At 68.1% G+C, this 112322-nt stretch carries 105 protein-coding genes (1 of these 105 running past the window's edge); 37 read left to right on the top strand and 68 right to left on the bottom strand.

Annotated elements, in window-relative coordinates:
• The 3 genes from ACTRWB_RS24460 to ACTRWB_RS24450 form a co-directional block, all read left to right on the top strand.
• A protein-coding gene (locus ACTRWB_RS24460) for a CsgG/HfaB family protein (protein WP_446903490.1) crosses the window boundary here: on the top strand, positions 1 to 324 show its end. It extends 348 nt beyond the left edge of the window; the window shows 324 of its 672 coding nt (coding positions 349-672); its start codon lies beyond the left edge, outside the window; its stop codon occupies positions 322 to 324.
• A 94-nt stretch (positions 325 to 418) separates the two neighbouring features.
• On the top strand, positions 419 to 862 hold the full coding sequence (locus ACTRWB_RS24455) for a DUF4810 domain-containing protein (RefSeq protein ID WP_193099329.1): 444 nt from the start codon (positions 419 to 421) through the stop codon (positions 860 to 862).
• A 10-nt stretch (positions 863 to 872) separates the two neighbouring features.
• A complete protein-coding gene (locus tag ACTRWB_RS24450; protein WP_048248357.1) occupies positions 873 to 1538 on the top strand; it encodes a DUF799 domain-containing protein in 666 nt (221 codons plus the stop codon).
• Positions 1539 to 1659: 121 nt separating this feature from the next.
• On the opposite strand, the gene ACTRWB_RS24445 is transcribed toward ACTRWB_RS24450, so the two are convergent.
• From ACTRWB_RS24445 to ACTRWB_RS24395, 11 genes are all read right to left on the bottom strand, one after another.
• Positions 1660 to 2961, bottom strand: a complete 1302-nt coding sequence (locus ACTRWB_RS24445; RefSeq protein WP_446903414.1) for an NAD(P)/FAD-dependent oxidoreductase — start codon at positions 2959 to 2961, stop codon at positions 1660 to 1662.
• A 25-nt stretch (positions 2962 to 2986) separates the two neighbouring features.
• Positions 2987 to 4291, bottom strand: coding sequence for an NAD(P)/FAD-dependent oxidoreductase (locus ACTRWB_RS24440; RefSeq protein ID WP_446903413.1), 1305 nt, complete (start codon positions 4289 to 4291; stop codon positions 2987 to 2989).
• Positions 4292 to 4399: 108 nt separating this feature from the next.
• The gene (locus tag ACTRWB_RS24435) at positions 4400 to 5974 is read right to left on the bottom strand and encodes a DUF3138 family protein (RefSeq protein WP_446903412.1); all 1575 of its coding nucleotides are present in this window, start codon (positions 5972 to 5974) and stop codon (positions 4400 to 4402) included.
• Between the two features lie 101 nt (positions 5975 to 6075).
• Entirely contained in the window at positions 6076 to 6915 is an 840-nt protein-coding gene (locus ACTRWB_RS24430; RefSeq protein ID WP_048252093.1) for an ABC transporter permease subunit, read from the bottom strand.
• A complete protein-coding gene (locus tag ACTRWB_RS24425; protein WP_446903411.1) occupies positions 6912 to 7898 on the bottom strand; it encodes an ABC transporter permease subunit in 987 nt (328 codons plus the stop codon). The genes ACTRWB_RS24430 and ACTRWB_RS24425 overlap by 4 nt, the downstream gene beginning before the upstream one ends.
• Before the next feature lie 10 nt (positions 7899 to 7908).
• Entirely contained in the window at positions 7909 to 9063 is a 1155-nt protein-coding gene (locus tag ACTRWB_RS24420; protein ID WP_129513150.1) for an ABC transporter ATP-binding protein, read from the bottom strand.
• Between the two features lie 188 nt (positions 9064 to 9251).
• Positions 9252 to 10367 (bottom strand): polyamine ABC transporter substrate-binding protein, encoded by a 1116-nt coding sequence (locus ACTRWB_RS24415; protein WP_129514708.1) that lies wholly within the window; start codon positions 10365 to 10367, stop codon positions 9252 to 9254.
• A 61-nt stretch (positions 10368 to 10428) separates the two neighbouring features.
• Entirely contained in the window at positions 10429 to 11862 is a 1434-nt protein-coding gene (locus tag ACTRWB_RS24410; protein WP_446903410.1) for an aspartate aminotransferase family protein, read from the bottom strand.
• A 35-nt stretch (positions 11863 to 11897) separates the two neighbouring features.
• Positions 11898 to 13235 carry a glutamine synthetase family protein gene (locus ACTRWB_RS24405; RefSeq protein WP_129513148.1) on the bottom strand — a complete coding sequence of 446 codons (1338 nt, stop codon included), beginning with the start codon at positions 13233 to 13235 and terminating at the stop codon, positions 11898 to 11900.
• 28 nt (positions 13236 to 13263) lie between these two features.
• Positions 13264 to 14049: a gamma-glutamyl-gamma-aminobutyrate hydrolase family protein gene (locus ACTRWB_RS24400; RefSeq protein WP_343492584.1), complete on the bottom strand. Its 786-nt coding sequence runs from the start codon at positions 14047 to 14049 to the stop codon at positions 13264 to 13266.
• A 283-nt stretch (positions 14050 to 14332) separates the two neighbouring features.
• Positions 14333 to 14557, bottom strand: a complete 225-nt coding sequence (locus ACTRWB_RS24395) for a hypothetical protein (protein WP_072437498.1) — start codon at positions 14555 to 14557, stop codon at positions 14333 to 14335.
• 413 nt (positions 14558 to 14970) lie between these two features.
• On the opposite strand from ACTRWB_RS24395, the gene ACTRWB_RS24390 reads away from it, so the two are divergent.
• Positions 14971 to 15522 (top strand): cupin domain-containing protein, encoded by a 552-nt coding sequence (locus ACTRWB_RS24390; RefSeq protein ID WP_129513146.1) that lies wholly within the window; start codon positions 14971 to 14973, stop codon positions 15520 to 15522.
• An 88-nt stretch (positions 15523 to 15610) separates the two neighbouring features.
• The gene (locus ACTRWB_RS24385) at positions 15611 to 17101 is read left to right on the top strand and encodes an aldehyde dehydrogenase (protein ID WP_446903409.1); all 1491 of its coding nucleotides are present in this window, start codon (positions 15611 to 15613) and stop codon (positions 17099 to 17101) included.
• Between the two features lie 49 nt (positions 17102 to 17150).
• Here ACTRWB_RS24385 and ACTRWB_RS24380 read toward each other — a convergent pair whose 3' ends face one another.
• On the bottom strand, positions 17151 to 17351 hold the full coding sequence (locus tag ACTRWB_RS24380; protein WP_048247810.1) for a heavy-metal-associated domain-containing protein: 201 nt from the start codon (positions 17349 to 17351) through the stop codon (positions 17151 to 17153).
• Positions 17352 to 17698: 347 nt separating this feature from the next.
• On the opposite strand from ACTRWB_RS24380, the gene ACTRWB_RS24375 reads away from it, so the two are divergent.
• The gene (locus ACTRWB_RS24375; RefSeq protein WP_446903408.1) at positions 17699 to 18031 is read left to right on the top strand and encodes a cupredoxin domain-containing protein; all 333 of its coding nucleotides are present in this window, start codon (positions 17699 to 17701) and stop codon (positions 18029 to 18031) included.
• A gap of 12 nt (positions 18032 to 18043) precedes the next feature.
• Positions 18044 to 18880, top strand: a complete 837-nt coding sequence (locus ACTRWB_RS24370) for an FTR1 family iron permease (protein WP_412022889.1) — start codon at positions 18044 to 18046, stop codon at positions 18878 to 18880.
• 109 nt (positions 18881 to 18989) lie between these two features.
• Here the strand turns inward: ACTRWB_RS24370 and ACTRWB_RS24365 are convergent, their stop codons facing one another.
• The 7 genes from ACTRWB_RS24365 to ACTRWB_RS24335 form a co-directional block, all read right to left on the bottom strand.
• Entirely contained in the window at positions 18990 to 19208 is a 219-nt protein-coding gene (locus ACTRWB_RS24365; protein WP_048247805.1) for a hypothetical protein, read from the bottom strand.
• Entirely contained in the window at positions 19208 to 19660 is a 453-nt protein-coding gene (locus ACTRWB_RS24360) for a hypothetical protein (protein WP_419685438.1), read from the bottom strand. Before ACTRWB_RS24360 ends, ACTRWB_RS24365 begins: the two co-directional genes overlap by 1 nt.
• A 58-nt stretch (positions 19661 to 19718) precedes the next feature.
• The gene (gene glmS, locus ACTRWB_RS24355; RefSeq protein ID WP_129513140.1) at positions 19719 to 21536 is read right to left on the bottom strand and encodes a glutamine--fructose-6-phosphate transaminase (isomerizing); all 1818 of its coding nucleotides are present in this window, start codon (positions 21534 to 21536) and stop codon (positions 19719 to 19721) included.
• Positions 21537 to 21589: 53 nt separating this feature from the next.
• Positions 21590 to 22951, bottom strand: coding sequence for a bifunctional UDP-N-acetylglucosamine diphosphorylase/glucosamine-1-phosphate N-acetyltransferase GlmU (gene glmU / locus ACTRWB_RS24350; RefSeq protein ID WP_419685436.1), 1362 nt, complete (start codon positions 22949 to 22951; stop codon positions 21590 to 21592).
• A 135-nt stretch (positions 22952 to 23086) separates the two neighbouring features.
• On the bottom strand, positions 23087 to 24082 hold the full coding sequence (ttcA, locus tag ACTRWB_RS24345) for a tRNA 2-thiocytidine(32) synthetase TtcA (RefSeq protein ID WP_446903407.1): 996 nt from the start codon (positions 24080 to 24082) through the stop codon (positions 23087 to 23089).
• Positions 24079 to 24483, bottom strand: a complete 405-nt coding sequence (locus tag ACTRWB_RS24340; RefSeq protein ID WP_048247794.1) for a dihydroneopterin aldolase — start codon at positions 24481 to 24483, stop codon at positions 24079 to 24081. Before ACTRWB_RS24340 ends, ttcA begins: the two co-directional genes overlap by 4 nt.
• Before the next feature lie 79 nt (positions 24484 to 24562).
• The gene (locus tag ACTRWB_RS24335; protein WP_446903406.1) at positions 24563 to 25306 is read right to left on the bottom strand and encodes an SDR family oxidoreductase; all 744 of its coding nucleotides are present in this window, start codon (positions 25304 to 25306) and stop codon (positions 24563 to 24565) included.
• A gap of 13 nt (positions 25307 to 25319) precedes the next feature.
• Here ACTRWB_RS24335 and ACTRWB_RS24330 point away from each other — a divergent pair, with 13 nt between their 5' ends.
• Both ACTRWB_RS24330 and ACTRWB_RS24325 read left to right on the top strand, forming a co-directional pair.
• Complete coding sequence (locus tag ACTRWB_RS24330) at positions 25320 to 26516, top strand: class I SAM-dependent methyltransferase (protein WP_446903405.1); 1197 nt, start codon at positions 25320 to 25322, stop codon at positions 26514 to 26516.
• A 13-nt stretch (positions 26517 to 26529) separates the two neighbouring features.
• Entirely contained in the window at positions 26530 to 26724 is a 195-nt protein-coding gene (locus ACTRWB_RS24325; RefSeq protein WP_419685433.1) for a DUF2905 domain-containing protein, read from the top strand.
• Positions 26725 to 26748: 24 nt separating this feature from the next.
• Here ACTRWB_RS24325 and ACTRWB_RS24320 read toward each other — a convergent pair whose 3' ends face one another.
• From ACTRWB_RS24320 to ACTRWB_RS24295, 6 genes are all read right to left on the bottom strand, one after another.
• Entirely contained in the window at positions 26749 to 26970 is a 222-nt protein-coding gene (locus ACTRWB_RS24320) for a hypothetical protein (protein WP_129513135.1), read from the bottom strand.
• Between the two features lie 96 nt (positions 26971 to 27066).
• Complete coding sequence (locus ACTRWB_RS24315; RefSeq protein ID WP_446903404.1) at positions 27067 to 27975, bottom strand: carbohydrate kinase family protein; 909 nt, start codon at positions 27973 to 27975, stop codon at positions 27067 to 27069.
• Entirely contained in the window at positions 27972 to 29252 is a 1281-nt protein-coding gene (locus tag ACTRWB_RS24310) for an AGE family epimerase/isomerase (RefSeq protein WP_412022897.1), read from the bottom strand. Before ACTRWB_RS24310 ends, ACTRWB_RS24315 begins: the two co-directional genes overlap by 4 nt.
• Positions 29249 to 30268 (bottom strand): LacI family DNA-binding transcriptional regulator, encoded by a 1020-nt coding sequence (locus ACTRWB_RS24305; RefSeq protein ID WP_048247783.1) that lies wholly within the window; start codon positions 30266 to 30268, stop codon positions 29249 to 29251. Before ACTRWB_RS24305 ends, ACTRWB_RS24310 begins: the two co-directional genes overlap by 4 nt.
• Positions 30269 to 30635: 367 nt before the next feature.
• Positions 30636 to 32474, bottom strand: coding sequence for an EAL domain-containing protein (locus ACTRWB_RS24300; RefSeq protein ID WP_446903403.1), 1839 nt, complete (start codon positions 32472 to 32474; stop codon positions 30636 to 30638).
• A gap of 178 nt (positions 32475 to 32652) precedes the next feature.
• On the bottom strand, positions 32653 to 33687 hold the full coding sequence (locus ACTRWB_RS24295; protein ID WP_446903402.1) for a bile acid:sodium symporter family protein: 1035 nt from the start codon (positions 33685 to 33687) through the stop codon (positions 32653 to 32655).
• Between the two features lie 346 nt (positions 33688 to 34033).
• Between ACTRWB_RS24295 and ACTRWB_RS24290 the strand changes: the two genes are divergently transcribed.
• The 3 genes from ACTRWB_RS24290 to ACTRWB_RS24280 all read left to right on the top strand — a co-directional run bounded on the left by ACTRWB_RS24290 (position 34034) and on the right by ACTRWB_RS24280 (position 37093).
• Complete coding sequence (locus ACTRWB_RS24290) at positions 34034 to 34525, top strand: peptide-binding protein (protein WP_419685429.1); 492 nt, start codon at positions 34034 to 34036, stop codon at positions 34523 to 34525.
• Positions 34526 to 34870: 345 nt separating this feature from the next.
• Positions 34871 to 35947: a porin gene (locus ACTRWB_RS24285; protein WP_446903401.1), complete on the top strand. Its 1077-nt coding sequence runs from the start codon at positions 34871 to 34873 to the stop codon at positions 35945 to 35947.
• 183 nt (positions 35948 to 36130) lie between these two features.
• Positions 36131 to 37093, top strand: a complete 963-nt coding sequence (locus ACTRWB_RS24280) for a LysR family transcriptional regulator (protein WP_129513129.1) — start codon at positions 36131 to 36133, stop codon at positions 37091 to 37093.
• A gap of 116 nt (positions 37094 to 37209) precedes the next feature.
• Here ACTRWB_RS24280 and ACTRWB_RS24275 read toward each other — a convergent pair whose 3' ends face one another.
• Entirely contained in the window at positions 37210 to 38169 is a 960-nt protein-coding gene (locus tag ACTRWB_RS24275) for an NAD(P)H-dependent flavin oxidoreductase (protein ID WP_129513128.1), read from the bottom strand.
• A gap of 284 nt (positions 38170 to 38453) precedes the next feature.
• Between ACTRWB_RS24275 and ACTRWB_RS24270 the strand changes: the two genes are divergently transcribed.
• Positions 38454 to 39350, top strand: coding sequence for an alpha/beta fold hydrolase (locus ACTRWB_RS24270; RefSeq protein ID WP_446903400.1), 897 nt, complete (start codon positions 38454 to 38456; stop codon positions 39348 to 39350).
• A gap of 31 nt (positions 39351 to 39381) precedes the next feature.
• Here the strand turns inward: ACTRWB_RS24270 and ACTRWB_RS24265 are convergent, their stop codons facing one another.
• The gene (locus ACTRWB_RS24265) at positions 39382 to 39873 is read right to left on the bottom strand and encodes an Lrp/AsnC family transcriptional regulator (RefSeq protein WP_048247769.1); all 492 of its coding nucleotides are present in this window, start codon (positions 39871 to 39873) and stop codon (positions 39382 to 39384) included.
• Between the two features lie 112 nt (positions 39874 to 39985).
• Between ACTRWB_RS24265 and ACTRWB_RS24260 the strand changes: the two genes are divergently transcribed.
• Entirely contained in the window at positions 39986 to 40888 is a 903-nt protein-coding gene (locus ACTRWB_RS24260; protein WP_193099281.1) for a DMT family transporter, read from the top strand.
• A gap of 255 nt (positions 40889 to 41143) precedes the next feature.
• On the opposite strand, the gene ACTRWB_RS24255 is transcribed toward ACTRWB_RS24260, so the two are convergent.
• From ACTRWB_RS24255 to ACTRWB_RS24240, 4 genes are read right to left on the bottom strand one after another with little or no spacing between them, the layout of a single operon-like run.
• Positions 41144 to 41356: a DUF1289 domain-containing protein gene (locus tag ACTRWB_RS24255; protein WP_129513125.1), complete on the bottom strand. Its 213-nt coding sequence runs from the start codon at positions 41354 to 41356 to the stop codon at positions 41144 to 41146.
• A complete protein-coding gene (locus ACTRWB_RS24250; protein ID WP_048247763.1) occupies positions 41353 to 41859 on the bottom strand; it encodes a YbaK/EbsC family protein in 507 nt (168 codons plus the stop codon). The genes ACTRWB_RS24255 and ACTRWB_RS24250 overlap by 4 nt, the downstream gene beginning before the upstream one ends.
• A 27-nt stretch (positions 41860 to 41886) precedes the next feature.
• A complete protein-coding gene (locus tag ACTRWB_RS24245) occupies positions 41887 to 42819 on the bottom strand; it encodes a hydroxymethylglutaryl-CoA lyase (RefSeq protein ID WP_129513124.1) in 933 nt (310 codons plus the stop codon).
• Between the two features lie 39 nt (positions 42820 to 42858).
• Positions 42859 to 43800 carry a 2-hydroxyacid dehydrogenase gene (locus ACTRWB_RS24240; protein WP_412022905.1) on the bottom strand — a complete coding sequence of 314 codons (942 nt, stop codon included), beginning with the start codon at positions 43798 to 43800 and terminating at the stop codon, positions 42859 to 42861.
• A 320-nt stretch (positions 43801 to 44120) separates the two neighbouring features.
• On the opposite strand from ACTRWB_RS24240, the gene ACTRWB_RS24235 reads away from it, so the two are divergent.
• A complete protein-coding gene (locus tag ACTRWB_RS24235) occupies positions 44121 to 44744 on the top strand; it encodes an RBBP9/YdeN family alpha/beta hydrolase (RefSeq protein ID WP_048247756.1) in 624 nt (207 codons plus the stop codon).
• 61 nt (positions 44745 to 44805) lie between these two features.
• Here ACTRWB_RS24235 and ACTRWB_RS24230 read toward each other — a convergent pair whose 3' ends face one another.
• The 3 genes from ACTRWB_RS24230 to ACTRWB_RS24220 form a co-directional block, all read right to left on the bottom strand.
• Positions 44806 to 46926 (bottom strand): phosphocholine-specific phospholipase C, encoded by a 2121-nt coding sequence (locus ACTRWB_RS24230; RefSeq protein WP_446903399.1) that lies wholly within the window; start codon positions 46924 to 46926, stop codon positions 44806 to 44808.
• Between the two features lie 45 nt (positions 46927 to 46971).
• Positions 46972 to 47256, bottom strand: coding sequence for a hypothetical protein (locus ACTRWB_RS24225; protein WP_412022911.1), 285 nt, complete (start codon positions 47254 to 47256; stop codon positions 46972 to 46974).
• A 175-nt stretch (positions 47257 to 47431) separates the two neighbouring features.
• Positions 47432 to 48352, bottom strand: coding sequence for a LysR substrate-binding domain-containing protein (locus ACTRWB_RS24220; protein ID WP_446903398.1), 921 nt, complete (start codon positions 48350 to 48352; stop codon positions 47432 to 47434).
• A 112-nt stretch (positions 48353 to 48464) separates the two neighbouring features.
• Here ACTRWB_RS24220 and ACTRWB_RS24215 point away from each other — a divergent pair, with 112 nt between their 5' ends.
• Complete coding sequence (locus ACTRWB_RS24215) at positions 48465 to 49103, top strand: glutathione S-transferase family protein (protein ID WP_193099270.1); 639 nt, start codon at positions 48465 to 48467, stop codon at positions 49101 to 49103.
• A 55-nt stretch (positions 49104 to 49158) separates the two neighbouring features.
• On the opposite strand, the gene ACTRWB_RS24210 is transcribed toward ACTRWB_RS24215, so the two are convergent.
• A complete protein-coding gene (locus ACTRWB_RS24210) occupies positions 49159 to 50433 on the bottom strand; it encodes an MFS transporter (RefSeq protein ID WP_446903397.1) in 1275 nt (424 codons plus the stop codon).
• Positions 50434 to 50539: 106 nt separating this feature from the next.
• On the opposite strand from ACTRWB_RS24210, the gene ACTRWB_RS24205 reads away from it, so the two are divergent.
• The 3 genes from ACTRWB_RS24205 (at position 50540) to ACTRWB_RS24195 (ending at position 52292) form a co-directional block, all read left to right on the top strand.
• On the top strand, positions 50540 to 51592 hold the full coding sequence (locus tag ACTRWB_RS24205) for a LysR substrate-binding domain-containing protein (RefSeq protein ID WP_446903396.1): 1053 nt from the start codon (positions 50540 to 50542) through the stop codon (positions 51590 to 51592).
• Positions 51593 to 51708: 116 nt separating this feature from the next.
• Entirely contained in the window at positions 51709 to 51912 is a 204-nt protein-coding gene (locus ACTRWB_RS24200) for a hypothetical protein (protein WP_446903395.1), read from the top strand.
• The gene (locus ACTRWB_RS24195; protein ID WP_446903394.1) at positions 51912 to 52292 is read left to right on the top strand and encodes a type II toxin-antitoxin system VapC family toxin; all 381 of its coding nucleotides are present in this window, start codon (positions 51912 to 51914) and stop codon (positions 52290 to 52292) included. Before ACTRWB_RS24200 ends, ACTRWB_RS24195 begins: the two co-directional genes overlap by 1 nt.
• Before the next feature lie 56 nt (positions 52293 to 52348).
• Here ACTRWB_RS24195 and dapA read toward each other — a convergent pair whose 3' ends face one another.
• Complete coding sequence (dapA, locus tag ACTRWB_RS24190; protein WP_446903393.1) at positions 52349 to 53242, bottom strand: 4-hydroxy-tetrahydrodipicolinate synthase; 894 nt, start codon at positions 53240 to 53242, stop codon at positions 52349 to 52351.
• Positions 53243 to 53693: 451 nt separating this feature from the next.
• On the opposite strand from dapA, the gene ACTRWB_RS24185 reads away from it, so the two are divergent.
• Both ACTRWB_RS24185 and ACTRWB_RS24180 read left to right on the top strand, forming a co-directional pair.
• Positions 53694 to 54713 carry a sulfate ABC transporter substrate-binding protein gene (locus ACTRWB_RS24185; protein WP_446903392.1) on the top strand — a complete coding sequence of 340 codons (1020 nt, stop codon included), beginning with the start codon at positions 53694 to 53696 and terminating at the stop codon, positions 54711 to 54713.
• A gap of 175 nt (positions 54714 to 54888) precedes the next feature.
• The gene (locus tag ACTRWB_RS24180; RefSeq protein ID WP_446903391.1) at positions 54889 to 55851 is read left to right on the top strand and encodes an ion channel; all 963 of its coding nucleotides are present in this window, start codon (positions 54889 to 54891) and stop codon (positions 55849 to 55851) included.
• Between the two features lie 35 nt (positions 55852 to 55886).
• Here ACTRWB_RS24180 and ACTRWB_RS24175 read toward each other — a convergent pair whose 3' ends face one another.
• The gene (locus ACTRWB_RS24175) at positions 55887 to 56501 is read right to left on the bottom strand and encodes a glutathione S-transferase family protein (protein ID WP_446903390.1); all 615 of its coding nucleotides are present in this window, start codon (positions 56499 to 56501) and stop codon (positions 55887 to 55889) included.
• Positions 56502 to 56847: 346 nt separating this feature from the next.
• On the opposite strand from ACTRWB_RS24175, the gene ACTRWB_RS24170 reads away from it, so the two are divergent.
• Together ACTRWB_RS24170 and ACTRWB_RS24165 are read left to right on the top strand one after the other, a co-directional pair.
• A complete protein-coding gene (locus tag ACTRWB_RS24170; protein ID WP_446903389.1) occupies positions 56848 to 57405 on the top strand; it encodes a sugar O-acetyltransferase in 558 nt (185 codons plus the stop codon).
• 1735 nt (positions 57406 to 59140) lie between these two features.
• The gene (locus tag ACTRWB_RS24165) at positions 59141 to 62713 is read left to right on the top strand and encodes an indolepyruvate ferredoxin oxidoreductase family protein (protein ID WP_446903388.1); all 3573 of its coding nucleotides are present in this window, start codon (positions 59141 to 59143) and stop codon (positions 62711 to 62713) included.
• An 87-nt stretch (positions 62714 to 62800) separates the two neighbouring features.
• Here ACTRWB_RS24165 and ACTRWB_RS24160 read toward each other — a convergent pair whose 3' ends face one another.
• Positions 62801 to 64468: a Na+/H+ antiporter gene (locus ACTRWB_RS24160; RefSeq protein WP_446903387.1), complete on the bottom strand. Its 1668-nt coding sequence runs from the start codon at positions 64466 to 64468 to the stop codon at positions 62801 to 62803.
• A 296-nt stretch (positions 64469 to 64764) separates the two neighbouring features.
• On the opposite strand from ACTRWB_RS24160, the gene ACTRWB_RS24155 reads away from it, so the two are divergent.
• The 5 genes from ACTRWB_RS24155 (at position 64765) to ACTRWB_RS24135 (ending at position 68976) form a co-directional block, all read left to right on the top strand.
• Entirely contained in the window at positions 64765 to 66051 is a 1287-nt protein-coding gene (locus ACTRWB_RS24155) for a sensor domain-containing phosphodiesterase (protein ID WP_129513106.1), read from the top strand.
• Positions 66052 to 66216: 165 nt separating this feature from the next.
• Complete coding sequence (locus ACTRWB_RS24150; RefSeq protein ID WP_419685409.1) at positions 66217 to 66603, top strand: hypothetical protein; 387 nt, start codon at positions 66217 to 66219, stop codon at positions 66601 to 66603.
• A complete protein-coding gene (locus ACTRWB_RS24145) occupies positions 66600 to 67004 on the top strand; it encodes a hypothetical protein (RefSeq protein WP_129513104.1) in 405 nt (134 codons plus the stop codon). The genes ACTRWB_RS24150 and ACTRWB_RS24145 overlap by 4 nt, the downstream gene beginning before the upstream one ends.
• Positions 67005 to 67087: 83 nt before the next feature.
• Positions 67088 to 67813: a copper homeostasis protein CutC gene (locus ACTRWB_RS24140; RefSeq protein WP_446903386.1), complete on the top strand. Its 726-nt coding sequence runs from the start codon at positions 67088 to 67090 to the stop codon at positions 67811 to 67813.
• Between the two features lie 74 nt (positions 67814 to 67887).
• Positions 67888 to 68976 carry a suppressor of fused domain protein gene (locus ACTRWB_RS24135; protein ID WP_446903385.1) on the top strand — a complete coding sequence of 363 codons (1089 nt, stop codon included), beginning with the start codon at positions 67888 to 67890 and terminating at the stop codon, positions 68974 to 68976.
• Positions 68977 to 69012: 36 nt separating this feature from the next.
• Here ACTRWB_RS24135 and ACTRWB_RS24130 read toward each other — a convergent pair whose 3' ends face one another.
• From ACTRWB_RS24130 to ACTRWB_RS24105, 6 genes are all read right to left on the bottom strand, one after another.
• The gene (locus ACTRWB_RS24130) at positions 69013 to 70368 is read right to left on the bottom strand and encodes a purine-cytosine permease family protein (RefSeq protein WP_446903384.1); all 1356 of its coding nucleotides are present in this window, start codon (positions 70366 to 70368) and stop codon (positions 69013 to 69015) included.
• Between the two features lie 238 nt (positions 70369 to 70606).
• On the bottom strand, positions 70607 to 71602 hold the full coding sequence (locus ACTRWB_RS24125; RefSeq protein ID WP_193099244.1) for a 5-oxoprolinase subunit C family protein: 996 nt from the start codon (positions 71600 to 71602) through the stop codon (positions 70607 to 70609).
• Positions 71592 to 72467, bottom strand: a complete 876-nt coding sequence (locus tag ACTRWB_RS24120; RefSeq protein ID WP_446903383.1) for a 5-oxoprolinase subunit B family protein — start codon at positions 72465 to 72467, stop codon at positions 71592 to 71594. Before ACTRWB_RS24120 ends, ACTRWB_RS24125 begins: the two co-directional genes overlap by 11 nt.
• Positions 72464 to 73921, bottom strand: coding sequence for an acetyl-CoA carboxylase biotin carboxylase subunit (locus ACTRWB_RS24115; RefSeq protein ID WP_446903382.1), 1458 nt, complete (start codon positions 73919 to 73921; stop codon positions 72464 to 72466). The genes ACTRWB_RS24120 and ACTRWB_RS24115 overlap by 4 nt, the downstream gene beginning before the upstream one ends.
• A gap of 4 nt (positions 73922 to 73925) precedes the next feature.
• Positions 73926 to 74168 (bottom strand): acetyl-CoA carboxylase, encoded by a 243-nt coding sequence (locus ACTRWB_RS24110; RefSeq protein WP_129513097.1) that lies wholly within the window; start codon positions 74166 to 74168, stop codon positions 73926 to 73928.
• A 22-nt stretch (positions 74169 to 74190) separates the two neighbouring features.
• Positions 74191 to 74973: a 5-oxoprolinase subunit PxpA gene (locus ACTRWB_RS24105; protein WP_446903381.1), complete on the bottom strand. Its 783-nt coding sequence runs from the start codon at positions 74971 to 74973 to the stop codon at positions 74191 to 74193.
• Positions 74974 to 75232: 259 nt separating this feature from the next.
• Between ACTRWB_RS24105 and ACTRWB_RS24100 the strand changes: the two genes are divergently transcribed.
• Positions 75233 to 76150, top strand: coding sequence for a LysR family transcriptional regulator (locus tag ACTRWB_RS24100; protein WP_176049534.1), 918 nt, complete (start codon positions 75233 to 75235; stop codon positions 76148 to 76150).
• 81 nt (positions 76151 to 76231) lie between these two features.
• Here ACTRWB_RS24100 and bioB read toward each other — a convergent pair whose 3' ends face one another.
• The 9 genes from bioB to aceK all read right to left on the bottom strand — a co-directional run bounded on the left by bioB (position 76232) and on the right by aceK (position 86398).
• Complete coding sequence (gene bioB / locus ACTRWB_RS24095; RefSeq protein ID WP_193099238.1) at positions 76232 to 77251, bottom strand: biotin synthase BioB; 1020 nt, start codon at positions 77249 to 77251, stop codon at positions 76232 to 76234.
• 41 nt (positions 77252 to 77292) lie between these two features.
• On the bottom strand, positions 77293 to 78012 hold the full coding sequence (gene bioD, locus ACTRWB_RS24090; RefSeq protein WP_446903380.1) for a dethiobiotin synthase: 720 nt from the start codon (positions 78010 to 78012) through the stop codon (positions 77293 to 77295).
• A complete protein-coding gene (gene bioF, locus ACTRWB_RS24085; protein WP_446903379.1) occupies positions 78009 to 79274 on the bottom strand; it encodes an 8-amino-7-oxononanoate synthase in 1266 nt (421 codons plus the stop codon). Before bioF ends, bioD begins: the two co-directional genes overlap by 4 nt.
• Complete coding sequence (bioA, locus tag ACTRWB_RS24080) at positions 79271 to 80617, bottom strand: adenosylmethionine--8-amino-7-oxononanoate transaminase (RefSeq protein WP_446903378.1); 1347 nt, start codon at positions 80615 to 80617, stop codon at positions 79271 to 79273. The genes bioF and bioA overlap by 4 nt, the downstream gene beginning before the upstream one ends.
• A gap of 513 nt (positions 80618 to 81130) precedes the next feature.
• Positions 81131 to 82399 (bottom strand): dienelactone hydrolase family protein, encoded by a 1269-nt coding sequence (locus ACTRWB_RS24075; protein WP_446903377.1) that lies wholly within the window; start codon positions 82397 to 82399, stop codon positions 81131 to 81133.
• Between the two features lie 106 nt (positions 82400 to 82505).
• Complete coding sequence (locus ACTRWB_RS24070; RefSeq protein WP_419685395.1) at positions 82506 to 82943, bottom strand: YchJ family protein; 438 nt, start codon at positions 82941 to 82943, stop codon at positions 82506 to 82508.
• 39 nt (positions 82944 to 82982) lie between these two features.
• Entirely contained in the window at positions 82983 to 83660 is a 678-nt protein-coding gene (locus ACTRWB_RS24065; protein ID WP_129513088.1) for an SDR family oxidoreductase, read from the bottom strand.
• A 96-nt stretch (positions 83661 to 83756) separates the two neighbouring features.
• On the bottom strand, positions 83757 to 84524 hold the full coding sequence (gene can / locus ACTRWB_RS24060; protein ID WP_412022938.1) for a carbonate dehydratase: 768 nt from the start codon (positions 84522 to 84524) through the stop codon (positions 83757 to 83759).
• A gap of 56 nt (positions 84525 to 84580) precedes the next feature.
• Positions 84581 to 86398: a bifunctional isocitrate dehydrogenase kinase/phosphatase gene (gene aceK, locus ACTRWB_RS24055; protein WP_129513086.1), complete on the bottom strand. Its 1818-nt coding sequence runs from the start codon at positions 86396 to 86398 to the stop codon at positions 84581 to 84583.
• 305 nt (positions 86399 to 86703) lie between these two features.
• Here aceK and ACTRWB_RS24050 point away from each other — a divergent pair, with 305 nt between their 5' ends.
• On the top strand, positions 86704 to 87783 hold the full coding sequence (locus ACTRWB_RS24050) for an MBL fold metallo-hydrolase (RefSeq protein ID WP_446903376.1): 1080 nt from the start codon (positions 86704 to 86706) through the stop codon (positions 87781 to 87783).
• Between the two features lie 16 nt (positions 87784 to 87799).
• Here ACTRWB_RS24050 and ACTRWB_RS24045 read toward each other — a convergent pair whose 3' ends face one another.
• The 6 genes from ACTRWB_RS24045 to argS form a co-directional block, all read right to left on the bottom strand.
• Entirely contained in the window at positions 87800 to 89440 is a 1641-nt protein-coding gene (locus tag ACTRWB_RS24045) for an ABC-F family ATP-binding cassette domain-containing protein (RefSeq protein WP_446903375.1), read from the bottom strand.
• A gap of 189 nt (positions 89441 to 89629) precedes the next feature.
• Positions 89630 to 91225, bottom strand: a complete 1596-nt coding sequence (locus tag ACTRWB_RS24040; protein ID WP_446903374.1) for an ABC transporter substrate-binding protein — start codon at positions 91223 to 91225, stop codon at positions 89630 to 89632.
• A 357-nt stretch (positions 91226 to 91582) separates the two neighbouring features.
• Positions 91583 to 92356 carry an SDR family oxidoreductase gene (locus tag ACTRWB_RS24035; protein WP_129513081.1) on the bottom strand — a complete coding sequence of 258 codons (774 nt, stop codon included), beginning with the start codon at positions 92354 to 92356 and terminating at the stop codon, positions 91583 to 91585.
• 19 nt (positions 92357 to 92375) lie between these two features.
• Positions 92376 to 93014 carry a thiol:disulfide interchange protein DsbA/DsbL gene (locus tag ACTRWB_RS24030; protein ID WP_193099223.1) on the bottom strand — a complete coding sequence of 213 codons (639 nt, stop codon included), beginning with the start codon at positions 93012 to 93014 and terminating at the stop codon, positions 92376 to 92378.
• Between the two features lie 69 nt (positions 93015 to 93083).
• Positions 93084 to 93986 carry an SPOR domain-containing protein gene (locus tag ACTRWB_RS24025; RefSeq protein WP_446903373.1) on the bottom strand — a complete coding sequence of 301 codons (903 nt, stop codon included), beginning with the start codon at positions 93984 to 93986 and terminating at the stop codon, positions 93084 to 93086.
• A gap of 89 nt (positions 93987 to 94075) precedes the next feature.
• Positions 94076 to 95857: an arginine--tRNA ligase gene (argS, locus tag ACTRWB_RS24020; protein WP_446903372.1), complete on the bottom strand. Its 1782-nt coding sequence runs from the start codon at positions 95855 to 95857 to the stop codon at positions 94076 to 94078.
• 199 nt (positions 95858 to 96056) lie between these two features.
• Here argS and ACTRWB_RS24015 point away from each other — a divergent pair, with 199 nt between their 5' ends.
• Positions 96057 to 96380 (top strand): DUF1840 domain-containing protein, encoded by a 324-nt coding sequence (locus tag ACTRWB_RS24015; RefSeq protein ID WP_048251702.1) that lies wholly within the window; start codon positions 96057 to 96059, stop codon positions 96378 to 96380.
• Between the two features lie 109 nt (positions 96381 to 96489).
• On the opposite strand, the gene metH is transcribed toward ACTRWB_RS24015, so the two are convergent.
• The 5 genes from metH to ACTRWB_RS23990 all read right to left on the bottom strand — a co-directional run bounded on the left by metH (position 96490) and on the right by ACTRWB_RS23990 (position 103280).
• Positions 96490 to 99207, bottom strand: a complete 2718-nt coding sequence (gene metH / locus ACTRWB_RS24010; RefSeq protein ID WP_446903371.1) for a methionine synthase — start codon at positions 99205 to 99207, stop codon at positions 96490 to 96492.
• Positions 99208 to 99247: 40 nt separating this feature from the next.
• A complete protein-coding gene (locus ACTRWB_RS24005; RefSeq protein ID WP_129513077.1) occupies positions 99248 to 100315 on the bottom strand; it encodes a homocysteine S-methyltransferase family protein in 1068 nt (355 codons plus the stop codon).
• 204 nt (positions 100316 to 100519) lie between these two features.
• Positions 100520 to 100777, bottom strand: coding sequence for a BTH_I0359 family protein (locus ACTRWB_RS24000; RefSeq protein ID WP_006477667.1), 258 nt, complete (start codon positions 100775 to 100777; stop codon positions 100520 to 100522).
• Positions 100778 to 101022: 245 nt separating this feature from the next.
• Positions 101023 to 102294, bottom strand: coding sequence for a DUF3108 domain-containing protein (locus tag ACTRWB_RS23995; RefSeq protein WP_446903370.1), 1272 nt, complete (start codon positions 102292 to 102294; stop codon positions 101023 to 101025).
• A 119-nt stretch (positions 102295 to 102413) separates the two neighbouring features.
• Positions 102414 to 103280 carry an IclR family transcriptional regulator gene (locus ACTRWB_RS23990; protein ID WP_129513075.1) on the bottom strand — a complete coding sequence of 289 codons (867 nt, stop codon included), beginning with the start codon at positions 103278 to 103280 and terminating at the stop codon, positions 102414 to 102416.
• Positions 103281 to 103408: 128 nt separating this feature from the next.
• Between ACTRWB_RS23990 and ACTRWB_RS23985 the strand changes: the two genes are divergently transcribed.
• The 6 genes from ACTRWB_RS23985 (at position 103409) to rfaE2 (ending at position 109394) form a co-directional block, all read left to right on the top strand.
• Complete coding sequence (locus tag ACTRWB_RS23985; protein ID WP_129513074.1) at positions 103409 to 104401, top strand: fumarylacetoacetate hydrolase family protein; 993 nt, start codon at positions 103409 to 103411, stop codon at positions 104399 to 104401.
• 106 nt (positions 104402 to 104507) lie between these two features.
• Positions 104508 to 105335: an enoyl-CoA hydratase/isomerase family protein gene (locus tag ACTRWB_RS23980; protein WP_129513073.1), complete on the top strand. Its 828-nt coding sequence runs from the start codon at positions 104508 to 104510 to the stop codon at positions 105333 to 105335.
• Positions 105336 to 105414: 79 nt separating this feature from the next.
• On the top strand, positions 105415 to 106164 hold the full coding sequence (locus ACTRWB_RS23975) for a PhaM family polyhydroxyalkanoate granule multifunctional regulatory protein (protein WP_446903369.1): 750 nt from the start codon (positions 105415 to 105417) through the stop codon (positions 106162 to 106164).
• Between the two features lie 24 nt (positions 106165 to 106188).
• Entirely contained in the window at positions 106189 to 107415 is a 1227-nt protein-coding gene (locus tag ACTRWB_RS23970) for a patatin-like phospholipase family protein (RefSeq protein WP_446903368.1), read from the top strand.
• 467 nt (positions 107416 to 107882) lie between these two features.
• The gene (locus ACTRWB_RS23965; RefSeq protein WP_011353352.1) at positions 107883 to 108761 is read left to right on the top strand and encodes a diiron oxygenase; all 879 of its coding nucleotides are present in this window, start codon (positions 107883 to 107885) and stop codon (positions 108759 to 108761) included.
• 147 nt (positions 108762 to 108908) lie between these two features.
• On the top strand, positions 108909 to 109394 hold the full coding sequence (gene rfaE2, locus ACTRWB_RS23960) for a D-glycero-beta-D-manno-heptose 1-phosphate adenylyltransferase (protein WP_446903367.1): 486 nt from the start codon (positions 108909 to 108911) through the stop codon (positions 109392 to 109394).
• A 16-nt stretch (positions 109395 to 109410) separates the two neighbouring features.
• Here the strand turns inward: rfaE2 and ACTRWB_RS23955 are convergent, their stop codons facing one another.
• The 4 genes from ACTRWB_RS23955 to ACTRWB_RS23940 form a co-directional block, all read right to left on the bottom strand.
• Positions 109411 to 109653, bottom strand: coding sequence for a hypothetical protein (locus ACTRWB_RS23955; protein WP_446903366.1), 243 nt, complete (start codon positions 109651 to 109653; stop codon positions 109411 to 109413).
• 251 nt (positions 109654 to 109904) lie between these two features.
• Positions 109905 to 110693 carry a type III pantothenate kinase gene (locus ACTRWB_RS23950; protein WP_446903365.1) on the bottom strand — a complete coding sequence of 263 codons (789 nt, stop codon included), beginning with the start codon at positions 110691 to 110693 and terminating at the stop codon, positions 109905 to 109907.
• Positions 110690 to 111610 carry a biotin--[acetyl-CoA-carboxylase] ligase gene (locus ACTRWB_RS23945; protein ID WP_419685384.1) on the bottom strand — a complete coding sequence of 307 codons (921 nt, stop codon included), beginning with the start codon at positions 111608 to 111610 and terminating at the stop codon, positions 110690 to 110692. Before ACTRWB_RS23945 ends, ACTRWB_RS23950 begins: the two co-directional genes overlap by 4 nt.
• A gap of 83 nt (positions 111611 to 111693) precedes the next feature.
• Positions 111694 to 112322: hypothetical protein (locus tag ACTRWB_RS23940; RefSeq protein ID WP_446903364.1), on the bottom strand; the 629-nt coding region annotated here is incomplete at its 5' end.

Here is a 112322-nt window from a genome sequence, read left to right as displayed (position 1 = left end):
TACGTGGTGACGGGCGACGTGACCGAGTTCGGCCGCAAGGACGTCGGCGATCACCAGCTGTTCGGCATCCTCGGCCGCGGCAAGACGCAGGTCGCGTACGCGAAGGTCAACCTGAACATCGTCGACACGACGACGTCGGAAGTCGTGGCATCGAGCCAGGGCGCCGGCGAGTTCAGCCTGTCGAATCGCGAGGTGATCGGCTTCGGCGGCACGGCGGGATACGACTCGACGCTGAACGGCAAGGTGCTGGACCTCGCGATCCAGGAAGCCGTGAACCATCTGGCCGAGCAGGTTGACGCCGGGGCGCTGAAGGTACCGCAGTAAGTACCGCAGCGAGTATCGAAGGACGTGCCGCAGCGGGCGCCGGGGCCGGCGTCGCGCTCGAGCGATTCACCACGACATCAAAAGAGAAAAGACCATGAAACGGGGTATCTGGCTGCCGGCGACGGCCGCCGCATTGCTGCTCGCCGGCTGCGCGAGCTCGCCGCCGCCGCTCTATCAGTGGACGGGCTATCAGCCACAGGTGTACGAATACTTCAAGGGGCAGAAGTCGCCGCAGGAGCAGATCGACGCGCTCGAAAAAGCGTTGCAGGACATCCGCGGGAAGGGCCATACGCCGCCGCCGGGCTTCCATGCGCATCTCGGGATGCTGTACGCGAGCGTCGGCAACGAGCAGCAGGCCGAGCAGGAACTGCAGGCCGAGAAGCAGTTGTTCCCGGAATCGTCGACCTACATGGATTTCCTGCTGAAGAAGAAGACCGGCGCGGCGAAACCCGCGGATCAGAAGGCTGCCGGCCAGAAGGGGGCCGACCAGACGATCGCCGGGCAGAAGAACGCCGATTCGAACCCCGCCAAACAGTGACGCGCCCGCCATGTTCAAGACACTTTCATTCAAGCTGATGTCCGTGCTGTCGATCGTCGCGCTGCTGAGCGCGTGCGCGCAGCCGGTGAAACGGCCCGATTACACGGCGTTCAAGAAGAGCCAGCCGCGCTCGATTCTCGTGCTGCCGCCCGTCAACGAGACCTCCGACGTCGGCGCGACCTACGGGATGCTGTCGCAGATGACGCTGCCGCTCGCCGAGTCCGGCTATTACGTCGTGCCGGTCGCGGTGATGGACGAGACCTTCAAGCAGAACGGCCTGACCAACGCGGCCGAGATCCAGGAGACGCCGCCCGCGAAGCTGCGCGAGATCTTCGGCGCGGACGCCGCGCTGTATTCGAAGGTTTCGAAATACGGCACCGTGTACCGGATCCTCGCGAGCGCGACGGTCGTGTCCGCGTCGGCGAAGCTCGTCGACCTGCGCACGGGCGACGTGCTGTGGCAGGGCAGCGCCAGCGCGGCCAGTGACGAAGGCGGTAACAGCGGCGGTGGCGGCCTGATCGGGATGCTCGTGACGGCAGCGGTCAAGCAGATCGCGAACACGCTGATGGACCAGAGCCACGATGTCGCCGCGTTTACGAGCGGACGGCTGCTGATGGCAGGGCCGCCAAGCGGCCTGCTGTACGGTCCGCACTCGCCGAAGTACGGCACCGACTGAACGGCGCGGGCGCCGCATCGAAGCCCCGCCATCCGATCGAACGGCCGCGCGAACGCGCGGCCGTTTTGCATGGTCGCGCCGCTGCGTTCGCCGCCCGCATCGCGCCGCTGCCTCGTAACGCTCAATGCACGCCGAACGCGTCGAGCAGCCGGTACCAGCTCATCGCGAGCACCAGCGCCGGCGTGCGCAGCGCCGCGCCGCCCGGGAAGTCGCGATGCCGGATCTTGTCGAACAGGTCGAAGCGGCTCGCCTGCCCGTCGATCGCCTCGGCGATCAGCTTGCCCGCGAGCGCGGTCGTGTTCACGCCGTGCCCGGAAAAGCCCTGCGCGAAGTACATCGTCGGCGCGACGCGGCCGAAGTGCGGCGCGCGGTTCATCGTGATGTCGACGAAGCCGCCCCATGCGTAGTCGACCTTCACATCCGCGAGCTGCGGGAACGTCTTCAGCATGTCCTGGCGCATCGCTTCCGCGAGATCGCGCGGCTCGCGCGTCGAATAGCTGACCTTGCCGCCCCACACGAGCCGCGTGTCGGGGGCCGGCCGGAAATAGTCGAGTACGAAGCGGCTGTCGCAGATCGCCGCACGCGCGGGCATCAGCGCGGCGGCGCGCGCTTCGCCGAGCGGCTCGGTCGCGATCACGTAGGTGCCGACCGGCATGATCTTCTTCGACAACGCGGGCGCGAGCGTACCGACGTAGGTATTGCACGCGAGCACGACGAAGCGCGCGCGGACGTTGCCGCCGCTCGTCTCGACGACGTGGCCGCCCGCGACGTCGCGCACGCGCGTCACGCAGCTGTCCTCGTGGATGCGCACGCCCGCGCCGGTCGCCGCGCGTGCGAGGCCGAGCGTGTAGTTGAGCGGATGGAGGTGGCCGCTGTCGGGGTCGTACAGGCCGCCGCAATAGCGCGCGGACTGCACGTAGTCGCCGAGCTCGTCGGCTTCGACGAAATGGAAACGGTCATAGCCGAAGCGCTTCGCGGCTTCGTCGCGCCAGCGCTTCAGCGCATCGGCGTCGCGCTCGGTGTTCGCGGCGGTCAGGTAGCCGGGCACCAGCGCGCAATCGATGTCGTGTTGCGCGATCCGCGACTTCACGAGCGACAGCGTTTCGAGCCCCATGTCCCAGATGCGCTTCACGTCGCCTTCCGGCATGAATTGCCCGAACGTGTCGATGTCGCACGCGAAGCCGCCGATCAACTGGCCGCCGTTGCGGCCGCTCGCTGCCCATCCGACCCGCGACGCTTCGAGCACGGTCACCGAATGGCCGCGCTCGGCGAGGTTGAGCGCGGCGGACAGGCCCGTGAGGCCCGCGCCGATCACGCACACGTCGGCGTCGATCGTGCCGGCGAGCGGCGCGTGGCGGGTCGTATCGTTGGCGGTCGCCGCGTAGTAGGACGCGACGTGCGGCTGGTTGGCTAATGTCTGCATATTTAGGATGACAGATAAAGTGGGCTCAGAACAGCTCGCGCACGCGGTGGTACAGCATCCCGAGTTCGAGCGCGGGTTGCCGCCATGCGTCGCCGCCGGGGAAGCGCCGGTGGCGCACGCGCGCGAACAGGTCGAACGCGCGCGTGTCGCCTGCGATCGCGCCGGCGACCGCACGTCCGGCGATGCCGGTGAGCGCGACGCCGTGCCCGCTGAAGCCCTGGACGTAGAAGAAGTTCGGATCGAGCGTGCCGAAGTCGGGTGCGCGGTTGCGCGTGACGTCGACGAAGCCGCCCCATGCGTGGTCAACGCGTACGTCGCCGAGCTGCGGGAACACGCCGACCATGCGCTGCCGGATCGTTTCGGCGAGCGTGGCGGGCGACGCGCCGGCCGAGTTCGCGCGGCCGCCGAACAGCATCCGGTGGTCGGCCGACAGCCGGAAGTAGTCGAGGAAGAAGTTGTTGTCGCACACAGCTTCGCGCTGGGCGATCAGCACATCGGCGCGCGCCTGGCCGAGCGGCTCGGTCGCGATGATGTACGACGCGATCGGCGCGATGCGGGCGGCGGTCGCGGCGGGCAGCACGCCGCCCGGGCCCGCGTTGCAGCACGACACGACGAAGCGGCAGCGCACCTCGCCCGACGGCGTGCGCACGACGGGCCGCGCGCCGCGCACGACATCGAGCGCGGGCGTGTGCGCATACAGCGCGACACCTTCGCGGCGCGCCGCATCGGCGAGGCCGAGGCAGTACTTGAGCGGATGCAGGTGGCCCGACAGCGGATCGTGCACACCGGCCAGGTAGCGCGTCGATGCGATGCGCGCGCGGATCTCGCCGGTGTCGAGCCACGCGAGCGACGGATGGCCCCAGCGCGACGTCGCGGCGTCCATCCACGCGCGCAGGTCGTCGATGCGGCGCGGCTTCGTCGCGACCGTCAGGTAGCCGCGCGTGAAGTCGCAGTCGATCCCGTAGTGCGCGATCCGCTCGGCGATCAGCGCGACGCCGTCGAGCGATAGCGACCACGCGGCGCGCGCGCCGTCGGCGCCGAGCTGCCGCTCGATCTCCTCGTCCTTCGCGAAGCCAGTGATCGCCTGTCCGCCGTTGCGGCCCGACGCACCCCAGCCGGGCCGGTGCGCATCGATGACCGCGACGGACAGCCCGCGCGCGCGACAGTCGAGCGCGGTCGACAGGCCCGCGAAGCCGGCGCCGATCACGCAGACGTCGACGTCGATCGTGTCGTCGAGCACCGGGTCGTCAACCACGGGCCGCGTGGCCGTCGCTTCGTAGTACGAGTCGCGCGCGAGCGCATCGGCGCGGAGGGTGAAAGACTGCGTCATCAAACCGACTCCCTCGAAAAGGCTGCCACGGCCGCGACTTGCCGGCAGCCGCCCTTGAAAATGGCGCGGGACGCCGTGCGCGCGGCACGGCGTCCCGCGTGTGCTGCGTCAGAACGAATAGATGAACTGCGTCGCGAGCAGGTCGTTGGACTTGCTGTACGAACCGTCGTTGCGCAGGAACACCTTGTTGTTCGCCCAGTCGTGCCGGTATTCGACCTTCACGGTGATCTGCTGGGTCGGATAGAACAGCAGGTCGAGCGCAACGTCCTGACGGATCGCGCCCTTGCACTCGAAGCCGAGGCCACCGCCGGCCTTCGACGTCGCGAGGCAATCCGAATCGACGCCGAAGCCGTTGTTCGGATCCATCCCGTTGCCGTTCAGCGAGATGCCGCCACCGCCGCCGCCGTTCTTGCTGTTCACGAGTGCATCGTAGCGCAGCGTGACGCCCATGCGGCCGACCACCGGCGCGTTGAACTTGCGGTGCGCGAGCAGCGACAGCCCGTACCACTGAGCAAGCCCGCCGTTGAACGCCGCATGATCCTGCCGGCCGTAGTCGACTTCGGCGTTGTACTGGATGTCGGCGAGCGTGTAGGTCGCGTCAAGCTCGCCGAAGAAGAACGAGCCATACGCGCTCGGCGCGTTGCCGCCCGGGCCGTAGTGCACGACGCCGTTCGAATCGATCGCGCTCGACAGCGTCTGGCGGCCGATGTTGAACGATCCGCCGATGTCGAGCGCGCTCGACCACGTGTAGTCCGCACGCGCGGTGAAGGTCGGCACCTTGTTGCTGGTGCTGATCGGGTCGCCGAGCGCATTGGTGCCGGTCTGCGTGACCGAGCCGTAGGTGCGGTACTGCTCGTTGCCGACGAAGAACTTCCACGCCCAGTTGCCCTTCGTGTAGTTCGCACCGGCACCGATGTAGCTGCCCGGATCGGAGAAGTCGTACAGCAGGTTGTGCGTGAGCGTGAGCATCTGGTTCGACTGCTGCACCTCGTAGCCGCCGAAGCTCGGGATCAGGCCGGCCACGAGTGTCGTCTCGGCCGTGATCGGCACGTTGACGACCGCCGTGTTCAGGATGTTGTTGCCGATGTTGCCGCGCGAGTTCTGCAGCAGCGTGATGCCGTTGCCGCGGTTCGGCATCAGCGTGATTTCCGCCGACGGCGCCATCGGGCCGACGCCGAACGTCTTCTTGATGTCGAGGTAGAGATCGCCGAACGTGCTGTTGAAGTAGTTGTACGCGCTCTCGTGGTTCGCGAACAGGAACGACGACGTGCCGGCCGCGCGGTTGTAGATGTAGGTCGGATCGATGTAGCCCGTCACCGACAGGCCGGCGAGCGGGCCCGTGTTGGCCGCGTCCGTCAGCGAGTCGACCTTCAGCTGCTGGTTCGCGATCTGCTGCTTCATTTCGCCGACCTCGTCGTTGGTCAGCGTGGCCTGCGCCTTGCCGTAATCCGGCGAGCCCGGATCGACGGCCACCGCGACCGGCGCCGCGCCGGCCTTCGCACCGGCCTGCGCGACGGCGCCGCCGCCCGGCTTCGCGGTGAGCTGCGCCTGCATGGCCTTCATCTGTTTCTGCAGCGCCGCGACCTGCGCCTGCAGCGCCTTGATCTCGGCTGATGTCGAGTCGGCCAGCGCGATGCCCGGCAACGCGCCGGCCACCAGCAGGCAGATCAGTTTCTTCTTCATTGCGGATTCTCCTTGTCGTGCGCCTGTCAAAGTGCGATCGGTTTGCGCGCCGCATCACGCGGCGCGCGGGTCTTGTTATCGATGAAAGGGAAAGGGGAGGGTCACGCCACCGCGAACGCCGCCTTCATGTCGGCCACCCGGCGCCGTTCGCGCGCGATCATCATCCGGTTCACGACGATCACGCCGATCGTCACGGCCGTGATGAACAGCGTCGCCAGTGCATTCATCTCCGGGTTCAGCCCGAGCCGCACGCGCGAGAACACCACCAGCGGCAGCGTCGTCGACCCCGGCCCCGACAGGAACGCCGACAGCACCAGGTCGTCGATCGACAGCGTGAACGACAGCAGCCAACCCGACAGCAGCGCCTGCGAGATCAGCGGCAGCGTCACCACGAAGAACACCTTCAGCGGCGTCGCGCCCAGATCGAGCGCCGCCTCCTCCAGCGACTTGTTCATCTCCTTCACGCGCGACTGCACGATGATCGCCACGTACGACACGCACAGCATCACGTGACCGATCCAGATCGTCAGCATCCCGCGCCCCTTCGGCCAGCCGAACATCTGCTCCAGCGCCACGAACAGCAGCAGCAGCGAGATGCCCTGGATCACTTCCGGAATCACCAGCGGCGCGTTGATCATCCCCGTGTACAGCGTGAAGCCCTTGAAGCGGCCGAAGCGCGCGAGCACGAAGCCCGCCCACGTGCCGATCACGACCGACGCGGTGGCCGTCAGCAGGCCGATCTTCAGCGACAGCCACGCGGCCGTCAGCAGCTCGTCGTCCTCCAGCAGCGCCGCGTACCACTTCAGCGAGAAGCCCGACCACACCGTCACCAGCTTCGACTCGTTGAACGAGTACACGACCAGGCTGATGATCGGGATGTACAGGAACAGGAAGCCGAAGGCGAGGACGCCCGTCGACAGCGGTTTGCTCGGCTTGATCATTTCGCTTCCTCCAGTTCCTTGACCTGGTAGTACTGGAACAGCGCCATCGGCACCAGCAGCAGCATCACCATCGCGACCGTCACCGCGGACGCCATCGGCCAGTCCATGTTGTTGAAGAATTCATCCCACATCACGCGGCCGATCATCAGCGTGTCGGCACCGCCGAGCAGTTCCGGAATCACGTACTCGCCCACCGCCGGGATGAACACCAGCAGGCTGCCGGCGATGATCCCGTTCTTCGACAGCGGCAGCGTGATCCGCGTGAACGCGACCCACGGCTTCGCGCCCAGGTCGTACGCGGCTTCGAGCAGCGTCAGGTCCATCTTCACCAGGTGCGCGTACAGCGGCATCACCATGAACGGCAGGTACGAATAGACCATCCCGATGTAGACGCCCGCATCGCTGTGATACAGCCGCAGCGGCGTGTGGATGATGCCGAGCGCGATCAGCGTGTGGTTCAGCAGGCCGTCGTCCTTCAGGATGCCGATCCAGGCGTACACGCGGATCAGGAACGAGGTCCAGAACGGCAGCATCACGGCCATCATCAGCACGTTGCGGCGGTTCGGCTCCGAGCGGGCGATGTAGTACGCCATCGGGTAGCCGATCAGCAGGCACAGCACGGTCGACACGGCGGCCATCTTCAGCGAGCTGAGGTAGGTCGCGATGTACAGGTCGTCCTGCAGCAGGAACGCGTAGTGCGACAGCTGCAGCGCGAAGTGCACGACGCCGTCCTTGAACTCGACGAGCGACGTGTACGGCGGGATGCCCATCACCTGGTCGGCGAAGCTGATCTTCAGCACCAGCACGAACGGCAGCGCGAAGAAGACCGCGAGCCACAGGAACGGCACGCCGATCGCGACGCTGCGGCCCGACGGCAGCAACCGCGACAGCGCGGCGAAGCGGCCCGGGCGGGCCCGGCCGGCGCCGGTGCTCGTGGCGCCGGGCGACACCGGCGTGGACGGAGTGGAAGCAGAGGTTCTCATCGTGTCGTCCTCATTGCGTCAGCACGACGCCGCTGGCCGGCGACCACGACACGAACACGTCGTCGTTCCACGCCGGGGCCGTGTCGCTCATCAGGTGCGAGCTCGACAGGTTCGACACGACCGTCTTCCCGCTCGGCAGGCGCACGTGATACAGCGAATAGCTGCCCATGTACGCGATGTCGGTCACGACGCCGCGCGCCCAGTTGTGCTTCGAACCCGGCTTCTCGCGCGACACGTGCACGCGTTCCGGGCGCACCGAGATGCCGACCGGCATCCCGAGCGGGCCGGTGATGCCGTGGCTCACGTACATGCGTGCTTCGAGGTCGTCGCTTTCGACGAAGATGTGATCGGGCTCGTCCTCGACGACACGGCCTTCGAACAGGTTGGTCGAGCCGATGAATTCGGCGGAGAAGCGGCTGTTCGGAAACTCGTACACCTCGCCCGGCGCACCGATCTGCACGATCTTGCCTTCGCTCATCACCGCGAGGCGGCTGGCCATCGTCATCGCCTCTTCCTGATCGTGCGTGACCATCACGCAGGTCACGTCGACTTTGTCGATGATGTTCACGAGTTCGAGCTGGGTTTTCTGGCGGATCTTCTTGTCGAGCGCGGACATCGGCTCGTCGAGCAGCAGCAGCTTCGGGCGCTTGACCAGCGAGCGAGCCAGCGCGACGCGCTGCTGCTGGCCGCCGGAGAGCTGATGCGGCTTGCGCTGCGCGTACTTGCTCATCTGCACGAGCGCGAGCGCGTCGGCCACGCGTTCCTTGATTTCGTTCTTCGGTGTGCCTTCCTGCTTCAGGCCGAACGCGACGTTCGATTCGACCGACATGTGCGGGAACAGCGCGTACGACTGGAACATCATGTTCACGGGGCGGCGGTACGGCGGCAGCGCCGCGAGGTCCTCGCCGTCGACGAAGATCTTGCCGGAGGTGGCCGTTTCCAGCCCGGCAAGCATGCGCAGCAGCGTGGACTTGCCGCAGCCCGAGCTGCCGAGCAGCGCGAACAGCTCGTTCTTCGCGATCGTCAGGTTCACGTTGTCGACGGCCGTGCTGTCGCCGAATTTCTTCACGACGTTTTCGATTCGCACGAAGGCGTCGTTTTGCGTACGGGGCGCGGCGGCCGGTTGGGTCTGTCGTGCAGCAGCGGAAGAGGGTATCGATTGCATGGGAGTCACCATTCGTTCTTCACGGATTGCAGGCGTGAGCGTCCCCGCGCGAGGCGCGCAACGCGACTCGCGGACAACGGCTCGTGCCGGATGGAACAGTGCGCGCGGCGCGCGCGGGCGGACGGAGGTCCGCGAATCTCAGGCGGGCAGGCGTGGAGCGATGCCTGCGCCGCCGTGATGCCTGGCGATCAGTGGCCGGTCTTCAGCTGCGCCCACAGGCGGTTCTGGAGACGCAGGATGTCGGCCGGCATCGGCTTCATCAGCACCATCTTCTTCAGCACGTCTTCAGGCGGGTAGACGGTCGGGTCCTGCGCGACGCCCGGCGTGACGAACTGGTGCGCGGCCTTGTTCGCGGTCGGGTAGAACACCGTGTTGGTGATCGCCGCGTTGACCTTCGGATCGGAAATGTAGTTGATCCACTTCAGTGCAGCCTCGGGGTGCGGCGCATCCTTCGGGATCACCATCACGTCGAACCACAGCAGGCCGCCTTCCTTCGGGTTCGAGAACTTGATGTCGTACGAGCGCTTCGCTTCGGACGAGCGGCGATGCGCGATGCCGACGTCGCCCGACCAGCCGAGCGCGACGCACACGTCGTTGTTCGCGAGGTCGTTGATGTAGCCGGACGAGTTGAATTGGGTGATGTACGGGCGGACTTTCTTCAGGACTTCGAATGCAGCCTGGTAATCGCCGGGGTTCTTGCTGTTCGGATCCTTGCCCATGTATTGCAGCGTGGCGGCGAACACGTCGACGGCCTGGTCGAGGAACGACACGCCGCAGCCCTTCAGCTTCTCCATGTTGGCCGGGTCGAACACCAGTGCCCAGCTGTCGACGGGCGCCTTGTCGCCGAGTGCCTTCTTCACTGCCTGCGCGTTGTAGCCGATGCCGTCCGTGCCGTAGGCCCAGGGGACACCGTACTGGTTGCCCGGATCGGCATCCGAGATCATCTTCATCAGCAGCGGATCGAGGTTCGCGAGGTTCGGCAGCTTCGACTTGTCGAGCTTCTGGTACACGCCGGCCTGGATCTGCTTGGCCATGTAGTTCGACGTCGGCACGACGATGTCGTAACCCGAACTGCCGGCAAGCAGCTTCGCCTGAAGCGTGTCGTCGCTGTCGTAGTTGTCGTACTTGACGTGGATGCCCGTCTGCTTCTGGAAGTTCGGGATCGTGTCCGGCGCGATGTAGTCGGACCAGTTGTAGACATTCAGGTCCTCGGCATGCGCCGATGGGCTGGCGACTGACGTGAACGCTGCCGCGGCGGCGAGGGCGGCAACAGAACAGGCTTGGCGAAGAAAGCAGGCACGCATGGTGGAATTCCCCTGGTTATGGCGGCGTGCGGCGCCCGCCGCACGCCTATAGGCAAAGCCGTTACGAAATACCCAGTTGCTGGGCGGTTGCATCGACGGCCTTCTTCGCCTTCGACACGAGTTCATCGATTTCCGGACGCGAAATCACGAGCGGCGGCGACAGCAGCATCCGGTCGCCGGTCGCACGCATGATCAGGTTGCCGTTGAAGCAGAAGTCGCGGCAGATCGTGCCGACGTCGCCGCCGTTCGCGAAGCGGCGGCGTTCAGCCGGCGCTTCGGACAACTGCAGGCTCGCGACGAGGCCATGGCCATGCACTTCGCCGATGATCGGGTGACGCGCGAAGGTTTCGCGCATCAGCGCCTGGAAGTACGGGCCGGTGTCGTTCTTCACGCGCTCGACGATCCCTTCGTCGCGCAGCAGCTTCAGGTTAGCGACCGCGACGGCCGCCGCGACCGGGTGCCCCGAGTACGTGAGGCCGTGGTTGAATTCGCCGTTGTCGATGATCGGGCGTGCAACACGCTCGTGGATACCGACCGCCCCCATCGGCACATAACCCGACGTGAGGCCCTTCGCCATCGTGATCAGATCCGGCTCGAAACCGAAGTGCTGGTGTGCGAACCATTCGCCAGTGCGGCCGAACCCGCCGATCACTTCGTCGGCGACGAGCAGGATGTCGTACTTGCGGCAGATCCGCTGGATTTCCGGCCAGTACGTCGACGGCGGGAAGATCACGCCGCCCGCGCCCTGGAACGGCTCGCCGATGAACGCCGCGACGTTCTCCGCGCCGAGCTCGAGAATCTTCGCTTCGAGCTGCTGCGCCCGTGCGAGACCAAACGCTTCCGGCGTTTCGCCCGGCTGCGCTTCGCCGAAGAAATACGGCTGATCGATATGCACGATGTGCTCGACCTTCGACGGCATCTGCTCGTGCATGTAGCCCATCCCGCCGAGCGTGCCGCCGGCGATCGTCGAGCCGTGGTAACCGTTCTTGCGCGAGATCACAACCTTCTTCTGCGGCTTGCCCTGCACGCGCCAGTACTGGTGCACGAGGCGCAGCACGGTGTCGTTGCCTTCCGAGCCGCTGTTGCAATAGAAGAAGTGGTTGAAGCCGGCAGGCGTCACTTCCGCGAGCATCGCGGAAAGCTCGATCACCGGCGGGTGCGTCGTCTTGAAGAACGTGTTGTAGAACGGCAGTTCCTGCAGCTGGCGATACGCGGCATCGGCGAGTTCCTTGCGGCCGTAGCCGACGTTCACGCACCAGAGGCCGGCCATCCCGTCGATGACCTTGTTGCCGTCCGAGTCCCACAGGTAGACGCCGTCGGCCTTCACGATCACGCGGCTGCCCGCGCGGTTCAGCGCGCCCATGTCCGAGAACGGGTGGATGTGGTGCGCGGCGTCGAGCGCGCGGTATTCGGCGGTCGAGCGTGCCTGCGTCGCGCGCGGCGCGGCAGCCGGCGCGGCCGGCTGGATCCAGGCAGATTCGTTGCGGTAAGTCATGTTTCCTCCGTGATTCCGTATGCGGTTGTGCGCGCTTAGACGTGCAGCAGCAGATGGCGGCGTTCCCACGAGCTGATCACGCGGAAGAACGCTTCATATTCGGTTTCCTTCAGCGCGAAATACGCCTTCAGGAACTTGTGGCCGAGGATCTCGCCGAGCGGCTCGCACGCGGCCATCAGCGTCAGCCCTTCCTCGAGGTTGCGCGGCAATTGGTACGGCAAGTCGTAGCCGTCGCTCACGAGCGGCTCGGTCGGCTCCAGGCGCTGCGTCATGCCGAGGTAGCCGGCTGCGAGCGTCGCGGCGAGCGCGAGGTACGGGTTGCAGTCGACGCCCGGGATGCGGTTCTCGATACGGCGTGCCGACGGGCCCGAGTGCGGGATGCGGAAGCCGACCGTGCGGTTGTCGTAACCCCACTGCACGTTGATCGGTGCAGCCATGAAGCGCGACAGCCGGCGATACGAGTTGATGTACGGCGCGAAGATCGGCATCAGTGCCGGCGTGTACTTCTGCAGCCCCGCGAGGTAGTTGTAGAACATCGACGTCGCGCCGCCCGTCTCCTGCGACGTGAACAGGTTCTGGCCCGTTTCCTCGTCGACGATGCTCTGGTGCACGTGCATCGCGGAACCCGGCTCGTCTTCCATCGGCTTGGCCATGAACGTCGCGTACATGTTGTGACGCAGCGCGGCCTCGCGCACCGTGCGCTTGAACAGGAACACCTGGTCGGCCAGCGACAGCGCGTCGCCGTGCATGAAGTTGATCTCCATCTGCGCGGCGCCGACTTCGTGGATCAGCGTGTCGATGTCGAGGTTCTGCGCTTCGCAGTATTCGTAGATGTCCTCGAACAGCGGATCGAACTCGTTGACGGCCTCGATCGAATACGACTGACGGCCCGTTTCGGGGCGGCCCGTGCGGCCGACCGGCGGGCGCAGCGGCAGGTCGGGGTCCTTGTTCATGTCGACCAGGTAGAACTCGAGCTCCGGTGCGACCACCGGTTTCCAGCCCTTCGCCTTGTACAGGTCGAGCACGCGGCGCAGCACGTAGCGCGGCGAGATCTCGACCGGCGAGCCGTCGAAGTGCACGCAGTCGTGGATCACCTGCGCGGTCGGGTCGGTGGCCCACGGGATCAGGCGGATCGTCGATTCATCGGGCACGCACACCATGTCGGGGTCGGTCACGCCGGTCAGCGAGCCGTCTTCCGGATATTCGCCGGTGACGGTCTGCACCATCACGGCCTGCGGCAGGCGCATCGATTCGCCGGACGTGAACTTGTTGCGCGGCGTGATCTTGCCGCGCGCGATACCGGCCATGTCGGGAATGATCGCCTCGACTTCGGTGATCCGGTGTTGTTTCAGAAAACTTTCGATATCTTGCATGTCTGTTCTCGTTGTTTGGTCGGCGCGCTCAGGCGAGCGCGGCAGCGGCCAGGGTTCGCGTGCGGGCATTCCGGCGGGCGCGGCATGCGTCGCCGAAGGCGCGGAAGATCGCGCTCGACAGCGGGTCATGCGCATGCCGCCATTCCGGATGCCACTGCACGGCGAGTGCGAAAGCGGGGGCATCGACGACGCTCACGGCCTCGACCAGGCCGTCCGGCGCGACAGCCTCGACGGCGAGGCCGGAGCCGAGCTGCGCGATGCCTTGCTTGTGCAGCGAGTTCACGTTCACTTCGTCGCGGCCGCCGGCGAGCGCATGCAGCTTGCCGCCGGGCGTCAGGTGCACGACGTGCGCGGGGCCGTATTGCGTGTCCATCGGCGCGGCGTCGTCCTCGCGGTGATCGGCGAGGCCCGGCACTTCATGCACGCGCTGGTGCAGCGTGCCGCCGCAGACGACGTTCAGCTCCTGGAAGCCGCGGCAGACGGCGAGCACCGGCACGCCCGCGGCGATCGCCGCGCGCAGCAGCGGCAGCGTCGTCGCATCGCGGGCCGGGTCGTGTTTCGTGCCGGGCGCGCTCGGCTCGCCGCCGTACAGGTGCGGCTCGACGTTCGAGTAGCTGCCGGTAAACAGCAGGCCGTCGACCGTGTCGAGGATGTCGTCGACCGACTGGCGCTCGCCGAGTGCAGGCAGCACCATCGCGAGCGCCTGCGCACCGTCGACGATCGCGGCGACGTATTTGTCGCCGACCGTATGCGACGCGTGCGCGCCGATTTGCGTGAGGTCGGCGGTGATGCCGACGAGGGGTTTCCTTTCCATGACGTCAATCAGTTATCCAGAGGACTGCTGCATGCGCGTTGCCCGATTCGACAAAACGCAGGCGCGCAGCCGCCCCGCAGCCTGGCGAACAGCGCAAGGCCGCTGGTGAATGGGCGCAGCGGGATGACGTGGCGATCCGCGCTGCGCGCGACGATCAGGCCGTCGTTCGTTGGGTTGCGATACGCGACGCGGCAACGAATGCGCGAACGCGTTCCGTCACCGCATGGACCTTGCGGTTGGCGAATCAGCAGACAAAACGAACGACGTAAAGAAAGGAGAGGCGCTACGGCAGCAGCGACGCCACTTCGTCGGTATCGACGGCGACGAATGCGCGTGCGGATACGGCGTTGTGACGCCGAACGGAACGACGGGACAGGATGGTGTAGATCGACAGATGCTGCAGGCGAGGACTATGCCAGCCGCAACTGCCATCGGAAGGGGACGCCGCGCTGCGCGAACTTCGCGCCACGCTTCGATCCCACCTCACCAGAGGGCCACGGACTCTCACGATTACACTCGACTGGGTTGTTGAAAGTATTGAACACCCGACCTTCTCGACGCGCTGGGCGTTTAAAATAATCAAGGCGCCGGTTACGCGTCATTTACATTGATGGGCATCAATTTTTGCGTTGCAGTAACGCGTTTTGCTGCCTATGAAAACTAAATGACGCTGACCTGAGAGCCAGCATATACGAGCCAAAAACGGCGTCAAATGTTTTTTAACGGTCCTGCATCAGGGGTTTCCCGAGCAGTGCGAACAAAAGATTCGCAACTGGAATGATCCGCGGCGTGTTCATTATTTCGAACGCCTTTCAGGGTTTTCCCCGTTAATACGCGGCATAAAGTGATTAGAATATTCAACGGCTGTCCACTGCGTCGTTTCACTTTGTCATCGCACTTATCGTGTCCGAAACCGAATCGATGTCCACCGAAGTCGCCGAGCGCCTGCGTTACGTGCGCAACAAGCATGGCCTGTCGCAACGTGAACTCGCGAAGCGGGCCGGCGTGACCAACGGCACGATCTCGCTGATCGAACAGGGCCGCGTGAGCCCGTCGGTCGGCTCGCTGAAGAAGTTGCTCGAATGCATACCGATGAGTCTCGCGGAGTTCTTCACGTTCGAGCTCGTCGAATCGCGCTCGGTCGTGTCGCGTCGCGACGACATGCCGAACCTCGGCAACGACACGCTCGCGTTTCATCTGGTCGGCGCGAGCGTGAAGGACCGCAACATGTGCATCCTGCGCGAGATCTACCAGCCGCACGCCGATACGGGGCCCGAGATGCTCGTGCACGCGGGGCACGAGGGCGGCGTTGTCGTGTCGGGTCGGCTCGAGCTGACCGTCGACGGCGCGACGTGGCTGCTCGACCCTGGAGACGGCTACTACTTCGAGAGCCGTTTACCGCACCGTTTTCGCAATCCCAGCGCGGAACTGATCTGCGAGGTCGTCTCGGCCAATTCGCCGGCGACCTTCTGACCGCGCACCACCGCATTCGCTGACGGCCGGCCGCGCATCGGGCGCGCGGCGTGTCGCATCGCGAATGTCACAACATTGAGGCATCCTGATGAACAAGTTGACTTTGGCTGACTGGCAGGACAAGGCGGCGTCGCTCAAGATCGAAGGGCGCGCATTCATCGACGGCGCGTCGCGCGACGCGCACGGCGGCAAGACGTTCGACTGCGTGAGCCCGATCGACGGCCGCGTGTTGACGAAGGTCGCCGATTGCGGCGAAGCCGATGTGAACGCGGCCGTCGCGGCCGCGCGCCGCGCGTTCGATGCGGGCGTGTGGGCCGGCCTGAATCCGCGTGCGCGCAAAGCGGTGCTGCTGCGCTGGGCCGCGCTGATGCGCGAGCATCTCGACGAGCTGTCGCTGCTCGAGACGCTCGACGCGGGCAAGCCGATCGGCGACACGACGACGGTCGACGTGCCGGGCGCCGCGTACTGCGTCGAATGGTTCGCGGAAGCCATCGACAAGGTCGGCGGCGAGGTCGCGCCGGCCGATCATCATCTCGTCGGTCTCGTCACGCGCGAGCCGGTCGGCGTGGTGGCGGCCGTCGTGCCGTGGAACTTCCCGATCCTGATGGCCGCGTGGAAGTTCGGTCCCGCGCTGGCGGCCGGCAACAGCGTCGTGCTGAAGCCGTCGGAGAAATCGCCGCTGACCGCGATCCGCGTCGCGCAACTCGCATATGAAGCCGGCATCCCGGCCGGCGTGTTCAACGTCGTGCCGGGCGCGGGCGAACCCGGCAAGCTGCTCGCGCTGCATCGCGACGTCGACTGCATCGCGTTCACGGGATCGACGGCGGTCGGCAAGCTGATCATGCAGTACGCCGCGCAATCGAACCTGAAGCGCGCGTGGCTCGAACTCGGCGGCAAGTCGCCGAACATCGTGCTGCCCGATTGCCCCGATCTCGACCGCGCCGCGCAGACAGCGGCCGGCGCGATCTTCTACAACATGGGCGAGATGTGCACGGCCGGCTCGCGGCTGCTCGTGCATCGCGACATCAAGGACGCGTTCATCGAGAAGCTCGTGGCGGCCGCGCGCGCTTACGTGCCCGGCAATCCGCTCGATCCGTCGGTGTCGATGGGCGCGATCGTCGACGGTATCCAGCTCGAGCGCGTGCTTGGCTACATCGAGGCAGGGCGCAGCGAAGGCAAGCTCGTCACGGGCGGTGCGCGCGTGAAGGAGGAAACCGGCGGCTTCTACGTCGAGCCGACGGTGTTCGAGGTGAAGCACGATGCGAAGATCGCGCGCGAGGAGATCTTCGGGCCCGTGTTGTCGGTGATCGTGTTCGACGACGTCGACGAGGCCGTGCGGATCGCGAACGACACCGAATACGGGCTCGCCGCGGCGGTGTGGACGTCGAACCTGACGACCGCGCACGACGTGTCGCGCCGCTTGCGCGCGGGTACGGTGTGGGTGAATTGCTACGACGAGGGCGGCGACATGAACTTCCCGTTCGGCGGCTACAAGCAGTCGGGCAACGGCCGCGACAAGTCGCTGCACGCGCTCGAGAAGTACACCGAGCTGAAGTCGACGCTCATCCGGCTGCGCTGACGCGCTACCGGGGGCGCATCGCCGTTCGGCGGTGCGCCCGCAGCCCGCGTTACGCGCTGCGCAGCGCGGGGTGGAAGCCCGCAGCTTCGATGATCGACTGCACGCGCTCGGCGCCTTGCGCCGATTCGACCGTGACGCGCTTCGCCGCGACGTCGATGTCGAGCTTCGCGGCGGGATCGGCGGCCGTCACCGCGCGCGTGATCGCATTGGCGCAGCCGCCGCAGGTCATGTCCTGGACTTCGAATTCCATCGTGTTCTCCTGAGTTGACGATTGACGAGTAGGGTCAGCATGAAGCTTGCCATGGTGGGAAGGTCAAGCGCATTCATGCAGCATGGCACAGGCGTGGTCACCCCGCGCGGCGAGACCCGTCGCCTGCGTGAAGTCAGACGAATCGGAAGGCAGCCGCATGAGTCAGTCGGAATCTTTCCCGATTGACGCCGATGCGCCACCGGCGCCATGCGACGGGAGCCTTGCCAGGCAACGCACAGTGCGATCTTGTGAAACGCTATCTCCATATTGCCAGTAAGGGCGCGCGATATGAAAATGCGAATCGATCTTAGTATCAATGCCCTTCGATATTTCATTTCGTTACGCACATGAACCGTTTCGCACTGGGTTTCGCCGCTGTCCTGCTGGGCGCGTCCGCCGCCACCGCATTCGCCGCCGACGACGTCGTCAACCTGACGCTGAAGGACCACAAGTTTTCGCCCGATGGCGTGACGATTCCGGCCGGCAAGAAAGTGAAGTTCGTCGTGAAGAACCTCGATGCGACGCCCGCGGAATTCGAGAGCGACGACTTCAAGGCCGAGAAGGTCATTCCTGCCGGCAAGTTGGCCGAGATCCTGGTCGGACCGCTGAAGGCCGGCACCTACGAGTTTCACGACGAGTATCACGAAGCGCAGTCGAAGACCCACCTGACCGTCAAATAAGCGAATCCCGCCATGCTGTCTACCGCGCTGATTGTCTTTCGTGAAGTGCTCGAGGCCGCGCTGGTGGTCTCGATCGTGATGGCCGCCACGAAGGGCGTGCCGCGGCGCGGCTGGTGGGTCGGCGGCGGGCTCGTCGGCGGCGTGATCGGCGCGGGCCTGATCGCGGCGTTCGCCGACGTGATCTCGCAGTGGGCGTCCGGCATGGGGCAGGAAGTCTTCAACGCGGGCGTGATGTTCGTCGCGACGCTGATGCTGGCCTGGCACTGCATCTGGATGAGCCGGCACGGCCGTGAGATGGCGCTGCACATGGGCGCAGTCGGCCGGGCCGTCGCGGCCGGCAGCCGGCCGTTGACGGGGCTGGCGATCGTGGTCGGCGTCGCGGTGCTGCGCGAAGGCTCCGAGGCCGTGCTGTTCCTGTACGGCATCGCCGCGGGCGATCCGGGCCAGACGCCGCAGATGATTGCCGGCGGGCTGCTCGGCGTGCTCGGCGGGGCCGGGCTGGGTTATGCGATGTATGCGGGCCTGCTGCAGATTCCGCTGAAGCGCCTGTTCTCCGTCACCAACGCGCTGATCGTGCTGCTGGCGGCCGGGATGGCGAGCCAGTGTGTCGGTTTCCTGCTGGCGGCCGGCCTCGTGCCGTCGTGGGGCGACATGATCTGGGATACGTCGTGGCTGCTGAAGGAGACGAGCATCGTCGGCAAGGCGCTGCATACGCTGATCGGCTATACCGCGCGTCCGGCGGGCATCCAGATCGCCGCGTACGTCGCGACCCTGGTGGCGATCGTCGTGCTGACGCGGCTCGCCGGCCGTCCGCACGCGGCGGTGAGGCCGCCGCGGCCTGCCGCGTGAGGGTTCCGGTCAGCACGAAAGAAGGGGCGTCATGGACGCCCCTTTTTTCGTTTGCGGTTCGCGGCCGGCCCGTGTTCGGCGACGTGCCGGATAGACGCGGCCGTGCCGGTCAGCGGTGGCTGTCGATCCACGCGCGGGCCCATTCGAGTCCGGCCTCGCGTGCGTCGTCCTCGGTGTCGAATACGCCGAGCACGCCGGACGCTTCGACGAGCCGGTTGTTCTGCGTGATCGTGCCGCTCGCCGCGAAGCGTTCGGGTTGCAGGATTTCGTCCTGCTGCAGGATCGCGTGGCCCCAGATCTGGTAGCCGAGGTAGGTTTGCGCTTCCATTATCGAGTCACCTCCGCGGAGCGGTTGTGCGTGCCGACCCGCAGCACGTTGCCGTCCGGCGTGTATTGCCGCGGGATGTTGGAGAACGTGAGCGTGTGCGTTGCGTCGGGATCGGCAGGCTGCATCACCGTGAGGCGGCCCGGCGCGGGCTGTGCGACGGGGCGCGGTGCGGCGGGCGCCACGGCCGTGGCGGCGGGACGGTGCGAACCGGCTTTCACGGTTTGCGCGACGCGGCGCTTGTGTGCCTTCACGGCGGTTTTCGGCGTTGCGCTCGCGTGTTTCTCCGCGCTCTTGCCGGCGTGCGCATCGGCGCCCGCATGCGCGGCCGGCGCATGTGCTGCCGGCTGCCGCGCCTCGGGCGGGTTCCAGACTTCGACGTAGTGCTCGGCGGCCCAGCCGGTCGACGCGAACGTCAGCGCCAGCAATCCGCATCCAAACAGTCTTACTGCCATTGTGTCTCCGTCTGTCTCGTCGGCGCGCCGGGCCGGCCGCGCCGATCAGCGTCCTGCCTTACTCCACCGTCACCGATTTCGCGAGGTTCCGCGGCTTGTCGACGTCGGTGCCGCGTGCACACGCGGTGTGATACGCGAGCAGCTGCAGCGGCACCACGTGCAGGATCGGCGACAACTGCCCGTAGTGTTCCGGCATCCGGATCACGTGCAGGCCGTCGTCGTTGACGATCTGCGTATCGGCATCCGCGAACACGTACAGCTCGCCGCCGCGCGCGCGCACTTCCTGCATGTTCGACTTCAGCTTCTCGAGCAGCGTGTCGTTCGGCGCGACCGTGACGACCGGCATCGCTTCCGTGACGAGCGCGAGCGGCCCGTGCTTCAGTTCGCCGGCCGGATAGGCCTCGGCATGGATGTACGAGATTTCCTTCAGCTTCAGCGCGCCTTCGAGCGCGATCGGGTAGTGCAGCCCGCGGCCGAGGAACAGCGCGTTTTCCTTGCGCGCGAACTCCTCCGACCACGCGATGATCTGCGGCTCGAGCACGAGCACGCTGTTCAGCGCGGCCGGCAGGTGGCGCAGCTGCTTCAGGAATTCGGCTTCCTGCGCGGCGTCGACGTGGCCGCGCAGCTTGCCGAGCGTCGCGGCCAGCACGAACAGCGCGACGAGCTGCGTCGTGAACGCCTTCGTCGACGCGACGCCGATCTCGGTGCCCGCGTGCGTCAGGAACTGCATTTCGGTCAGGCGCACCATCGCGCTCGTCGCGACGTTGCAGACCGCGAGCGTATGCGTGTGGCCGAGCGACTGCGCATGCTTGAGCGCCGCGAGCGTATCGGCCGTCTCGCCCGACTGCGAGATCACGAGCACGAGCTGGCGCGGGTTCGGCACCGATTCGCGGTATCGGTATTCGCTCGCGATCTCGACCTGCGTCGGGATCTTCGCGATCGATTCGAGCCAGTACTTCGCGGTGAGGCCCGAGTAGTAGCTCGTGCCGCACGCGAGGATCAGCAGACTGTCGATGTCCGCGAACGCGGCAGGCGCGGCGTCGCCGAACAGCGTCGCGTCGAACGCGTCGGTCTGCGGCACGGTGTCGCTGATCGCGCGCGGCTGCTCGAAGATTTCCTTCTGCATGAAGTGGCGATACGGGCCCAGCTCGACCGCGCCGCCGTATGCGCTGACGACGCGCACTTCGCGCTGCGCGAGCGCGCCGTTGCGGTCGAGGATCTTCACGCCGTCGAGCGACAGCTCGCACACGTCGCCTTCCTCGAGGAACGTGAAGCGGTCGGTGCTGCCCGCGAGCGCGAGCGCATCGGACGCGAGGAAGTTCTCGCCGTCGCCGTGGCCGACGACGAGCGGCGAACCCTGGCGCGCGCCGACGACGGTGTGCGGCTGGTCCTTGTGGATCACGGCGATCGCATACGCGCCGTGCAGCTGCAGCACGGCTTCGCGCACGGCGTCGAACAGGTTGCCGCGATACAGGCTGTGCACGAGGTGCGCGATCACTTCGGTGTCGGTCTGCGACACGAATTCGTAGCCTTTCGCGCGCAGCGCTTCGCGCAGCGGCTCGAAGTTCTCGATGATGCCGTTGTGGACGAGCGCGAGCGCGTCCGACGAGAAGATCGGGTGCGCGTTGTGCGTGACGGGCGCGCCGTGCGTGGCCCAGCGCGTATGCGCGACGCCCGTCGTGCCTTCGAGGTGCGACTCGCGCACCTGTGCGTCGAGATCGGCGACACGTGCGACGCTGCGCGCGCGCTTCGGTGCGCCCGGCTCGAGCACGGCGACGCCGCACGAGTCGTAGCCACGGTATTCGAGGCGCCGCAAACCTTCGATCAGCACCGGAACGATATTACGTTGCGCAACTGCGCCGACAATGCCACACATGAGGATCAGTCCTGTAAGTCGATGCGGGCGCCGCCCGGGCGCCCGCAAAAGGTTCAGCTTTTCTTCTTGACCGGGCGGACGTAGCCGCTCTTCGTGGTCTGGGTCTTGTCGTTCAACGCGAGAAGACCGTCGGCAACGTCCTTCCAGATCGTCGTGCCGGCGGCGATCGTCACGCCGCGGCCGACGCGCACGGGCGCGACGAGCTGCGTGTCGGAGCCGACGAACACGTCGTCCTCGATCACGGTGCGGAACTTGTTCGCGCCGTCGTAGTTGCAGGTGATCGTGCCCGCGCCGATGTTCACGCGCGCGCCGATGTCGGCGTCGCCGATGTACGTCAGGTGGTTCGCCTTCGAGCCGTGGCCGATCACCGCGTTCTTCACCTCGACGAAGTTGCCGACGTGCGCTTCGTCCGCGAGCTGCGCGCCGGGGCGCAGCCGCGCGTACGGGCCGATCACGGTGTTCGCGCCGAGCTCGGCGCCGTCGATGTGCGTGAATGCGTCGATGCGCGTGCCGGCGCCGACCGACGCATTGCGGATCACGCAGTTCGCGCCGATCGTCACGTTGTCGGCGAGCGTCACGTTGCCTTCGAACACGCAGTTCACGTCGATCGACACGTCGCGGCCGCAGCGCAGCGTGCCGCGCACGTCGAGGCGCGCCGGATCGGCGAGCGTGACGCCGTCGACGAGCAGTGTTTCCGCGACATTGCGCTGATGAATGCGCTCGAGTTCGGCGAGCTGCGCCTTGCTGTTCACGCCGAGCGTTTCCCATTCCTCGTCGGGCTGCGACGTGACGACCTCGAAGCCGGCCTCGATCGCGAGTTCGACGACGTCGGTCAGGTAGTACTCGCCTTGCGCGTTTTCGTTCTTCAACGCACCGAGCCACATCGACAGCTGGGCCGTGGGCGTGACGATGATGCCCGTGTTGATCTCGGCGATCTTCAGCTGTTCCGGCGATGCGTCCTTCTGCTCGACGATGCGCGTGACGAAGCCGGACACGTCGCGCACGATGCGGCCGTAACCGGTCGGATCGTCGAGCGTGACGGTCAGAATCCCGTAGCGGCCTTCGCGCGCGGCTTCGACGAGACGTTGCAGCGTCGACGCGCGGGTGAGCGGCACGTCGCCGTACAGCACGAGCGTCGGTTGCGCGGGATCGAGGAGCGGCAGCGCCTGGCGCACCGCGTGGCCGGTGCCGAGCTGTTCGGCCTGCACCGCGAACTGGACGTCGGGTGCGGCGACGGCGGCCTGGACCTGCTCGGCGCCGTGACCGACGACGACGACCAGCCGGGACGGCTGCAGCGTGCGCGCGGTGTCGATGACGTGGGAGAGGAGCGGCCTGCCGGCCAGGGGGTGAAGCACTTTCGGCAGCGCGGAACGCATGCGCTTGCCGGTGCCTGCCGCCAAAATCACGATATTCATGGCGCCAGCTTGTCAGAGGAGTTCGAAGCCGTCCATTTTAGCATGCGGCCCCTGCCGTTCCGGGGCCGCCGCGCCGGTGCGGCAGCGCCGGAATCGGCGGCCGGCGCCCCGTTCCGGCGGGTGTTCCGGCCCCGCTTACAGATCGTCGAACTGGACGATCGAGATCGGTTTGGCGGCGCCCGGCGCCGCGGTGTCGTCGCCCGACGCGCACGGTTCCTCGTCGAACGCGATGTCGCCGTGCGGATCGGCTTCGCCGGTCGCGCGCAGCGACGCGAACGGGAACAGCGTCGCGTCCATCAGGTGCGACGGCACGACCTTCGCGAGCGCGTTGAACATGTTCTCGACGCGGCCCGGGAAGCGCTTGTCCCATTCGCGGATCAGCGCCTTCATTTCCGCGCGCTTCAGGTTCGGCTGGCTGCCGCACAGGTTGCACGGGATGATCGGGAATTCGCGCAGCTCCGCGTATTTCTCGAGATCGGTTTCCTTCACGTACGCGAGCGGGCGGATCACGATGTTCTTGCCGTCGTCCGACTGCAGCTTCGGCGGCATCCCCTTCAGCTTGCCGCCGTAGAACATGTTGAGCAGCAGCGTCTGCACGATGTCGTCGCGGTGGTGGCCGAGTGCGATCTTGGTCGCGCCGAGCTCGCCGGCCACGCGGTACAGGATCCCGCGGCGCAGCCGCGAGCACAGCGAGCAGGTGGTCTTGCCCTCGGGCACGAGCCGCTTGACGATGCTGTAGGTGTCCTGGTTCTCGATGTGGAACGGCACGCCGACCTGCTTCAGGTATTCGGGCAGCACGTGCTCCGGGAAGCCCGGCTGCTTCTGGTCGAGGTTCACCGCGACGATGTCGAAGTCGATCGGCGCGCGCTCGCGCAGGCGCAGCAGCACGTCGAGCATCGCGTAGCTGTCCTTGCCGCCCGACAGGCAGACCATCACCTTGTCGCCGTGCTCGATCATGTTGTAGTCGCCGATGGCCTGGCCGACCTGGCGCACGATCCGCTTGAACAGCTTGTTGTTCTCGTACGCTTCCTTCTGCTCGCGGCGCGTCAGCACCTGGCGGCCGGCCGGGGCGGTGGCCGCGTCGAGGGTGGCGGCATCGGCCGCCGTGTCATTCATGTGGGGGGCGTTCATGCGCGCTCCTCGTCCTTGATGCGAAAGACTTCGACGCCGACGGCGTCGCAGTCCGGATAAGCGTCCGGTTTCTCGGTACAGACGCGTACCGCGCGCACGGCATCGTGCGCCAGCAGGTGCGCGGCGATCGAGTCGCACAGCGTTTCCTGCAGGTGGATGTGGCCGCGCGCCACGCATTGCGCGACGCTCTGCTTCATCAGGTCGTAGTCGACGACTTCATGCAGCCGGTCGTCGACGGGGGTGGACAGCGCGAGCGGCACGAACAGGTCGACGTTGATGACGACGCGCTGCTCGCCGCGCTTCTCGTGTTCGAAGGCACCGATGTTGATGTGCACCTCGTAATCGCGCAGGTAGAGCCTGCGGCAATCCGCGAGGCGGGGGTGCAGGAGAGCGGAAAACATGGTCGTCCCAGTCAAATTGGCGTGCGCGCACGCAAAGCGGCGCGGGCGGCGGCGGTCAAGGCCGCGCGATCCGCGCAGTTCATTCATTCGGGCCGGCGGCGGGCGGCACGAGGTGCTCGCCGCCGTCGACGGTCAGCGTCGCGCCCGTGACGCCGGGCGCGCTCGCGAGATAGCAGGCGGCCGCCGCGATGTCGTCCGCATGCGGCGCGTGGCCGCGCACCAGCGCCGCGACCCGCACCTTCGGCGCGAGCGCGACCGCCAGCGCCGCCGTCGCGCGGTTCAGCGCGGCCTGCATCAGCGCGTGCGACAGCTGTTCCGGCGCCGGGTGAAACAGCGCCTGGTCCAGCACGTGGATCGCGCACGCGCGCAGCGCTTCGTGCGCGCGCGCGGCGTCGGGCGTCGCGTCGGCGAGCGCGCGGGCCAGCGCGAGCGGCGCCGTCACGTTGCGGGCGAGCGCACCGGCGAGCGACGCGCCGTCCACCGTGAGCGCGTCGTCGGCGCCCGCGCTGGCGCTCACGAACACCGCGCACGCGGGCCGGCCGAGCGCCGCGCCGCATGCGGCGACGAGCGCGGCGGCGTCGGCTTCCAGGGCCAGATCGGCGTCGAGCACGGCCGCGCGGCGGCCGAGCGCCGCGACTTCGGCGACGATCGCGTCGGCGGCCGCGCGCGGCGCGCCCTGGCTGCGCTGCAGCGCGACGTCCCAGCCGTGCCGCGCGAATCCCGTCGCGAGCGCACGGCCAATCGACGCGGCGTCGGCCGCGCTGCCCAGGGCACCCGCGACGAGCACCACGCGCAGGGTCGACGTATCGGCTGAAACGGTCATTTACAATGCCGGGATGAACCCGAAAGCTCACGAACCCGCTAGTTTACCTGCTCCCGGCCCTGACGCGCTCGCGCAGTCCGAAACCCTCGCCGCGCAACTGCGCGACGAGATCGCGGCGGCCGGCGGCTGGCTGCCGTTCGACCGCTTCATGGAACGCGCGCTGTATGCGCCGGGCCTCGGTTATTACAGCGGCGGCGCGCGCAAGTTCGGGCGCCGCGCCGACGACGGCAGCGACTTCGTCACCGCGCCCGAGCTGTCGCCGCTGTTCGCGCAGACCCTCGCGCAACCGGTCGCGGAAGCGCTCGCGGCGAGCGGCACGCGCCGCGTGATGGAATTCGGCGCCGGCACGGGCAAGCTCGCGGCCGGGCTGCTCGTGGCGCTCGACGCACTGGGCGCCGAACTCGACGAATACCTGATCGTCGACCTGTCCGGCGAGTTGCGCGAGCGGCAGCGCGACACGATTTCGACGGCCGCGCCGGCGCTCGCGGCGAAGGTGCGCTGGCTCGACGCGCTGCCCGAGCGGTTCGAGGGCGTCGTGATCGGCAACGAGGTGCTCGATGCGATGCCGGTGCGGTTGTTCGCGAGGGCGGACGGCGCATGGCACGAGCGCGGTGTCGCGCTCGACGCGCGGCAGGCGTTCGTGTTCGAGGACCGGCCGGCCGCGCCGGCCAGCCAGCCGCCGGTGCTCGCGGCGCTCGCCGCCGAGGTCGCCGACGGCTACGCGACCGAGACGCACGAGGCCGCGCTGGCGTTCACGCGCACCGTCTGCACGATGCTCGAGCGCGGCGCGGTGCTGCTGGTCGACTACGGTTTTCCCGCGCACGAGTACTACCATCCGCAGCGCGACCGCGGCACGCTGATGTGCCACTACCGCCACCACGCGCACGACGACCCGTTCCTGTACCCGGGGCTGCAGGACATCACCGCGCACGTCGAATTCACCGGCATCTACGATGCGGCCGTCGCCACCGGCGTCGACCTGCTCGGCTACACGTCGCAGGCGCGCTTCCTGCTGAACGCGGGCATCACCGACGCGCTGGCCGCGATCGATCCGTCCGAGATCCGGCAGTTCCTGCCGGCCGCGAACGCGGTGCAGAAGCTGATCTCCGAAGCCGAGATGGGCGAGTTGTTCAAGGTGATCGCGTTCTCGCGCGGCATCGACGGCACGCTCGACGCGTTCGCGCGCGGCGACCGCTCGCACGCACTCTGACGGGGGGCCGCACATGCTGCGCTGGCTGATGACGTCGTTCGTCGCGGTGATGATCCTGACGCGCTGCTGGCCGTGGCTCGGCAAGCTCGGCATCGGGCGGATGCCGGGCGACGTCACGCTGACGTTCGGCGGGCGGCGCTACCCGTTCCCGTTCATGTCGACGCTGGTACTGACGATGCTGCTATCGATGGTGGCGCGGCTGCTCTGAGCCGCGCCGAATCGGCGACGCGCGCTACAACTCGATCTCGCCGAGGATCCGGTGCGCGAGCGCCTTCGCCTCGTCGAACGCTTCTTCCTCGCTGGGGCTCGTCGAGTGGACGTCGTAGCGCGTGTTCTCGGTATCGTCCCCATCGTCCCGCGAGAGGATCACGTAACCCTGGAACTGCCCGTTGGCCGAATGCTGGGTATGCGCCTTGGCCGTGTAGATGCCTTTCGTGAACGTGTTGGTGTCCATCGTGCCTCTCCCGCAAAAGGACACTTCATCGTAGCACTGCGGCGCAGCATGTACAGCGGGGCTTATCGGTGACCGAACGGCCCGGTCGGCGCTCGATCACCCTTCGATCAGCGCGACCACCTCGTCGAGCGTCGGCGCGTGCGCGCCCGTGTGCCGGCATGCGGCGGCGCCGGCCGCCAGCGCGAACACGAGATGTTCTCGCCACGCGCGCTGCGGCGCGGCCATCAGGCTGAACAGCATGCCGCCGATCGACGCGTCGCCCGCGCCGACGGTATCGGCCACCTCGACGCGCGGCGGGCTGGCTTCGTGCATGTCGCCGTCCGCGTAGAGCGTCGCCGCCTGCGCGCCGCGCGTGACCAGCACGGCCGCGCGCGGGTTCAGCGCGCGCACCGCCGCGACCGCGTCGGGGCCGTCGCCGCCGAACAGGTGCCGCAGATCCTCGTCGGACACCTTGATCAGGTCGGCGAGGCCGGCCATCTTCTCCAGCGTCGGCCGGTACGCGGCCGTCATCAGGTTCCGGACGTTCGGGTCGAAGCTGATCTTCACGCCGCGCGCATGCAGCTCGGCCGCGAGCGCGGCCAGCGTGCCCGCGAGCGGTTCGCGCACGAGGCTGATGCAGCCGAAATGCGCCCATTTCACCTGGTCGGTCCAGCCGGCCGGCAGCCGCGCGGGATCGAACGCGAGATCGGCGCTTGCCTCCCCGATGAAGAAGTACGCGGGCGGGCGCGTCTCGTGGACGATCGCGAGCAGCGGCGGCCGTGCGACGCGCTGCAGGAAGCGCAGGTCGAGCCCGGCCGCTTCGCTCGTGCGCCACAGCGCGTCGGAGAAGCAGTCCTCGCCGATCGAGCCCGCGAGCGCGCTCGGCACGCCGAGCCGCGCGACCGCGCGCGCGACGTTCCAGCCGGCACCGCCCGGCACCGACGTCCACTGCGCATCGCCCGCCCGCACCATGTCGGTCAGGATGTCGCCTGCCGACACGAAAGCCGGAAACGTGCCGCCGCTCATTGCGTCGGCTCGCTGCGCACCGTGCGCGCGAGGGTCGCGAGCACGTCGTAGCACGCGCCCATCGTGTGATAGTCGGTCTTGCCGGCCGGGCTCTTCTCGTCGCTGTACTTGCGGTTGTCGCAGGTGAGGATCCGGTACCACGCACCGTAGCGGTGATCGACGAAGTGCGCCCAGCTATAGCGCCAGATCTCGTCGTACCAGTCCCAGAAGCGTTCGCTGCCGGTGCGCGCGCCGAGCATCGCGGCCGCCGCGAAGGTTTCCGCCTGCACCCAGAAGTACTTGTTGTGATCGCAGATCGTGAAGTCGGGGCCGAAGCCGTAGTACAGGCCGCCGTGATCGGCGTCCCACGCGTGCGTGAGCGCCGCGTCGAACAGCTCGGCCGCGCGCGGCACGAGCCAGTCGAGCGGGCGGTGCCGTTCGAGGATCAGCAGCAGCTTCGCCCATTCGGTCTGGTGCCCGGGCTGGAAGCCCCACGGACGGAAGATGTTCGAGCTGTCTTCCTTGTTGTAGTCCCAGTCGACCGACCAGTCCGCATGGTAGTGCTCCCACACGAGCCCGCCCGACAGCGCGGCCTGGCGCTGCGTGATGTGGCTCGCGAGCTTTTCCGCGCGATCGAGGTACGTGAGGTGGCCGGTCGCCTCGTAGGCCGCGAGCAGCGCTTCCGTCATGTGCATGTTCGCGTTCTGGCCGCGGTACGACGACACGATCCAGTTCGGCGTCGCGTCGTCCGCGTACAGGCCCGCGGCCGCGTCCCAGAAGCGGTGCTCGGCCAGTTCGTAGGTCGCCGCGATCAGCGGGCGCGCCTCGTCGATGCCGGCCATCGTCGCGTGCGAGGCCGCGAGCAGCACGAACGCGAGCCCGTAGCAGTGGCGCGCGCCATCGAGCGTCGCGCGCTTCGCGCCGTCGCGCCAGTCGAGTTCCCAGTCGTAGCCCTGCAGTTCGTCGTCCCAGTGCGCGTCGCGCAGGAAGCGCAGCCCGTGGCGCGCGTATTCGAGGTGACGCGGATCGCCGAAATGCCGGTACGCCATCGCGTAGTTGAAGACGAACCGGCAGCTGCTGACGAGATGGCGCGACGTGCGGTTGTAGATGCTGCCGTCGTCGCGGAAGTAGTGGTAGAAGCCGCCCGTCGGGTCGAACGCGTTCGTCGCGTAGAAGCGCAGCGTGTCCTCGATGTGCGACAGCAGGAACGACGGATCGCGGAAGCTCGCGACGAACGGCGCGGCTTGCGTGTGGGCGGCCGGCGCGGCCGTGCAGGGTTGGACCGGGGGCATGTTCATGATTCGGTGGCCGTTGCGATATCGAGTGCCGGGGAGCCGGCGGGCTGGCTGCTGGCCCGCACGATCAGCTCGACGGGCAGGGAAAGCTCGGTGCGCTCGGGCGATTCGGCGAGCAGCAGCTCGACGCCGCGACGGCCGAGCGCTTCCTTGTCGACCGCGAGCGTCGTGAGCGGCGGGCTCGCGTGCGCGGCGGCCGGGATGTTGTCGAAGCCGACGATCGCGATGTCATCCGGAATCCGCAGGCCGCGCGCGGTGCACACGCGCTGCGCGGCCAGCGCGGCCGCGTCGTTGTACGCGAACACGGCTTCGGGGCGCGGGCCCGGCGCGTCGAGCAGTTGCTCCATCGCTCGCGCGGCGCCCGTGTCGGGGTCGAGCCCCGCGTCGATCGTCACTTCGTACGCGGGATCGAACAGCCGCCCGGCTTCGAAGAACGCGCGCCGGTAGCCGATCGCGCGCTGCGCGATGCTGTAGTGCGCGGGCGAGCCGCCGATGAACGCGATTCGCGAGCGGCCGGTGGCCAGCAGGTGGCGCATCGCGAGCGCGGCGCCCGTCGCGTTGTCGATGTTGACCGAGCGCAGCCCGGGCGCCCACAGGTCGATCAGCACGAGCGGCCGGCCGGTCGCAGCGAGCGCCTCGATCGTCTCGGGCTCGATGAAGCCGGCCACCGCGATCGCGTCGGGCGCGTGCGGACGCATCTGGCGCAGCACGTCGTCGTTCGGGCCGACCGTGAGCAGCGTCGGCACGATGCCGCGTTCGCGGCATGCATCCTCGACGCCGTGCAGCACGTGCGAGAAGAACGGGCTTGCGGGAAAGCGGTTGTGCTGGCGGTGCAGCAGGAAGGTGAGCCGGCGGATGCGCGGCCGCAACTGCGCGGGATCGTAGCCGAGCTGCTGCGCGATCTCGACGATGCGCGCACGCGTTGCTTCGGACAGGCCCGGCTGGTTTTTCAGCGCGCGGGAGACGGTGCCGATCGAGACCTCTGCCGCCCGCGCCACATCGCGAATGGTGGTACCCATCGTTCGGGGTCCGGTTTGTTTAGGATGAAAGCGATTGTATAGTAAAACGTATCGCGGAATTCGGGCCGGATAACCGGGGAATACCCGAAAATTACGGGCATTTAAGCGCTAATCTGCGAAAACGACGTTACTAAAAATACTAAACAAAACGCGAAAAAGGCAAGGTGACCGTGCGGGTGCCTGGCGGCGCGCTCGGCGGGCGGGAAGTGAACGGGAAGTGCTCGTGTTTCGTGCGTCCGCGCGGGGGCCCGGTGGCCTGCACCGGCCGGTCGGAAGCCGGCGCGCTACGGTCCGGCGGAAGAAGGGCGGACGGTCGCCCCCGTCGCACGGGGCGCGGTCGTAGCCGCGAACGGCAGTCGCCGGCCGTTCAGCGCATCGCCGCAGCCGGCGGTTCGCCGCGATTGCGCAGCGCGGCGCGCCCCGCGTCGAGATCGACGACCGCGAGCCCATCCGGCTGCTGCTTCGCGCGCCGCTTCGCGAGCGCCGCGACCGACGCGATCTCGTCGCTGCCGTAGCGCTGCGCGCCGTGCGCGCCGGCCGGCACGCCGACCGCGCCGATCGCCATCGTCACGAAGCCGAAGAACGCCGGGTTGCCGTGGCGGTCCTCGCCGTGCAGCCCGCCCGCCTCGCGGTCGGCCTGCGTGTAGAAGAGCTGCGCGCCTTCGTTGAAGCGCGCGATCGCGTCGGCGGCACGCGCGTGCCAGTCGTCGCGCTGGAACAGCACGAGGAAATCGTCGCCGCCGACGTGCCCGAGAAAGTCGCGCTGTGGATCGCACACGCCGGCCAGCACCGTCGCGGCGAACTTCAGCACCTCGTCGCCCTGCCAGTAGCCGTACTGGTCGTTGAACGGCTTGAACTGGTTCAGGTCGACGTAACACGCATGAAAGCCGGCGTCGCGCTGCAGCAGGCGGTCGATGTGCGCGCTGATCGGGATGTTGCCGGGCAGGAACGTCAGCGGATTCGCGTAACGCGCGGCCTCGATGCGCATCTCGGTCACCGCGCGCACCAGGCTCTCGCCGGTGCCGAGCCCGACGTAGCGGCCATGTTCGGTGATCACGAAACCGTCCGCGAGATAGCGCTGGTCGTGGCTCGCGAGCAGCATCGCGAGTTCCTCGAACGTCGTCGCGTTGTCGATCATCAGCGGCGCGTCGTTCGCGAACTGCAGGCACGGTTTCTTCCCGAACACCTCGCGGTGGTACGGCAGCGCGAAGCGGTCGATGAAGCCGCGGCGATTCACGAGCGCGACGGGCCGCCCGCGTTCGACGAGCGCGACCGCGTGCAGCTCGGGCATCCGGTTGAACAGGTCGAGCACGTCGTTGCTGATCGCGTCGCGCGGCAGCGCCGGCGCGGAGACGAGCATCTTCGCGGCGATCGTGCCGGCCGGCCGCACGGTGCGCGTCGCGCCGGGAAACACCGCGATGTGCGGCGCGCGGATCGCGTCGCGCGCGGCCGGCGCGACGACCCGCGACGGCTGCGCGTTCGGCCGGCCGAGCAGGAAGCCCTGCACGCAGCAGATGCCCATGTCGCGCACGACGATCAGGTCGCATTCGTTCTCGATGCCTTCCGCGATCAATTGCGCGCCGCTTGCGTGCGCGAAGTGCTGCATCGCCTTCACGGCCTCGAACTTGAGCGGGTCGCGCGCGATGTCGTGGATGAAGAAGCGGTCGATCTTCACGACGTCCGGATGCAGGCGCAGCCACAGGTTCATGCTCGCGTTCGCGGTGCCGTAGTCGTCGAGCGCGAACTGGATGCCGGCGTCGCGCAGCGAGGCGACCGCCGGCCCGATGTGCGCGATGTCCGGCACCGCGTTCTGCTCGGTCAGCTCGATCACGATGCGCTCGGCGCCGACCCGCGCACGGCCGAGCAGCGCGCGTGCGCGCTCGCGTTCGCGCGCGAGTTGCAGGATCGTGCCGGCACTGAAGTTGAGGAACAGCTTGCCGTCGCAGCCGAGCGCCGCGAACGCGTCGAGACAGGTGCGCGCGGCGGCCTGTTCGAGCGCGATGGTCGCGCCTTCGCGTGCCGCCTGCGCGAACAGCGCGGCGGGCGGCTCGAGGTCGGTGCCGCGCGGGCCGCGTATCAGGCCCTCGTAACCGACGACGGTCCCCGACCCGAGGTCGACGATCGGCTGGAAGACGGCGGCGAGCGCGCGGTCCGCGATCAGGCGCGCGGTGCTGACGGCAGCGGGGGCGGGGTGGAGCGCGGGCATGGGCGAGGGCAGCCGAATCGACGGGACGCCCGGCTTAACGGCACCGCTCGCGGAGAGTTGAATGAAGATTTCGTGACGCGATGCGCGCCGGTGGTGCATCGCGCCGGGGCGCGCAGCGGTGCGCGTCCGGCGGGTGACGGAAGGCCGCCTTCCGGCGGCCGTCGCGCCGCTGCGTGCGTCAGCGCTTGCCCGCGTTCAGCGCGCCGGGCGCCGATGCCGCGTCGTCCTGCCCGCCGCGCTCGCCGCTCATGTCGCGCGCACCCCAGCGCTGCGCGAGCGCCGCGCACGCCATCAGCTGGATCTGGTGGAACAGCATCAGCGGCAGCACGATCGCGCCGACCGCGTTCGCCGAGAAGATCACCTTCGCCATCGGCACGCCGGCCGCGAGGCTTTTCTTCGATCCGCAGAAGATGATCGTGATCTGGTCGGCGCGGTTGAAGCCGAGCCGCTTGCTGACGAACGCGGTCAGCAGCAGCGCGATCACGAGCAGCACGAGGTTGACGACGAGCAGGCCGCCGAGCGCGTGGGCCGGAATCTGGTGCCACAGGCCCTGGTTGACGGCCTCGCTGAACGCGACGTAGACGACCAGCAGGATCGAGCCCTGGTCGACGAAGCGCAGCACGCCGCGGTTGCGTTCGATCCAGCCGCCGATCACGGGGCGCAGCAACTGGCCGGCGATGAACGGCACGAGCAACTGCATCACGATGCTGCCGACGGTGCTCCACGGCGACGCGGTGGCGGCCGACTGCGACGTGATCATCAGCCCGACGAGCGCCGGCGTGACGAAGATCCCGAGCAGGCTCGACGCGGATGCCGCGCACACGGCGGCCGGCACGTTACCCTTCGCGATCGACGTGAAGGCGATCGACGACTGGACCGTCGACGGCAGCGTGCACAGGAACAGCACGCCCGCATAAAGCGTCGGCGTGACGAGTGGCTGCAGCACGGGTTTCAGCGCGAGGCCGAGCAGCGGGAACAGCGCGAACGTGCTGAGCAGCACGACCGCGTGCAGCCGCCAGTGGGTCGCGCCCGCGACGACGGCTTCGCGCGACAGCTTCGCGCCGTGCAGGAAGAACAGCAGGCCGACGGCGATGTTGGTCGCCCAGTTGAACGCATGGGCGGCCGGGCCGCGGCACGGCAGGAGGCTCGCGAGCACGACGGTGCCGACGAGCGCGAGCGTGAAGTTGTCGGGAAGAAAACGGGGACGGGCCATCGGAAACTCGATTCGGAAACGACAAAGGCGCGCGTCGCGCGCGCGGATCGCGTTATTGTCCCGGTTGGCCATTCACTACACAAATTCATTGTGGGAATCGATTGATGAATCTGCTGCATGCAATGCAGGCCATCGCTCGCGCCCGGCAATGCGCAAAACGGCAGAAGAATGTTCTGTCGCGTTCGCGCCCTGAAGTGAAAAAACCTAGCAGTAACATGGTGTTACACCGATGCCCGCGACATAACACTTTTTGGCTCGACACACTTTCGGCCCGCTCATAAATTACTGCTGAAAGCCATGGGTCGGCCGAAAGGAGCCGACGCAGGGCGTGGACAGGCACTGAACGATGACGGAACGGGTGAAACGGAAGATCGGACGATGGGTGGCAGGCGTGCTCGGCGCGCTGCTGATGCCGCTCGCGCTCGCGCAACCGCCCCACGGCGGTCATGGGTTCGGCGGCCACGGCTTCGGTGGCGGCGACATGCGCGCGTACGGTCAAGCGTACGGCCAGGCCGGCGGCGGGCCCGTCTGGCGCCGCGTTCCGCCCCCCGCCGGTGTACGCCCCGGCGGCGTGAGCAGCTACGGCTCCCGCTGGGGGCTGCGGCCGACGCCGTCGTACGGCCACTACGCCGCGCAAAGCCCGTATCGCCCGATCAGCGCCGACGCGCGCCAGATGCCGCGCCCGCCGGGCGGCGGCAACGTGCCGCTGCGCGCCGGTTCGATCCGTGCCGACGTCGCGCGCTACAACGAGGAGCGCGGCGGCCGTCCGATGCCGCCGCCCCGCTCGCAGGAAGAGCCTGCACACTCGCCGCTGTTCTCCCCGTTCTACCGAAACTGAGCGCCCGCGCGCTCGTCCCCCCGCCGGCTGATGCGAATTCGCCACAGTCGCGCGCAGATTTCCGCTGATTTTCCCGTCGCATTGCGCTATCTTTCGCGCCCGGCTCGCGTGTGCCACGCCGCCGTCCCGCCGCGCCGTCGCTTTAGCGCCGGGCCGCCGACGTGTACCCGGCCATGTATCAATTCCTCGAAGTTAATGCTGGCGCTATACCAGCAATAAGTGTGCGCAATTTTGACCGGACGAATGATCCGTAAAGATGGCTGCGCCCCATACGACGCAAGCACTCGGCTCCATAAAACAACGCTCGCGCCACTTATCGACTATTCGACAAAACCTGGAGATCCCATGAAAGCATTCGCCCGCCGTGCGTCGCGCACGTCCGTCAAGCTGATCGCAGCCGCCGCCTGCGTGGCGGCTACCGCTCCCGTCCATGCGCAATCGAGCGTTTCGCTCTACGGTCAGGTCGACGAATGGGTCGGCGCAACCAAGTTCCCGGGCGGCGACCGCGCGTGGAACGTGAGCGGCGGCGGGATGTCGACGTCGTACTGGGGCCTGCACGGCACCGAGGACCTGGGCAACGGCTACAAGGCGATCTTCACGCTGGAAAGCTTCTTCCGCGCGCAGAACGGCCAGTTCGGCCGCTTCCAGGGCGACACGTTCTTCGCGCGCAACGCGTATGTCGGCATCGATTCGCCGTACGGCACGGTGACGGCCGGCCGCCTGACGACGCACCTGTTCCTGTCGACGATCCTGTTCAACCCGTTCTACGACTCGTACACCTTCTCGCCGATGGTGTACCACGTGTTCCTCGGCCTCGGCACGTTCCCGACCTACCCGAGCGATCAGGGCGCGGTGGGTGATTCGGGCTGGAACAACGCGCTGTCGTACACGTCGCCGTCGTTCGGTGGCCTGAATTTCGGCGCGATGTACGCGCTCGGCAACCAGGCCGGCGACAGCCGTTCGAAGAAGTGGAGCGCGCAGTTCAACTATGCGAACGGCCCGTTCGCGGCGACCGCCACGTATCAGTACGTGAACTTCAACAACGGCCCGCAGGACCTGAGCGCGCTCGTCGCCGGCATGAAGAGCCAGGGCATCGCGCTCGTCGGCGCGACCTACGACCTGAAGCTCGTGAAGCTGTTCGGCCAGTACATGTATACGAAGAATGACCAGGTCGCGGGCAGCTGGCACGTGAACACCGCGCAAGGCGGCGTGTCGGTGCCGCTCGGCGTGGGCAGCGCGATGGCGTCGTACGCGTATTCGCGCGACGCGGGCGGCCTCGACCAGACGCGCCAGACCTGGGCCGTCGGCTACGACTATCCGCTGTCCAAGCGCACGGACGTCTACGCTGCGTACATGAACGATCACATCAGCGGCCTGTCGAGCGGCAACACGTTCGGCGCAGGCATCCGCGCGAAGTTCTGACGCGTACGCGCGATCGGTGTGCCGGACGCGCGCGTAAATCGCGTGTTCCGGCTGCATGTTTTCCCGCCCGAAACGGCGCCGCCACCCGCGGCGCCGTTTTGCCTTTCTTGACCTTTCTGTTTCCCTGCCTTTGTTACCCTATCTCGTAATTGGACCATTCCCCCGTCATTACGAGCTAGTTCGATGGATACCCTCGTCAGCATGAATGTGTTTCGCTACGTCGTCGAAGTGGGCAGCTTCGTCGGCGCGGCCGAGCGCATGCAGATGTCGGCTGCGATGGCGAGCAAGCACGTGATGCATCTCGAGCAGCAGCTCGGCGCACGGCTGCTGCATCGCACGACACGACGCGTCGCGCCTACCGAGGCCGGACGCGAATATTACGAGCGCCTCGTGCAGGCGCTGTCGGAACTCGACGAAGCCGGGCAGGCTGTCGGCGCCGCGAGCGTGGTGCCGCAAGGCAGGCTGCGCGTGACGTCGCTGTCCGCGTTCGGGTTGCGGCACGTGATGCAGGCCGTCACCGATTACGCGGGCCGGTTCCCGGACGTGACCGTCGACATGACGCTGTCCGATCGCGTGGTCGACCTGATCGAGGAAGGCTACGACGTCGCGGTGCGCGCGGCGCCGAACGGCTTGAAATCGTCGTCGCTGGTCGCGCGGCAGATCGCGACCGCGCACATCCTGCTGGTCGCGTCGCCCGAGTATCTCGACAAGCACGGCACGCCCGACACGATCGCCGATCTCGCGCACCACAACTACCTGCGGCGCGACTCGAATTCGACGATGCTCGACTCGATGGTGATCGACGCGGCGGCCGCGTCACGCGTGAACCTCAACGGCAACCTGATCGTGAACCATCTCGAAGGGCTGCGTGCGGCCGTGCTCGCGGGCGCGGGCATCGCGCTGCTCGGCACCGAGGTGGTCGGCGACGACATCGAATCCGGCCGGCTCGTGCCGGTGCTGCTCGATTCGGTGCCGCCGCACGAGGCGCCGATCTATGCGGTCTACGCGAGCCGCCGGCACGTGTCCGCGAAGGTGCGTTCGTTCGTCGATTTCCTGGCGGCGCGTTTCGAAGGGCAGTCGCTGTGCCCGTCGATCGAGTCGCGCCTGCGCGTGCTGCCGATCACGCGGATCAAGCGCACGGGCTGAGCGGCGCGTCCTGCTGCGACGGGGCCATAAAAAAGCGCGAACCATTGCGGTTCGCGCTTTTTGTTGGGTCCGACGTTATCGCGGCGGCGGCGGCCGGATCATGGCCGCCGCATCCTTCAGCGCGTAATGCCGAGCCGCGCCTTCGCGTCGTCGTACTCGCGCTTCAGACGCTCGACGAGCGCGCCCACGCTCGGCAGGTCGTCCATCAGGCCGACGCCCTGGCCGGCGCCCCAGATGTCCTTCCACGCCTTCGTCTTGTCGCCGCCGAAATTCATCTTGGTCTTGTCGGATTCCGGCAGCGCTTCCGGATCGAGGCCGGCCTTCTCGATGCTCTCGCGGATGTAGTTGCCGTGCACGCCCGTGAAGAGGTTCGTGTAGATGATGTCGGACGATTTCGCGTTCAGGATCGCGTGCTTGTAGTCGTCGATCGCGTGCGCTTCCTGCGTCGCGATGAAGCGTGTGCCCATGTACGCAAAATCGGCGCCCATCGCCTGCGCGGCGAGGATCGAGCCGCCGTTCGCGATCGAGCCGGACAGCACGATCGGGCCGTCGAAGATCTTGCGGACTTCGCCGACCAGCGCGAACGGCGACGTCGTGCCCGCGTGGCCGCCGGCGCCGGCCGCGACCAGGATCAGCCCGTCGACGCCGGCTTCGAGCGCCTTCTGCGCGTGGCGCAGGTTAATCACGTCGTGCAGCACGATGCCGCCGTAGCTGTGCACCGCGTCGACGATCTCGCGCGCCGGTGCGCGCAGGCTCGTGATGAAGATCGGCACCTTGTGCTCGACGCAGACGCGCACGTCGTGCTCGAGCCGCGCGTTCGACTGGTGGACGATCTGGTTCACCGCGATCGGGCCGATCACCGCGTCCGGGTGTTGCGCCTTGTGGTCGGCGAGCGCCGACTGGATCTGCGTGAGCCACTCGTCGAGCAGTTCGGCCGGACGGGCGTTGAGCGCGGGGAACGAACCGACGATGCCCGCCTTGCATTGCGCGAGCACGAGTTCGGGGTAGCTGACGATGAACATCGGCGACGCGATGACGGGCAGCGTCAGGTTCTGCAGGACAGTGGGCAATGCCATGTGATGTCTCCAGTCTCCAGGGGCGGTCGGCACCTGCGCGGTCGCGCTGACGCCGACACCATGCTTTGCGTTTCGAACGGTGATTCGAGTGTAGCTGCGGAACGACTTCGTTCGCTCATATTAATACGAACGGTCGTGCGATTCTACGCGAGCTTAACAAACTGCGCGGTGTGGCGGCAATCGAGTGAGTGTTCTCTTTCTACGGATTCTGGCGGCTACCCCGCTGTGAAGACGCGCAAGCGCTCCTAAAATAGCCGCCATAACAAACCAACGAGAAATAAACCATGTCGTTTGAGGCGTTTGCACCGTTTCGCGTGACGGTGCAGGACACCGACATCTTCGGTGTCAAAGGAGGCGCGGGCCCGCCGCTTCTGTTGCTGCACGGGCATCCGCAAACCCACATGATCTGGCATCGCGTTGCCGCGACGCTTGCGAATCACTTCACGGTGATCGCCACCGACCTGCGCGGATACGGCGCATCGGGCCGGCCGCCGAGCGACGCGCAGCACGTGCCGTATTCGAAACGTGCAATGGCGGCCGACCAGGTCGCCGTGATGCGGCATTTCGGCTTCGAGCAGTTCCACGTGTGTGCGCACGATCGCGGCGCGCGTGTCGCGCACCGGCTCGCGCTCGATCACGCGGACGCCGTCGAGCGGATGATGCTGCTCGACATCGCGCCGACGCTCGCGATGTACGAGAAAACCGATCGCGCGTTCGCGACCGCGTATTTCCACTGGTTCTTCCTGATCCAGCCGGAACCGCTGCCCGAGACGCTGATCGGCGCGCATACCGATGCGTATATCGAGCGCGTGATGGGCAACCGGTCCGCCGGGCTTGCGCCGTTCGTGCCCGAGGCGCTCGACGCGTACCGTGCCGCGCTCGCGCAGCCGGGCGCCGTGCATGCGATGTGCGAGGACTACCGCGCATCGGCGACGATCGATCTCGAGCACGACCGTGCGGATCTCGAACGCGGCAACAAGGTCGCGTGCCCGCTGCGCGTGCTGTGGGGCGCGAACGGAGTCGTCGCCCGCTGCTTCGATCCGCTCGACGAATGGCGGCGCGTCGCGCGCGACGTCAGCGGCCGTGCGCTCGACTGCGGTCACTACATTCCGGAAGAGGCGCCCGTCGCGCTGATCGACGAACTGCTCGCGTTCTTCGAGGCGCGCGATCCGGCCGCATAAGGGGCGCGCACGGGCGGCGCGGGCCGGCCGCTCAGCGGTGCGCGCCGTCGTCCTCGGCGAGCGGCGGCAGCCGGCGCGGCACGGGCGTCGATTTCACGATCGCGGTGCTCGTCTCCGCGCGCTCCGTCACCTTCGACAGGATGTCGTCGAGGTGCTCGATCGTGCGCAGGTAGAGCCGGCAGATGAAGCAGTCCTCGCCGGTCACCTTGTCGCATTCGACGAATTCGGGAATCCGCCGCAACAACTCCTCGACCAGATGCAACTGGCCGGGCAGCGGCTTCACGCGGACGATCGCCTGCAGCGTGTAACCCAGCGCGCGCGGGTCGAGCTCGACGGTGAACGCGGCGATCACGCCTTGCGCCTCGAGCCGCCGCACACGGTCGGCGGTCGCGGGTGCCGACAGCCCGATCTGCCGCGCGAGTTCGCTGGTTGCGATGCGCGCGTCGTCGGCAAGCGCCGCGAGGATCGCGCGGTCGGTCGCGTCGAGCGACGTGACGGCTGGCGGGGAAAGGCGTTTCGGCATGATCGCTTTGCTTTCGAAGGTGAATCGATTGTTTCACTTCAGTTTAGCCATGGTTGCGACGAAAGCAAGTTTCTAGAATCGAAGTCATCCACTCTCTTCAACGGAGTTCATGATGGCCTCGAATGAAATGCGCCGCGGTGCCGCCGAGATGATCGTCGCGATGATGATGTCCGGCACGATCGGCTGGCTGGTGATGTCGTCGAAGCAGCCGCTGACGAACGTCGTGTTCTTCCGCTGCCTGTTCGGCGCGGCGACGCTCGCGATCGTCTGCGCGGCGTTCGGCTTCCTGCGCCGCTCGCTGTTCTCGCCGCGGATGCTCGCGCTCGCGACGCTCGGCAGCGTCGCGATCGTCGCGAACTGGCTGCTGCTGTTCGCCGCCTATTCGCGCGCGTCGATCTCGATGGCGACCGCCGTCTACAACACGCAGCCGTTCATGCTCGTCGCGCTCGGCGCGATCGTGTTCCGCGAACGGATCTCCGCGTCGACGATCGCGTGGCTCGCGCTTGCGTTCGCCGGGCTCGTCTTCGTGGTGCGCGTCGAGCCTGCCGTGCTCGCTGTGCCGGGCGAATATCTGGAAGGCGTCGCGCTGTCGCTCGGCGCGGCATTCCTGTATGCGATCTCGTCGATCGTCACGAAACACCTGAAGGGCACGCCGCCGCATCTGCTCGCGCTGCTGCAGGCCGGTCTCGGCGTCGTGCTGCTCGCACCGTTCGCGCACTTCGGCACGTTGCCGGCGACCGCCGCGCAGTGGCTCGACCTCGTCGTGCTCGGCGTCGTGAACACGGGCCTGATGTATGTGCTGCTGTACGGCGCGATCCAGAAGCTGCCGACCGCGATGACCGGTGCGTTGTCGTTCGTCTATCCGGTCGTCGCGATCGTCGTCGATCACGTCGCGTTCGGGCAGACGCTCGCGTGGACGCAGGTGTTCGGCGCGCTGCTGATCCTGCTCGCGGCGGCCGGCGTGAATCTCGGCTGGCGCATCGTGCCCGTGCGTCGCGCGGCGGTCGGCAACTGAAACGATCGTACGATTCGGCGCCGCTGCGGGGGCCGCGCCGCGGCTTGTCTGGGGTGTTTGTCGAGAACGAGGATTGCGTGCGGACTGCTCACGAATGGGGCCCGCGCGCACGCGTGAAAGACGCTGTAAGAAGTTGTAGGGAAACACCCGATGCGATGCGGCCGCGTCGCTCGTATGATGCGGGCTGTGACGTTGATCACGTTCACAGGATTCCGATCTCGACGCCGTTCGCCCGTGAGGCTGAACGGCTTTTTTTTATGTCTCGCTGCCGGCGATCAGACGCCGCCGCGCATCGAGCCGCGCGAGCAGCGCGCGCCTCGCGTCGTCGTCCGACGCACGCCACGCCTTGATCTCGCCGCGCGTACGCAGGCAGCCCGCGCACCAGTCGGTGCGCGGATCGATCCTGCAGACGTCCGTGCACGGCGATGCGACCGTGCCGACTACCACTGCCACCGGCACGTCGCTCATGCCTGGTCCCGCAACGCGACATCCGCGACCGGCGCGCCCGTCAGCGACACGAGTTCGTGCGGCGACAGGTTGAACACCGCGTGCGGATGGCCGGCGGCGGCCCACAGGCTGTCGAGCTCGAGCAGATCGGCGTCGATCAGCGTGACGGGTTCGACGAGATGGCCGATCGGGCAGACGCCGCCGATCGCATAACCGGTGTTGTCGCGCACGAACTTCGCGTCCGCGCGGCCGACCGCGCCGACCTGCGCGGCGACCTTCTTCTCGTCGACCCGGTTGACGCCGCTCGCGACCACCAGCACGGGCGCGCCGTCCGACTGCCGGCGAAACAGGATCGACTTCGCGATCTGCGCGACCGAGCAGCCGAGCCCGGCTGCGGCCTCGGCCGAGGTCTTGCCGGTTTCGGCGAGCATCACGATGCCTTTCGCATGTCCGCGCTCGCGCAGCAGCAGCGCGACGCGCCGCGCGGAATCAGGGAGGGAATCGAATGAAGCAGGTGTCGTCATAGTGAGGAATCCATGGAATGCCGGGGGTCAGACGCAGTTCGCGGCGTCGGCCGCGCTCTGCGCCTTGGCGATCAGCGCGCGGCCGGCGCGCGACACGTTCGTGCGGCCGATCGCGTTCGAGATGAAGTCGCCGGCGGCCACCACCTGCGCGAGATCGACGCCCGTGTCGATGCCGAGGCCCTGCAGCAGGTACAGCACGTCCTCGGTCGCGACGTTGCCGGTCGCGCCCTTCGCGTACGGGCAGCCGCCGAGGCCGGCGACCGACGCGTGGAAGATCTCGATCCCTTCGAACAGCGCCGCGTAGATGTTCGCGAGCGCCTGGCCGTAGGTGTCGTGGAAGTGGCCCGACAGGCGTTCGCGCGGGAACACGCGCGTGACGGCCGAGAGCACTTCGCGCGTGCGGTTCGGCGTGCCGACGCCGATCGTGTCGGCGATGTCGATCTCGTCGCAGCCGAGCGCCGCGAAGCGTTCGACGACGTCGACGACCGACGCGACCGGCACCTCGCCTTGATACGGGCAGCCGAGCGCGCACGACACGCTGCCGCGCAGCCGCAGGCCCGCATCCTTCGCGGCCTTCGCGACGGGCTCGAAGCGCGCGATGCTTTCGGCGATGCTGCAGTTGATGTTCCGCTGCGAGAACGCCTCGCTTGCCGCGCCGAAGATCACGACTTCGTCGGCGCGCGCGGCGAGCGCGTTCTCGAAACCCTTCAGGTTCGGCGTGAGCACCGAGTACACGGTGCCCGCGCGGCGCTCGATGCCGGCCATCACGTCGGCGCCGTCGGCCATCTGCGGCACCCATTTAGGCGATACGAACGACGCGGCCTCGATGTTGCGGAAGCCGGCGCGCGACAGGCGGTCGACGAGCGCGATCTTCACGTCGGTCGGCACGAAGGTTTTCTCGTTCTGCAGCCCGTCGCGCGGGCCGACTTCGACGATCTTGACGGCGGTGGGGAACGTCATGGTTGTCTCCTGGTTCCTGATATCTGTGCAAGGCGGAATTCAATAGCCGCGCGCGTAGTCGACGATGCCGCCGACGCGCTCGCCGCGCTCGAATGCGCGGATCTTGCCGGCGATCTGCTCGATGGCCTCCGCGCGCAATGTCTCGGCCGAGCTGTGCGGCGTGATGGTGATACGCGGCGCGCGCCAGAACGGATGGTCTTCCGGCAGCGGCTCGCGATGGAACACGTCGAGCGTCGCCGCGGCGATCCGGCCGCTCTCGAGCGCGTCGAGCAGGTCGGCCTCGACGAGATGCGCGCCGCGCGCGACGTTGACGACATACGCGCCGGGCGCGAGCCGCGCGAACGTGCGCGCCGACAGGATGCCGTCCGTGTCGGGCGTGCTCGGCAACAGGTTGACGAGCACCTTCGCGCCGTCGATGCACGCGTCGAACGCTCCGTCGCCGGCGAAGGTCGTGACGCCGTCGAGCTGCTTCGCGCTGCGGCTGTAACCGCGCACGGGCAGGCCGAGCGCGGCGAGCGCGAGCGCGACCTGCGCGCCGAGCACGCCGAGGCCGAGCACGGCGACGGTGAAGCTCGCGCGCGGATGCGGTTCGAGCGGGTGCCAGCGGCGCTCGCGCTGCTGCACGTCGTATTCGTCGAAGCGGCGCAGGTAGCGCAGCACTGCATGCGTCACGTATTCGACCATCTGCTGCGCCATGCCTGAATCCTCGAGCCGCACGAGCGGCACGTGCGGCGGCAGCGTGCCCGGATGCGCGCGGTCGAGCGCGAGCAGCGCGTCGACGCCCGCACCGAGGTTGAAGATTGCGCGCAGGCCGTCGCGCGGCGCGAAGAACTCGCGCGGCGCACGCCAGACGAGCGCGTAGTCGGCGGCGGCCGTGTCTCCCGGCTGCCATGCGCGCAGTTCGGCTTCCGGCAGCGCGTGCGCGATCTCGTCGCGCCACGCGCCGGCTTCCTGATGAGGCGAATAAAAAAGGATCCTCATCGCGTGATTTCGCGCACGCCGGTGCGGCGCGTCGCGGGACAGGCGGGGTGGACCGGGCGCAGCGCGCCGGCGGGCGTAGCGGACATCGGGGCGTCTCCTGACGACCGGGCCCGGCGCGTCGGCGCCCGGTCCGGTTCCGTGTGAAGCTGACGGGAAGCCCACATTCTACGGTTTCGCGGCGCATCGCGCGCCGCTGCGCGGACGGGCCGCCCGGCGCGGGGTGGCCCGCCCCGCGCAAAAGCAAAGCACAAAATATTGGTTCGGCCGCCGGATACGGCGCGCCACAATCGAACCCCGTCTTCAAGCAAGCGAGGGCAATCATGCGCGCATGCAGCAAATCGGCGTGGCCGCCGCGGCTCGTCACCGTTCCGGGCCTGCACGGCAGCGAAGGCGCTCACTGGCAGACCTGGCTGGAACGACAGTTCCCGCGCTCGCTGCGGGTCGAGCAGGACGACTGGGATGCACCCGATCTCGTGCGCTGGGCGCAATCCGTGCGCGCGCTGCTCGACCGCGAGCGCGGCCCGTTCGTGCTGGCCGCGCACAGCTTCGGCTGCCTCGCGACCGCGCATGCGCTCGCGCAGTGGCCGCATGCCGGCGACGTCGCGGGCGTGCTGTTCGTCGCGCCCGCCAGCCCCGCGAAATTCAAGTTCGCCGGGCCGTTCGACGCGCGCCGGCTCGCGGCGCCGTCGATCGTGATCGGCAGCGAGACCGATCCGTGGATGCCGCTCGCCGATGCGCGCACGCTCGCGCAGCGCCTGGGCAGCGCGTTCGTGAACCTCGGCGACGCCGGGCACATCAACACGGCCGCCGGCTTCGGACCGTGGCCGCGCGCGAAGTACTTCATCGACACGCTGGTGCACTGCGCGGCGCCGCTGCGCTTTCGCGACGCGGACGACGGCTTCGAAGCCGCGCTCGTCGACCGCGCGCTCGCGCACGCGGTCTGACGGATCGGGCCAGCTAGCGCGCGCTGCGCGGCGGGTGCCGCGCAACGTCGCGCTGTCGCGCTTACGACGCGGAGACGGGCTGCACCGCGGCCGGATCCGAATAGCTCGGCCGGCCGTTCTCGACGTGGCCCGCGAAACGGCGCGAGAACGTGCCGTTCGCGCCGTCGCTCACCGTCACGTCATACCATTGGTGGCTCGATGCGAGCGCCCACTGCTCGACGCGCTCGTCGCCGCCGTGCAGCGTGACCTGCCGCGCCGGCGCACCGTACGCGTTGTCGGTCAGCGTCAGCGTGACGTGGGCTCCGCCATGGTTGTGCAGCTTCAGGTACAAATTCCCGTTCGCGACGTCGTAGCCGGCCTTCACCTCCGGCTGCGCGGGCTTGCGGTGGGGCGCGGTTCCGGCCGACACGTTGCCGGAGAACACGCGCACGAAGCCGTTCGGCCCGTACACCGAGAACGCATACGCGCCGTTCGTCACCGTCAGGTCGAAATCCGCATGCAGCAGGCGGCGCGCGCCGACCGTATAGCGCCACGGGCCGTCGGTGCGGTTCGTCGAATACACGTGGAAGTGCGCGCCCTGGTTGCCGCGGTTCGCGAATTCGATGCGCAGCGTGTTCCCGCCGTAGACGCTCGCGTTCACATGAAGTTCGTACGGCAGCGCGCGCGCCGGACGCACGCCGGGCTCCTGCGGGGCGACCGGCGACGGCGTCGCGGGCACGGTCGGCGCGGGCTGCGACGTGCACTGCTGGTCCGCGATCGAGCGGTACTGGCTCGTGTCGGGCAGCGGCGGGAACGACGCGTCGGACGAGCGGAAGTCGAATGCGGCGGTGAGGTCGCCGCAGATCGTGCGGCGCCACGGCGTGATGTTCGGTTCGTCGACGCCGAAACGCTCGCCGATGAAGCGGATCACCGACGTGTGGTCGAACACCTGCGAGCACACGAAGCCGCCTTTCGTCCACGGCGACACGACCGTCATCGGCACGCGCGGCCCGAGGCCGTACGGCAGCCCGTCGGCCGTGTAGCTGCCGCCGCGGCCGGGGTTCACGACCGTATGCAGCTCGCCGTCGGTCGTCACGGTCGATGCGCCCTGCGCGGCCGACGTCGGCGGCTGCGGCGGCACGATGTGATCGAAGAAGCCGTCGTTCTCGTCGTACATGATGAACAGCACGGTCTTGCGCCATACGTCCGGGTTCGACGTGAGCGCGTCGAGGATCTGCGACGTGTAGTTCGCGCCGTACGCGGGCGTGTATTTCGGATGCTCGGAGAAGGCGGCGGGCGGGCACAGCCACGACACCTGCGGCAGACGGTCGTTGATCACGTCGTCCTTCAGGTTGTCGAGCGTGCGCACCGTCTGCGCGCGCTGGTACAGCGACGAACCCGGCTTCGCGTTGATGAAGTTCGCGAAGTTCTGCAGGACGTTCGTGCCGTAGTTGCCGTTGTACGGATCGTTGCCCGTCGTGCCCTGCTGGTAGATCTGCCACGACACGCCGTGTGCCTCGAGGCGCTCGGGGAAGGTCGTCCACGACAGCAGCTGGTAGGCGGGCGGCCCGTCGCCGTCGACATAGTCGCTGTTGTCGAGCAGCGGGCCGCCGAACTTGCCGGTCGGGTCGACCGTGCCGGTCATCAGGTACGAACGGTTCGGGTGCGTCGGGCCCGGCAGCGAGCAGAAGTAGTTGTCGCACACGGTGAACGCATCGGCGAGCGCGTAGTGGAACGGGATGTCCTCGCGCACGTGATAGCCCATCGTCATGTCGGTCTTGTTCGCGGGCCACTGGTCGTAGCGGCCGCCGTCGATCGCCGCGTGCGTCTTGTACCACGAGTGGTCGAGGTCGCCGACGCACTGCGCGCTCGTCGTCAGCGTATTCAGCCGGAACGGCAGCACGGGCTTGCCCGGATCGGCCTTCGACGGCTGGTACCACACCGGCTTGCCGTTCGGCAGCGGGATCGGGAAGCGGTCGTTGTAGCCGCGCACGCCGCGCAGGTGTCCGAAGTAATGATCGAACGAGCGGTTTTCCTGCATGAACACGACGATGTGCTCGACATCGCGGATCGTGCCGGTGCCGCGCGCGGCGGGAATCGCGAGCGCGCGGCGGATCGATTCGGGAAACGCGTTGAGCGCAACGGCGGCGCCCGCGGATTGTGCGACGGTATGCAGGAAACGGCGGCGGCTCGATGACGGCATGTTGTTCACCTCGGTTCTGCGGTCAGGGGGACGGAAGCGGCGGGATCAGCCCGGCGACGACGCGGCGGCACTCGACGCGGCCGCGTTCATCGCGGGCTTCGCATCGTCGTCGTCATCGGGCGGGTAATGCACGACCGGCGGCGCGAGCGGGGCGGCATCGGACGCAGCGGCGTTCGCGGATGCATCGCTGTTGAACGCGCTGGCGGAGCCGGCCGATGCGCCGGCCTGCTGCGAGGCGTCGGTCGCGTGCGCATCGTGCTGCGCGTCATCGCTGCAGGCGGCGACGAAAGCGGCGGCACACAGAACGACGGCGACGAAAACGCGACGCATGACTTCTCTCCTGGCAGGCTGATCGGGAAACGTTCTCGAGTATGCCGAAGCGATGCGACGTTTCGGTGAATCGTTTGCGACCGGTGCGTGATCGCGAAATGCTTTCGTCAAGCCGACTAATTGCTTTCGCGCGTGCGCGTGCGGGCGGCGTGCGGCCATCGCCGCGTGCCGCCTGTCAGCGCCGTGGCGTTTTGCGCCGCACCTCGCTGCGCAGCCAGTCGAGCCAGGTGCGGATCGCCGCTTCGTGCGGATGGCCGGGGCGCCACACGACGTAGTGTGCATACACGTCGGTCACGCGCACCGTCGACACGCGCACCAGCGTGCCGTCCGCGAGTTCGGGTTCGATCAGCGAGCGACGCGCGAGCGCGACGCCGCGTCCTTTCAGCGTCGCGTCGATCAGCGCGTTCGCATCAGTGAAGCGCGGCGCGCGCGCGGATTCGGTGAGGTCGAGCCGTGCGGCCTGGAACCACGGTTCCCACGGCTGCGCCGGGTGGCGCAACAACGTTGCGCGCACGAGGTCGGTCGGCGCGCGCGGCGCGACGCCGTCGCGATTGCGGTACGCGGGGCTCGCGACCGGGAAGATCGTCTCGTTCATCAGCTTCTCGGCGACGACGCCCGGCCACGTGCCGGGCCCGTAGCGCAGCGCGACGTCGATGCGGTCGCGCTTGCGCAGCGGCGCGAGCGCCACGTCCGGATGCAGCGCGATCGCGATGTGCGGATGCGCGGCCGCGAAGCGCGGCAGGCGCGGCGCGAGCCAGCGCTCGGCGACGCTCGGCAGCACGCTGACGTTCAGCGTGACGTCGCAGGTGCGCGGGCGGCTGCGCACGGCGAGCGCCGGCTCGAATGCGCGTTCGAGCACGCTCAGGCCCTGACGTACCTGCAGCGCGAGCGCATGTGCGGCCTGCGTTGGGGTCGCGCCGTTGCGTTCGCGCGTGAAGAGCGGATAACCGAGTTGCGCCTCGAGCGCGCGGATGTGCTGGCTGACCGCGCCTTGCGTGAGCGCGAGTGCATCGGCCGCGCGCGTGAAGCTCTGCAGCCGCACGGCGGTCTCGAACGCACGCAGCGTCTGCAGTGGAGGAAGGTGGATGCGTCGCATGCGGGTATTAGTAACACTAATGTCCGAGCACGACAATTCATCGTTTGCGGCGCACGGGCACGCGTTCCTACACTCGGTTCCGTCTTCCACAGCCCCGTCGGGCCACACCACCATGAACGCATATCGTCTCTATCTTTCGCCGGGCGCCTGCTCGCTGGCCGCTCACATCGCGCTGGAGGAAACCGGCGCGCCGTTCGACGTCGAGATCGTCTCGGTGCAGAAGCAGCAGAACCTCGAAGCGCGTTATCTCGCGATCAACGCGAAGGCACGCGTGCCCGTGCTCGCGATTCCGGGCGAACCGCGCGTGCTGACCGAAACGCCCGCGATCCTCACGTATCTCGCGCGCCGTTATCCGGACGCGCAATTGCTGCCGCTCGGCGATCCGCTGCGCGAGGCGCGTTGCCATGAATGGCTCGCCTGGCTGGTCGGCTGGGTGCATGGCGTCGGTTACGGCGCGCTGTGGCGGCCCGGCCGCTTCATCGGCGATCCGGCCCTGCACGGTGCGGTCAGCGAGCACGGTCGCGGCGTGATCGAAACCGCGAACGCGTCGATCGAAGCCGCGCTCGCCGACGGCCGCACGTGGGCCGAGCCGGGCGCGCATTCGATCGTCGATCCGTTCCTGTTCGTGCTGTATCGCTGGGGCGTCGCGATCGGACTCGACATGGCGCGGCATCCCGCGTGGACCGCGCATGCGCAGCGCGAGGCCGAACGGCCGGCCGCGCGGCGTGCGCTGGCGCGCGAGGCGGGCTGACGCAGCGGCGGGCGTCGCGGTGTTTGCCACGACGCCCGCAAGCAACGCGCGGTGGCTATCGCGCGGCGAACAGCGGGTAGGTCGCGCCCGCGACCAGCGCGGCCGCGAGCCACACCACGCTCCACGAACTGACGGCGAGCAGCGGCGGAATCGCGAGCGGCGTCGCGAACAGCCCGAGGTAGACGATCGTGTTCGCCATCCCGAGCGCGGTGCCCGCGTGGTTCGCGCCCGCGAGCGTCGCGAGCTCCGTGTACGCGACGCCGTGCCACGCCGATACGCAGATGCCGGCGAACACGAGAATCGCGACGATTACCGCGAGCGGCACGTGCGCGCTGCCGGCCGTCGCGGCCGCGAGCAGCGTGAACGACCCGGCCGCGACGAGCACCGAACCGCGCAAATACGCGCGCCGGTTGCCGTGCCGGTCGGTATGGCGGCCGCTCCAGACACGCATCACCATCGCGCCGAGCTGCAGCGCGACCATCGCCGCGCTGATGCCGGCGAGGCCGAGCCGGCCGAAGTCGTGTAGGAACACCGTCGCGAACGTGAGCACCGCGAACTGCGGCGCACACAGCGCGCCGATGCCGAGCACGATGCGCCACACGGCGCCGCTTGCGAGCGGGCTGCGCGAGTGCCGCGCAGACTGATGTTGTTGCTCGATCGGGCGAGGCGCGGCGACGTGCGCGGCAGCCGGTGCGGCGGGTGGCTCGTGCAGCCAGCGCCAGGTCAGCGCGGCCGATCCCGCGCACAGCAGCATCAGCGCGCCGAACACCGCGGCGAAACCCAGATGCGACGCGAGCGACGGCAGCAGCGCCGCGCCGACGCCGCCGCCGAGCGGCACGGCGGTCTGCCGGATGCTCATCGCGAGCCCGCGTTCGCGTTCGCCGAACCAGCGCATCACCGCGCGCCCGCTCGACCCGTTCACGCTGCCGCCGAGCAGGCCGACGCCGCACATCGCCACGACGACGCGCATCAGCGGCGGCACCGCGTGCGCGGTCGGGATGATCGTGCACACCATCAACGCGAGCATCGCGGCCGTCGCGACGAGCCCGGTCAGCAGCACGCGGCGATCGCCGAAGCGGTCGGCGGCGATCCCCCACGGCAGCTCGGACAGCGCGACGCCGAAGCCGAGTGCGCCGAGCACGAGCCCGAGCGCGCCGTTGTCGAGGTGATAGGCCGTGCGCATCCACACGGCCGTGGTCGGAATGCCGGCCGCGGCGGCCGAAAAGCTCATGTTCGCGGCGACGCCGGCGGCCAGCACGCGCCAGCGATGGGCCGGGCCGCGCGTGGCGCGGACGGGCGAGGAGGGAGAAGCGATGCACGAGGTGTCCATGGCGGCAGTCCCGGTTGGAAATTGACATCGACAGTGTGGCGGCCTACATTCATCCTGAAAATCGGAAAGTTTTTGATGAATCATTCGATAAAACGGGATGGTTGATATGTCCGGACAAGATATCCCGCGCGGCGGCGGCGAGTCGCTCGCGGTGCCCGATGCCGCGCTGGCCCGGCCCAACTTCGACGTGGCGGCGCTGCGCAGCCTCGTCGCGGGCGTGGATCTCGGCAGTTTTGCGAAGGCGGCCGACCGCGTCGCGCGTTCGTCGTCGGCGGTGAGCGCGCAGATCCGCAAGCTCGAGGAGCAGGCCGGCACGCCGCTGTTCGTGAAGGCCGGGCGCGGGCTCGCGCTGACCGACGCCGGCGACGCGATGCTGCGCTATGCGCGGCGGATGATCGAGCTGAACGACGAGGCGGCCGCGGCCGTGCGCGGCGTGAATCTCGACGGCTGGGTGCGGGTCGGGCTGCAGGAGGACTTCGGCGAGGCGATCCTGCCCGACGTGCTGGGGCGATTCGCGCGTGCGCATCCGAAGGTGAAGATCGAGGCGCGCGTGGCGCGCAATGCCGATCTGCTCGACCGGCTCGACGCGAACCAGCTCGATCTCGCGCTCGTGTGGGGCGATCCGGCGTCGGCGGCGTTCGTCGCGCGAACGGGGATCGACGGCGAAGTGATCGCGCAGGTGCCGATGCAATGGATCGGCGCGGTGGGCGCGGGTGGTTTCGGGGGGCCGGACGGCGGCGCGGAGGATGGCGCAGGCGGCGGTGCGGGAGAAACGGGCAGTCGTGCGGTGCGCGCGCCGGACGAGCCGCTGCCGCTCGTCGTGTTCGACCGGCCATGCCGGTTCTTCGGCGCGGCGACCGGCGCGCTCGACCGCGCGGGCGTGCCGTGGCGCGTCGCGTTCACGACGCCGAGCCTTGCCGGGCTATGGGCCGCAGCGGCGGCCGGCCTCGGGCTGACGGTGCGCTCGCACTACGGGCTCCCCGCGTCGGTGCGCGTGCTCGACGCGGCGTCGTTCGGCCTGCCGGCACTGCCGAGCCTGCCGCTGATCCTGCTGCGGCGCACGTCGTCGGCGACGCCGACCATCGACCGGCTCGCGCAGATCGTGACGCAGGCGGTGCGGGAGGCGACGGAGGGGGCGGCGGTGGCGCTGGCGGCGTGACGAGACGCTCGATTGCCGCGGCGGGCTGCGACTCGACAGTCCCATCTGCCGATCGGTCGAATGGATCGATCGCGAGAACCTGACTACAGTGAGGGTCACCTGTAACGGAGGTCAACATGCAGAACGCAAACATTCCCGGCGCGGGCGCGATCGATCCACGGGCCGACGCCCCGATCCACGGTGACGGGGCAGCAGCCGATCGACTCGCATCTGCCACGCAACCCATTCGGTTCGGCGTCCTGCAAGGGCAGGCGTGGATCGCGGACGACTTCGACGCTCCGCTTCCCGATTACCTGCTGGATGCTTTCGAAGGGCGCTGATGCGGCTGCTGCTCGATACGCACATCTTCTTGTGGATCGTGACCAATGACCCGAGGCTCAGCGCACGGGCGCGCAGACTGATCTCGGCTGCCGACGAACGTTTCGTCAGCAGCGCGAGTATCTGGGAAGCCGCCATCAAGGCCGGCCTGGGAAAGCTCGACATCGACGTGGGCAAGCTGGCCCGCGCGATCGGCGCAAGCGGGATTCGCGAGTTGCCGGTCAGAGCCGTGCATGGGGCGGCAGTCCGTGATTTGCCCCACCACCATCGCGATCCGTTCGATCGCTTGCTGGTCGCGCAGGCGCGGCACGAGCCGCTTCAGCTCGTGACCGCCGACGCCCTTCTTGCGCGGTACGGCCTGTCTCTGGTTCTGACAGTTTGAAATAGTCTCCGGGTCGAGATTCACTCGTCGCCTGCGCCCTGGGGAGTCGCGGCAGCCTATGCCGCCGCGACGTTCGACTCGATTTCGTCGAGTGCCGCGCAGAGTGCTGCCAGCCGCTCCCGCAGCCCTTCGCTCGCCGGCACGAACGGCAGCCGCAACCCATCCTCGCACCATCCTTGCGCGGCCAGCACGGCCTTCACCGGCGCCGGGTTCGGCTCCGCGAACAGCGCCGCGACGAGCGGCTGCAGCGCGACCGACAGGCGCCGCGCATCGGCGAGCCGCCCGTCGCGCAGCAGCGCATGGATGCGCACATGCCATTCGGGCAGCACGTGCGCGCTGCTCGCGATCGCACCGTGCGCGCCGGCGCACAGCGCCGCGAAGTTCTGGTTGTCGTCGCCGGACAGGATCGCGAGCGGCGTGTCGTGCACGAGCCGGCTCATCCGGTCGAGCGTGCCGCCGCACTCCTTGATGCCCGCGACACGCGGGTCGCGCGCAAGCGCCTGCAGCGTGTCCAGTTCGACGTTCACGCCGGTGCGATAAGGGATGTTGTAGATGAGCACCGGCAGGTCGGCCGCGTCGACGATCGCCTCGACATGGCGGCGGATGCCGTCCTGCGTCGGCCGCACGTAGACGGGCGGCGTGACGAGCAGCCCGTCGGGCCGCAGCGCGGCGAGTTCGTGTGCGCGGGCGGCCGCGAAGTGCGTCGCGCTCGCGGTCAGCCCGACGACGATCGGCAGTCCGGGCGCCGCGTCGCGCAGCGTCGCGAACACGGCGTCCTGTTCGCGCGCGTCGAGCAGCACGCCTTCACCGGTCGTCGCGCCCGCGACGAATCCCGCGATGCCCGCGGCCGCATAGTGGCGCGCGAGCCGCGCGAGTGCCGCATGATCGACTTCGCCGTGGTGGAACGGCGTGATGATCGGCAGCCAGATACCTTCGAAACGTGTGTTCATGCAAAGCCTCATGGTGGAAACGGAGTGGGAAGGAACCGTTCCGCCGGCGGTTTGCCGGAATGAGGCATGCGTGCAAGGAGAAAGAAACGACCTGCGGGCATCCCGTCCGGCATTCGCCTGACGGGACGCGACGTCCCCGTCAGTCGAGGAGTCGTTTTTTCAGTTTCAGCCCGGCCGCGCGCGCACCTGCCGCGATGGCGGCAAGGATCGACGGCGAACGCAGGGCAGCGGACATGGATGAACCGTGAAGTGGGCTGAGCGGCGATCTTAACATTGGTTCGGACGCACGCGCGAGCGTCCGCCGCCGTTTAGCAGGATTCGAGATTTGCTTTCCACGACTGATTGGAAAGCGCGCCGCGCCCGGCCGCTAGAATGCCCGCTTACGTTTCGATGACAGCGCGTACGCGTGCCGTCACGCACTTTCACCACCACTGGAACGGGGCATATCACGATGGCAAGCATCAAGGGGATCGGCCGCTGGCTGCATACGGGCGCGGCGGCGGCGCTGGTCGTGGCGGCGACGGCGGCCCACGCGGATACGTCGATCCTGAACGTGTCGTACGACGTGACGCGCGAGCTGTACAAGGACATCAACACGAGCTTTGCCGCCGCCTACAAGCAGAAGACCGGCGAGACGGTCGCGATCAAGCAGTCGCACGGCGCGTCGAGCGCGCAGGCGCTGTCGGTGCTGCAGGGGCTGCAGGCCGACATCGTGACGATGAACCAGCCGAACGACATCGATCTGCTCGCCGAACGCGGACAGCTGCTGCCGAAGGACTGGCGCGCGCGCTTCCCGGACAACAGCTCGCCGTACTCGACGACGATGGTGTTCCTCGTGCGCAAGGGCAACCCGAAGGCGATCAAGGACTGGAGCGATCTCGCGAAGCCGGGTGTCCAGGTGATCATCGCGAACCCGAAAACGTCCGGCAACGGCCGTTATGCGTATCTCGCCGCCTGGGGCTTCCAGAAGCAGAAGGGCGCGACCGACCAGCAGGCGCTCGACTTCGAGAAGGCGATCTTCCGCAACGTGCCGGTGCTCGACTCGGGCGGCCGCGGCGCGACGACGACGTTCACGCAACGCGGGATCGGCGACGTGCTGGTCACGTTCGAGAACGAAGTCGCGCTGATGGACACCGGCGCGTCGGGTGCGCAGTTCGACGCCGTGTATCCGTCGGCGAGCATTCTCGCGGAGCCGCCCGTCGCCGTCGTCGACAAGGTCGTCGACAAGAAGGGCACGCGCAAGGTCGCGCAGGCGTATCTCGACTTCCTGTACACGCCGCAAGCGCAGGAGATCATCGCGCAGCACCATCTGCGCCCGCGCGACGCGAACGTGCTGAAGAAGCATGCGGCCGAGTTCAAGTCGCTGAAGACGTTCAGCGTCGAGCAGGTCTTCGGCAGTTGGGCGAACGCGCAGAAGACGCATTTCGCCGACGGCGGCACGTTCGATCAGGTGATCGTCGATCGGAAGTGACCACGGCGCGCACCGCGCTTGTTCGCACGATGACGATGCAGCCGGCCGCTCACGCGGCCGGTTTTTTTTCGACGCTGCACGGCCGCGCAGCGGATTTTCGTTCCGAACCGGCCCGCATTCCCGGCCGCCGCCGCGCGTGCTACGCTCATCGCCTCCCTGCAACAGGCACCGTGCGATGAACGTCGATTCGTCCTCCTCCGCTCCCCGTCGTCGTGGCCGCAAGATCTGGTCGGGCACCCGCCCGGTGATCGCGTACGGGATGCCGCCGCTCGGCTGGCGCGACTTCTATCACCGCGCGCTGACGGTGAGCTGGCCCGTGTTCTTCCTGTCGCTCGCGCTGGTGTTCCTGCTGCTCAACGGCGGCTTCGCGACGCTCTACCTGCTTGGCCGCGCGCCGATCGCGAACCAGTCGCCGGCCGGGTTCGGCGGCGCGTTCTTCTTCAGCGTCGAGACGCTCGCGACCGTCGGTTACGGCGACATGCATCCGCAGACCCTCTATGCGCACATGGTCGCGACATTCGAAATCTTCGTCGGGATGTCGAGCATCGCGCTGGCCACGGGGCTGGTGTTCGCGCGGTTTTCCCGGCCGCAGGCGAAGATCCTGTTCGCGCGCTATGCGATCGTGCGGCCGCTGAACGGCCGGATGACGCTGATGGTGCGCGCCGCGAATGCGCGCCAGAACGTGATTGCCGAGGCGCAGGCGAAATTGCGGCTGATGCGCGTCGAAGGCACGCACGAGGGCTACTCGCTGCGCAAGATCCACGACCTGTCGCTCGTGCGCAGCGAGCATCCGATCTTTTTGCTCGGCTGGAACCTGATGCACGTGATCGACGAATCGAGCGCGCTGTTCGGCGAGACGCCCGAATCGCTCGCCGCGCGCGATGCGTCGTTGCTGATCACGATCGAGGGTTCGGACGAGACGACCGCGCAGGTCATGCAGGCGCGTCACTCGTGGGCGCATGGAGAGATCCGCTGGCGTCACCGCTATGTCGACCTGATGCACGACGAGGACGGCATCACGCACATCGACTACACGCATTTTCATGAGGTCGTGCCGGTCGATGCCGACGCCGACGAGCGCGGTTCACCCGGTGTGGTGGTCGAAGCCGGCGCCGCGGCGCCGGGCCCGGCCGCGTAAGCGTGCCCGGGGCGGCCGGCGGCGGCGCCCACGCATCACGCGTGCAGCAGGCGGGCCGCTTCGCGCTGTTCGATCGCGACCGCGCGGCGGAACGCATCGCGATCCTCGGCACGCGCGACGTAATCGCCGAGCACGCCTTCGTGCGGCAGCAGATGCGCGTCGAGCGCGATCTTCAGCGTGCTGGCGAGCAGCAGGTCGGCCGCGGTGAAACGGTCGCCGACGAGCCACGGGCTATGGGCAAGCGCTTGTGCGAGGGCACGCTGTACGCGCGTGATGTTGCCCCAGCCGAACGCGACCGGATTGCCCGACGCGCCCGTGAATTTCTCGGCCATCGCCGGTTCGAGGCAGGTCGGCGTGAAGAACAGCCACTGCAGGAAACGGCCGCGCAGCGGATCGTCGGGTGCAATGCCGAGCCCGGCACCCGGGCAACGGTCGGCGAGATAGAGCAGTACGGCGCCCGATTCGGCGAACGGTGCGTTGCCATCGTCGAGCGCGGGCAGCTTGGCCATCGGGTTGACCTGCACGAACGCGTCGCTGCCCTGTTCGTGCGAGCGCAGGTCGATCGGCACGAGTTCGTACACCACGCCGATTTCCTCGAGCATCCACAACGCCCGGAATGCCCGGGTCTTGGGCCAGTAGTAGAGCTTCATCGCGCCTCCGCGTGTGGATGCAGGTGTCGGTCCGGTGGATGCTCAAGCGTACCCGAGCGCAGGAGGTTCGGACAGGGGCGCCCGGCCAGGTGTGCGAGTCTGGTTCGACGCGTTGTGTCGAACGGGAATCGGGCGGAAAGCCGGACAAAGCCTGCTGCAATAAGAGTTCAATAAATAACTAGTTATATTAAAACTAGTTATAAGTTACGCGAAAACTGACGCGCAGATCGGCATCTCTACAATGTGCCCCGGCCGATTCCGGAGCACCCACGCGCTTGGCAAAACAAGCCTCTGGCCGCAATCACCGCGCGTCGTGAGACGCTGAAATCAAGGAGACAAGTCACGCATGGCAAACGACGATCGCACCACGAGCATTCCGCGACGAACACCGGAATCGGCGGCAATGGTCGCCGAGGTGAAACGAGCGATGGCGATCACCGCGAAGGTCAACCGTCTGACGTTCGACGATGCGGCTGAAGTTCGCGCGTTGTTCAGCGAACTCGTCGGCACGCAGGTGGACGACGGCTTCGTGCTGATCCCGCCATTTCATGCGACGGGCGGCACCGGCATGAAGGTCGGGCGCAACGTGTTCGTCAACCAGAACTGCACGTTCTACGACCTGGGCGGGCTCGAGATCGGCGACGACGTGATGATCGGGCCGAACGTCAGCCTCATCACGTCAGGTCATCCCGTCGAACCTTCCCGGCGGCGCGACTTCGTTGTCGCGAAGCCGATCCTGATCGAACGGAATGTGCGGATCGGCGCCGGCGCGACGATCATCGGCGGAGTGACGGTCGGCGAGAATTCGGTCGTCGCGGCCGGGGCGGTCGTCACCAGGGACGTTCCCCCGAATACGCTGGTCGGCGGCAATCCGGCGACGGTCATCCGGTCGATTGCCGAATAGCGCCGCTCGGGAGCGCGTGCCTGTTCGACGATGCGTGGCCGGACGGGTGTGGACAACTCACCGCCAAGGCGACTCGAAACGCTGTGCATTTGAACGGTGAGGGTGCCGCGGAGGCCGTCTGGACGGGGCTTTGCGGTTATCGCTCGATTGCCGCGAGCCGATGCGCGGGCCGGTTCTGCCGATGTGGAGATGCAGGTTTCCTTGCGCGATCGGTTGTGGATATCCACACCCCGAAACGACTCGGCGCCCTGTGCATTTCACAGGTGAGGATGACCGGATGCCGCGAAACGCATGAAGAGGGTTGTGGACAACTCGTCCGCGAGACGAAGCGAAATGCTGTGAAATCCAACGGTGAGTGTCGGTGCCCGATCTCGCGACGCGCCCGCTGCAGCGCCGTTTCCCGGTCTTTGGCGTGGTTCCGGGCGCCGCGCATTCTAGCCGAACGCGCGCATGCGTGACTGAACCGCGAGTGTGCCGCGACGTGGATATTCAGTTCCGCAAGCCGCTCGAAGGGGTGTGCATTCTAACGGTGAGCGCAGGCGCGTGGTCTGCAACGTGCAGATTTCGCTGCGCATACCCGTGTTCTCAAGCAACTCGAAGCGCTGTGCAATTCAATGGTGAGCGTCTGCACGCGATCAGCGGAAAGCCCGCGAGGATGTGGCCATTCGGCTGCCGAAGCCGTCTGACATGCTGCGTGGGTCCGGCTCGGATGCCAGCACGCGAACGAAGACAGCACGGATTCCAGTATGGATATCCGGCCGCTGAAACAACTCGCGGCACTGTGTATTTTGAAGGTGAGCGCCGGCGCCCGATCGGACGGTGCGCGGTGTCAGGCGTGGGTTGCCGGTCGTCGGTGTGCTTCGAAACGCGCGTCCGCGATCGATCGGCCGATTCTCGTTCATGTGGATATCCTGCCCTCCGGCCCACTCGAAGCGCTGTGGTTTTCAACGGTGAGGGTCGGCGCGAGACCGGGTGGCAATGCCGGTTCCGGTGTGAACAACGGCCATCGCAGCCACTCGAAGCCCTGTGTATTTCAGCGGTGAGCGCGAGCCCCGCGACTGCGTGGCAGGCGGGTCCGACCTGGATATCCGGCCGGCGAGCGCACTCGCGATCCTGTGTATTCGAACGGTGACGATGAACGGCGAACCGACACAATGCGCCAATCCCGATGTGGATATCCGCCGTCGAAATCCACTCGCCGCGCTGTGAATGTCGACGGTGAGGGCCGGCGCCCGAGCGAATCGCAGACTGATGAAGGATGTGGACATCCCCGCCCAGACGCCAGTCGAAACGCTGTGTAATCGAACGGTGAGCGCGCGAGCCCGATCGGCCAGCGGGCGCGGCATTGTGGACATCCCGCGCCATCGACCAATCGGAACGCTGTGCATTCCGACGGTGAGGGTGACAGCCTCAAGCCGCCAAAACCCTTGTCACACGGGACGCCAGCGCCTGTCGCCACCCCGGCGGGTTGCCGTCCGAAGTGCTCCGGCTTTCAGCCAAGCCGCCCGACCGTCCCGACACCCCACCCATCCCGCCCCCACAGCCGCGCGCGAAAACTCTCTCAAATCCCGGTAAAAAGCTGCGCAGTTTTTCTCGCTGCGGGCCTGTCCGAGCAAGAAGAGAAAAAACATTCTCGTCTGCGCACGAAAAAATAGAGGCATTCGCTGCCGGTGGCCATACGTCGCCCGACGCCCCGCCGCGCAGCCCAGAACAGCACAATCAGGAGACATCCCCCATGACCGCCCGCTTGCCCATCGACGGCACGCCTGCCCTGTCCGACTACCGCCTGACCGACAACTTGACTGCGACGCGCGGCCGGATCTTCCTGACCGGCACGCAAGCGCTGGTCCGCCTGCTGCTGATGCAGCGCACGGTCGACGCCGAGCAGGGGCTCAACACGGCCGGCTTCGTCAGCGGCTATCGCGGCTCGCCGCTCGGCATGGTCGACCAGCAGCTGTGGAAGGCGAAGAAACTGCTCGACGGCAGCGGCGTGCGCTTCCTGCCCGCGATCAACGAGGAACTCGGCGGCACGGCCGTACTCGGCACGCAGCGCGTCGAGGCCGATCCCGAGCGCACGGTCGAGGGCGTGTATGCGATGTGGTACGGCAAGGGCCCGGGCGTCGATCGCGCCGGCGACGCGCTGAAGCACGGCAACGCGTACGGCTCGTCGCCGCACGGCGGCGTGCTGGTCGTCGCGGGCGACGATCATGGCTGCGTGTCGTCGTCGATGCCGCACCAGAGCGACTTCGCGATGATGGCGTGGCACATGCCGGTCGTGAACCCGGCGAACATCGCCGACATGCTCGAATTCGGACTGTACGGCTGGGCGCTGTCGCGCCATTCGGGCGCGTGGGTCGGCTTCAAGGCGATCTCGGAAACGGTCGAGTCGGGTTCGACCGTCGACCTCGACGCGCTGCAGACGCAGTGGCCGGCGCCGGCGGGCTTCACGCCGCCGGCGGGCGGACTGCACAACCGCTGGCCCGACCTGCCGAGCCTCACGATCGAGGCGCGCCTCGCCGCGAAGCTCGACGCGGTGCGCCATTTCGCGCGCACCAACAGCATCGACAAGTGGATCGCGCCGAGCGCGCAGGCGAACGTCGGCATCGTCACCTGCGGCAAGGCGCACCTCGACCTGATGGAAGCGCTGCGCCGCCTCGACCTGACGGTGGCCGATCTCGACGCGGCCGGCGTGCGGATCTACAAGGTCGGCCTGTCGTATCCGCTGGAGATGACGCGCATCGAGACCTTCGTCGACGGGCTCGCCGAAGTGCTCGTGATCGAGGAGAAGGGCCCGGTCATCGAGCAGCAGATCAAGGACACCCTGTACAACCGCACGGAAGGTGCGCGCCCGCGCGTGCTCGGCAAGCACGACGCGGCCGGCGCCTGCCTGCTGTCCGAGCTGGGCGAGCTGCGCCCGTCGCGCATCCTGCCCGTGTTCGCCGAATGGCTCGCGCGGCACAAGCCGGCGCTCGACCGCCGCGAACGCGTCGTCGATCTCGTCGCGCCGCAGATCCTGTCGAACGAGGCCGACGCGGTGAAGCGCACGCCGTACTTCTGCTCGGGCTGCCCGCACAACACGTCGACGAAGGTGCCGGAAGGCTCGATCGCGCAGGCCGGCATCGGCTGCCACTTCATGGCGTCGTGGATGGAGCGCGATACAACGGGGCTGATCCAGATGGGCGGCGAGGGCGTCGACTGGGCCGCGCACGCGATGTTCACGAACACGAAGCACGTGTTCCAGAACCTCGGCGACGGCACCTACTTCCACTCGGGCATCCTCGCGATCCGCCAGGCGGTCGCCGCGAAAGCGAACATCACGTACAAGATCCTCTACAACGACGCGGTCGCGATGACGGGCGGCCAGCCGGTCGACGGCAGCATCTCGGTGCCGCAGATCGCGCGGCAGGTCGAGGCGGAAGGCGTGTCGCGCTTCGTCGTCGTGTCCGACGAACCGGAGAAGTACGACGGCCATCACGGCCAGTTCCCGACGGGCACGACGTTCCATCACCGCAGCGAACTCGACGCCGTGCAGCGCGAGTTGCGCGAGACGCCGGGCGTCACCGTGCTGATCTACGACCAGACCTGCGCGGCCGAGAAGCGCCGCCGCCGCAAGAAAGGCGAATTCCCCGATCCGGACAAGCGTCTGTTCATCAACGACGCGGTGTGCGAAGGCTGCGGCGATTGCGGTGTGCAGTCGAACTGCCTGTCGGTCGAGCCGCTCGAAACGCCGCTCGGCCGCAAGCGCCGCATCGACCAGTCGTCGTGCAACAAGGACTATTCGTGCGTGAACGGCTTCTGCCCGAGCTTCGTGACGCTCGAAGGCGCGGCGCTGAAGAAGGCCGCGGGCGCGGCGTTCGACGAAGCGGCGCTCGCCGCGCGCGTCGACGCACTGCCGGTGCCGGCGACACATCTCGACGCGGCGCCGTTCGACATGCTCGTGACGGGCGTCGGCGGCACGGGTGTCGTGACGGTCGGCGCGCTGATCAGCATGGCCGCGCACCTCGAAGGCAAGAGCGCATCGGTGCTCGACTTCATGGGCTTCGCGCAGAAGGGCGGCTCGGTGCTGTCGTTCGTGCGGATCGCATCGAGCGACCAATGGCTGAACCAGGTGCGCATCGACACGCAGCAGGCCGACGTGCTGCTCGCGTGCGACATGGTCGTCGGCGCGAGCGCCGAAGCGCTGCAGACGGTGCGTCACGAGCGTTCGCGGATCGTCGTCAACACGCACCGGATCCCGAACGCGTCGTTCGTGCAGAACCCCGACGCGAACCTGCATGCGGATGCGCTCCTCGAAAAGATGCATCACGCGGCCGGCGACGGCTACCTGTCGAGCTGCGACGCGCAGGCGCTCGCCGCGAAGTTCCTCGGCGACTCGATCGGCGCGAACATCCTGATGCTCGGCTATGCGTGGCAGCTCGGCCTCGTGCCGGTGTCGCTCGCCGCGATGATGCGCGCGATCGAGCTGAACAACGTCGCGGTGCCGATGAACAAGCTCGCGTTCTCGATCGGCCGGATGTCGGCTGGTGACGCGGCGAGTCTCGATGCGTTGTGGAACGCGCGCCACACGGTGGCCGTGCACGCCGCGCCGGAGACGCTCGCCGAACTGATCGCCGATCGCGAAGCGCGTCTCGACGCGTACGGCGGCGCGCGCTACGTCGAGCGCTATCGTGTGCTGGTGACGGCGGCGCGTGCGAAGGGCGACGACGCGCTGACGCGCGCGGTCGCGACGACGTTCTACCGGCTGCTCGCGGTGAAGGACGAATACGAGGTCGCGCGGCTTTACACGGACGACGCATTCCGCACCGCGCTCGAGGCGCAGTTCGAAGGCGTGCCGGGGCAGGCCTATCGCGTGAAGTTCAACCTTGCGCCGCCGACGGTCGCGAAGGCCGGCAGCGACGGCAGCGCGCCGAAGAAGCGCGTGTTCGGCCAGTGGATGTGGCCGGTGTTCGGCATGCTGGCGCGTGTGCGCAGCCTGCGCGGCACGTGGCTCGATCCGTTCGGTCGCACCATCGAGCGCAGGATGGAGCGGGCGCTCGCCGACGACTACGAGACGACGCTCGCGCGTGCGCTGGCCGCGATGACGGCCGGCAATGCAGAGCAAGTCACGCGGCTGGCCGACCTGCATGCCCGCGTGCGCGGTTTCGGTCACGTGAAGGTGCGCAACCTGGCCGGCGTGAAGCGCGCCGAGCGCGAACTCGCGCTGCAGCTCGGCATCGACGCGGCGACGAGCGCGGCCGTGCAGCATGCGCTCGACGAGATGAAGGGCGCCGGCATGCTGAAGGGGATTCCGGTCGTCGTCGCGAAGTAACGCGAACGCGGGCGGATGCAAGAACGGCGACGCTGCGGCGTCGCCGTTTTTTTTATGGGCGGCTGCGCGCGGGCATCGGCCGGCCCGTCAGACAATGCCTTTCTTGCGCGTCGACAGCGCGGTTTCCGACAGGTCGATCTCGCGGATCAGCTTCGTCAGCGTCTCGTCGGAAATCTTGCTGTCGCTGCGCAGCCGGTACAGCACCGAGCGCTCCGCGCGGATCGCGGCGATCCGCATCTGCAGTTCCATCGTTTCGCTCTGCTTCGCTTCGGCGCGCGGCGTCGGGCCGTCCTCGGCGAGCGCGGCGAGCCGGCGGCGATACTGGTCCATCACGCGCGCGGAGATGTCCGCGCAGCGCGCGGCACCCGATTCGTCGAGATCGGCCGAAATCGCGTCGTGCGACGAATCGATCGCGCGGATCGCGGCCTGCGCGGCCGCCGAGCGCGCGGTGCGCTCCTCGTCGGCGAGCGGGTTGCGCGACGAACGCACGCCGCGCAGCAGCAGCGGCAGGCCGATCACCGCGACGACGAGCGAGCCGAGGATCACGGCCGACGCGATGAAGATCGCCGTGTCGCGCCCCGGCAGCGGTGCGCCGTCGGCGAGCGCGACCGGGATCGACAGCACGCCGGCGAGCGTGACCGCGCCGCGCACGCCGCCGACCGTCATCACCGCGATCGTGCGCACGCCGGCCATCGTACCCGCGAGGCCCTGGCGCGCGGCGCGGCGGCTCGCGATCCAGCGCAGCAGCCAGACCCACAGGAAGCGGATCGCATACAGCGCGAGCATCATCGCGCACACGTTGAAGATCATCCGGCCGACGAGCGCGTCGCTCGTATGGTGCGCGTCGACGAGCGCGCGGCCGATGATGTGCGGCAGCTGCAGCCCGAGCATGATGAACACCATGCCGTTGAACACGAACTCGATCATCGCCCACGTGCTTTCGGCACGCACGCGCGATGCGACGGTGCTTTTGCGCGAGAAGCTCGTGTAGTTCATCATCATCCCGGCCGACACGGCCGCCAGCACGCCCGACAGGTCGAGATGCTCGGCGAACAGGTAGGCCGCGAACGGCACGAGCAGCGTCATCACGATGCCGGGGGCCGGATCGCCTTCCTGCTCGGCGTTCAGGAAGCGCGTCGACAGCGCGCTGAACACCCACGACACGATCGCGCCCGTCGCGAGCCCGCCGGCGGCGACGATCACGAACGTGACCGACGCGGCCCGCAGCGAGAACATGCCCGTCAGCGCGGCCGCGATCGCGAACTTCAGCGCGACGAGGCCCGACGCGTCGTTCATCAGCGCCTCGCCTTCGAGGATGTGCATCAGTTGCGGCGGGATCCGGCCACGGCCGGCGATGCCGGCCAGCGCGACCGCATCGGTCGGCGACAGCACGGCCGCGAGCGCGAACGCGATCGGCAGCGGCAACTCGGGAATCAGCCAATGCGCGAAGTAGCCCACTGCGAGTACCGTCATGAACACGAGCCCGAATGCGAGCATCAGGATCGCGCGGCGCTGCAGGTACAGCTCGCGTTTCGGAATCCGCCAGCCGTCCGCGAACAGCAGCGGCGGAATGAACAGCAGCATGAAGATTTCGGGATCGAACGTGACGTGCAGGTTCAGCTTCGGCCATGCGAGCATCGCGCCGAACACGATCTGCATCAGCGGTAACGGCAGTTGCAACGGCAGCAGGCGCGTGACCGCGCCGGACAGCGCGACGGTCAGCAGCAGGATCAGGACGGTGAAGACGATTTCCATCGATACGGCGAATACGGGGAATGAAACGATCGTACGGAGTGTAGCGTGGCGGCGTGACGGGTGCGTTCGAGCGGCCGGTGCGTGCGCACGAAAATGGTGCATCGGACGTGCGCCACGGTGGTGCGGCAGTCCGGCGCGCCCGCACGGCATATGGGCTGAACGCACCTTGCACGGAGCTTGCTTGATGCTGGTCAGCCGTCCGGCACCGACCGGACAACCGAGGGTCCAACCATGACATTGCGCGCGTCGTCCGTTTCGTCGGTCGTCGCGCGCGAGTGCATCACCAGGAGGAAGGCATGACGATCGTGCAACAGGAGCGTCCGGCCGCCGCGTCGCCGTACCGGTTCGAGCGGGAGATGAGCTCCGGCCTCGAACGTCTGGCGACGCAACATCGCGACCTGACGCTCACGACCGTGTTCCAGCCGATATTCAGCCTGTCGCACCAGCGTGCGGTCGGCTACGAGGCGCTGTTGCGCGCACACGATGCGCTCGACCGCCCCGTGTCGCCGCTCGACGTGTTCGGCGAAGCCGCGCGCCAGGGCGAGCTGCTGCAGCTCGACCGGCTCGCGCAGGCGCTGCATCTCGAGAACTTCGCGCTGCTCGGCGCCGAGCGCGAGTGGCTGTTTCTCAACGTCCATCCGGGCGTGCTCACCGATCCGTTCCAGGCGGCCGCGCTGCTCGCGAACCTGAAGCGGCTCGGCATGCCGCCGCGCCGCATCGTGCTCGAAGTGCTCGAACAGCGCGCGGACGACGTCGAGCGGCTCGCCGAGGCCGTGCGCGAATTCCGCACGCATGGCTTCCTGATCGCGCTCGACGATTTCGGCGCGGGCCACTCGAACCTCGAACGGATCTGGCAACTGAACCCGGACATCGTGAAGCTCGACCGGATCATGTTGTCGCACGCGGCACACCGCACGGGGCTCACCGCGATCCTGCACGGGCTCGTGACGCTGCTGCACGAGGCCGGCAAGCTCGTGCTCGTCGAGGGGATCGAGACCGAGCACGAAGCGCAGATCGCGCTGTCGTGCGAGGCCGATTTCGTGCAGGGCTATTACTTCGGCCGCCCGGCCCCCGGGCTGCCCGACAGTGCGGCTGCGACGGGCTGCATTGGTGAGCTGACCGAGCGCTTTCGTCAGCAAACCGAAGTGCGCGAGCGGCGCGACGCGCAGCGGCTTGCACCGTACCTGCGCGCGTTCGAGCGCGCGGCCGAGCGTCTCGCGTCCGGCGAGCCGCTCGACGAGGTGTGCTGGAATTTCCTCGCGCTCGACGCGGCCGCGCGCTGCTTCCTGCTCGACGCGCACGGGCGGCAGTCGGGCCGCAACGTCGTGCTGCGCGCCGATCGCGCGCTGAGCGAGGCGCGCTTCTCGCCGCTCGCGGACGCGCAGGGCGCGAACTGGCTGCGCCGGCCGTATTTCCGCTCGGCGATCGCCGAACCGGGGCGCGTGCAGGTCACGCGGCCGTACCTGTCGATCAACGAGGCGCAGCCGTGCGTGACGCTGTCGGTGGCCGTGCGCGTCGGCGATGCGCAGCGCGTGCTGTGCGGCGATATCGACTGGGCCGACGACGAAGCGGACGCCGGTTAGCGTCGCCTGCGCTGCGTGCGGCGATCCTGGCGACCGGGGCGCACCGGCGCCGGCCGGCCGTTGCATTCGCCGCGCGCTTCCCCGAGAATGGCCCGATCGCGGCCGTCGTGACCGCGATCGCGCCGTCCCGGGGGCCACCATGGCGGCGAATAAAAGGACAACACAATGAAAAGACCGATTTCGCTGACCATCCTCGCGTGGATCATCATCGTGACCAACGCGATCACGTGCGTCTATACGCCGTTCTCGATCGGCATGCCGACCACCCAGGCGCTGCTGTCGCACTACCTGCTGCCCGTCTGGGCGACGCTCGGCGTCAGCGTGATCATCGAAGCCGCGAACGTCGTGATCGGCATCGCGATCCTCAAGGGCCGCGAGTGGTCGCGCAAGGCTTACATCGCGACGTCCGTGTTGGGCTTCGCGTTCTCGTTCGTCAACATGCCGGCATCGATGTTCGCGGTGCTGATTCCCGGCTTCCTGCTGTTCGCGCTGTTCATCTACCTGCTGTTCCGGCGTCCGGCGACCGCGTATTTCCGCCAGTCGCTCGCATGAGCTTCGTGCGCAATGCGCTGGCGATCGTGCTGTTCACGATTGCGGGCATGTGCGTGATTACCGCGCAGATGGGTGCGTTCATGCGGGTCGGCCAAACGGGCGTGATGTCCGGATTCATCGCCGCGCTGTTCGCGTTTTCGGCCGTGCTCTTCGCCGCGGGCGCGTTCGCCGGTGCGTTCCGGCCGCGCGCGCGGGGTGCCGGCATTGCGCTGCTCATCGCGACCGCGACCACCGCGCTCGGGATGATGGGCTGGGCGTCGTTCATGCTGGCGCCCGGGATCGTCGACGTGATGCAGCAGCAGGGCCTGGACCTGAACGCGCGGATGTTCCGGTTCGCGCCGGGCGCCGTGGTGACGGCCCTGTCCGCGCTGGCCGGCATGTGGCTCGTGCGGCGCGGCTGACTTTCGCGGCGCCCGGTACGCTGGCGCCCGTCACGCCGCTCGGCTAGGATGCGCGAATTGTCCTGACGAATCGCGAGCCGCCGATGAACCGAAACGCCGCTTCCTCCGTCCTCCTCGAGGTGATTGCCACGACAGTCGGCGATGCGAAAGCCGCCGCCCGCGCGGGCGCCGACCGCCTCGAACTCGTAACCGCGATCACCGAAGGCGGGCTGACGCCGAGCGTCGGCCTGATCGAGGCCGTCGTGGCCGCCGTGCCGATTCCCGTCAACGTGATCGTGCGCCCGCACAGCCGGTCGTTCGTCTACGACGCCGACGACCTGCGCGTGATCGAGCGCGACGTGCGCGCGGCCGTAGCGGCCGGCGCGAACGGTGTCGTGTTCGGCGCGCTCGACGCGCGCGGCGACATCGATGTCGGCGCACTGGCCCGCATCGCGGCGGCCGCGGATGGCCGCGCGCTGACGTTCCACCGTGCGTTCGACGTGTCGCGCGACCTCAACGCCGCATTCGACGCGCTGCTGCGCGTGCCGGCCGTCACGTCGGTACTGACGTCGGGCGGCCATCCGTCGGTGCTCGACGCGGCCGCGACGATCACGCGGATGGTGCGGCAGGCCGAAGGTTCGACGTGCACGGTGCTGGCCGGCTCGGGGCTCACGGTCGACGCAGTCGGCGAGTTCGTCCTGGCGACCGGCGTACGCGCGGTGCATTTCGGCTCGGGCGTGCGGCCGCGCGGCGAGGTGCTGGCGGGCGTCGACGTGCAGCTCGTCGAAAGGGTGCGCGCAGCGCTCGACGGCGCGGCGTCGCACGTGTGATCCGCGCGTAACGCGCACGGCCGCCGCACGCGCGTGCCCGACACGCAAAGACTCCACTTGGGAGAGAGGGCCACATGACGGACGCAACACACGACACGCAGGGCGGCGCGGACGATGACGGCGCGCCGGGCTGGGACGCGATCGACGGTGCGCTCGCGCGCCTCTATCCGGGCCAGGAGCCGAAGCATTACGGCACGCTGATCAAGTGGCGGCTCGGCGGCCCCGATCCGCTCGACGGGATCAGCGTGTGGAAGCGCGCGGAACCCGTGCCGCACTGGCATTTCGTCACGTACGGGTTGAGCGAGCTGTATGCGAAGGAGTCCGACGATCCGGCCGTCAGCGGCTTCGGGTTCGAGCTGACGATTCGCGTCGCCTGCGATGCCGGCGATGAGGAGCCGCCGCGCTGGGCGTTCAGCTTCCTGCAGAACCTCGCGCGCTACGTGTTCCAGAGCGGCAACGCATTCGACGACGGCCACTGGATGACGGCCAACGGCCCGATCGCGCTCGACACCGACACGGCGCTCTGCTCGATGGGCTTCGCGTTCGATCCGGAACTGCCGGCGATCGACACGCCGCACGGCCGCCTGGCGTTCCTGCAGATCGTCGGGCTGACGCTCGACGAGGAGCGCGCCGCGAAGCGCTGGCGCACGCGCGCGCTGCTCGACACGCTGCTGCCGCACTTGCCGCTGTGGGTGACCGATCTCGGCCGCGCGTCGCTGCTCGAGCGCGCGGACGTGCGTGCGCAGGTCGACGCCGGCACGCAGCGCGACGGCTCGGCGAGCGGCTACCTGTTCACCGACGTGCTGGGCTGGGAAACGCGCAAGCGGCTGCTGCGCGCGCCGGTCGTCGAGATTACCGTCGGCGCGCGGCAGGTCGACGAACTCGTCACGCTGTTGCCGTTGCGGCTGCCGTTCGACCGGCCGTTCCGGCTGGTCGGTCAGGCCGGCGCGGTACGGTTCGTGCGCGGCGACGCGAACGGCGTGACCGACGAGGACGGCACGCTGACGCTGCAGCTTACCGACACGACCGTGCAGGCGCTGGCGCGCACGCTGCAGCCGCGCGCCGGCGAGTATGCGGTCGACGGGCTCGACGGCGTGCGCTGGCGTGTCGAGAAGACCGTGATCCGCGACGCGCAGGGCAACGCGGTGCAGACGATCGGGTGACACGCGGCGGCGCACGTTCGAGCTACGTCTTCACCGTCACGTATTGCGCACGAACCAGGTTCGTTTCGCGGTGCCCAGCAACGTGCGATAGACCACCCACGACACGACGAAGGTCGCCGGCGCCGACAGCGATGCGGCGAACCCCGTTGCCTGGTTCAGCGCGAGTCCCGCGAACGCGCCGGAGAACCACGCGGTCAACCCGCCCGGGTTGAACGTCGGCACATGCGCGTCGCGGCATTCGACGTCGTCGCCGACGAGCTGCCCGTAACGCGTCGACAGGATGTGCGCGAGCGCGACGCCGACCCACGCGACGACGAAGATGCCCTGGTACGCGAGCGCCTGCAGGATCCGGGAGAAGATGTCGGCCATCATCAGCGCATAGACGACCGCGCCGACCACGAGCGCCCAGACGAATTTCGGCGCGCGCAGGCCGGCCACTTTCAGGAAGAACGCCTGCATGTTGACGGTCGCGAGGTAGTAGTTCGCGGTGTTGATGCGCGATTGCGTGACCCACACGAACAGCAGCCCCCACAGCCCCATCAGCTTCAGCAGCGCGAGCACGACCGACACTTCGGATAGCGTACCGAGCCCCGGAATCGTACTGACGAGATAAATGCCGGCCGCGCCGTTGACGAGGAACGTGACGAGATAGAACGGCATCCCGAAGTTGAAGCGGCCGTGATAGTCGGCGTCTTCCTTGCGCCCGAAACGCGCATAGTCGAACGTGAACATCATCAGCACCCACACGCCCATGTAGTAGACGAAGCAGTGCCACCAGCCGCCGGCCGGTGCGCCGCCGGCGGGGCCGAAATCGAGCCACGCGGCGTGGTAGCCGTACTCGGCCGTCGCGAGCCCGACGGCCGCGAGCAGCCCGAGCAGGTAGAACGGCAGCAGCACGCCGTTGAACTTGTCGAGCCAGTGCTGCACGCTGCCGAACACGAGCGGCACGCTGTAGCAAACGACGATCAGCGCGGCCCACTTGTAGTCGAGCGCCGGAAACTGGTGGTGCGCGGCGACCGCGATCACCGAGCCTTCGAACACCGCGTAGTAGATCGCCGTCGCAAAGAAGATCAGCGTCGCGAGTGCCGCGCCCGCGCTGCCGAACAGCACGCGCGAGAACAGCGCGACCGACAGGCCGGTGCGGATCGCGTAGCGGCTGATGATCGAATTGACGACGCCGTACGACACGACCGACAGCGCCATCCCGATCAGCGCGTTGCGCGCACCGTAGGTGAGCGCGAGCGTCGCGCCGACGACGATGTAGAACACCGCGCTGCACACGGCCCACCACGCCATCGTCAGCGAAAAGGGCGGCATGCGCGCGTGATCGGGAATGGCGAGCGTCGACAGGTCGAGATCCTCGTCGGTGCGTGCCTGAGCCAGGTTGGCCATGATCGTGCTCCTCGATGAGCAAAATTGCGAACGACGTCTCGGCCGCGGCACATGCGATCCGCAGGGCTGCCCCGACGTCGGGCGGGCAACCGGTCCGGCAGAAAAAACGCGCAAGCGCCCCCGCCGCGCGGCGCATGGCCGCGCGGGCGGGAAACGGATAGCGAAAAACGGAACGCGTGAAGCGCTGGCGGCGTGCGGCCGCAAACAGCGCCCGGCGCGACGGCCGGGCGCGCGGCGATCAGTCCCGCAGCACGGCGCGCAGCAGCGCGAGGCGTCGCTGGTATTCGCGGCGCGCCGCGAGCGCGTCGGCCATCGTCACGCGCACGAAGCGCGCGCGGTGGTTCGGCTGCATCTGGCCGATCAGGTCCATGTCGGCGCTGATGACCGTGCCGATCGTCGCATAGCCGCCGCCCGACACCGCATCGCGATGCAGGATGATCGGCTCGAGTCCGGCCGGCACCTGGATCGAGCCGATCGGGTAGCACGCGTCGACGATGTTCGACGGATCGGCGCCCGCGCCGAACGGCTGCTCGCGCGGCCGGAACTGCAGCGGGCGGCCGTTCCTGTAGCGGTAGCCGATGCGATCCGCTTCGGGCGCGACCGTCCATTCATCGTCGAAGAACGTCTGCGCCGATGCGTCGGTGAGCCGGTAGTGGTACAGGCCCGGCAGCACGCGCAGCTCGACCTGGCTGTCGAGCGGCCGGCTCACGGCCGCCGGCAGTTCGCGCCCCTCGCGGTGGGTGCCGTGCGCGGCGCCGATCGGCAGCCGGTCGCCTTTCTGCAGACGCCGGCCCGCATGGCCGCCGATCGCGCCGAGCGCATACGTCGAGCGGCTGCCGAGCACGACCGGCACGTCGATGCCGCCCGCGACGGCGAGGTACGCGCGTGCGCCGCCCTTCACGTAGTTGAACGACAGCACGCTGCCGGCGCGGATCCGCAGCGCGACGTTGCAGCGCTGCCCGACGCCGTCGATCTTCGGCGTCATCTCGGCGCCGGTGACCGCGATCAGCGCGTCGACATGGAACATCAGCTCGGGGCCGAGCAGCGTGCATTCGAGCACGGCCGCCTGTTCGGGATTGCCGACGAGCAGGTTCGCCGCGCGCGACGCGTACTGGTCGAGCGCGCCCGACGGCGGAATGCCGACGTGGTAATAGCCTTGCCGGCCCGTGTCCTGGACCGATGTCGCGAGGCCGGGTTTCACGACCTCGATCACGTTGTGCGCGTCAGCTTGCATGCAGCACCTCGACGAGAGAGCGGTTGTACGCGTCGGGATCGCGCAGGAATGCGTCGAGCGAGAACTTCACGGGGCGCACGCGCAGGGAGAAGGTGCCGGCATCGACCGCCGCGACGGCGGCGTCGTACGCCGCGCGGTCGATCGGCGTGAACTTCACGATGTCGCCGGGCCGGAAGAACACCATGAAATCGTGCAGGTAGTCGAGCCGCTGCGCGGGATCGAAGATCGGCGCCGGCGTCACGCCGAACATCTGGTAGCCGCCCGCGCCGCGCACCGAATAGATGCAGCCGAAACAGCCGCCGTGGCCGACGGTGAGCTTCGGCGTGTCGGTGCGCGGCCGCAGGTATTTCGGCACTTCGAGCTGGCGCGCGCGCTCGACCATCTGGTACATGAACGGCAGGCCCGCGACGAAGCCGACCATCGACACGAACCACGGCGAGCCCGAATGCGCGGCGATGAATTCGTCGACGCTTTGCTTGCCGTTGATGCGCGCCGCATATTCGAGATCGGTTGACGACGGATCCTGGTGGCGCTCGCGAAACCGCATCAGCGTTTCATGCGTCCACGGATCGTTGTAGAGCACGGGTATCTCGACGATGCGCGTGTCGAGTTCGAGCGATGCTTCGCCGACGTCGGCCTCGACCGTCTTCAGCAGCGCGACGAGCGCGTCGGGATCGATCACGTCCGGGTCGTAGCGCACCTGGTACGACGCGTTCGCCGGACAGATCTCGGTGATGCCCGGCACCGCGCGCCGCTGCAGTTCGCGCGTGATTGCCGTGCCCTTGAAGAACGCGTCGAGCGACATGGCTTCGCCGATTTCGACGAACACGAACTCGTCGCCGCCGAACGTATAGCGGGTCGTCACAGGGCCTCCCCGACGCGCACGGCGTCCTCGGTTGCATGCTCGCGCGCGGCGTCCGTCGCGGCTTCGCGCCACTGCGGCATCCACGCTTCGAGAAAATTCGTGTGGTAGCGTCCGGCGCGCACATCGTCGTCCGCGAGCAGCGCCACGTGCAGCGGCGCGGTGGTCTTCACGCCGCCGACGTGCAGTTCGCCGAGCGCGCGTGCGAGCCGTTGCAGCGCGGCCGCGCGGCTCTCGTCGTGCACGATCAGCTTCGCGAGCAGCGAATCGTAGAACGGCGGTACGACGTAGCCCGGATAGAGCAGCGAATCGACGCGCACGCCGGGGCCGGTCGGCCACTCCAGTGCATCGATCCGGCCGGGATTCGGGCGGAAATCCTGCAGCGGGTCCTCTGCGTTGATCCGGCATTCGAGCGCCGCGCCGCGCATCGCGATGTCCTGCTGCACGAAGCGCAGCGGTTCGCCGTCGGCGATGCGCAGCGTCTCGCGCACGAGATCGATGCCGGTGATCGCCTCGGTCACCGGATGCTCGACCTGGATGCGCGTGTTCATCTCGATGAAGTAGAACTCGCCGCGCGCGTCGTCGAACAGGTATTCGAGCGTGCCCGCGCTGCGATAGCCGACTTCGCGCGCAAGGCGCGTCGCCGATGCGCACAGTGCGTCGCGCTGCGCCGGTGCGAGCGACGGCGACGGTGCTTCCTCGAGGATCTTCTGGCGGCGGCGCTGCAGCGAACATTCGCGCTCGAACAGGTGGACGACGTCATGCCCGTCGCCGAGCACCTGCACCTCGATGTGCCGGGCGCGCGCGATGAAGCGTTCGAGATAGACGCCGCCGTCGCCGAACGCGGCCTGCGCCTCGCGCTGCGCGAGCGGCAGCTCGGCGTCGAGCTGCGCGGCGTCGTGCGCGACGCGGATGCCGCGCCCGCCGCCGCCCGCGGCCGCCTTGATCATGATCGGATAGCCGATGCGCGCGGCGACTTCCCGCGCTTCGTCGAGCGACTGCACGACGCCGTCGCTGCCGGGCACCGTCGGCACGTTCGCACGCCGCGCGGTGTCGCGGGCGCGCGCCTTGTCGCCCATCGTCGCGATCACCTGAGAATCCGGGCCGACGAAGATCAGCCCGGCCGCCTCGACCTGGGCGGCGAATGCGGCGTTCTCCGACAGGAAGCCGTAGCCCGGATGGATCGCGTCCGCACCGCATTGCCGCGCGGCGTCGAGGATCGCGGCGGGATTCAGGTAGCTCTTCGCCGCGTGCGACGGGCCGATGTGGATCGCTTCGTCGGCCATGCGCGCGGCGAGGCTGTCGCGGTCCGCGTCGCTGACCACGGCGACCGCGCGCATGCCGAGCTCGCGTGCCGCGCGAATCACGCGCACCGCGATTTCGCCGCGGTTCGCGACCAGTACGGTCTTGATCCGCGACGGGCGATAGAACGTGTCGGGGGAGGTTGCCGGCTTCATCGCGTCACCCCTCGATCCGCATCAGTACCTGGCCCGCGTCGACCGGTTCGCCGTCCTCGACGAGCAGCTCGACGACGCGGCCGGCCGCGTCGGCTTCGATCTCGGTGAACTGCTTCATCACTTCGACGAGGCCGACCACGGCGCCCGCGGCGACCGTCGCATCGACCGCGACGTAGTAGGCCGCATCGGGCGACGGGCGCCGGTAGAACGTGCCCGGCAACGGGCTGACGATATCGTGCAATGCCATCTGGCGTCTCCTTGAATCGGGTTCAGTGATGGGCGGCGAGCGGTCGCGGTCCCGCGGTCCGGATGCCTTCGCGGACCAGCGCATCGCGCGTCGCGTGCACGAGGTCGAGCGCGCCCGGCGTGTCGCTGTGGATGCAGACCGAATCGAAATCGATGTCGATGTCGTCGCCGTCGATCGTGCGCACCTTGCCGTCGATGCACGCGCGCAGCACCTTGTCGGCGACCTGCTGCGGGTCGAGGCGACCGACGCGGCGCGTGAACACGATCGAGCCGCTGCGGTCGTAGTCGCGGTCGGCGTAGAACTCGCGGATCACCGGCTGTTCGTACTCCATTGCCACGCGATAGGTAACCGATGCTTCCATGCAGTACAGCCACAGGCCGGGGTCGACGCGCTGCAGCGTCTCGATCAGCAGCCGCGAGAACGCTTCATTGGATGCCGCATGCATGTAGAGCGCGCCGTGCGGCTTGACGTGCTGCAGGCTCACGCCGTTCAGGCGCGCGAATTCGCGTAGCGCGCCGAGCTGGTACAGGATGTCGTGGACGAGCGCCTGCGGCGTTTCGGTGATCGTGCGGCGGCCGAAGCCGACCAGATCGCGAAAGCCCGGATGCGCGCCGATGCCGACGCCGGCGTCGCGCGCGAGTTGCACCGTGCGCGCCATGATGTTCGGATCGCCGGCATGAAAGCCGGTGGCGATGTTCGCCGAGCTGATGAGCGGCATGATCTGCTCGTCGACGCCGTCGCCGATCGTCCACGGGCCGAAACCCTCGCCCATGTCGGAATTCAGGTCGACACTGTGCTTCCTCATACGGTTCGTTCCTCCAGGTTCTCCGGTCTCGTTTGCGCCGGGGCGCGGGCCGAAACCGTGTTGAACGCAGGTTAGCCGTGCGGGGTGCGTCAAAATAGTTCTATTTTTATATGCGACCGTATCGATTTTTCAGATATCGCGGGAATCGGCCGCGCAGCGCCGCCACAGGCCCGTGTGCGTGGGTCGGGCGGTCACGGATTGCCGCCGGCGGAGCGGTTGATATGATGTTTGCCGTGTGCCCATCAGTTTTCCACCGGACATGGCCCTGACTCTCAGACAGCTCAAGTACTTCGTCGCGACCGCCGAGCTCGGACAGATCTCGCAGGCCGCGATCCAGCTCACGATCTCGCAGTCGGCCGTGACGAGCGCCATCAAGGAGCTGGAGGACAGCCTCGGCACGCAGCTGTTCCTGCGCACGTCGGCGGGCGTGACGCTCACGGATACCGGGCGGCGCTTTCTCAATCATGCGTACACGATCCTGTCGTCGGTCGACGAGGCGATGCGGATCCCGAACCTCGAAAGCACGCTGACGGGCACGCTCGCGATCGCCGCGAGCTACACGGTGCTCGGCTACTTCCTGCCGCATCACGTGCTGCGGTTGAAGACGCTCTATCCGCGCCTGACGATCCACCTGCATGAACTGAACCGCGAGTCGATCGAGGAAGGGCTGATCGCGGGCCGCTACGACATGGCCGTGCTGCTGACGTCGAACGTGTCGAATCCCGAGCTCGTGCTGGAGCCGGTGATCCATTCGGTGCGCCGGCTGTGGGTCGGCGCGCATCATCCGCTGCTCAGGCGCGAGAGCGTCACGTTCGCGGAGGTCGCACACGAGCCGTTCGTGATGCTGACGGTCGACGAGGCCGGACAGACGGCGCTGCGCTACTGGAACGAGACGCCGTACCGGCCGAACGTGATCCTGCGCACGTCGTCGGTCGAGGCCGTGCGCAGCATGGTCGCGAACGGCAGCGGCGTCGCGATCCTGTCCGACATGGTGTATCGCCCGTGGTCGCTCGAAGGGCGGCGTATCGAGACGATCGTGCTGCGCGACCCGGTGCCGCCGATGAGCGTCGGCCTCGCGTGGCGCAAGAACATCGAGTTGAGCCCCGCGATGCACGCGGTGCGCGACTACTTCAGGCACACGTTCATGGAGCCGCGCGCGCTGGGCGGCGCGACCTGAGTGCGCGGCGAACCCGCATGAAAAAAGCCGGGACGCATCCCGGCTTTTTTCTTCGGTGGACGAATCCGCCGTGCGTTGCGCTTACGCGCTGGCCGACATCGCGTCCGCGTCGCTTGCGCGGATGCCGAGGCGTTCGAACAGCGCGCGATCCTTCTGCGATTGCGGGTTGCTGGTCGTCAGCAGCTGGTCGCCGTAGAACATCGAGTTCGCGCCGGCGAGGAAGCACATTGCCTGCAGCCCGTCGTCGAGCTGCTCGCGGCCGGCCGACAGGCGCACGACAGCCTTCGGCATCGTGATGCGCGCGACCGCGATCGTGCGCACGAACTCGAACGGGTCGAGCGGCGCGGTGCCTTCGAGCGGCGTGCCTTCGATCGCGACGAGGTTGTTGATCGGCACCGAATCCGGATACGGGTTCAGGTTCGCGAGCTGCGAGATCAGGCCCGCGCGTTCGCGGCGCGATTCGCCCATCCCGATGATGCCGCCGCAGCACACGTTGATGCCGGCGTCACGCACGCGGTCGAGCGTGTCGAGGCGGTCCTGGTACGTACGCGTCGAGATCACCTGGCCGTAGAACTCCGGCGACGTGTCGAGGTTGTGGTTGTAGTAGTCGAGGCCTGCGGTCGCGAGCTGCTGCGCCTGCTCGTCTTCCAGCATGCCGAGCGTCATGCAGGTTTCGAGGCCGAGTTCCTTCACGCCGCGCACCATCTCGGTCAGCGCCGGCATGTGACGCTCCTTCGGGTTGCGCCACGCGGCGCCCATGCAGAAGCGGCTCGCGCCGTTCGCCTTCGCCGCGCGCGCGGCGTCGAGCACCGCGTCGACGTCCATCAGCTTTTCGGCCTTCAGGCCCGTGTCGTGATGCGACGACTGCGAGCAGTAGCCGCAATCTTCCTCGCAGCCGCCCGTCTTGATCGACAGCAGCGTCGACAACTGCACCGCGTTCGCATCGAAGTGCTCGCGATGCACCTGCTGTGCGCGGAAGATCAGATCGTTGAACGGCAGTGCGAACAGCGCGACGACGTCGGCGACGCGCCAGCGCTGCGGGGCCGGTGCGGCCACGGGAATCGCGTCGGGTTGCACGGCGGCGGTCTGGGCTTGGGTCATTTCGTTTTCCTGTCCTGGGCGGGAGTGGGGATTCGGTTGGGTCAACGCTGTGCGGTACGCAGCGACTCGACGAGCGCGTCGATGTCGAGCATCGCCGCGGCGGATTCGGGCGCGGCCGGCGCCATGTACGGAATGCGGCCGATCAGCGGTGCGCGGTGCTCGCGTGCGAGCCAGTCGCGCAGCGTCGCGACGTTCTCGTCCGGGAACGACATCGCCGGGTCGACATGATTCGCGACCCAGCCCGCCAGCGTGAGGCCGCGCTGGCGAATCGCGTCGGCCGTCAGCAGCGCATGGCTGATGCAGCCGAGCCGCACGCCGACCACCATCACGACCGGCACGCCGAGCGCGACCGCGAGGTCGGCCATGTCGCGCGTGTCGGTGAGCGGCACGCGAAAGCCGCCGGCGCCTTCGACGACGACGATGTCCGCGCGCGTCAGCGCCTCGCGATGGCACGCGACGATCGTGTCGATGTCGAGCGTCACGCCTTCCTGTGCGGCGACGATGTGCGGTGCGGCCGGCGCTTTCAGCAGGAACGGCGTGCGCAGTTCGGGCGGCAGCACGACGTTCGCGGCCGCGTCGAGCTGGTCGGCATCCTCGTTGTGCCAGACGCCGTCGCGCTCGTACGCGCCGGCCGCGACGGGCTTCAGCGCGGCCGCGCGCAGGCCGAGCCGTGCGAAGCCGTGCAGCATCGCGGCCGATACGAAGGTCTTGCCGATTTCGGTGTCGGTGCCGGTGACGAAGAGCGAAAGGGGGGCCGTCATGCTGCAGTCTCCCGCCGGGCCGCCCCAAGGGAGGCTGCAGCCCCCTCGGGGGGCAGCGAACGAGAGTGAGCGTGGGGGTGGTCCGGCTTCTCGCTGGCTTCGATCAATGCAGTCTCGAGTCGCGCGAGATCGTCGAACGAATGCGCGGCCGACAGCGACACGCGCAGTCGCGACGTGCCGGCCGGCACCGTCGGCGGCCGGATCGCGGGCACCCACAGGCCGTGCGCGTCGAGCGCGCGCATCGCCGCGAGCGTCGCGTCGTTGCTGCCGATCACGAGCGGCTGCACGGCCGTGTGCGAATCGACCGGCTGCCAGCGCGTGTTGCGCAGCAGCGCGCGGGTGCGCTCGATTAGCGCGGCGAGATGCGCGCGGCGCGCGTCGCCTTCGTCGCCCGCGATCACCTTCAGGCTGGCCGATACCGCATGCGCGACGGCGGGCGGCGCGGCCGTCGTGAAGATGTAGCTGCGCGCACGCTGGATCAGCCATTCGATCACGGTCTCGTGCGCGATGACGAAGGCGCCCGCGACGCCGGCCGCCTTGCCGAGCGTGCCGACGTAGACGAGATTCGGCGAACGCAGCGCGGCGGCCGCGAGCGCGCCGCGGCCCTGCGGGCCGAGCACGCCGAAGCCGTGCGCATCGTCGACGACGAGCCACGCGCCGTGGCGTTCGGCCAGCGCGACGAGTTCGGCGAGCGGCGCGAGGTCGCCGTCCATGCTGAACACGGTATCGCTGACGATCAGTTTCGTTTCGGCGTCGGACGCGTCGAGCAGCGCGCCGAGCGCGGCCGTGTCCGCGTGCGGATAGACCTGCACGTTCGCGCGCGACAGCCGCATGCCGTCGATCAGCGATGCGTGGTTCAGCGCGTCGGAGAAGATCGTCGCGCCTTTGCCGGTGAGTGCCGTCATCGCGGCGAGGTTCGCCATGTAGCCGGTGCTGAAGTACAGCGCGCGCGGCGCGTCGGAGAAGCCGCCCGCGAAGCCCGCGAGTTCGTCCTCGAGCGTCGCGTGCGCACGCGAATGGCCGCCGAGCAGGTGCGAGCCGCCGCTGCCGGAACCATAGCGCTGCGCACCTTCGCCGAATGCGGCGACGAGCGCCGGATGCGCGGCGAGGCCGAGGTAGTCGTTGCTCGCGAAGCCGACGATCTCGCGGCCGTCGACGGTCATGCGCGCGTCGCACGCGGTATCGGCGGTGCGTCGCACGCGGCGCAGCCCTTGCGCATCGAGATCGGCGAGGCCGCGCTGCAGGGTGTCGAGCAGGCTCATCGTGCAACCTCCGCCAGCGTTGCGTCGAGCGTGTCGCGCGTGCGCTGCGCGAGCCATGCGATGTCGTCGTCGCTCATCACGTACGGCGGCATCAGGTACACGGTCGTGCCGATCGGGCGCAGCAGCAGCTCGCGTTCGAGCGCGCGTTCGAAGAAGCGCCGCGAGAAGCCGCGCGCCGCGCCGCCGTCGAGCGCGACGTCGAACGCGAACAGCGTGCCGCGCTCGCGCAGGTGGCGCACCTGCGGGTGCGTGTCGAGCGGCGCGAGCGCGGTGCGCATCGCGGCCGACTTGCGGGCGTTTGCCGCGAGCACGTCGTCGCGCGCGAACAGGTCGAGCGTCGCGACCGCCGCGCGGCACGCGAGCGGGTTGCCGGTGTACGAATGCGAGTGCAGGAAGCCGCGCGTCGTGTCGTCGTCGTAGAACGCCGCGAACACGTCGTCACGCGTGAGCACGAGCGACAGCGGCAGGTAGCCGCCGCTGATGCCTTTCGACAGGCACATGAAATCGGGCCAGACGCCAGCCTGCTCGCACGCGAAGAAGGTGCCGGTACGGCCGCAGCCGACCGCGATCTCGTCGGCGATCAGGTGCACGCCGAATTCGTCGCACAGCGCGCGCAGGCCGCGCACGTACGACGGATCGTGCATGGCCATGCCGGCCGCGCACTGCACCAGCGGCTCGACGATCAGCGCGGCGATCCGGTCGCCGCGTTCGACGAACAGGCGACGCACGTCGGCGAGCGCGCGGCCCGCGACGTCGGCGGCCGTCTCGCCCGGCAGCGCGCCGCGCGCATCGGGCGACGCGACGACGTGCGCATGGCGGATCAGCGGGTCGTACGCGTCCTTGAACAGCGCGACGTCGGTCACGCCGAGCGCGCCGATCGTCTCGCCGTGATAGCTGTTCGCGACGCACACGAATTCCTGCTTGCCCGCGCGGCCGCGGTTGCGCCACGCGTGGAAGCTCATCTTCAGCGCGATCTCGACGGCCGACGCGCCGTCCGACGCGAAGAACGCATGGCCGAGCGTGCGCGCGGTGAGCGCGTGCAGCCGCTCGGCGAGCTCGATCGCGGGCTCGTGCGTGCAGCCGGCGAGCATCGCGTGCTCGAGCGTGTCGAGCTGGTCCTTCAGCGCCGCGTTGATGTCCGGGTTCGCATGGCCGAACAGGTTGACCCACCACGAGCTGATCGCGTCGAAGTAGCGGCGGCCGTCGCGGTCGTACAGCCATACGCCCGCACCGCGCGCGACGGGAACGAGCGGCAGGCGCTCGTGGTGCTTCATCTGGGTGCAGGGGTGCCAGACCGCGCGCAGGCTGCGCGCGACCCAGTCGTCGGTGGCTGGCGTACTCAAGGCAACTCCGGAGGCTAAAACGGCCGCGCGGCATCGACGGGATGCCGCGCGGCAGATACGAAAACGCGCTGAGATTAGCGTGTTCCGCGCGACGTTGCACTAGCGGTTACAAACACCGCAAAGCCTTACGGGGCGGGAGTTCGGCGCAGATCGGAGCGGCTCGGAACGGAACGGATCGGATGCCCGGAAATGACGGCAGATGACGACGTTCGAGTAAGACCCCCCGACAGAAAAAAATCGTGGGGCGGCATGCGGTGCGATCGCGAAAAATCGGGGATCGAAGGGGCGCGGCGGAGGGAAGCGATACCACGCGCGAAGGGTGGCGGCGGAATGGTCTGCGGAATCAGGCGAGGGAGCGGACCGCCGGAACGGCAGGTGATGGCGAGACGGCGCAAGCGCGTAGACGGCGACGCGCGAGGCGATCACGCACGGAAGAATGAGGGATGAGGGGCGAGACGGGAAGCGGGAACAGCAGCGAAACAGGCGCGGCCTACTACCCGCCGCGCGTCAGTGTCAGCGCGAAGCCAGCGCGGGCGTAGCGGTGTCGCGCGTATTGTCGTCGCCGTTGTCGGCCGTCTGCGTCGTGTTCCACACGACGCGGTCGTTGACCGCATACAGCCGGCACGCGCCCGCGCCTTGCTTCGCGCAGTTGTCGAGCGCGAGCGCCATCGGGTCGTCGCCGCCTTCGGCCCACGACCACGCACCTTCCGACGACACCGCGAACGCGCGGCTCGGATGCTGGTTCAGGAAGCGGCGATAGCCGTCACGGCCGGCTTCGTCGACATACGGCACCGCGTTGACCGCATCGATGGCCGCATAGCCGGTGGCTTTCGGTTCGTGCGGGTTCGCGACCGCATAGTGCACCGTGGTCGGCAGGTTCAGTTTCGCGAGGAACGCGTTGACGGCCGGCCACCAGATCGGCACGCCGTCGCGATCGACGATCAGCCGGTGTGCGTCGTCCTTGTAGCGGCCGAAATCGATGAACTGGGCCTGCGTGCCGTGCGACACGTACGCGTCGTGCATTTGCGCGACGAGCCCGGGCGTCCACACCGAATCGTTGTCGCCGTACAGCCACAGCGACTGCACGGCCGTGTGCGCGCCGTACTGGTCGAACGCGTCGACGAGGTTGCGTTGCCAGCCGTCGCACAGGTCCTGGCGCAGCCCGCCGGAGAAGTTGATGATGCCGCGCACGCCCGGTGCGGCTTCGGTGCCGTACGCGACCGATACGAGGCCGCCGTGCGACGTGCCGGCGACGACGATGCGCGACGCATTGACGTAAGACTGGCGCGACATGTAGCGCACCGTCGCGTCGACGTCGGCGGCCTGCGCGAGGCCGTTCTTCCCGACGTTGCAGCCTTCCTGCTGGTAGGTGCCGTCCGAGCCGGCGAAGCCCTGGCGGTTCGGCGCGATCACCGCATAACCGCGGCGCACGAATTCGCGCGCGAACGCGAGCGGCCGGCTGCGCGGCTGCAGATGGAGATCGCCGGTGTTCTTGCCGTGATTGAAGACGACGAGCGGGAACGGGCCGGGGCCGTCCGGCTTGAAGAGCGTCGCTTCGAGCGTGACGGAGCCCGAAGCATCGGCCGGAATGCGGAGGATCTGTTCGTTGAGGTCGGCCGCGACCTGCGGCAGGTTCGCGTCGCTGTAATCGAAGCGCTCGGCGTGGGCGAGCGATCCGGTTGCCGTGCCGGCACCCGTATTCGCGTTCGGCAGCGTACCGGCCTGAGCGGCCGACAGCGCACAGGCCGCCATCCATCCCACCAATACCTTGCTGAACGCCATTCGTAAGCCCTGCCATGCAACATGACCAATTCGAGGTCATCGTAGCCCGACAAATTCGGGTTGTGCAATGCGGGAATTACCCGGCGTCTGACACAGCAACTATTTGTCAGCGTTCACTTACTTCGCCGTCGACATAGCGCCAGAAACCCTGCTCATCGCGCTCGAAACGGCTCGTCTCGTGGAGCCGGTAAGCGCGTCCGCCAACCTTGTAGCGGGCCACGAACTCAACCTCCGCGTGCCGTTCGTCGAGCGGCGCATGGCGTTTCACCGCGAGGCCGAGCCAGCGCGGCGCGTCGGGCGCTTCGGGGTCGGTGTCGAGATCGGGCGGGCAGGTGCGCGCCGCCCACGTCGCGCGCAGGTAGTCGGTCGCGCCGAGCACGTACGCGCTGTACCGTGAGCGCATCAACTCGAGCGCGGTCGGCGCGGCGGCGCCGCCGTCGATGAAGCGGCCGCAGCAGGCCGCATAGCGGGGCGCCGGGGCTTTGCCGGCGGGTGCGGGGGACGCGCCGCCGCACGGGCACGCGTCAGGTCGGGTCAAAATCATGCGAAACGGGAATTAACGACGCCGGGTTGTCGGCTCGGCTCACCAGCTCAGCTCGATGCCGTCGTACTGGAAGAAACGGCCGTTGGCCTGCGACACGTCCGCGTTGGCTTCGGCGATCACGCGGCGCATGCCGGTCACGCTGGTTTCCGGATCGATCGCGGCCTGCGCGCCGCCCATGTCGGTGCGCACCCAGCCGGGATGGAGCGAGATGCACGCGGCGTGACGCGTTTGCAGCGACGCGATGCGCAGCACGTCGTTCAGTGCGGCCTTGCTCGCGCGATACAGCCAGCCTGTGGTGCCGGTCGCCTCGGCGATGCTGCCCATCCGGCTCGACACGACGGCCAGCACGCCGCGCGCATCCTCGACGAGCGGCAGCAGGATCGGCAGCAACTGCATCGGTCCGCGCACGTTCGTGTGCATCACCGCGTCGAAATCCTCCGCGGTGATCGTCTCGACGCCCTCGGTGCGCGGCCCGTAGACGCCCGACACGAGCACGGCCGCATCGAGCCGCTCGCCGTCGAGCTTCCAGCCGAGCGCCGCGATCTGCTCCGGCTGCGCGATGTCGAGCGCATGCGCTTGCGCGCCGAGCGCGTGCAGTTCGGTGAGCGACGCTTCGTCGCGCGCGGTGGCGATCACGTTCCAGCCGTCGCGCCGGTATTGCCTGACGAATTCGCGGCCGAGGCCGCGCGATGCGCCGACGATCAGTACGGTTTTCATGCCCGTCGCTCCTTTCCTGGGCACCGCCGTGGCGGCGGTGCCGGTGTCAGATCCGTTCGATGCGTGTCGTGGCAGCCTCGCCGCGGCAGCGGGACGTTACTGCGCGTCCCCGCACGGCTTCAGCGTGTCGGCGACTGCTTGCGCGACGCCGTCGAGCCGCGCGGCGTCCGCCGCGACCATGTCGTTGTCGGGTGCATGCTCGCCGCGTGCGGTGAGCGCGGCAACGCAGCGCTTGTAGGTTTCGTCGAGCGCGTCGAAGCTCGACACGGCCATCCCGAGGTTGCGCATCCGGCCGTCGTGCACGCCGTACACGAGCCCGTGCACGGTGAGCGACTGGCCGCGCGCCCACGCGTCGTTGACGATCGTCGTGCGGCACACGTTGACGACCTGCTCGATCGAATTCAGTTCGATCAGGCGGCGATAACGCGCTTCGCCCACCGGCCATTCGTCGAGCAGCGCCGCGTGGCGCTCGCGTACGTCCTGCACGTGATGCAGCCAGTTGTCCGCGAGGCCGACGCGGCGGTTGTGCAGCGCCGCGTTCACGCCCGAGCAGCCGTAGTGGCCGACGACCATGATGTGCTTCACGCGCAGGATGTCGACCGCGAACTGGATCACCGACAGGCAGTTCAGGTCGCTGTGCACGACGACGTTCGCGATGTTACGGTGTACGAACACTTCGCCCGGCGGCAGGCCGATGATCTGGTTCGCGGGCACGCGCGAATCCGAGCAGCCGATCCACAGATATTCGGGCGCCTGCTGGTCGGCGAGGCGCGTGAAGAATTCGGGATCGTCGGCGAGCTTGCGTTTGACCCACGCGTCGTTGTTGTCGAACAGGTGTGAAAGCGGGTTGTCTTGGGTGTTCATCGGTGTGGATTCCGTGTGCGGAAATCAGGTCGATATCGGATTCGGTGTCACCGGCGTCAGGCGGCGCGCTGCGCGTCGCCTTCGCCGTCGTTCTGGTCCGTCGCGCCGAAGCGCGCCGGGTAGCGCGCGCTGAAGCGCAGCGCCGCGTCGTACGGATAAAAATCGGGCAATTCGCCCTGCAGCAGCTTGTCCTTGCTTGCCTGCCACAGCGCGGGATCGAAAAAGTCCGCGTGATGCTTCATGAAGACGCCCCGCACGCGCGGGTCGCCGAGCAGGAACGGCCCGTAGGTCTCCGGAAAGATGTCGTGCGGGCCGACGGTATACCACGGTTCGCCGGACAGCTCGTCTTCCTCGTTGCGTGGCGGCGGCACGCGGCGCACGTTGCAGTCGGTCAGGTACTCGATCTCGTCGTAGTCGTAGAACACGACGCGGCCGTGGCGCGTGACGCCGAAGTTCTTGTACAGCATGTCGCCGGGGAAGATGTTCGCCTTCATCAGCTCCTTCACCGCGTTGCCGTATTCCTTCACGCCGTGCTCGATGTCCGCGTCGGTGCCGTTCTGCAGGTACAGGTTGAGCGGCGTCATCCGGCGCTCGATATACAGGTGCTTGATCACGAGATTGTCGTCCTCGTATTCGAGCAGCGACGGCACTTCCTTCTCCAGCTCGCGCACCAGCGCGTGGTCGAGCCGCGCGAGCGGCAGCGCGACGCTCGAATACTCGAGCGTGTCGGCCATCCGCCCGAGGCGGTCGTGGCGCTTCACGAGCTGGTACTTCTCCATGATCTGCGCGCGCGTCGTTTCCTTCGGCGGCGGGAAGTGATCCTTGATGATCTTGAACACGTACGGGAACGACGGCAGCGTGAACACGAGCATCACGAGGCCCTTGATCCCGGGCGCGATGATGAAGCGGTCGCTCGAATGCGACAGGTGGTGCAGCAGGTCGCGGTAGAACAGGTTCTTGCCCTGCTTCTGCAGGCCGACCGACGTGTAGATTTCCGCCTTCGGCTTGCCGGGCATGATCGTGCACAGGAAGTCGACGTACGCGGACGGCACGCCCATGTCGACGAGGAAATACGAGTGCGAGAAGCTGAAGATGATCTGCAGCAGGTCGCGGCGCAGCAGCACGGTGTCGAGCGCGAGCAGGCCCGGGCGCACGTGGCGGATCGGTACCGCGAACGGCAGCACGCGGTCGGCGTTGATGATGCGCCCGACGATGTACGCGCTCTTGTTGCGGAAGAACAGCGACGACAGCACGTGGATCTGGAAATTCGGCGCTTCGTCGAAATGGCCGAATTCGTCGTCGATCGCCTGCATCACGCATGCGATGTCGCGCGTGAGATCCTCGAACGCCGGCTCGAGCTGGAAGTTCGTGACGATGCGTTCGAGCGTGACCGCGAGCCCGTCGGTGCCCGGATAGTACGCGCGATAGGTCGGTTTCGCGGCCGGCTCGTCGTTCTCGAGATATTCGGTCGAGATCGCCGGGCGCACGAAGATGAAATCGTTGCTGAAGTACGAGCGGTGCAGGATCTTGCAGCACACCGAATTGAAGAACGTTTCCGCGCACTCGGGCTGGCGGTGCGACGTCAGCAGGCCGATGTAGTGCAGTTTGATCTGCTGCCAGACCTCGTCGTCGATGTTCTCCGCGTCGTATTCGTCCTCCAGCCACTCGACGCATTCCTGCACGCGTTCGTCGTACGACGTGATCCGCTCGCGCGCGAGCCGCTGCAGCCCGTGCCAGTCGGCGCGCTCGTACAGCGTCTTCGCCTCGACGGCGGCTTCGCGGAAGATCCGGTAGTGGCGGTCGAAGTTTTCGAGCATCGTCTGCGCGACGTCGAAACCGATCTGCGAAGACAGCAGTTTGGGGAAGTGATTCATCGCGTGCAGGCTCGTTCGGGAGGGGCTGTAAGCACTCGCCATTTTAGCGCCCAAGTCGGCGTTTCAATGACTTTAGCGGGGACGCACCGGCGGTCGTCAATTGGCGCGTTATTCGCCGTTGGGGGCTGTTCGGTGCATCTTCGCGTAAAGATACGGGTACGGAACCGATTCTGACACGAACTTTTTTTGACGGGCCGGCTGCCGCCGGGCACGCGTTCCGTGCGACGGCGATAGAATCGACGGATCGCCCGCCGCGGCCTGCCGCCGGCGCGCATTCGCACCGATAACGACGAGACGCCCCACCGATGAACGCACTGGAACACCAACTCGACTATCCCTTCGCCGACACGCTGCCCGCCGCGGGCGACACGTTCGAGGTCGCGCCCGGCGTGCGCTGGCTGCGCATGCCGCTGCCGTTCTCGCTCGACCACATCAACCTGTGGCTGCTGCGCGACGAGATCGACGGGCAGGCCGGCTGGACGATCGTCGATTGCGGGATCTCGTCGGACGCGATCCGTACGCACTGGGAACAGATCTTCGACACGCATCTCGACGGCCTGCCGGTGCTGCGCGTGCTCGTCACGCACTGCCACCCCGATCACTTCGGCCTCGCGAACTGGCTGTGCGAAGGTGGCGACCGGGGCCGCTGGAACGTGCGGCTGTGGATGACGCTCGGCGAGTACATGTTCGGCTGCCTGATGGCGGCCGGCAACGGCTCGAACGCGGGCGGCGCGGCGGCCGCCGATCACTTCGCGCGCCACGGGCTGACCGATCCCGCCGCGCTCGACAAGCTGCGCAACCGCCGCAACTACTACTCGGATCTCGTGCCGGCCGTGCCGCCGCGCTACCGGCGCCTGCGCGAAGGCGACGCGGTGACGATCGGCACGCGCACATGGCGCGTCGTCACCGGCTTCGGCCATTCGCCTGAACATTGCGCGCTGCACAGCGACGCGGACGGCGTGCTGATCTCCGGCGACATGGTGCTGCCGCGCATCTCGACCAACGTGTCGGTGTTCGACCTCGAGCCGGAAGCGAACCCGCTCGCGCTGTATCTGCAGTCGCTCGGCCGCTACGAGACGATGGCGCCCGACACGCTCGTGCTGCCGTCGCACGGCAAGCCGTTCCGCGGCGTGCGCACGCGCATCGCGCAACTGCGTGCGCACCACGACGCGCGGCTCGACGAAGTACGCGTCGCGTGCGCGGAGCAGCCGACGAGCGCGGCCGATATCGTGCCGATCATGTTCCGCCGCCGCGAGCTCGATATCCACCAGATGACGTTCGCGCTCGGCGAGGCGCTCGCGCACCTGAACCTGCTGTGGCTCGCGGGCGAACTCGTGCGCGAGCAGGGCGACGACGGCGTGCTGCGATTCCTCACCGCCCGCTGATACCGCTTCGTTGTCCTCACACGACGGGTTCGTAACGCCACCCGTCGTGATGCCATTGCATCGTGTGCGTCGGTGCGAGCGCCGCGAGAAACGCGGTGTCGTGCGACGCGACCACGATCGCGCCCGGGAAGCCGGCCAGTGCGGCTTCGATCGCGCGCACCGATTCCAGATCGAGGTGATTGGTCGGCTCGTCGAGCAGCAGCAGTTGCGCAGGCGTGCCGCGCCACAACGCGCATGCGAGCGCGGCCTTCAGCCGTTCGCCGCCGCTCAGCTGCCGCGCCGGCTGCGTCGCGCGCGCCGCGTCGAGCTGCAACAGCGCGAGACGGCTGCGCAGATCGCCTTCGGCGAGCGGCGTATCGAGCAGCCCCAGTTGCTCGACGATCGAGCGCTCGGGATCGAGCAGCGCGAGCCGCTGGTCGAGATACGCGGCGCTCACGTGCGTCGCGCATGCGCCTGAACGCGGCGCGAGCTCGCCCGCGAGCATCCGCAGCAACGTCGATTTGCCGCATCCGTTCGGGCCCGTCAGCGCGATGCGCACGGCGCCGCTCGCCGACCACGTGATCGTTTCGGCGTCGCCCGCGACGCGCCACGGCAGTCGCGCGTGTTCGAGCGTGAACAGCTGGCGGCGTGCGCTGACCTCGGTGCCCGGCAGCGACACGAGCACGGGCGCATCGGCTTCGACGCGCGCGGCGGCCTGCTGTACGCGTTCGTCGAGCGTCGCCTTGAACGTGTCCTGACGACGCCGAACCTGCCCCATGATGTGGCGCGCCGCACCCTTGCGGCTCTGTTTCGCCATCGACGACAGGTTTGCCGTCTTTGCGTCGCGCAGCGAGCCGGCCGCGTGGCGCTGGATCGTGTCGTGTTCCTGTTCGAGCCTGCGCCTGACGCGCCCGCGCTCGCTGCGCGCATGATCGAGTGCCGCGTGCGCGGCATCCTGTTCCGCGTCGCGCTGCGCGCGGTAGAGCGCGTAGTTGCCGCCGTACGAGCGCGCGCCGTGCGGCGTCAGTTCGACGATGCGCTGCACGCCGGCGAGCAGCGCGCGGTCGTGGCTCACGATGACGAGGCCGCCGCGCCAGCCGTCGAGCGCCGCACGCAGCCACGCGCGGCCGGGCGCGTCGAGATGGTTGGTCGGTTCGTCGAGCACGAGCAGGCCGGCGCCGGACAGCAACGCGCCGATCAGCGCGACGCGCGCGAGCTGGCCGCCGCTCAGCGCCTGCGCGGGCGTGGCGGGCCGCACGTCGTGCAGGCCGGCCGCGTCGAGCGCCGCGCGCAGCTGCTCGGCGAGATTCCAGCGCTCGCCGATCAGGTCGAAGTCGTGCGGCTCCGCGCGACCGTGGGCGAGTCGCGCAAGCGCGCCGAGCGGCGCATCGAGCGCGGCGATTTGCGCGACGGTGCGCGGGCCGGCCGACGCATCGTCGTGCTGCTGCGCGATGTAGACGACCGGCGTGTGCCGGTCGATCGTGCCCGAGCTCGGCGCACGGCGGCCGGCGATCAGCTGCGCGAGCAGACTCTTGCCGATGCCGTTGCGCCCGACGATGCCGGTCGGCGTGCGGTCGATGGAAAGGTCGAGCGAATCGAACAGCGTGACGCCGTCGTCGAAGCGAAAGGAAACGTGATGAAGCGCGACGAGCGCGCCGGTCGGCGTGGCAGCAGCCATAAGCACCTCCGAAAATGCGTGAAGACCTTCGCGCGGCGTGCGTGGCACGGCGGCGAAAACATTTTGGGAAGGCTTAGTTGTTCACTTTGGCTGGCGTCCGGTATGAGGAATAGAAGCGGAGTGTAGCAAGCGCCGCACGCGGGCCGCAAGCGACGGGCGCGCACGCCGTCGCTTGCGCGCCACGCGCGATTACTGCACGGAGACCGTCGTGAAGTTCTGTCGTCCGAACGGGCTCACGTGATAACCGCTCACGTTCGTGCGCGTGAGCGCGGCCGCGGTCGGGTAGCCGAGCGGGATCCACAGCGCCTGGTCGTGGATGATCTTCTGCGCGGTTTCGTACAGCTTCGCGCGCTTGGCCTGGTCGGCGGTCGACTTGCCGTCGGCGATCAGCTTGTCGAGCTGCGCGTCGCAGAAGCGCGCGAAGTTGATGCCCGATTTCACCGCGTTGCAGCTGAACAGCGGCGACAGGTAGTTGTCCGGATCGCCGTTGTCGCCGGCCCAGCCCATGAACAGCATGTCATGCTGGCCGAGCTTCGCCTGCTTGATCAGCTCGCCCCATTCGATCACCTTCACGTCGGCCTTCACGCCGATCTTCGCGAGGTCGGCCTGCAGCAGCTCCGCGCCGACCTTCGGGTTCGGGTTCAGCACGCTGCCGGTCGGGCGCGTCCAGATCGTCGTCGAGAAGCCGTTCGGGAAGCCGGCCTGCGCGAGCAGCTGCTTTGCCTTCGCGGGATCGTACGCATACGGCGACACGTCCTTCGCGTAGCTCCACGTGTTCGGCGGATACGGGTTGTTGGCGGCTGTCGCGGTGTTGTCGAACACGACCTTCAGGTAGGTCGCACGGTCGAACGCGAGGTTCAGCGCCTCGCGCACCTTGTCGTTGTCGAGCGGCTTTTTCTGCGTGTTCAGCGCGACGAACGCGGTCATGAACGCGGGCGTCTGCACGACCTTCAGCGCGCTTTCGCCCTTCGCGGCGAGCACGTCCTGCGGCTTCGGCGACAGCGCGATCTGGCATTCGCCGGCCTTCACCTTCTGCAGGCGCACCGACGGGTCGGGCGTGATCGCATAGATCAGCCGGTCGACCTTCGGCTTCGTGCCCCAGTACGTCGGGTTCACGTCATAGCGGATCAGCGCGTCCTTCGTGTAGCTCTTCAGCACGAACGGGCCCGTGCCGACCGGCTTCGCGTTCAGGTCGGCCTGCTTGCCGGCCTTCAGCAACTGGTCCGCATATTCGGCCGAGTAGATCGACGCGAAGCCCATCGTCAGGATCGGCACGAACGTCGCGTTCGGCTCGTTCAGCACGAACTTCACGGTGCTGTCGTCGACCTTCGTGACCGACTTCACGAGCTTCACGAGGCCCATCGACTGCGCGTGCGGGAAGCCGCTCGCGCCGGCCACCTTGTGCCACGGGTTCGCATCGTCGAGCATCCGGCTGAACGTGAACACGACGTCGTCCGCATCGAGCGCGCGGCCCGGCTTGAAAGTGTCGGTGGTCTGGAACGCGACGTTCGGACGCAGGTGGAACGTGTAGGTGAGGCCGTCGGCGCTGGCGTCCCATTTGTCGGCGAGCGCGGGCACGACCTTCTTCGCGGCTTCGTCGTACGACACGAGCGTGTTGAAGATCACGTCGGCCGACGCGTTGGTCGTGACGAGCGAGTTGTACTGCACGACGTCGAAGCCGTCCGGGCTCGATTCCGTGCAGACGGTGAGCGGCTTGGCGGCGGCGAGGCCGGGGGCGGCGAGTGCGGCGGCGATCGCGGCCGCGGCGAACAGCTTGACGTGCATAGGATCTCCCACGTGGCTTGTGTTTTTTGCTGGGTAACGGGATGCGGGCGCGGCCCGGAAGCGGACAGGGCCGGCGCGGCTGACGAATAGCATACCGTCAAAGCATACGACGCGTGAAAAAAGGCGCCGGAACGCGGCGAATTGGCCGACAAACGGCTGCGTTGGCGACGGAACGGGTGTTGATGCGGCGGCGGGTGCCGCGGTGGCGGCGGGAGAGGCGGGCGGCGGGGACGGGGCACGGCGCCGTCAGGGATTGCGGCGGGAGCGGCGCTGACGCAGCGGGAGTTGCCGCGAAATCGAAGCTTCGAGGCGGCGATACGGCCCGGCGCGTGTCGCGCGGGCCGGGCCGCCGGTGTGTCAGTGCGCGCCGGCCTTCGGCTTGCGCGGCGCCTTCTCGAACAGGCGGTCGTAGAGCCAGCGCGGCAGCACGTGCAGCACCTTCGCGACGACGCCCATCTGCCACGGAATCACGCGGAACGCGTGCTGCCGCGCGATCGCACGCGCCGCGCGCGCGGCGAAGCGGTCGGCGTCCATCAGGAACGGCATCCGGTACGGGTTGTGCGCGGTCATCGGCGTGCGGATGTAGCCGGGCGCGATCGTCACGACGCCGACACCGGCGGCACGCAGCTCGACGCGCAGCGATTCGAGATACTTGATCGCGGCCGATTTCGACGCGCTGTACGCGCCGGAGCCGGGCAGGCCGCGCACGCCGGCGACGCTCGCGACGCCGACCAGCGTGCCGTGGCGTGAAGCCGTCATCGGGCCGACGAACGGCTCGAACGTCGCGACCATCCCGTAGTAGTTGATGTCCATCACGTCGCGGAACGTCGCGAGATCGCCCTGGCCGGTGACGGCGCCCTGGCTGATGCCCGCGTTCGCGATCACGACGTCGGGACAGCCGTGCGTCGCGATGAATGACGCGGCGGCCGTCGCGAGCGCGTCGGCATCGCGCACGTCGGCGGAATAGACGGAGATGGACAGCTTCGGGAACCGCCGCGCGAACGCATCGAGCGCATCGGTGCGGCGCGCGACGAGCGCGAGCGTGGCGCCCTGACGGGCGTATTCCTCGGCCATCGCGAGGCCGAGGCCGCTCGACGCGCCGGTGATGAAGACCTTCAGCGGAGTAGTCATGCCGGCGCGCGGGCGGGGATCAGAGCTTCTTGTCCTGAACCTGCTTCACGAGGAAGTCGAGCACCTGGGCCGTACCCGGGATGCTGTTCGTGTAAGCGGGGCCCGTCTTGTACTTGCCCTGGATGACGACCGTCGGCACGCCGTCGATCGCGTAGTCCTTCAGCAGCTTGGCCGACTGGTTCACCTCGCCCTGCACGCTGAACGAGTTGTACGCGTCCATGAACTGCTTCTTGTCGACACCCTGCGTGGCCAGGAAGTCGGCCTGCGCCTGCGGCGTCAGCAGGTAATTCTTCTGCTTGTGGATCGCGTTGAAGATCGCCGGCGTGACCTTCTCGGAGATGCCGAGCGCGGACACCGCGTAGTACAGCTTCGAGTGCGGGACGAAATCGTCACGGAAGGCGACCGGCACGCGCTTGAAGTCGATCTTGTCGCCTTGCTTCTTCACCCAGGCCTCGATCGTCGGCTCGAATTCGTAGCAGTGCGGGCAGCCGTACCAGAAGAACTCGATCACCTCGACCTTGCCGGCCGGTGCGGACACCGGCTGCGGCGACTTCATCACCTCGAAGTCCTTGCCGGCGACCGGCGCGGCGGGCGAAGCCTGGGCGAAGCCGGCCGCGAGGCCCAGGGACAGAAGGAGCGTGCTAAGCAGTTTTTTCATGTTGTGAACGTCGAATCAGTTGCTCGGGTTGCGAAACGTAGCGGGTTCTGCGTGGGCTCGGCCGGCGGCTCACTGCTTCGTGAAGCGGATCACTGCCGTGTCGACACCTGCATCGGACAGGCGCTGACGGGCCGAGTTCATATCCTCGAACTTCGAGAACGGGCCGACGCGCACGCGGAAATAGGTCACGCCGCTGACGTCGCGCTTCGACACCTTCGACTCGAAGCCCTGGAAGCCGAGGCGCGCGCGCTGCTGCTCGGCATCGCCTTCGGTCTTGTACGCGCCGACCTGCAGGAAGTAGCCGGTATTCGCGTCGCTCGCGGTCGGCGGCTTCGCTGCCGCGGCGGCCGTGGCCGACGACGTCGGTTTCGGCGTGTTGGCGGCCACCTGCTGTTGCTGCTTTTGCGCGGCGGCTTGCTGCGCCTGCTTCTGCGCGGCAAAGCGCGCGAGGTCGTCCTCGCCTGCCTGCTGCTGTTGCTGCTGCTGCGCCGGCGGCGTCTTCTTCGGCGGCGTGTTGTCGGCCGGCTTTGGCGCGACGGCGACGCCGTTGTTCGACGACGGATTGTTCGACGCGGTCGTGCTGTTCGAGCTGCCGGTGCTGTTCGAACCGTTCGAACCATTGGCCGACGGCGGCACTTCGACGATCTGCGGCTCGGGGAGCAGGCCGCCCTGGGTCTGGTTCGCGGCCTGGCCGGGCGCGGTGTTGGGCGGCGCGGGTTGCGCGGCCTGCGGCACCGGCTGGCCGGGCGTCTTGCCCTGCAGCGCGCGGTTCGGGTCGAACTGCTGCGGCTGGCTCGCGCCGGCGTCGGCCGGCGGCGGCGCGACCTTCGACACGAACGGAGACGGCGAACGCGTGATGTAGAGCGCCACCACCACGGCAATTGCGAGGCCGACGATCAGGCCCAGCACGATTCCAAGAAATGTTCCTCCGGCTTGTTTCGATTGCTTCGAAGTTCGGCGTGGTTGTGCCATTGCTTGAGTCACCTGCAAAAAGAATCGTGAAAAGGCCGCGGCGGGCGCTGCCGCGGCCATTCGCTGCCCGGTTCGGGCCGCTTACATCCTTACATCTTGGCGGGCGCGGATACGCCGAGCACCGCCAGACCGTTCTCGAGCACCTGCCGGGTCGCGGCGAGCAGCGCGGCGCGCGCATTGCGCGGCGCTTCGTCGTCGACCAGCACGCGCTCCGCATTGTAGAACGAGTGGAATTCGCCAGCGAGATCGCGCAGGTAGAACGCGACCGCGTGCGGCGCCAGCTCGTTCGCCGCGTGCGTGAGCATGTCCGGGTACTCGGCGAGCTTCTGCATCAGCGACGCGGCCTGCGCGCTCGTGAGCTGCGACAGGTCGGCGCCCGGCAGCTGCGCGACGTCGACGTTGTAGCGCGACTTCAGTTCGTTGAGCACCGAGCAGATCCGCGCATGCGCGTACTGGACGTAATAGACCGGGTTTTCGTCGTTCTGTTTCAGCGCGAGATCGATGTCGAACACGAACTCGGTATCGGCCTTGCGCGAGATCAGGAAGAAACGCACCGCGTCGCGGCCGCGCGTGATGGTCGCCTCGTCGATCAGGTCGGGTGCCGCTTCCTGGCCCGGCGCCGCGCCGCCCGACCATTCGATCAGGTCGCGCACCGTCACGTAGCTGCCCGCGCGCTTCGAGAGCTTCACTTCCTGGCCGTCGCGCATCACGGTGACCATCTTGTGCAGCACGTAGTCGGGATAGCCCTTCGGGATCCCGACGTGCAGCCCCTGCAGGCCGGCGCGCACGCGCGCGATCGTGCCGTGGTGGTCCGAGCCCTGGATGTTGATCACCTTCGTGAAGCCGCGCTCCCACTTCGCCACGTGGTACGCCACGTCCGGCACGAAGTACGTGTAGGTGCCGTCCGACTTGCGCATCACGCGATCCTTGTCGTCGCCTTCGTCGGTCGTGCGCAGCCACAGCGCGCCGTCCTGCTCGTAGGTCATGCCGGCCTTGATCAGCGCGTCGACCGTCTTCTCGACGCGGCCTTCGCTGTACAGCGAAGACTCGAGGTAGTACTGGTCGAACTTCACGCCGAACGCCTGCAGGTCCATGTCCTGCTCGCGACGCAGGTACGTCACCGCGAACTTGCGGATCGCGTCGAGATCCTCGACGTCGCCCGTGCCCTTCGCCGGTTCGCCGTCGGACGCGGCGACCGTTTCGCCGTTCAGGTAGTCGCGTGCGATGTCGGCGATGTATTCGCCGTTGTACGCGGCTTCCGGCCAGCCCGCGTCGCCCGGCTTCAGGCCGCGCGCGCGCGCCTGGGTCGAGATCGCGAGGTTGCCGATCTGCACGCCCGCATCGTTGTAGTAGAACTCGCGGTGCACCGCGTAGCCCTGGCTCGCGATCACGTTCGCGAGCACGTCGCCGAGCGCGGCCTGGCGGCCGTGGCCGACGTGCAGCGGGCCGGTCGGGTTCGCCGACACGAATTCGAGCAGCACCTGCTTGCCTTTCTCGCGATCCGACGTGCCGAACGCGCGGCCCTGGGCGAACACGGCGGCGATCACCGCCTGTTTCGCGGCGGCCGACAGGCGCAGGTTGATGAAGCCGGGGCCGGCGATTTCGGCGGCTTCGACGAGCCCTTGCGCGGCCGGCTGCGCGTTGAGCGCGGCGACGATCTGCTCGGCGAGCTGGCGCGGGTTCGCGCCGAGCGGCTTGGCGAGCTGCATCGCGACGTTGCACGCGACGTCGCCGTGCGCGGCGACCTTCGGGCGCTCCAGCGTGATGGCCGGGGCGACGAACGCCGCGTCGGCGCCTTTCAGCGCGTGTGCGACCTGCTTGACGCTATCCGCGAGCAGGGCTTCGAGGGTCTGTTTGTGTGCTGGCAGCATGCTGGTAGAAGGCTTGGTTGGTGGCGGCCGGAAACGCCGGCCCGCCGGCGCGCTTTTTAAGCGCGCGTTTCAGGGATCGCAGAATTTTAACAGGTGCTAATATGCCGATCAGGCGGCCCGTGTCCGCGAGGCCGGGCGCCGGTCTGCCGGCGTTCCCCAACGGCATCGCGCAGGCACAACAAGAGAAAAGGGAATAGTCATGATTACGTTCAAGAGCAAGGCGGCACAGGATCTCGACGTGCTGAAGGATTTCGCCGTATATGTGTTGAGCCTCGTCGGCAAGCAGCTGGGCGAGCGCGGCGTGATTACGCACGACGAACTGGACAGCGCGATCGCGAAGCTGGAAGGGGCGGTTGCGCAGGCGAAGCAGGAGCGCGCCGAGCACGCCGGCCATTTCCACGAAGACGAAGCCGACCATGCGCACCATGAAGTGCCGCCGAACCTGGCACAGCGCGTCGCGCCGTTCCTGATGATGCTGCGCGAAGCGAAGGCCGGCGAGGCCGACGTGCACTGGGGTTTCTGAGCTTCCTTGCCCGGCGGTAAGCGGGTCGGAAAGGCAGGAAAAAGCCCGCTTTCGAGCGGGCTTTTTCTTTTTGTCTGACCAAACGGGCGGGGGCGCCCGCCGGCGCCGCTCAGAGCTGCGGCGCGAGCGCGCGGCGCGCGTCGTCGAGCGACAGCGCCATGCGCTGCGCGTAGTCCTCGAGTTGATCCTGCCCGATTTTCCCGACGGAGAAATACCGGCTGTCCGGGTTCGCGAGGTAGAAGCCCGACACGCTTGCGGCCGGCAGCATCGCCAGCGAGTCGGTCACGCTCATGCCGATCTCGTCGGCGCGCAGCACGTCGAACATGTCGCGCTTCACGAGGTGGTCGGGGCAGGCCGGGTAGCCGGGCGCCGGGCGGATGCCCGCGTACTTCTCGGCGATCAGCGCGTCGTTGTCGAGCGTTTCGCCGTTCGCATAGCCCCACAGCTCGCGTCGCACGCGCGCGTGCATCGCTTCCGCGAGCGCTTCCGCGAAGCGGTCGGCGAGCGCCTTCAGCATGATCGCGCTGTAGTCGTCGTGGTCGGCTTCGAACTGCTTTTCCTTCACGTCGACGCCGAGGCCGGCCGTCACCGCGAACATCCCGATGTAGTCGGCGACGCCCGATTCCTTCGGCGCGATGAAGTCGGCGAGCGAGCGGTTCGGCCGCATCACGCCGTCGACCACCGGACGCACGCTCTGCTGGCGCAGGTTGCGCCACGTGAGCAGCACTTCCGAGCGCGACTCGTCGCTGTAGATCTCGATGTCGTCGTCGTTGACGGTGTTCGCCGGCAGCAGCGCGATCACGCCGTTCGCGGTCAGCCAGCGGCCCTGGATCAGGCGCGCGAGCATCGATTTCGCGTCGGAGAACACGCGTCGCGCCGATTCGCCGACGATCTCGTCGTTCAGGATCGCCGGGTACGGGCCCGCGAGATCCCACGTCTGGAAGAACGGGCCCCAGTCGATGTAGTTCGCGAGATCGTTCAGGTCGTAGTTCTTGAACACGCGGCGGCCGATGAACTTCGGTTTCGCGGGCGTGGTGTTCGCCCAGTCGATCTTCGCCTTGTTCGCGCGCGCTTCGGCCAGCGTGACCATCGGCTGCACCTTGCGGTTTGCGTGCTGGTCGCGGATGCGTTCGTAATCGGACTTCAGCTCGTCGAGGTACTTCGTCGCGCCTTCGTCCGACAGCAGGCTCGACGCGACCGACACCGAGCGCGACGCATCGGGCACGTAGACGACCGGGCCTTCGTAGTGCGGCGCGATCTTCACGGCCGTGTGCACGCGCGACGTGGTCGCGCCGCCGATCAGCAGCGGGATCTTCTTCACGCGGAAGTAGTCGTCGCGCTGCATTTCGGACGCGACGTAGGCCATTTCCTCGAGGCTCGGCGTGATGAGGCCCGACAGCCCGATGATGTCCGCGCCTTCGACCTTTGCTTTCGCGAGGATCTCGTTGCACGGGACCATCACGCCCATGTTGACCACTTCGAAGTTGTTGCACTGGAGCACGACCGACACGATGTTCTTGCCGATGTCGTGCACGTCGCCCTTCACGGTCGCGATGACGATCTTGCCTTTTGCGCGCACGTCGCCGCCCGCTTCCGCGAGCAGGCGTTTTTCTTCCTCGATGAACGGGATCAGGTGCGCGACGGCCTGCTTCATCACGCGCGCCGACTTCACGACCTGCGGCAGGAACATCTTGCCCTGGCCGAACAGGTCGCCGACGATGTTCATCCCGTCCATCAGCGGGCCTTCGATCACGTTGATCGGGCGGCCGCCCGCCGCGTCGATCTTCGCGCGCACTTCCTCGGTATCCTCGACGATGAAGGTCGTGATGCCGTGCACGAGTGCGTGCGAGAGCCGCTTCTCGACCGGCTGGTTGCGCCACTCGAGGTTCTCTTCCTTCTTCGCGCCGCCGACCTTGAACTTGTCGGCGATCTCGAGCAGGCGGTCGGTGGAATCGTCGCGGCGGTTCAGGATCACGTCCTCGACGCGCTCGCGCAGCTCTGCGTCGAGATCGGCATACACGCCGAGCTGGCCCGCGTTCACGATGCCCATGTCCATCCCCGCCTGGATCGCGTGGTACAGGAACACGGTGTGGATCGCCTCACGCACCGGGTCGTTGCCGCGGAACGAGAACGACACGTTCGACACGCCGCCGCTCACCTTCGCGTACGGCAGGTTCTGCTTGATCCAGCGGGTCGCCTCGATGAAGTCGACCGCGTAGTTGTTGTGTTCCTCGATGCCGGTCGCGACCGCGAAGATGTTCGGGTCGAAGATGATGTCTTCCGGCGGGAAGCCGACTTCGTTCACGAGGAAGTCGTACGAGCGCTTGCAGATCTCCGTCTTGCGCGCGTACGTATCGGCCTGGCCCGTCTCGTCGAACGCCATCACGACGGCGGCCGCGCCATAGCGGCGGATCAGGCTCGCGTGGTGGCGGAACGCTTCCTCGCCTTCCTTCAGCGAGATCGAGTTCACGATCGCCTTGCCCTGCACGCACTTGAGGCCGGCCTCGATCACGTCCCACTTCGACGAGTCGATCATGATCGGCACGCGCGCGATGTCCGGCTCCGACGCGATCAGGTTCAGGAAGCGCACCATCGCCGCCTTCGAATCGAGCATCGCCTCGTCCATGTTGATGTCGATCACCTGCGCGCCGTTCTCGACCTGCTGGCGCGCGACGGCCAGCGCGTCGTCGAACTGGCCGTTGAGGATCATTCGCGCGAACGCCTTCGAGCCGGTGACGTTGGTGCGTTCACCGACGTTGATGAAAAGCGTTCCGGACGTGACGTTGAACGGCTCGAGGCCGGCAAGGCGCATCATGTGATCGGTCATGGTGTGCGAATTCGTGTAATGAAGGGCGTGGGCGGTCGGGTCAGGCGTTGTCGCTGTACTGGTTCGGCCAGCGGCGCGGCTTCACGTCGGCGAGCGCCTTCGCGATCTCGGCGATGTGCTCGGGCGTCGTGCCGCAGCAGCCGCCCGCGAGGTTCACGAGCCCGGCCTGCGCGAATTCCTTCAGCAGGCCCGACGTGACGTCAGGCGTTTCGTCGAAGCCGGTGTCGCTCATCGGGTTCGGCAGGCCCGCGTTCGGGTAGCACGACACGTAGGTGTCGCACAGCTTCGCGAGCTCGGCGATGTACGGGCGCATCAGCGCCGCGCCGAGCGCGCAGTTCAGGCCGAACGTGAGCGGCTTCGCGTGGCGCAGCGAATTCCAGAATGCCTCGACCGTCTGGCCCGACAGGATCCGGCCGGACGCGTCGGTGACGGTGCCCGAGATCATGATCGGCAGGCGCTCGCCGGTGTCTTCGAACAGCTCGTCGAGCGCGAACAGCGCGGCTTTCGCGTTCAGCGTGTCGAAGATCGTCTCGACGAGGAACAGATCGACGCCGCCGTCGAGCAGCGCCTTCGCCTGCTGGTAGTACGCGGTGCGCAGTTCGTCGAACGTGACGTTGCGCGCGCCCGGATCGTTGACGTCCGGCGAGATGCTCGCCGTCTTCGGCGTCGGCCCGATCGCACCCGCGACGAAGCGCGGTTTGTCGGGCGTCGCGTATTTCGCGGCCGATTCGCGCGCGAGCCGCGCCGATTCGACGTTCATCTCGACGACGAGATCTTCCATCCCGTAGTCGGCCTGCGCGACGGTCGTCGCGCCGAACGTGTTGGTCTCGACGATGTCGGCGCCGGCGGCGAAGTACTGGTCGTGGATCTCGCCGATGATCTGCGGCTGCGTGAGCGACAGCAGCTCGTTGTTGCCCTTGATGTCGCGCGGGAAATCCTTGAAGCGCTCGCCGCGATACGCGGCTTCGTCGAGCTTGTAGCGCTGGATCATCGTGCCCATCGCGCCGTCGAGGATCAGGATGCGCGATTTCAGCAGCGCGGGCAGTGCGGCGCCGCGCGTGTAGCGCGCGTCGAGCGGGGCGGAAGCGGCGAGAGGAGTCGCAGACATGGGCGATGGACCGGCGAAGACGGGAAAACCGTCATTGTAGCCGGTGCGCCTGGCCGTCGCCCGGCCTTGCGCGGCGCCGGCGGCGTGCCCGCCAAATGAAAACCCCCGCGCGGCGAACCGGGCGGGGGCATGATCGGAGTGCTCGCGGCGCCGCGTCGGTGCGCGGCGAATGGCCCGGCCGCGCGAGGTGCCGGGCTGAGGTCGTCAGTGCAGCACGACCGGCATCATCATCAGGCTGTCGAATTGTCCGAGGAATTCGTCGACTTCGTCGAGCGACGGTTCATCCTCGATCAGCTGTTTCACGTGTGCGCGGAAGCGTTCGGCAAGTTCGCCGTCGATGAAGATTTCGCGCTGCGCGTTCTTGTCGACGATTTCGTACCCACCGGCATTCATCAGATGGTGGCCGGCCTGCGGCGCGAATTCGACGACGCAGTAGTTGGGGCTGTTGTAGATCATTTGCATGGCGGCACTCCTCTTCGCAGTGGCATCTGGCCTTGTTGTCCCCTAGGTGGGGCGAGCCTTGCCGGTTTCAAGGGGCTTGCGCTGCACACCCTGTTCCCGTTGTGTAGGGTGTATCGGTTAGAAGCCGATGTCTATGAAACGTTTCTTATTGTCTGCCGGTGTACGGAAATAGTTGTTAAAGAGTGTCATCGGCCATTTCGCGGAAATCTGTAATCGGTCGAAATTGCCGAATCGCGGGCGTTCATTCACGGTGCAGCCGGTGACGATGCGGGCGGTGCAGCCGGTTGTGCCGGCGGTTGCACGACGGCCGGCTGCGCGGGTTGTGCCGGTTCGTCGGTTGATGTGTCGGGCGCCGCGGCGGCGGCGGGCGGGTTCGTTGCGCCGCCTGCCGGCGCGGCATCGGACGGCGCGCCCGGCGCCGCGATCCGGCCGTGCCACAGCAGTTCGATCTGCGCGCCGCTCGGCTCGGTCTGCACGAGCCGTGCTGGCAGCCAGTCGAGCGACGGCGCGAGCCACATGTCGATGCGGCGCGTGTCGCCGTCGCGGCGCGGCAGGCGCATGAAGTGCCGCGCATTGATGATACCGGCTTGTGTCTGCACCTGCTCGTCGCCGATCACCGTGATCGGCCAGGTCTCGCCGCTGTTGTTGTCGATCACGAAGAACTGCTGCGTGACGCCCGGCTTGTAGGCGGCGGGATTGCCGCGCACGAGCCCCGACAACTGCATCAGCATGCTGAAGCGGTCCTGCACGCCGTCGGGCAGCGGCGCGTTGTTCGGCGTGCGCGTAAACACGACCTGCCGGATCTCGCGGTTGAAGATCGCGATGTCTTCCGGCCGCTTGCCGCGCTTCTCGACGTAACGGTCGGGCGCGACGCCGAATGCGTCGATGCGGCCTTCGCTGCGATAGTTGAACGGGCCGACGAACGGCACGGGCATCGATACCGACAGGTCGTAGGTGCGTCCGTCGGTGCGCCAGTGGATCGTGCCGATCATGTTCTGCATCCCGTTGTAGAACGTGTCGTACTGCAGGTCGCCGGACGGCGGCGCGGAGAACTTCACGCCGTTCGTCGCGGGGCCCGGCGTCACGGCACTGGCGGCGCCGGCGGCCGACGCGGCGTGCGCGCCCGATGTGCCCGATGCGCCGGGTACGCCGCTTGCCGCGGATGCGGCGGCCGGTGGCGGCTCCGCGTGCTCGGCGGTCTGTGTCGATGTGAGGACGGGCTCAGGCGCGGGTTTCGGTGCGGCGGCCTTGGGCGTGGCCGCCGCGGCCGCGGCCGGATGCTCGACCGGCTTCGGCGCGGCCGGCGCGGGCTGGCGCTCGATCGGTTGCGGCTTCAGCAGCTCGATCTGCACGGGGACTTCGGCGGGCGCGGGCGGCGTGAACGAATCGCGGTTGCGCATCAGCCAGAGCGCGGCGAGCGCGTGCAGCACCAGCACGACGACGAGCGCGATACCCACGCGCAGCCAGCGGCGGGGCAGGGCGTGACGCGGGCGAATGTCGGCAGGCTGCATGGGCATCGGAACAGGATCGGGGCGAGCGCGTGACGTCGGGCGCGCAGTGCGCGCCACAGGAGTCGGACCGTCGGATGCGCCGCGCGTTCGCGGTGCGCGGCGTGTACCGGGGTGTCGCGCGCGAGTCAGGCGTCGCGCGCGTCGGGACTATAGCCGAGTTCGTAAGACAGTTTCCGCGCGCACGCGCGCAGCGCCGTGTCGATCTCGCCGCCCCACGCAATGTCGAACGAGCCTTCCTGCCCGAGCGCGACGATCGCGAGCGCGAGTTCGCCGACCGCATCGAACACGGGCATGCAGAACGCGTGGATCGTCGGCAGCAGCATCCCCTCGACGCGCGCGGCCTCGTGTTCGCGCACGTCGGCGAGCACCGCGTCGACCTCGTCGAGCGTGCGCGGGCCGCCGTGGTGCGGCGAGCGGCGCGTATCCGCGAGTTCGCGCTCGAGCATCGCGGCGGTCTTGCCGCGCGGCAGGTATGCGGCGAACAGCAGCCCCGTCGCGGAGCCGAGCAGCGGCATCACGTCGCCGAGCTTCAGCGACGCCTTCGCCGGATGGCTCGACTCCATCCAGTGCACGATCGTCGGCCCCTGGTTGCCCCACACCGCGATGCCGACGGTCTGGTCGAGGCGGTCGCGGAATTCGGTCAGCGCGATCCGCGCGAGCTTCACGCCGTCGACGCGCGCGAGCCGCGCGAGCCCCATCTGCAGCGCGAAGCCGCCGAGTTCGTAGCGGCCCGAGACGGGGTCCTGCGACACGACGCCGAGCCGCGAGAAGCTGACCAGATAGCGGTGCGCCTTCGCAGGGCTCATGCCCGCGCGCTGCGCGAGGTCGCGCAGCATCATCGCGCGCGGCTCGCTCGTCAGCACGTCGAGCAGGCGGAAGCCGACCTCGATCGACTGGATGCCGGAACGGACCTTCTCGCCGTGCTCGCCGGAGCCGGCGTCATCGGTGTCGGAGTCGGCGAGATCGTCGTCGGGAAGCGGGTTGGCGGGCATGGGCAGCGGGTGCGCGAAAATGCGGCAAGGATCGGAGCGAAGACGGCGTGCGCGATCGTGGCGCGCCGCATGGATTCACCATCGTAAAATAGATTCCTTCCATCGTCACTACAACGGCAGAACTCCCTATGAAACTTGCTTCGCTGAAGGACGGCACGCGCGACGGCCAGCTGATCGTCGTGTCGCGCGACCTGCACACCGCGGCGATCGCCGACGCGATCGCGCCGACGCTGCAGCGCGTCCTCGACGACTGGGCGTTCTACGCGCCGCAGCTGCGCGACCTGTACGACGCACTGAACCACGGCCGCGCGCGCAACGCGTTCACGTTCGATCCGGCCAACTGCATGGCGCCGCTGCCGCGCGCGTTCCAGTGGGCGGACGGCTCCGCGTACGTGAACCACGTCGAGCTCGTGCGCCGCGCGCGCGGCGCGGAGATGCCGCCCGAGTTCTGGACCGACCCGCTGATGTACCAGGGCGGCAGCGACGATTTCCTCGGCGCGCGCGACGACGTCGTGTGCCCGTCCGAGGAGTGGGGCATCGATTTCGAGGCGGAAGTCGCGGTGATCACCGGCGACGTGCCGATGAGCGTTTCGCCCGACGACGCACTGAAGGCGGTGCGGCTCGTCACGCTCGTCAACGACGTGTCGCTGCGCAACCTGATTCCGGCCGAGCTCGCGAAGGGCTTCGGTTTCTTCCAGAGCAAGCCGGCCACCGCGTTCGCGCCGGTCGCCGTGACGCCCGACGAGCTCGGCGACGAATGGCGCGACGGCCGCGTGCACCGGCCGATGATCGTGCACTGGAACGGCAAGAAGGTCGGCCAGCCCGATGCGGGCACCGACATGGTGTTCCACTTCGGCCAGCTGGTCGCGCACGCGGCGAAGACGCGCAACCTGCGCGCCGGCTCGATCGTCGGCTCGGGCACGGTGTCGAACAAGGACGCGAAGCGCGGCTACTGCTGCATCGCCGAGAAGCGCTGCCTCGAGACGATCGAACACGGCGCGCCGCAGACGGAGTTCATGCGTTACGGCGACACCGTGCGCATCGAGATGTTCGATGCGGCCGGCAAGTCGATCTTCGGCGCGATCGAACAGTCGGTCGCACCGCCCGACGGCGCGGCTTAAGCCACGCAATGCCCGCGCGAAACCCGATCCCGGCCCGCGCGCCGGGTTTCGCCTGATGTTTGCTCGCGCAGGCTTGGCTACACTCGATCAAGCATAGGAGCAGCCCATGTCAGATCTCGCCGCGTACGGCGGTTACGAAGCACTGAAGGTGACGCGCCGCGACCACGGCGTGCTCGACATCGTGATGAGCGGCGAGGGCGCGAACCGCAGCGGTCTCGCGACCGCGAACGCGCGCATGCATCGCGAGCTGGCCGACATCTGGCGCGACGTCGACCGCGATCCCGACACGCGCGTCGCGGTGATCCGCGGCGAAGGCAAGGGCTTTTCGGCGGGCGGCGATCTCGCGCTCGTCGAGGACATGGCGAACGACTTCGACGTGCGCGCCCGCGTGTGGCGCGAGGCGCGCGACCTCGTGTACAACGTGATCAACTGCAGCAAGCCGATCGTGTCGGCGATGCATGGCCCGGCCGTCGGCGCGGGGCTCGTCGCCGGGCTGCTCGCCGACATCTCGATCGCCGCGAAGGATGCGCGCATCATCGACGGCCATACGCGGCTCGGCGTCGCGGCTGGCGACCACGCGGCGATCGTGTGGCCGCTGCTGTGCGGGATGGCGAAGGCGAAGTACTACCTGCTGCTGTGCGAGCCCGTGAGCGGCGCGGAGGCCGAGCGGATCGGCCTGGTGTCGCTCGCGGTCGAGCCGGCCGACCTGCTGCCGAAGGCGTACGAAGTGGCCGAGCGGCTCGCGCACGGTTCGCAATCGGCGATCCGCTGGACCAAGTACGCGCTGAACAACTGGCTGCGCACGGCCGGGCCGACCTTCGATACGTCGCTCGCGCTCGAATTCATGGGCTTCTCGGGGCCCGACGTGCAGGAAGGCATCCGTTCGCTGCGCGAGCGGCGCCCGCCCGACTTCCCCGGCGACGCGCCGTTCTGACGCGCGCTATGATCGAACCACGCGCGGCTGCGCGACGCATGGCGGCCGCCTCGCTCCCCCAGTCAACCAGGACGCCCGTATGACGACCGATGCCTCCGGCTCCAACCCTTTCGCCGGCTTTGCCGGTTTCAAGCCCGCCGACATGATGGACCGGATGTGGGACATGATGCGGATGTCGCCGTTCGGCGGGATGGCGTCGTTTCCGGGCGCCGCGCACGGGCTGCCGCCGTCGCTGTCGAGCATGTCCGACATGATGGCGCCGCTCACGAGCGTCGAGGAACTCGACAAGCGGATCACCGATCTGCGCGCGGTCGAGCAGTGGCTGAAGCTCAATCTCGGGATGCTGCAGTCCGCGATCCAGGCACTCGAAGTGCAGCGTGCGACGCTCGCGACGCTGCGGGCGTTCGGCGCGTTCGCGCAAAGCTCGATGTCGGCGGCCGAGGAAGCGGCCGTCGCGGCGGCGCAGGCGGCGAAAGCCGCATCGACATCGCCGGACGCCGCGGCTTCCGCGTCCGCCGCGGATGCGCCGCCGGAAGGCGACGCCGCGCAGCAGGCCTTCGACCCGTCCGGCTGGTGGAACCTGCTGCAGTCGCAGTTCAACCAGCTCGCGAGCCTCGCGATGGCGCAGCCGGGCATGCAGCCCGCGGCGCCGGGCGACGCACCGCCGGATGCGGCAACCGCACCGCCGGAGCCGGCCGCGAAGCCCGCGCCGGCTGCCGCCGCACCGCGCAAGCCCGCGGCGAAGCGCGCGAAGCCGGCCGATTCGGCCGCGGCACGCGCGGCAGCCGCGTCGTCGCCCGCAACCCGTCCGCCGAAGCGCTCGACGTGACGCGGCGCAGATAGCAGGTCGATCATGCGGCTCGCGCTTGTTCTGATGGGAGGCGGCGCGCGTGCCGCCTACCAGGTCGGCGTGCTGAAGGCGCTGGCCGAGATCGCGCGCGAGGCCGATCCGCAACGGCACACGCTGCCGTTCGCGGTCGTGTGCGGCTCGTCGGCCGGCGCGATCAACGCGACGTCGATCGCGAGCCACGCGGACGACTTTTCGCACGGTGTGCGGCGCCTGCTCGAATTCTGGGAGCCGCTGCGTGCCGACTACGTGTATCGGACCGACTGGCTCGGCGTCGCGGCCGCCGGCGCCCGCTGGCTCGCGGCGATGACGTTCGGCTGGGCGTCCCGCCGCTCGCCGCGCGGGCTGCTCGACAACACGCCGCTCGCGCACCTGCTGCACCGCGAACTGAGCTTCCACCGGATCGAGCAGATGCTCGAGGCGCGCCTGCTGCACGCGCTCGCCGTGACGGCGCTCAGCTATTCGAGCGGCCGGCACCTCACGTTCTACCAGGCGGCCGAGCCGATCCAGGCGTGGCGGCGCGCGCAGCGCACCGCGCGGCTCGTCGACCTGTCGGCGTCGCACCTGCTCGCGTCGTCGGCCATTCCGTTCGTGTTCCCGGCCGTGCCGCTCGTGCTCGACGGGCAGATCGAGTACTTCGGCGACGGTTCGATCCGGCAGATCGCGCCGCTGTCGCCGGCGATCCACTTCGGCGCGGACCGGATCGTCGTGGTCGGCGCGGCCGACCCGCGGCCCGAGATTCCGGCCGCGAACGGCGCGGGCCTGGTGCGCGGCTACCCGACGCTCGCGCAGATCGGCCAGCAGGTGCTCGCGAGCGTGTTCCTCGACTCGATCGGCTCGGACATCGAGCGGATCGAGCACATCAACCGGATGATCGAGCACCTGCCGCACCAGGTCGAGGTCGACAGCGGCTGGCGGCACGTCGACGTGCTCGCGATCGCGCCGTCCGAGCGCATCGAGCTGATCGCCGCGAAACACCTGAAGCAGATGCCGGCGACGATGCGCGGGCTGCTCGGCGCGATCGGCGGCAGCCAGCCGGCCGGCGCGTCGTTCGCGAGCTACCTGCTGTTCGAGGAGGCGTTCACGCGCGAACTGATCGAGCTCGGCTACCGCGACGGGCGCGCGCAGCGCGACACGCTCGCCGCCTGGATCGCGCTGGCGGACGGCGGCAGCGCGCCGGCGGCCGGCACGCCGCCGGAAGACGGCCGCGCGACGGGCGAAATACGGGTCTGACGCGCGTGGATCGCGCGAGGTTGTGTTTTCGCGACGGTCGGCCGCGACCGATCGCCGCACCGCGATGGGCGGCGCGCGGGCCGGCAGGCGTCTCGGAACCGACATGTACGCGTGATATCATGGCCGCCGCCGTATACACCATATCGAGCAGCCCGCCGATCCGGCATCCGCACGGGAACCCTGCCGGGAACCCGCCTGGGGCAGGGGACGGGGGCGCCAACGAGCCGGCCAGCGCCGGCCCCCAACTCAGGCAAGCGCGGCCGGCACCGTTCGAACGGTGCGGGGCGGCGGGATGCCGCAACGGCGGCGGCGCGGCCGCCCGGCTGCCGGACGTGGAATCAGCGTCCGGCGGGTCGGTTTCACGCGTAAAATTACAGTCTTGGCTGCAAAAAGCGCGCTCGGTGCGCTTTCGCGGCAACAGTCACGTTTAGAGAAGTCGCATTGCGCAGAACAGGGGTGGGACCATCATGAACACGATGCTTTATCCGGAACTTTACAGGTCGCTCGAAGCCGTCCGCTGGGACATGGAGAAGGACATTCCGTGGGACAAGTTCGACGCTTCGCTGCTCACCGACGAGCAGGCGAAGACGATCAAGATGAACGCGATCACCGAATGGTCGGCGCTGCCCGCGACGGAGATGTTCCTGCGCGACAACCAGCACGACAGCGACTTTTCCGCATTCATGAGCGTGTGGTTCTTCGAGGAGCAGAAGCATTCGCTCGTGCTGATGGAATACCTGCGCCGCTTCAAGCCGGAAATGGTGCCGACCGAAGAGGAGCTGCACGCGGTGCGCTTCCAGTTCGATCCGGCGCCGCCGCTCGAGACGCTGATGCTGCACTTCTGCGGCGAGATCCGCCTGAATCACTGGTATCGCTGCGCGGCCGACTGGCACACCGAACCCGTCATCAAGCAGATCTACGAAACGATCTCGCGCGATGAAGCGCGCCACGGCGGCGCGTACCTGCGCTACATGAAGAAGGCGCTGAACAACTGCGGCGACGTCGCGCGTGCCGCGTTCGCGAAGATCGGCGTGCTGATGGCGTCGGCGCGCCGCACCGAGAAGCCGCTGCACCCGACCAACCTGCACGTGAACCAGGCGCTGTTCCCGCGCGACACCGTGCAGTCGCGCCTACCCGATCCGGAATGGCTCGAGCGCTGGCTCGACGAACAGATCCGGTTCGACGGCGAGTGGGAAAAGAAGGTCGTCGAGCGCATCCTGCACAACCTGTCGATCCTGTTCGAGCGCACGTTCGCGACCGCGCAGGAACTGAACCGGTATCGCAAGGAAGTCACCGGCCGCCTGCAGGCCGAGAGCGGCCCGTCGTCGGCCGCGCAGCCGGCCTGAGGCCGCACGGCGCCGCGTTGCGCCGTTTCGCATCCGTTGCATGAAGCCCGCCCGGCCGGTCCGGCGGGCTTTTTATCTGGCGCCGCCGCCGCGTCCTGCCGTCAGGTCCGCCGCGCGCGCCGTTGCTCATTCCGTCCGATCGCCATCATGTCCGCCACTTTCGAACGCAAGCTGATCACCCGTGATGCCCTCGTCGCCCTGCGCGCGTCGCTGCCGTCGCCCGTCGTGTTCACCAACGGCGTATTCGACATCCTGCACCGTGGCCACGTCACGTATCTCGCCGACGCGAAAGCGCTCGGCGCACGCCTGATCGTCGGCGTGAACAGCGATGCATCGGTGCGCATGCTCGGCAAGGGCGACGATCGGCCGATCAACCGGGAGGACGACCGCGCGGCGCTGCTCGCGGCGCTGGAAAGCGTCGACTGGGTCGTGAAGTTCGAGGAAAAGACGCCGGTGTCGCTGATCGAGGCCGTCCGTCCGGACATCCTCGTGAAGGGCGGCGACTACGACATGGATGCGCTGCCGGAATCGGCGCTCGTGCGCGGTTGGGGCGGCCGCGCGCTGGCGATTCCGTTCGAGCACGACCGCTCGACCACCGCGTTGCTGAAGAAGGTGCGCGCGCAGCAGTCCTGAGCGCGGCCTGACGAGTTCAGGGCGCGGGCGCCGCGAGCGGCGCGGCCGTGACGGCCGGCGGCACGATCGGGCCGCCGACGACGGGTTGGTCGGTCGCCTGCGCCAGCGGCGTCACGCGCAGCGCGTCGGGCTGCACCTGCCGCGACAGCACGCCGGGTTCGCGCGGGCCGGCCGCCGGCAGCGGCCCGAACACGCCGCGCGCCACCACGAACGCCAGCATGTTGGCGAGAAAGAGAACAGCGATCAGCCAGCGCAACATCGTCGACACTCCTTTTCGTCGGTCCTTCGTTCAGTCGTTTCGTCGTTCAGTCGGATCGGCCGCATTGCCGGCCCTTTCGTTGCTTCCATGACGGTTCGCAACAGTCAGGCAACACCCCATCGATCCTGGCCGCGCGAACGGCCTGCCGCCTGTATCGCCGCGGCGCACACTTCCCCATCGTCACCGCGACGAAGCCCTGCATGGGCGTTCGTCGAATCCGCCGCCGCGGCGGCGAAGCCGGCGAATTTCCGTCAATCCTGCGCGGTCGCGTCCTCGGCGATCAGCGCGAGCCCGGACAGGATCAGCGCGTCGTGCCGCGTATGCGGGACCGTCAGCGCGCGCGCGACTTCGTCCGCCGCACCGCCGGCCAGCACGAGCCGCACGGGCGCCTGCCACGCGTCGACGAGGTCGCGCCATGCGCGTTCGATCAGCCCGGCCTGCGCGTACAGGCAGCCGGCCGACAGCGAGCGCGGTGTGTCGACCTGGAACGGTTCGGCTTGCGCGCCCGCCAGCAGCCCGCTTGCGATGTCGGTGGTCAGCGTCGGCAACTGCGCGGTGTGCGTGCCGAGCGCGCGCATCATCAGCGCCCAGCCCGGCGCGATCAGCCCGCCCGTGAAGCGGCCGTCCGCGCGCAGCGCCTCGAGCGTCGTCGCGGTGCCGAACGTCGCGATCAGCAGATGCTCGCCCGGAAATGCCGCGCGCGCGCCGATCAGGCCGGCCCAGCGGTCGCTGCCGAGCTGTTCGGGCGTCGTATAGCCGTTCGTCACGCCGCATTGTGCGGCGCGCGAGCGGATCGTCGTGCGCGGCAGGCCCGGCCAGCGGGCGTCGAGCAGCGCGTCGAGCCGTGCGGCCACGTCGGCGCCCGCGACGTTCGAGATCCATGCGCCGCGCGGACGCGGCAGGTTCGACCAGTCGGGATCGGCGCCGCCGTCGCGCGTGTGGCCGAATGCGCCCGTATCGACGAGCGTGCGCCGCGCGTCGGCGAGCGCCCACTTGATCCGGCTGTTGCCGGCGTCGATCAGCAGGTGCGGCTCGCTCATTGCGCCTCGCGCAGCGACACGTCGCCGGCCGCGATCGCCTGCACGCCGTTCGGCGTGTCGAGCAGCAACTGGCCGGTCGCATCGATCCCCGTCGCGATGCCGCGCACGCGTTCGACGCCCTGTTCCAGCAGGACGACTTCGCGGCCGGCGAACGCGTGCAGCGCGTGCCAGCGCGGCAGGAACGGCGCGAGCCCGTCGGCGCCGTACTGCGCGAGCGCGGGCGTGAGCGCGTTCAGCGACGCGGCGAGCGTATCGGTGAGATTGGCCGATGCGCACGCGATCGACAGCGCGGCGGGCGGCAGCCCGCTCGCGAGCGTCGCTTCGCGCGCGCGCAGCGCGTCGACCTGCGCGGCGACGGCTTCCGCGCCGCGCACGTTGATGCCGAAGCCGATCACGACGGCGGTCGCGTCGGCGGTGGTCCAGACGGTTTCGATCAGGATCCCGGCGAGCTTGCCGACGATGCGCGGCGTGTCGTCGCCGGGGGCCGTCAGCAGCAGGTCGTTCGGCCATTTGAGCGCGACGCGCATGCCGGCATCGAGCGGCAGCGCGGCCAGCCCTTCGGCGAGCGCGACGCCGATCGCGATGCTGAGGCCGGCGAGCGCGTCGACGGGGCGCGGCACGATGCAGCCGACCGAGCAGAGCAGCGCATTGCCGGGCTGCGCGAACCACGGGCGGCCCTGCCGGCCGCGGCCGGCCGTCTGCTCGAACGCGACGCGCACGAGCGGCGCGGGCAACGCATTCGCGTTGCGCGGCAGCGCCTTGAGCCGCGTCGCGACGTCGGCGTTGGTCGAGCCGGTGGCGGCGACGATGTCGAGCGGCCACGCGCGCGGCGCGGCGTCCAGGTGCGCCTCGAGCCGGTTGCGCGCGATGTGCGCGTCGCCGGAATCGGGCGTGTCGGAGGAGGTGGGGGCGTTCATGGCGCCTATTGTAGCGACAGGGGGCGTTGTCGCGCGCCGGGCGGTGCGCGCGACCCGCAGGGCGACGCGTGTCGCCCCGCCGCTTAGTGCTTTTCCATCTGCTCGAGCGCCTTGATGTCTTCTTCGGACGTCATTTCGCAGGCAAGCAGCGTTTTGCCCTTCAGCGCCGGGCCCTGGCGGGCCGACACGAGGATCAGCGCGCCCCCCGGCCCGCGGACCGTCAACCGGCGCGAATAGCCGACCGACGACGCGCCCAGCAGGTGGCCTTTCTCGGGCGTGAGCTGGTAGCGCGCGGCGAGCCGATCGGCGACTTCGCCGTCGATGAGCACGCCGATCCCGGTACTGACGAACACGACGTGCTGGGTGGTGAAGCCGTCACGGTGGATCGGCTCCGGCAGACGAAAGACCGCGGCGCCGAGCATCGACTCGTCCGGCTTCGGATCGGTTGCCTTCGCGGTGTTGTAGATCGAATCCATCATGTCCGACGTAAACGGCGGCTTGCAGAGCGCGGCGTTGAAGATGTCGGGATGGGCGGGCGGCGCGGCGAGTGCGACGAGCGGGGCGGCGGCGACGGAAATGGCAGCAGCGCCGACGGCGGCGCGAAGCCGGGACAGGCGATCGGACATGGGTGCAGTTCTCTCAGATTTTATTGTGAGGCTGCATGTTAAGGCATTGGCGCGCGCCGATCGACCGGCGCGCACGCCCGCGCCCC

It is taken from the genome of Burkholderia sp. YIM B11467 (assembly GCF_052952715.1).
This window is presented reverse-complemented; position numbering and strand designations above follow the sequence as displayed.

Bases quoted from the DNA above. Each gene is read 5' to 3' on its own strand.
- ACTRWB_RS24455 (WP_193099329.1), top strand. From the start codon at position 419: ATGAAACGGGGTATCTGGCTGCCGGCGACGGCCGCCGCATTGCTGCTC.
- ACTRWB_RS24450 (WP_048248357.1), top strand. From the start codon at position 873: ATGTTCAAGACACTTTCATTCAAGCTGATGTCCGTGCTGTCGATCGTC.
- ACTRWB_RS24445 (WP_446903414.1), bottom strand. From the start codon at position 2,961: ATGCAGACATTAGCCAACCAGCCGCACGTCGCGTCCTACTACGCGGCG.
- ACTRWB_RS24440 (WP_446903413.1), bottom strand. From the start codon at position 4,291: ATGACGCAGTCTTTCACCCTCCGCGCCGATGCGCTCGCGCGCGACTCG.
- ACTRWB_RS24435 (WP_446903412.1), bottom strand. From the start codon at position 5,974: ATGAAGAAGAAACTGATCTGCCTGCTGGTGGCCGGCGCGTTGCCGGGC.
- ACTRWB_RS24430 (WP_048252093.1), bottom strand. From the start codon at position 6,915: ATGATCAAGCCGAGCAAACCGCTGTCGACGGGCGTCCTCGCCTTCGGC.
- ACTRWB_RS24425 (WP_446903411.1), bottom strand. From the start codon at position 7,898: ATGAGAACCTCTGCTTCCACTCCGTCCACGCCGGTGTCGCCCGGCGCC.
- ACTRWB_RS24420 (WP_129513150.1), bottom strand. From the start codon at position 9,063: ATGCAATCGATACCCTCTTCCGCTGCTGCACGACAGACCCAACCGGCC.
- ACTRWB_RS24415 (WP_129514708.1), bottom strand. From the start codon at position 10,367: ATGCGTGCCTGCTTTCTTCGCCAAGCCTGTTCTGTTGCCGCCCTCGCC.
- ACTRWB_RS24410 (WP_446903410.1), bottom strand. From the start codon at position 11,862: ATGACTTACCGCAACGAATCTGCCTGGATCCAGCCGGCCGCGCCGGCT.
- ACTRWB_RS24405 (WP_129513148.1), bottom strand. From the start codon at position 13,235: ATGCAAGATATCGAAAGTTTTCTGAAACAACACCGGATCACCGAAGTC.
- ACTRWB_RS24400 (WP_343492584.1), bottom strand. From the start codon at position 14,049: ATGGAAAGGAAACCCCTCGTCGGCATCACCGCCGACCTCACGCAAATC.
- ACTRWB_RS24390 (WP_129513146.1), top strand. From the start codon at position 14,971: ATGTCCACCGAAGTCGCCGAGCGCCTGCGTTACGTGCGCAACAAGCAT.
- ACTRWB_RS24385 (WP_446903409.1), top strand. From the start codon at position 15,611: ATGAACAAGTTGACTTTGGCTGACTGGCAGGACAAGGCGGCGTCGCTC.
- ACTRWB_RS24380 (WP_048247810.1), bottom strand. From the start codon at position 17,351: ATGGAATTCGAAGTCCAGGACATGACCTGCGGCGGCTGCGCCAATGCG.
- ACTRWB_RS24375 (WP_446903408.1), top strand. From the start codon at position 17,699: ATGAACCGTTTCGCACTGGGTTTCGCCGCTGTCCTGCTGGGCGCGTCC.
- ACTRWB_RS24370 (WP_412022889.1), top strand. From the start codon at position 18,044: ATGCTGTCTACCGCGCTGATTGTCTTTCGTGAAGTGCTCGAGGCCGCG.
- ACTRWB_RS24365 (WP_048247805.1), bottom strand. From the start codon at position 19,208: ATGGAAGCGCAAACCTACCTCGGCTACCAGATCTGGGGCCACGCGATC.
- ACTRWB_RS24360 (WP_419685438.1), bottom strand. From the start codon at position 19,660: ATGGCAGTAAGACTGTTTGGATGCGGATTGCTGGCGCTGACGTTCGCG.
- glmS (WP_129513140.1), bottom strand. From the start codon at position 21,536: ATGTGTGGCATTGTCGGCGCAGTTGCGCAACGTAATATCGTTCCGGTG.
- glmU (WP_419685436.1), bottom strand. From the start codon at position 22,951: ATGAATATCGTGATTTTGGCGGCAGGCACCGGCAAGCGCATGCGTTCC.
- ttcA (WP_446903407.1), bottom strand. From the start codon at position 24,082: ATGAACGCCCCCCACATGAATGACACGGCGGCCGATGCCGCCACCCTC.
- ACTRWB_RS24340 (WP_048247794.1), bottom strand. From the start codon at position 24,483: ATGTTTTCCGCTCTCCTGCACCCCCGCCTCGCGGATTGCCGCAGGCTC.
- ACTRWB_RS24335 (WP_446903406.1), bottom strand. From the start codon at position 25,306: ATGACCGTTTCAGCCGATACGTCGACCCTGCGCGTGGTGCTCGTCGCG.
- ACTRWB_RS24330 (WP_446903405.1), top strand. From the start codon at position 25,320: ATGAACCCGAAAGCTCACGAACCCGCTAGTTTACCTGCTCCCGGCCCT.
- ACTRWB_RS24325 (WP_419685433.1), top strand. From the start codon at position 26,530: ATGCTGCGCTGGCTGATGACGTCGTTCGTCGCGGTGATGATCCTGACG.
- ACTRWB_RS24320 (WP_129513135.1), bottom strand. From the start codon at position 26,970: ATGGACACCAACACGTTCACGAAAGGCATCTACACGGCCAAGGCGCAT.
- ACTRWB_RS24315 (WP_446903404.1), bottom strand. From the start codon at position 27,975: ATGAGCGGCGGCACGTTTCCGGCTTTCGTGTCGGCAGGCGACATCCTG.
- ACTRWB_RS24310 (WP_412022897.1), bottom strand. From the start codon at position 29,252: ATGAACATGCCCCCGGTCCAACCCTGCACGGCCGCGCCGGCCGCCCAC.
- ACTRWB_RS24305 (WP_048247783.1), bottom strand. From the start codon at position 30,268: ATGGGTACCACCATTCGCGATGTGGCGCGGGCGGCAGAGGTCTCGATC.
- ACTRWB_RS24300 (WP_446903403.1), bottom strand. From the start codon at position 32,474: ATGCCCGCGCTCCACCCCGCCCCCGCTGCCGTCAGCACCGCGCGCCTG.
- ACTRWB_RS24295 (WP_446903402.1), bottom strand. From the start codon at position 33,687: ATGGCCCGTCCCCGTTTTCTTCCCGACAACTTCACGCTCGCGCTCGTC.
- ACTRWB_RS24290 (WP_419685429.1), top strand. From the start codon at position 34,034: ATGACGGAACGGGTGAAACGGAAGATCGGACGATGGGTGGCAGGCGTG.
- ACTRWB_RS24285 (WP_446903401.1), top strand. From the start codon at position 34,871: ATGAAAGCATTCGCCCGCCGTGCGTCGCGCACGTCCGTCAAGCTGATC.
- ACTRWB_RS24280 (WP_129513129.1), top strand. From the start codon at position 36,131: ATGGATACCCTCGTCAGCATGAATGTGTTTCGCTACGTCGTCGAAGTG.
- ACTRWB_RS24275 (WP_129513128.1), bottom strand. From the start codon at position 38,169: ATGGCATTGCCCACTGTCCTGCAGAACCTGACGCTGCCCGTCATCGCG.
- ACTRWB_RS24270 (WP_446903400.1), top strand. From the start codon at position 38,454: ATGTCGTTTGAGGCGTTTGCACCGTTTCGCGTGACGGTGCAGGACACC.
- ACTRWB_RS24265 (WP_048247769.1), bottom strand. From the start codon at position 39,873: ATGCCGAAACGCCTTTCCCCGCCAGCCGTCACGTCGCTCGACGCGACC.
- ACTRWB_RS24260 (WP_193099281.1), top strand. From the start codon at position 39,986: ATGGCCTCGAATGAAATGCGCCGCGGTGCCGCCGAGATGATCGTCGCG.
- ACTRWB_RS24255 (WP_129513125.1), bottom strand. From the start codon at position 41,356: ATGAGCGACGTGCCGGTGGCAGTGGTAGTCGGCACGGTCGCATCGCCG.
- ACTRWB_RS24250 (WP_048247763.1), bottom strand. From the start codon at position 41,859: ATGACGACACCTGCTTCATTCGATTCCCTCCCTGATTCCGCGCGGCGC.
- ACTRWB_RS24245 (WP_129513124.1), bottom strand. From the start codon at position 42,819: ATGACGTTCCCCACCGCCGTCAAGATCGTCGAAGTCGGCCCGCGCGAC.
- ACTRWB_RS24240 (WP_412022905.1), bottom strand. From the start codon at position 43,800: ATGAGGATCCTTTTTTATTCGCCTCATCAGGAAGCCGGCGCGTGGCGC.
- ACTRWB_RS24235 (WP_048247756.1), top strand. From the start codon at position 44,121: ATGCGCGCATGCAGCAAATCGGCGTGGCCGCCGCGGCTCGTCACCGTT.
- ACTRWB_RS24230 (WP_446903399.1), bottom strand. From the start codon at position 46,926: ATGCCGTCATCGAGCCGCCGCCGTTTCCTGCATACCGTCGCACAATCC.
- ACTRWB_RS24225 (WP_412022911.1), bottom strand. From the start codon at position 47,256: ATGCGTCGCGTTTTCGTCGCCGTCGTTCTGTGTGCCGCCGCTTTCGTC.
- ACTRWB_RS24220 (WP_446903398.1), bottom strand. From the start codon at position 48,352: ATGCGACGCATCCACCTTCCTCCACTGCAGACGCTGCGTGCGTTCGAG.
- ACTRWB_RS24215 (WP_193099270.1), top strand. From the start codon at position 48,465: ATGAACGCATATCGTCTCTATCTTTCGCCGGGCGCCTGCTCGCTGGCC.
- ACTRWB_RS24210 (WP_446903397.1), bottom strand. From the start codon at position 50,433: ATGGACACCTCGTGCATCGCTTCTCCCTCCTCGCCCGTCCGCGCCACG.
- ACTRWB_RS24205 (WP_446903396.1), top strand. From the start codon at position 50,540: ATGTCCGGACAAGATATCCCGCGCGGCGGCGGCGAGTCGCTCGCGGTG.
- ACTRWB_RS24200 (WP_446903395.1), top strand. From the start codon at position 51,709: ATGCAGAACGCAAACATTCCCGGCGCGGGCGCGATCGATCCACGGGCC.
- ACTRWB_RS24195 (WP_446903394.1), top strand. From the start codon at position 51,912: ATGCGGCTGCTGCTCGATACGCACATCTTCTTGTGGATCGTGACCAAT.
- dapA (WP_446903393.1), bottom strand. From the start codon at position 53,242: ATGAACACACGTTTCGAAGGTATCTGGCTGCCGATCATCACGCCGTTC.
- ACTRWB_RS24185 (WP_446903392.1), top strand. From the start codon at position 53,694: ATGGCAAGCATCAAGGGGATCGGCCGCTGGCTGCATACGGGCGCGGCG.
- ACTRWB_RS24180 (WP_446903391.1), top strand. From the start codon at position 54,889: ATGAACGTCGATTCGTCCTCCTCCGCTCCCCGTCGTCGTGGCCGCAAG.
- ACTRWB_RS24175 (WP_446903390.1), bottom strand. From the start codon at position 56,501: ATGAAGCTCTACTACTGGCCCAAGACCCGGGCATTCCGGGCGTTGTGG.
- ACTRWB_RS24170 (WP_446903389.1), top strand. From the start codon at position 56,848: ATGGCAAACGACGATCGCACCACGAGCATTCCGCGACGAACACCGGAA.
- ACTRWB_RS24165 (WP_446903388.1), top strand. From the start codon at position 59,141: ATGACCGCCCGCTTGCCCATCGACGGCACGCCTGCCCTGTCCGACTAC.
- ACTRWB_RS24160 (WP_446903387.1), bottom strand. From the start codon at position 64,468: ATGGAAATCGTCTTCACCGTCCTGATCCTGCTGCTGACCGTCGCGCTG.
- ACTRWB_RS24155 (WP_129513106.1), top strand. From the start codon at position 64,765: ATGACGATCGTGCAACAGGAGCGTCCGGCCGCCGCGTCGCCGTACCGG.
- ACTRWB_RS24150 (WP_419685409.1), top strand. From the start codon at position 66,217: ATGAAAAGACCGATTTCGCTGACCATCCTCGCGTGGATCATCATCGTG.
- ACTRWB_RS24145 (WP_129513104.1), top strand. From the start codon at position 66,600: ATGAGCTTCGTGCGCAATGCGCTGGCGATCGTGCTGTTCACGATTGCG.
- ACTRWB_RS24140 (WP_446903386.1), top strand. From the start codon at position 67,088: ATGAACCGAAACGCCGCTTCCTCCGTCCTCCTCGAGGTGATTGCCACG.
- ACTRWB_RS24135 (WP_446903385.1), top strand. From the start codon at position 67,888: ATGACGGACGCAACACACGACACGCAGGGCGGCGCGGACGATGACGGC.
- ACTRWB_RS24130 (WP_446903384.1), bottom strand. From the start codon at position 70,368: ATGGCCAACCTGGCTCAGGCACGCACCGACGAGGATCTCGACCTGTCG.
- ACTRWB_RS24125 (WP_193099244.1), bottom strand. From the start codon at position 71,602: ATGCAAGCTGACGCGCACAACGTGATCGAGGTCGTGAAACCCGGCCTC.
- ACTRWB_RS24115 (WP_446903382.1), bottom strand. From the start codon at position 73,921: ATGAAGCCGGCAACCTCCCCCGACACGTTCTATCGCCCGTCGCGGATC.
- ACTRWB_RS24110 (WP_129513097.1), bottom strand. From the start codon at position 74,168: ATGGCATTGCACGATATCGTCAGCCCGTTGCCGGGCACGTTCTACCGG.
- ACTRWB_RS24105 (WP_446903381.1), bottom strand. From the start codon at position 74,973: ATGAGGAAGCACAGTGTCGACCTGAATTCCGACATGGGCGAGGGTTTC.
- ACTRWB_RS24100 (WP_176049534.1), top strand. From the start codon at position 75,233: ATGGCCCTGACTCTCAGACAGCTCAAGTACTTCGTCGCGACCGCCGAG.
- bioB (WP_193099238.1), bottom strand. From the start codon at position 77,251: ATGACCCAAGCCCAGACCGCCGCCGTGCAACCCGACGCGATTCCCGTG.
- bioD (WP_446903380.1), bottom strand. From the start codon at position 78,012: ATGACGGCCCCCCTTTCGCTCTTCGTCACCGGCACCGACACCGAAATC.
- bioF (WP_446903379.1), bottom strand. From the start codon at position 79,274: ATGAGCCTGCTCGACACCCTGCAGCGCGGCCTCGCCGATCTCGATGCG.
- ACTRWB_RS24075 (WP_446903377.1), bottom strand. From the start codon at position 82,399: ATGGCGTTCAGCAAGGTATTGGTGGGATGGATGGCGGCCTGTGCGCTG.
- ACTRWB_RS24070 (WP_419685395.1), bottom strand. From the start codon at position 82,943: ATGATTTTGACCCGACCTGACGCGTGCCCGTGCGGCGGCGCGTCCCCC.
- ACTRWB_RS24065 (WP_129513088.1), bottom strand. From the start codon at position 83,660: ATGAAAACCGTACTGATCGTCGGCGCATCGCGCGGCCTCGGCCGCGAA.
- can (WP_412022938.1), bottom strand. From the start codon at position 84,524: ATGAACACCCAAGACAACCCGCTTTCACACCTGTTCGACAACAACGAC.
- aceK (WP_129513086.1), bottom strand. From the start codon at position 86,398: ATGAATCACTTCCCCAAACTGCTGTCTTCGCAGATCGGTTTCGACGTC.
- ACTRWB_RS24050 (WP_446903376.1), top strand. From the start codon at position 86,704: ATGAACGCACTGGAACACCAACTCGACTATCCCTTCGCCGACACGCTG.
- ACTRWB_RS24045 (WP_446903375.1), bottom strand. From the start codon at position 89,440: ATGGCTGCTGCCACGCCGACCGGCGCGCTCGTCGCGCTTCATCACGTT.
- ACTRWB_RS24040 (WP_446903374.1), bottom strand. From the start codon at position 91,225: ATGCACGTCAAGCTGTTCGCCGCGGCCGCGATCGCCGCCGCACTCGCC.
- ACTRWB_RS24035 (WP_129513081.1), bottom strand. From the start codon at position 92,356: ATGACTACTCCGCTGAAGGTCTTCATCACCGGCGCGTCGAGCGGCCTC.
- ACTRWB_RS24030 (WP_193099223.1), bottom strand. From the start codon at position 93,014: ATGAAAAAACTGCTTAGCACGCTCCTTCTGTCCCTGGGCCTCGCGGCC.
- ACTRWB_RS24025 (WP_446903373.1), bottom strand. From the start codon at position 93,986: ATGGCACAACCACGCCGAACTTCGAAGCAATCGAAACAAGCCGGAGGA.
- argS (WP_446903372.1), bottom strand. From the start codon at position 95,857: ATGCTGCCAGCACACAAACAGACCCTCGAAGCCCTGCTCGCGGATAGC.
- ACTRWB_RS24015 (WP_048251702.1), top strand. From the start codon at position 96,057: ATGATTACGTTCAAGAGCAAGGCGGCACAGGATCTCGACGTGCTGAAG.
- metH (WP_446903371.1), bottom strand. From the start codon at position 99,207: ATGACCGATCACATGATGCGCCTTGCCGGCCTCGAGCCGTTCAACGTC.
- ACTRWB_RS24005 (WP_129513077.1), bottom strand. From the start codon at position 100,315: ATGTCTGCGACTCCTCTCGCCGCTTCCGCCCCGCTCGACGCGCGCTAC.
- ACTRWB_RS24000 (WP_006477667.1), bottom strand. From the start codon at position 100,777: ATGCAAATGATCTACAACAGCCCCAACTACTGCGTCGTCGAATTCGCG.
- ACTRWB_RS23995 (WP_446903370.1), bottom strand. From the start codon at position 102,294: ATGCCCATGCAGCCTGCCGACATTCGCCCGCGTCACGCCCTGCCCCGC.
- ACTRWB_RS23990 (WP_129513075.1), bottom strand. From the start codon at position 103,280: ATGCCCGCCAACCCGCTTCCCGACGACGATCTCGCCGACTCCGACACC.
- ACTRWB_RS23985 (WP_129513074.1), top strand. From the start codon at position 103,409: ATGAAACTTGCTTCGCTGAAGGACGGCACGCGCGACGGCCAGCTGATC.
- ACTRWB_RS23980 (WP_129513073.1), top strand. From the start codon at position 104,508: ATGTCAGATCTCGCCGCGTACGGCGGTTACGAAGCACTGAAGGTGACG.
- ACTRWB_RS23975 (WP_446903369.1), top strand. From the start codon at position 105,415: ATGACGACCGATGCCTCCGGCTCCAACCCTTTCGCCGGCTTTGCCGGT.
- ACTRWB_RS23970 (WP_446903368.1), top strand. From the start codon at position 106,189: ATGCGGCTCGCGCTTGTTCTGATGGGAGGCGGCGCGCGTGCCGCCTAC.
- ACTRWB_RS23965 (WP_011353352.1), top strand. From the start codon at position 107,883: ATGAACACGATGCTTTATCCGGAACTTTACAGGTCGCTCGAAGCCGTC.
- rfaE2 (WP_446903367.1), top strand. From the start codon at position 108,909: ATGTCCGCCACTTTCGAACGCAAGCTGATCACCCGTGATGCCCTCGTC.
- ACTRWB_RS23955 (WP_446903366.1), bottom strand. From the start codon at position 109,653: ATGTTGCGCTGGCTGATCGCTGTTCTCTTTCTCGCCAACATGCTGGCG.
- ACTRWB_RS23950 (WP_446903365.1), bottom strand. From the start codon at position 110,693: ATGAGCGAGCCGCACCTGCTGATCGACGCCGGCAACAGCCGGATCAAG.
- ACTRWB_RS23945 (WP_419685384.1), bottom strand. From the start codon at position 111,610: ATGAACGCCCCCACCTCCTCCGACACGCCCGATTCCGGCGACGCGCAC.